A 113288-nucleotide genomic window follows, 5' to 3' on the forward strand; every position below is an offset into this window, starting at 1 on the left:
CGCTGCTGCTGGTCAAGCCGGGCCGCGACACCAGCACCTTGCCGATCGAGATTTCCGATCGCCAGGCGGTGGTGATTCCCAGTGCGCAACGTGATCCGATTCTCGACGAAGAGCGCATCCTGAGCGGCGAACCCATTGCCCGCAAAGTCGCCGAGAAGTACCTCGACGATCTGTCCCAACAGCCCCAGCCCAGCGGCGTGCTGGCCAGCATCAAGGGCGCGGTCAAGGCGGCCGTGGAAGGCATTGCCGACCTGCTGCGCGGCACCTTGCAACTGGTGGGACTGGTGGAAAAGCAGACCCCCGTCGAACGCTTGACCGAACGTATGCTGAAGAACTTCAGCGTCACCCATTCGCCCGGCTCCTCGGTGATGGAGGTCAGCTTTACCTGGAACGATCCCGAAGTGGCGCAGACAGTGGTCAAGAGCTGGATCGAGCAGTACCAGCAGGAGCGCGCGCAGACTCTGGGACGCAAGAGCCTGTATGCCTTCTATGAAACCGAAAGCGCTACCACCAATCAACGCATCCTCGGCTACAAGCAGCAGATCACCGACTACCTCAATCAGCTAGGTGCGGTGAGCATCGAAGAGCGCCTCAACGATATTTCACGCAATCTCAACAACCTCAAGGGCGAGCACCTCAATACCACCCGTGCCGTGGCGTCCACCAAGAGCGGCCTGGATACCATCCAGAAGCAGCTCAACAGCATGAAGAAAGAGATCAGCATCGGCCGCCAGATGAGCCTCAACCCTGATCGCCAGGACCTGCAGCAACGGATCAATGCCAAGCAGATCGAACGCCAGGAAATGCTCCGCACCTTCAAGGAAGGCGCCCCGCCGGTGCGGGCCATGGACTCGGCGATCGCCAACCTGCAAGCCTTGTTGAAATCGGAAAACGGCACCGTGCAGCGCAGCGAGAACCTGGCACCCAACCCGGTCTATACCCGCCTGCAAAACAGCTTCGCCGACCAGCAGGCCAGCCTCAGTCGCCTGCAGACCCAGGCTGCCCAGCAAGAAGCCCAACTGCTCAAGCTGGAACAGGATCGGCGCCAGGCCCTGGCCCTGGAACCCGAGCTGGCGCGCCTGCAGCGCGAGCTCAATGCCGCGGAAAAAAGCTTTGCCCTGTACAGCGACAGCACCGAAAAAGCCCGGATCGACCGCGAGCTGGACCAGAGCCAGATCAGCAACATCGCGGTGATCGAGGAAGCCACCTTCAAGCCCAGCCGGGTATTCCCCAAGAGCCTGACCATGCTCTTGGCGGCCATTCCCCTGAGCCTGGCGGTGGGCCTGCTGGCCCTGTATTTCTTCTATCTGCTGGACCAGCGCATCCATGACGGCGACCAGATCGAGGAACGCTTCGGGGTCAAGGTCTGGACCAGCCTGCAGGACCTGGACAGCCACCTGCCCCAGCGCAACAGCGCCTTCACTGCCAGTCTCTATCGGCTGTACGGGGTTTTGCCTCTCAAACAGGTGGCCGAACAGGGGCTGGTGATTGGCCTGACCTCCGCCCGGCACGGTGAAGGCGTGAGCTTCGTCACCGGGCACCTGCGCGACCTGCTGCAGCAGCGAGGCCATAACGTGCGAGTCGATGGCGCTCCCAAGGCGGCCCCCGGAGAGATCGTGCTGCTGGAGGCCTCGGGCTTCTTCTCCAACCAGGAAGCCTTCGTCAGCCTGCGCGAGGCCGACCTGATCGCCTTGATTGTCGAAGCCGAAACCACCACGGTGCCAGTGCTGCAAAACGCCCTGTCGATCCTCAACACCGCGTTCAAGCGGGTCGACGGCATCATCATCAACCGCCGGCGCTTTGGCATCCCGGAAAACGTGCTGAACTTCATGGCGCGGGTCAGGAGCCATCGCTGATGCACATTGCCCTGCTGGCCCCCATGCCCCCGGAACAGAACGGTATCGCCGACTATGCCGCGCACCTGCGCGCTGCACTGCAAGCCCAGGGATTGCGGATCAGTACACCGCTGGCGGGGGTCGGCAACGACCCGCAGCGCGCCGTCGAACGGGTGACGCAATACGACTGGCAAGGCATCGACCTGGTCCATGCCGAACTGGGGGGTGGACGCCTGGCGGAGTTTCACGCCCTCAAGGCCTTGCGCCAGCGTTTCCCCAGGCTCCCCCTGAGCGCTACGGTGCATGATCCCGAGCGCCTGGTCTGGCGTCGGGCGCAACTGCCCTGGCCATTGTCGCTGGCAACGCGCTTGCCCTCGCCTCTGCCGCAGATCGCCACGGTGCTGAGCGATCCCGTTTGCCTGCATGAGGAAAAGCAACTGGCCCGCAGCCTCACCCGGCTGATCACCCTGACCCACGCCGGTGGTGACTGCCTGCGCCAGCGCATGGGCCTGCGCGCCGAACAGATGGTGGTGATCCCCCATGGCAACCTGGCCATCCCGGCCCAGCCCCTGCCACCGCTGACGCCCTTGCGGCTGCTGTATTTCGGCTTCATCTACCGTGGCAAGGGCATCGAGGACCTGCTGGACGCGCTGGCCATGGCCTTCGCCCAGCAGCCCGGCATGCGCCAGCGCATGCGCCTGACCCTGGCCGGAGGCAGTGAACCGGAAATGGCCTTCGGTAGCGCCGGCAGCTACCTGGATCAACTGCGCCAGCATATCCAGCGCCTGAACCTGCAGGACAGTATCGACTGGCAACTGGACCTGCCGGCCATGGACATTCCCAAGGTGATCCAGGCCCATCACGTGATGGTCCTGCCCTACCGCGAGTCCAGCAAACTGAAGCTCCTGGGCAAGCTGCGGGGCACCAGCGGCGCCCTGTCCTGGGCGGTGGCCTGCGGTCGCGGCGCCATTACTTCCGATGCCCGCTCATTCGCCGAAGAGGTGGCCCAGGACAACGGGGTGATCTTTCCCCAGGGCAATGTCGCCGCCCTGGCCGCCGAGCTCAGCCACTTGTGTGCCAGCCCGGAGTTGGCGGAACGCTGGGCCGAACACGCGGCGGTGATCGGCACCCGCCGGGTCTGGAGCCAAACCGCCGAGCGTTTCGCCCGCGTGTTTGCAGATGCCTGTGGAGGAAACGCACATGCCTATGCAACGTAGCTCCAGGCTTCTTCTGCTGGTGCTGGCCTGCCTGTCCTGGCCCGCAGTGGCGGACAACACCCTGCGCGGCACACACCCGGTGGTGTGGAAGGATTTTCTGGGGGTCAACGCACAGTTCCAGTATTTCAGTCCCAGCGTCTCTCAAAAACAGATGGACCGCCTCGACGCCCTGGGCCTGACCTGGGTCCGCCTGGCCATTCACTGGGCAATGATCGAGCCCACTGAAAACGACCTGCAACTCGATACCCTGGACAGCGCCATGAGTGCCATGCAGGGGCGCCAGTACTCTATCCTCGCCTACCTGGTCGGTTCAGCGCCCTTCGCCGCCGCGGTACCGGCCGGGGCCGCGCCATCCGACCAGTACCCGCCCAAGGACTACAACGTCTTCGCCCAGCGCATGCAGATGCTCGCCCAGCGCTATCCCCAGGTGAACACCTGGCAGGTGTGGAACGAACCGAACATCGTCTGGCTGCCCAAGGAAGACCCCGACGCCTACGACCGACTGCTCACCACCACCGCCACGGCCATTCGCGCAGCCATTCCCGACAAGCCCGTGGCCACTGCCGGCATGGCCTACTACAGCCAGATGCGCAGCACCCCGGGGCTGATGCTCGAGGACCTGCTGCAAGACGGCCTGGGCAGCGAGAATCTGATCGCTGCCTACCATCCCTACTCCGAACTTCCGGAAGGCGACGATGCCACGGCCAAGGACTTCCTGGTGCGCGGCAACTTTCTCAACAGCGCCCTCCATAGCCGGGGCGTGCAGCAGGTCTGGGCCACCGAGTGGGGCTGGTCGAGCTACACCAGCGGTGCCCGCGAGATGCAGGCGATGATCGGTCGCGACGGCCAGGCCGACTACACCCTGCGACGCCTGGCCCTGATGGCGACCATGGACTATCAGCGGATCTTCCTGTTCAACCTCAGTGACCTCGACGCCCGCGCCAGCAACCGTGACCAGTCCTACGGCCTGGTGGACCTCAGCGGCGAACCCAAGCCGGTGTACAACGCCCTCAAGTACTTCCTCGACACCACCGGCCCCAGCCTGGCCCCCGCGGACCCACCGCCCCTGGCCAATGCCCCCGACGACCTGTACAGCATTGCCTGGACTCGCCCCGACGGCTCCCATGTGTGGATGTTCTGGAGTGCCAGCGGCGCCAGCCTGCAGGTTCCCGGCCTCAACGCCGCCGCCATGCACGACCCGTTGAGCGGCAGCCGAACCGACTTGAGCGCACAGCAGGGCATCAGTGTCCCGCTGAAACCCAGCCTGCAACTCCTGGTGTGGTGAGCATGAAAATCCTCTGGACCCTGCCCTACCTGCCCTGGCCAGCCACCAGCGGCGGCAAGACCCGGCAATACCACTTGCTGCGAGCCCTCGCAGCCCGGGGCCATCGCATCACCTTGCTGGTGCAGTCCAAGACGCCGCTGGATGAAGCTGCCCGCGCCGCCCTGGAGCCCTGGCTGGACCGCTTGATCGTGCTGCCACGGCGGCCCTTGCGCAGCTTCAAGACCCTGATGTCAGTGCTGTTCGCCCCCTACCCCATGCTGGCCGATGTGAACGGCCTGGCCAAACCGTTGCAGGAGCGCTTCAACGCATTGCTCCACGAGCCCTGGGACGTGATCCAGATCGAGCACAGCTACAGCTTCCAGCCTTTCGAACGGCCCCTGCAGCAGCACCGGCAAGACTTCATCCTCACCGAGCACAACGTCGAGTCGGCCCTCGGTGCGGCCAGCTACGACCGCCTGCCGGCCTGGTCGAAACCCTTCACTCTGTATGACCAGTGGCGCTACCGGCGCTGGGAACGTCGAGTCTTCCAACAGGCGGCCAGGGTGGTCGCGGTGACCGAACAGGACGCCCAGACCCTGGCCCGCCTGAGCGGCAAGCCCGCGGCTGTGGTGGTCAACGGCGTCGACTGCGGCTACTACGCTGCGGTGCAGCCGGACCTGGCCAGCCAGCGCCTGCTGTTCATCGGCAACTACGAATACAGCCCCAACCTGGACGCCGTGGAGTGGGCCCTGGAAGAGATCCTGCCACGGCTCTGGGCCCTCAATCCCGAGGTGCGCTTCGCCATCTGCGGCTACGCCCTGCCGGACAGCTTCCGCCAGCGCTGGCCGGACCCGCGCATTGAGTGGCAGGGGTTCGTCCCTGACCTGCGGGACCTGCAGCGACGCTCGGCACTGTTCTTCGCCCCGCTGCGCCAGGGGGGTGGTTCCAAGCTCAAGGTGCTCGAAGCCATGGCCGCCGGCCTGCCGGTGGTGACCACCGCCCAGGGCAGCTCGGGGCTGCAAGTGGAAAACGGTCGGCATTACCTGGGCAGCGAAGACCCCGGCGCCCTGGCCCAGATCCTCGCCGAGGCCCTGGCCGATCCCGGGTACCTGCAGCGCATCGGCAGTGCCGGGCGCGACTACGTGATGGCCGAACACGACTGGACCGTCGCTGCTGCTCAGCTGGAAGCGGTCTATCAGCAACTCCCCTCTGTCAAAGAAGAAGTGTCCGTATGCGCATAGGTCTGGATTACCGCCCCGCCGCGGGCTACAGCAACAGTGGTATCGGCCGGCAGAACCTGGCACTGGAAGACGCCCTGCGAGCCAATCCCCAGGTCAGCCTGCAATTGTTCGGCGTGGCCCCGGAAGATCATCCGCTGCGTCGCCGGGTGCATTGCCCACGCTGGGGCGCGCCCCTGCAAGGCGTGCACAGGTTGCCCACGCGCCTGCGTTTCGAGGGCGGCTTCCTGCCCGGCGCCCTGCGTGAAGCAGAGGTCGAACTGTACATCTGCAACTTCAACATGGGCCTGCCACTGGGCAAGAAACCCCAGGGCCTGCGCTATGTGCTGCAACTGCATGACCTGTTCCAGCTGACCCTGACCAACAGCCACGGCTCCAGGCTCAAGGAACGGGTCTATGGCCTCAGCGACAAGCTGTCCATCGGCCACTCGGTCAAGCAGGCAGACCGCATCTGGACCCCTTCGCAGTACACCGCCGATGAGCTGGTGAAACTGTTTCCCGAGGCGCGGGACAAGGTCCGGGTGTTGCCCAACCTGGTCAGCGGCTTCAGCGGTGAAGCCGCCGACATCAGCGATCTGCAACTGCCCGAGCGCTACTGGCTGGCGGTGGGCACCCGCGAACCGCGCAAGAACATTCCCTGGTTCGTGCGCAGTTGGCAGGCCGCACGCCAGCAGTCTCCCGAGGTGCCGGAACTGGTGCTGGTCGGCGCCCCGGAACACCTGCCCGTCGAGCTGCGAGCCCTGCCCGGGCTGCATTTCCTCAGTGACATCAGCGACAGCCAACTGCATGCCGTTTACCACCAGGCCCAGCGCCTGTGGCAACCCTCCTACGCCGAGGGCTTCGGCCTGCCGGTGATCGAGGCCCTGAGTGTCGGCACCCCGGTGGCAGTGGCCAGCGGCTCGGCCCTGGATGAAATCACCCCGGCCGCCAGCCCGCGCTTCTCGCCCACCGACAGCGCCGCCCTGAGCCAACTGATGGTGCAACTGGCCAGCGCTCCGGCAGAAGATCCCGAGGCTCTCAAGGCCTGGGCCGCCGGCTACGCGCAGAGCGCCTATCGCCAGCGTTTCGATGAGCTGCTCGAGGAACTCAAGTAATGCCCATCGCGCTACCCTTGGCGGTACTTTTCAGCCTGCTCTTCGGTGTGCTGGTCTGGCTGTTGCCACCGCTGAAGGTGCTGATACTGATGGTCGGCATCGCGGCGGCGGTGACGGTGCTCCGCCGGCCACTGCGCGGGTTGCTGCTGTTCGCCGTGCTGGCAACCTTCCTGCCTTATTCCACGGTACAGATCGGCCTGCGCACCACGGTCTCGGAAGCACTGTTGCTGCTGGTCTGGGCCGGCGTCCTGTTGCAGAACCTGTTCTCCAACATGCCGCAGGCGCCCAAGTTGCTGCGCACCGAGAAACTGCTACTGGCACTGATGGCCTTCAGCACGCTGCCGTTCATCATCGGCCAGTTGACGGTGAATGCCGACGGCAATGGGCCGGTAAACTGGGTGCGTTGGCTGCTCAACCTCTCGGCATTGTTCCTGGTGCCACGCCTGCTCCAGGAATACAAAGCCCGGGAGCAACTGGTCTGCGGCCTGCTGCTGGGGACCCTGCTGCTCCTGCTGCTGTCGATCCCGGTGTTCCTGAAAAACGGCACCGCCACCGCCATGACACCGATCCTGGAAAAGCTTGGCTACGGTGGCATCACGGTGCTGGGGGACAGCCTCACAGCCCTGGCCAACCGCATGGGTTCGCCGTGGATGCACCCCAACGTCACCGGCGGGGCCATGGCCCTGCTGCTGCCCCTGGCCTTCTGCTTCGGCCTGACCCGCAATGGCTGGGAGCGCCGGCTGGGGCTCGCGGTGGCCCTGCTGGGCGTCATCGGGCTGCTGCTTTCCGGCTCCCGCGGTGCCCTGCTGAGCCTGTTAGTGGTGCTGATCTGGATGGCCCGCCAGCGGGTGCCCTACACCGGGCGCATGCTGATGGGCGGCTTCGTCCTGGGCGCCTTGCTGCTGATGTCCTATCCGCCCCTGCAGGACCGCCTGCTGACGCTGTTCTCTTCCAACGATGCCAGTACCAGCGTGCGGGTCGACGAGTACTCGCACTTCCCCGCAGCCATGGCCATGTTCCCCTTCGGCATCGGCTTCAAGGTCGATCCGCCGGTGCCCGGCTCGGGCCTGTGGGGCATCTCCAACCTCTGGCTGAACTACATCTACAAGATCGGTGTGCCCGGCATGCTGTTGTTCGTCGCAGTGATCTGGAGCTGGTGGCGGGAAACCCGGGCTCCCCAGAAACGGGTCAGGCTGAACCGCGACAACGCGCTCTGGCTCGGCAGCGGTGCCGGTCTCAGTGCTGCGCTGATCAGCGGCCTGTTCGACCATTACTTCAGTTTTACCCAGGTGTTGATCGCTCTGTTCTGGCTGTTGCTGGGCCTCAATCTGCATGAGGCCAGGCGCCTGCGGCTCAAGGCCCGCGCCCAAGCCCCCGAGCTCCCCCATGACTCCCCTCTCCCAGGAATCCGCCCATGAAACATCGCCTTTTCCATTCGCAGAACCTGAAGCAGGCCTTGCCTGAATATGCGCAGAAAATGGGCGTGAGCCTGGAGGAACTGGAGACGGCCTACCAGTGGATGCTGGAAAACGACGTGCTGTTCGAACAGCCGCTCAAGGGCAATGTGCTGACCTATGTCAGCTACCTGAACATCGAGTCGAAGATCGAGCCGCCCCTGCCACGGCGCTTCTACAAACTCTTGAGTCGCGAGCTGAAGGGCGCGCTGATCCCCATGTACGGGATCAACTGGCCGACCCTGCGCGACCGCATGCTGCGGGTCTGGGAACAGATCTACAACATCCTCATCTGCAAGATCCCCAGCCACACCCTGCGCCTGCTCTGGCTGCGCCTTGGCGGGGCGAAGATCGGCAAGGGCTCCACGGTCTGGCGCAACACCGAGGTGCTCGGCGTCGACAGCCTGCGCATCGGCCAGGACAGCACCGTGGCCTGGCACTGCCAGCTGGATGCCCGGGGCGGGCTGATCATCGGCGACCACGTGACCATCGCCTCCCACGTGCTGATCATCGCCGGCGGCCACGACCTCAAGGAGCCGGAATTCTGGGCCGTGGGCGGGCCGATCTACATTGGCGACTACGCCTGGATCGCCAGCCGAGCGCTACTGTCCTTTGGCGCCGACATTGGTGAAGGCGCGGTGGTTGGCGGGCAGACCGTGGTGTCCAAGCCGGTGCCGCCTTACGCCATCGTCAGCGGGCCGGACGCGGCCATCAAGGGCGAACGCTGCCGCAACCTCAACTACAAAGTGGGCGGCAAAGGCCTGTTCACTTTGTTCCACTAAGCCGTCCCATGTTCGGCGCAACGCTGTGGTTGACCCTCGCCACCCTGACCGGGCTGGCCGCCGGCTTTGCCCGGGAATGGCTGCTGGTGGCGGCCTGGGGCGCCGGGGGCCAGAGCGACGGTTTCCTGGTGGCGATGTTCCTGCCCGAAGCCCTGCGCATGGCCCTGGCCGCCGGCTTGCTGAGTGCCGCGGCGCTGCCGCTGTACCAGCAGCGTTCGGCTGCAGAACAGCAGGCCTGGCTCAGTGCCCTGGCACCACGCCTGCTGCTCTGCGGGCTGTTGCTGGCGAGCGTGCTCAGCCTCGGCGCGCCTTTGTGGGTGCGCCTGATCGGCCCCGGCCTGGGCAACGACGGCTACGCCCTGGCCGGTGGCGGCCTGCACCTGCTGGCCTGGTGCGCGCCGGGGTTCATTCTCCACAGCCTGTTCTGTGTGCCCTTGCAGGCCCGCTCGCGCTTTGTCCTGGCCGGCCTGGGCTCGCTGCTGTTCAACCTGCCGCCGGTGCTCTACCTGGCCAGCCTGCACCACGCGGCCACTCCCACTGGGCTGGCGGCGGCCTGCGTCCTGGGCAGCCTGCTGATGCCGACCGCGCTGCTACCGAGCCTGCTGCGGGACGGCTGGCGGCCGTGGCGCATCCAGGGTGCGCCGGGAGCCGGGCGCGAGCTGTTGCAACGCATCGGCCCACTGCTGAGCAGCAACCTCGCCAGCCAGGGCCTGGCCCTGCTCGAGCGCATGGCCGCGTCGCTGCTGGGTGAAGGGGCCGTTACCTGGATCAACCTGGCGCGCAAGCTGATCAACCTGCCGCTGATTGCCTTGATGAGCCTCAACCAGGTACTGCTTGGGCTGATGAGCGGCAGCTCCGGCGAACAGCGCCTGGATCTTCTGCGCAAGGGCCTGAGCAGCGCCACCTTGTTGACCATTCCGGCGGTGGTCGGGCTGATCGGCGCGGCCGCGGCCCTGGTGCACCTGTTGCTGCCCAACCAGGCCACCGGCAGCCCTCTGCCGGAGTTGCTGGCCTGGTTCTCGGTGCCGCTGCTGTTCGGTGCCTGGAACGCCCTGCTGGCACGTTATGCCTACGCCGCAGGGGACACCCGCATGCCCCTCAACTGCGAGCTGGCCGGCAGCCTGTTGAATGCGCTGCTGCTGGCCCTGTTGCCGTATTTCTTTGGCTTGATCGGCATCGCCCTGGCAGCGATCTGCGGGGTGCTGCTCACAGGGCTGTTGCTGATGCGCCGCCAGCAACTGCTGGGGCAGGTGCCGTGGCGCAGCCATTGGCTGATCGGCATCGGCGGCATGACGCTGGCGGCGCTGTTCCTGCACCCCCTGACCTCGATCGCCTGGCAGTTGGGCTTGAGCAGTGCCTGCGGCCTGCTGCTGTTGCTGGTGCTCGCCGCGTGGCTGCGCCCCTGGCGTCAGAACCTGACCTGAACCTGATCCGAACCGGAGGCATCGACTATGTCGACACTGCGCGTGGCCTGTGTGATCCCGACCTACAACGGCCGCCAGGACCTGGCGCGGCTACTGGATTCCCTGGCCATCCAGCGTGCACACTTCGATACGCTGATCGTCGACTCCAGCTCCAGCGACGGCACCTATGAACTGGCCGTGTCACGCTGCCCCCATGTGCTGCGCATCGACAGCCGCGACTTCAACCACGGCGGCACCCGGCAGCTGATGGTGCAACGCAATGCCGATTACGACGTGTACGTGTTCATGACCCAGGACGCCTACCTGGAAGATGCAGAGGGCATCGCCAATATCGTTGCGCCCTTCGCCGACCCGCAAGTGGGCGCCGTGTGCGGGCGCCAGCTGCCGCACCTGAATGCCAGCCCCCTGGCCACCCATGCGCGCCTGTTCAACTACCCACCGACCTCCCAGGTGAAAAGCCTCGCCGACGTGCCTGTGCTGGGTATCAAGACGGCCTTCATGTCCAATTCCTTCAGTGCCTATCGACGCGAAGCCTTGATGCAGGTCGGCGGATTTCCCAACCACGTGATCCTGTCCGAAGACATGTACGTGGGCGCCAAGATGCTCCTGGCGGGTTGGAAGGTGGCCTACGAGGGCAGCGCCTGTTGCCGCCATTCCCACAACTACAGCCTCAAGGAAGAGTTTCGCCGCTACTTTGACATCGGCGTGTTCCATGCCCGCGAACCCTGGATCCGCGAGGCATTCGGTGGTGCCGGGGGCGAGGGCTTGCGCTACGTCAAATCCGAATTGCGCTTCCTCGGCCCCCGGCGGTTGCTTGAATGGCCGGGGTCGTTGCTACGCAACGCGTTGAAACTGTTCGCCTACAAGCTCAGCCAGCAGGAGCGCCACCTGCCCCTGGGCTTGAAGAAAAACCTGGGCATGTACAGGCGTTATTGGGACAGCCCGCACGCTTGAACAAGGGCCCGGAGATAAAGTGATTTTTCTGACCGAAGAATGAGAATCACCTGAATTGACCCTAACAGGCCAATCAGTGACTGTGCTTATCAGGCGCTGACGCCTGACACAGGGAAGTGCACCGTCATGAACGACAAGGGATTCTATCCACAAGGGCATTCACCGCTCGACCACATGCAAGATCGTGCCTGGCGGACTGACCAGGCGCCCCGGGAGTTCGACCTGCCACTGTCACGCCACGCCAGGTTGCTGCCGACACTCAGGCGTCTTGCCTGGATGGCACTCGCGGCGATGTTGCTGGCCGGCCTGGTGACCTGGGGCTTCCACAGCCGCTTCGGACTGCTGTTGTTGTTACTGCTGCGCTGACCTAAAGCACGGACCCGCTCCGACGACCGGGCCCGCTATGCTCAGTCCAGCACTTCGCTCAAGGGAATGAAACTCACCCAGTCGCCTTCCGCCAGGGTTCGTCCTTCCATCACCTCCACCAGCCCTTCGGCCCAGGCTGCACTGCGCAGGACGCCTGAACTCTGGTTGCGGTAGATGATCGCCCGACCGCCCTCCAGGCGGCCACGCAGGTATTCGCGACGGTTGCCGGGCTGGGCCCAGACAAACCCCGCCGGCACCTGGAAGCGCAACGGCTGCACCTGCTGCACGCCCTGGCGGCGCAACAGGTAGGGGCGAGCCAATAGGGCGAAGGTCACCAACGTCGAGGCCGGGTTGCCCGGCAGGCCGATCACCGGTACCCCGCGAAAATGGCCGAAGGTCAGAGGCTTGCCGGGCTTGATCGCCAGTTTCCACAAGGCCAGCTCGCCGGCCTCCCGCAGAGCGATGCCGAGAAAATCTGCCTCCCCCACCGACACACCGCCGGTGGATAGAATCAGGTCGACATCCCCCAGCTCCGCCAGGCGCTGGCGGGTCGCGGGAAGATCGTCGGGCAAGATCCCCGCATCCAGCACTTCGCACCCCAGGCGCTGCAACCAACTGCACAGCAGCACCCGGTTGCTGTTGTAGATCTGCCCCGGACCCAGGGGTTGGCCCGGCTCCACCAACTCATCACCGGTGGACAGCACCGCCACCCGCACTCGGCGCACCACTTCCAGCTCGGCGCACCCCAGGGAAGCCGCCAAGCCCTGCTCGATCGGTCCCAAACGGGTACCCGCCTCCAGCACCGCCTCGCCCACGGTGGTTTCCTGGCCTTGAGGCCGGATATTCTGGCCCACCTTCAACGGCTCGCTGAAGCGCACTCGCTGATCATCCTGGACCTGGGCGTTTTCCTGCATTTCAACGCAGTCCGCACCCTCAGGTACCGGGGCACCGGTGAAGATCCGGGCGCAGGTTCCCGGCTGCAGCGGCTCGGGGGCCTGCCCGGCAAAGATTCGCTGGCTGACCGGCAGCGCCTCGCCTTTCCAGTCCTCCAGGCGCAAGGCGTAGCCATCCATGGCACTGTTGGGCCAGGGCGGCAGGTCCAGGCTGGAAATCAGCGCTTCTGCCAGCACCCGCCCCTGAGTGGCTGCCAAGGGCAACCGCTCACGTTCGACAATGGGCGCCGCCTCGGCCATCGCCAGCAGTCGCTCCAGCGCCTCTTCCACCGGCATCAAGGCGCCGAGCTTGCCCGGCTTACCCACGGGATTCACAGGGCGCGGCCTGTTTCAAATGGGGGACGAAGTTGCACGGCCGATGACGCGAGTCCAGCTGTTCGGCCAGAATCCCATCCCAGCCGGTGCGGACCGCATTGGTCGAGCCCGGCAGGCAGCACACCAGGGTGCCGTTGGCCAGACCGGCCAGGGCTCGGGATTGCACGGTGGACGTACCAATGTCTGCCACCGAGATCTGCCGGAACAGTTCACCGAAACCATCGACCTGCTTGTCCAGCAGGCAGGACACCGCTTCCGGGGTGCTGTCGCGCCCGGTGAAACCGGTGCCGCCGGTGATCAACACCACCTGTACCACGTCATCGGCGATCCAGGTGGCGACCTGGGCGCGAATCTTGTACAGGTCGTCCTTGAGCAGGACCCGCGCCGCCAGGCGATGGCCGGCAGCGCCCAGGCGCTCGACGAAGACCTGTCCGGAGGTATCGGTTTCCAGGGTACGGGTGTCACTGACGGTCAACACCGCAATGTTCAATGGGGCAAAGGGTACGTCCGCCTTGGCTTTCATAGGCTCGATCCAGTGGTAGAAGAAACAGCCCGTTGTTATATCACAGCCCTCTGCCCTGCCGCCGCCCGGGGGCTGGCAATCACCCCCGCTCCGGCCCTTGAACGCCAGGTCGCCGAGAGATGCGCTGCACCAGCGATGCCCCGCAGCCAGTGGATCCGCTGCAGCGAACGCCTGCGATCGATCCGACAACGTGGCAGAATGTCCCTGGCCAAGGAACTTGCAGACGTTGTATACGTCTGAAGACCAGCACTCAAAAGTACCCATTTTGGAGACACACAATGACTCATCGGACCCTCGCCACTTTCATGCTCGCTCTGGGCCTGGCCACGCTTGCCGGTTGCGCTTCGCCGTCAGTGATCACCCTGAATGACGGTCGCGAAATCCAGGCCGTTGACACCCCTAAATACGACAAGGATTCCGGCTTCTACGAGTTCGAGCAGTTGGACGGCAAGCAGACTCGTATCAACAAGGATCAAGTACGCACCGTCAAAGAGCTGTAAGCCCGACGGCTGGCGCTGCGCAAACAATAAAACCCGCCTAGTGCGGGTTTTATTGTTTGTGGGACGCGAAGAGTCAGCCGTGGTTGTGGCCGTTCACCAGGCCAGGCTGAGGCGGCTTTCGAACTCCCGTTCCTGCCCCGTCAGCGGATCGATGAAACGCAGCCCCTGGGCCAGGAGCTTCAGCGGGTTGGCATGATCGTCCTCGGCGTCCTTGAGCACCTCGGGATAGAACGGGTCGTTACAGATCGCCGCCCCCAGGGCACTCATGTGCACCCGCAGCTGGTGCTTCTTGCCGGTGACCGGGTACAGAGCATAGCGCCACAACTCACCGTGCGTTTCCCTGACCTCGATGACGGTTTCGGTATTGCTCGGCCCCTCGCCTTCCTGCATGCGGAAAAACGGCTCGCCGTCCACCAATCGGCTCTTGTGCACCCGGGGAAAGCTCAAGTGGGGCAAGGCTCCGGCGATCGCCTCGTAGCGCTTTTCGATCTGCCGGGTAGGGAACAATGCCTGATAGGCGGAGCGGCTCTCGGGATCGGCGGAAAACAGCACCAACCCTGCCGTATGCCGATCGATGCGGTGCAAGGGCACCAGGTGCGGGTTGTCCAGACGCCGGATCAGGCGTCGCAGCAAGGTCTGTTCAACGTACTCGCCTGCCGGGGTCACTGGAAGAAAGTGTGGCTTGTCCGCCACCACCAGGTGTTCGTCGGCGTACAGGATCGTCTCCTGCACCGGGATCACCTTCTCGTCCGGCACCTCGCGAAAATAATGGATCCGCAGGCCTTCGCGGTACGCCAGATCCAGGCTGATGGGCTGGCCCTGTCCGTCCAGCACTCGCCCCCGGGCAATGCGATCCAGCCACTGTTCACGGCTGATGGCCTTGAAGTGATCGCACAGGCAATCCAGCACTGTGGTCCAGGAACCGGGTGGCAGGTACAGGGTACTGGCCTGATGCTGTGCAGCAGAAAAACTCGCGGAAGGCATACAAAAACTCGAGGGTTCAATGCAAGGCGGCATTATCCAACAGCCGCCACAAGGAACCTAGGAGCAGTTTCTCCTGCTTCAGGCGCAGGACTGCTTGGCCTGGGCCGCCGCCTCGGTGAATTCCTTCAGCCAGCGCAACACATCCACGGCCTCCCAGCGGCCCGGATCATAGAGTGCATAGAGCAACCCCTGGTAGCCCACCACATCCAGCTGCCGGTGGTAGCCGGCACGCTGGAACAAGGCCTCGATCTCGGCAAAGCAGGTGTTGAAGTGCAGCTTGTTGAACGGTGTCTTGCCCTCGGTGACCAGGCCATCCAGGCGCAGCTCAAGCACCGCCTCGCGGACCACATCGGTGGACATGCTGTTCACGCTGTTTTTCAGTTGTTCGACATTGACCATCATTTATTCCTTTAACGGTTTGAATCGTCCGCCACATCCCATCAAGGCTGCTTGCGCCCTACATAACTGACCACCCACAGCACCGCTCCCCAGATCTCGATCGAGCCCAGGTCATCCAGAACAATGGAAGGGATTGAAGGCCGCGCCGCCTTGAGCAGCAGGCCGCCACGTGGATCGGGGGCCAGCAGGCGCAGGGAATATTCGTCGCAGCCTCGGGGACGCACGACCAAGTACTGGTCCACCACCGGCGTGGCCGAGCGATCGACGATCAGCCGATCACCCGGATAGATGCCGAACCCCAGCAGGTTGTCGTCATCCACCAGCAGACCATGGATGCCCGGAGCGCCCAGCCCCAGGGTCCGGTCGAGGGAAAAACCGCTGCCGGTGGGGCCTGAGGTCAAAGAGACGCCGTCGCTGTCGACCGGATTCAGGAAACGGGCTGGCAACGGTTGCGAGCGTTCGGTACCGGTCAGAAAAGTGAGAGACATGGCGAGATTCCTCGATTGCTGTATATACATACAGTAACCGAATCGACGGTTCTCGCCAACGAATTCCCGTCGCGAGCGACAGGCGGAGGCCGCTTCGGGCCGGGCCCCGTCTCAGCGCAGGAACGCCACCACCTGCTCTGCATCGAAGGGCCAGTTCAGCTCGAGGCCGGTGTCCACCCGGCGCAAGACCGGGATGCGCAGGCCGTAGGCGTCGAACAGCTCCTGGCTCTCGGCGATGTCCACCAGCTCGACCATCAGGCCGTGCTCCACCAGTGGCATCAACTCGGCTTCGGCCAGCTCGCACAGGTGGCAACCAAGGGTGCCGAACAATTGACATTCAGGGGGCATGACAGGGCAACCATAAAAGAACCGGTGATTATTCTAGGCCGGTGAGAAAAAGCCGTCGACCAGGCAGCCTTCACAGAATGAAGCGGACTCGACGGCTGGCCAGGATCAGCAACGGCGCCACACCAAAGGCCAGCACCAGTACCAGCCCCGCCATCAGGTTGCCGTAGGCCAGTCCCAGGGACAGGGCTGCGAAGATGAACCAGGGGTGCACGTAATACACCGCGGACGACAGTTTCGCGGCGAAATTGCTCTCGCTGCCCCGGACATACACCATCGGCAACAGAAACAGCGCCGGGGTCAGCACCAGCAATGACGCGAGAAAATCGAAGTTCTGCTCGACGTCGGCCCGCAGGGCGAAGTTCAGCCCGGCCTCGGCCAGGATCGCCCCCAGCCCGAGAATCAGCCAGCACCACAGGCTGCGCCGGCTGATGCGTTGTTCCAGGCGATGGCGTGCGCAGAGAAAGCCGATGGCCATGAACGGAAACCCCATGAACAGGAAGTTGCGTGCGGTGTAGTCGTTCTGGTTGAAGTGCTGGAGAAACACGTTGGGCAGTTCGTAGTAAACCCGTGCGTACTGCAGGCACAGACCGCTCAGGAACGTCACCAGGACCAGGCCGATCAGGGCGCTCGAACGCCAGTTGCGCAGCACCAGCAGCATCACCCCGCCACCGAGCATGCCCAGCAGGTACCACAGGTGGAAATAGCCGATCAGCAGTTTCTTCAACAGCCCCAGCACCCCGCCGAAGCTGAGGAGGGTCGCCGGATCCACGTACTGCGGGCTGTAGACCAGCATCCAGAACAGGTAGATCAACAGGCAGCGCTTGAACCACTGGGCAAAGGAATGACCGCCGCTCAGGGACTGGTACAGGTAGTAGCCATTGATGATGAAAAACGTCGGTACCGCGACCCGGAACAGGCCGTTGCACAGCAGGTAGCCGGCCCAGGTGTAATTGCCCCCCAGCAGCTTGCAGTGCAGCAGCACCACCATTACCGCCAGCAGGACCTTCAGGGCGTCGAGGTTCGCATTGAGGACTTTCGGCATCGATGACCACCCGAATGAACAGGAAGAATCCGGGTATTACACCGGGTCGTAATGTTTGCGTTTTGTGCCAGAACTGAAGCGCCGCTTGCAGTAGGCCGTGGCACGATCGAGGATCGGCTTCTCGTAGAAGTGATAGCCGACCCAGCCATAGCAGACCACCGCGGTCATCATCAGCAGGCAGAACACCAGGTTGTCCACATAGCTGCCGGGCCAGGAACCGATCACCTGCCAGGCTCGCCCCACCACCCCCAGCACCAGCAGGTGGGACAGGTAGATGGTGTAGGACATGTCTCCGGTGGCGGTAAGAAACGCTGGTATCCGGATCAGCTGCCGTCGCTCCAGCAAGGCCAGGGACAGCACCAGGGTGCCGAAGGTGAGCCCCACCGCCAGCATTCTCGGCAACCCCTCGGTGAAGAACAGCTGATAGGCGTAGATCAGCGGAATCCCCAGCAGAAAGACCGCCGCCAATGCCGCCCAGACCAGCACCGTGGGCACCTTGGCGCTGTGGGGACCGTAGAAGAACAGCGCCAGTGCGCTACCGGCGATGAACTCCAGGGCATAGGGATGCAGCATGATCTTCAACGCCGGGGAATAGTCCTGCCAGTTCTGCACCAGGTTGAACAGCACGATACCCAGCGCCCATAACAGCAGAATCAGCGGCAGGCGCTTTTCCTTGAAGAACAGGAACAGTGTGAACATCAGGTAGAACCACAGCTCGAAAAGCAACGACCAGGCCACCATCACCAGCAACACCCGGTCATTGGGCAACAGCAGGAAGGACAGCCACAGGTTCGAGCCGCCATGACTGCTGTTCACCAGCCCGGGTTGCCACAGGTAGACCCCCAGGGTGATGAAGAAATACAGCCAGTACGTCGGGTAGATCCGCGACAGGCGATTGAACAGGAAGCGCTGGGTCTCGAGGCTTTTCTGAAAGCGCCCGCGACTGACGATCACCATCACGAAGCCACTGATGACGAAGAACAGGTCGACCCCGAGCTGGAAAAAGTTCAGGAATACCGGCAGCAGGATGTCGCCGCCGGAATACTTGATCTCCACCGACATCATGTGAAACAGCACCACTCCCAGCACCGCGGCACCACGCAGCCCTTGCAGAGAATACAGACGCTCCATAAACCTCTCCGGCTCCTCACTGGCAGGGTCCTGTGGATAAAACCGCAGCCCGGCAGGTTGTGTGAAAACTGCTCGAGCACAGCCTTTTCAACAGACCCTGAGCATAGCGAAGGCTCGTGAAGATGAGACATTCTCGATAAAGAATGACGTGAGTCAGGGCCGTTTTCCGTCGCCCGGGTAATCCTCCCCGCCTTTTTGCCTCTAGTCTTTGCCCTGCCTGCCCCTTGTCCGGAGATGCCCGTTGTTTGCCAATCTACTGATCATTCTCGCCTCGTCCCTGGTGGTCATCGCGCTGTTCCGGCGCCTGAGCCTGCCCCCGGTGCTGGGCTACCTGTCCGTCGGGCTGATGGTCGGGCCCACCGCCCTGGACTGGGTCAACGACAGTGAAGACCTGCCGGACCTGGCGGAGCTGGGGGTGGTGTTCCTGCTGTTCTCCCTGGGCCTGGAATTCTCCCTGTCGAAGATGCTCGCCCTGCGCCGCGTGGTGTTTGGCCTGGGCAGCCTGCAGGTGCTGTGCAGCGGCCTGATCCTCGGTCTGTTGCTGGCCCTGTTCGGCATGTCCCTGACCTCGGCACTGATGCTCGGCACGGGCCTGGCCCTGTCCTCCACCGCCATCGTCAGCAAGGAGCTGACCAGCCTCGGCGAGATTTTCAGCAGCCACGGCCAGAACGCCATCGGCGTGCTGCTGTTCCAGGACGTGGTGGCCGTGCTGTTGCTGACCCTGGTCCCGGTCTTTGCCGGCCACAGCGACCAGGCCTGGTACTGGGCCCTGCCCGCGACCCTGGGCAAGACCCTGGTGCTGTTCGTTGGCCTGCTGCTGGCCAGCCGCTGGCTACTGCCGCGGCTGTTCCACGAAGTGGCCGCTTCCCACTCCGCCGAGCTGTTCGTGTTGCTGGCCCTGGTGATCGTCCTGCTGACCGCCTGGCTCACTCACCTCCTGGGCCTGTCCCCGGCCCTGGGGGCCTTCCTCGCCGGCATGCTGCTGGGGGAAAGCCACTACCGGCACCAGATCGAAGCCGACATCCGCCCGTTCCGCGACATTCTCCTGGGCTTGTTCTTCGTCAGCATCGGCATGCTCATCGACCTGCAACTGTTCCTCGACCATAGCCTGCTGATTCTCGGCCTGACCCTGGCCCTGCTGCTGATCAAGGGCAGCGTGGTGGCCGCCCTGCTCAAGCTGCGCGGCAGCGACGGCGAGACTGCCTGGCGCAGCGGCCTGGCCCTGGCCCAGGGCGGTGAATTCTGCTTCGCGCTGATGGCGCAAATGCAACTCAGCCAGATGATTCCACCACAGATCAGCAGCCTGCTGCTGGCCGCCACCTTCTGCTCCATGCTGCTGACGCCACTGCTGCTGCGGGCCGCACCGCTGATCACCGCGCGCCTGCACCGCAAGCCCAACCAGGCCGCGCAACTGGAGGAAATCAGCGCGCAGAACGCGCAATTGCAAGGCCATGTGCTGATCTGCGGGTATGGCCGGGTCGGCCAGTCCATCGGGCGCTTCCTGCGTCACGAGCAACTGCGCTACATCGCCCTGGACGATGATCCGGTCCGGGTCCAGGAAGCCTCGGCGGCGGAAAGCTGCGTGCACTATGGCGACTGCCGGCGCAGCGACCTGCTGGCGGCCGTCGGCCTGGAACGGGCCCGGCTGCTGGTGATCGCGGTGGACAAGACCGACATCGCCCTGAATGTACTCAAGGCTGCTCGCCGCCTGGACCGCACCGTGCCGATCCTGGTGCGCACCCGCGATGACAGCCAGCTGGCCGAGCTCAAGGCCGCCGGCGCCAATGAAGTGGTGCCCGAACTGCTGGAGTCGAGCCTGATGCTCGCCTCCCACGCCCTGATCATGCTGGGCCTGCCGGAGCAGCGGGTGCAGCGCACGGTGGATGAAGTGCGCCACAGCCGCTATCGCCTGCTGCATGGTTTCTACCTCGGAGCCCAGAGCACCCCACTGGACAACAGTGAGCCCGCTGCGGTGCAGATGCATGCGGTGAAACTCGATGCCGGGGCCCGCGCCTGCAACCAGTTGCTGGAAGAACTGGCCCTGGAACAACTGGGCGTGGACGTACGCGCCGTGCAGCGCAATGGCAGCGACCTGCCCCTGAACCCGACCCCGCGCCTGCAGGCCGGCGACCGGGTGCTGGTGTCCGGCTCACAGGAGGCCGTCGAAGCCTGCGAAACGCGCCTGCAGGCCGGTTGAACGCCCTCGGCATCGACCCTGGCCATCAAGCGGCCAGGGCCCTGAGCCCCTACCGTGGAGCGTCAGTCCTGGCTCACCGCACCGATCTTGTGCAGCGACAGGTCGGCGCCGTAATACTCCTGCTCCTGGGTCAGGCGCAGCCCGCAGCAGGCCTTGATCACCCCATACACGGCAAAGCCTCCCAGCAGTGCCACCGCCACCCCCAGGCCGGTGCCGATCAACTGGCTGATCAGGCTGACACCGCCCAACCCGCCCAGGGCACTCTGGCCAAAGATCCCGCAAGCGATACCGCCCCACACGCCACACAAACCGTGCAGCGGCCAGACCCCGAGCACGTCGTCGATCTTCCATTGGCTCTGGGCGGCAATGAAGCACCAGACGAACAGGGCCCCGGCAATCGCCCCGGTGACCAGCGCGCCCACCGGATGCATCAAGTCCGAGCCGGCGCAGATCGCCACCAGCCCGGCCAGCGGACCGTTGTGCAAGAACCCCGGGTCATTGCGCCCGACAATCAACGCCGCCACCGTGCCGCCCACCATGGCCATCAGCGAGTTCACCGCCACCAGCCCACTGACACCCTGCAAGGTCTGGGCGCTCATCACGTTGAAGCCGAACCAGCCGACAATCAGGATCCACGATCCCAGGGCCAGGAAGGGAATGCTCGATGGCGCGAACGCCACCAGCTTGCCGTCGCGATACCGGCCGTTGCGCGGCCCCAGCAACAGCACCGCCGCCAGCGCCAGCCAGCCGCCCATGGCATGCACCACCACCGACCCGGCGAAATCATGGAAGCCTGCGCCAAAACGCTGGGCCAGCCAGGCTTGCAGCCCGAAGTTGCCGTTCCACGCCAGCCCTTCGAAGAACGGATAGATGAAGGCCACGATCAGCACCGTGGCGCACAATTGCGGCACAAAACGCGCGCGCTCGGCGATGCCACCGGAGATAATCGCCGGGATCGCCGCGGCGAAGGTCAGCAGGAAAAAGAACTTCACCAGGCCATAGCCATGATCGGCACTGATCACCGCCGCTGGCTGCAGGAAGCTGACGCCGTAGGAGATCCAATAGCCTATAAAGAAATAGGCCAGGGTCGAGACCGCGAAGTCACTGAGGATCTTCGACAGCGCATTGACCTGGTTCTTCTGCCGGACGGTGCCCACTTCGAGGAAGGCAAAACCGGCGTGCATGGCCAGGACCATGACCGCACCGATCAGGATGAACAGGGTGTTGGAACCGTGGACCAGGGTGTCTACAGCGCTTTGCAGATTTTCCATGGAGTAGGCAGATCCGGAATCGGCCATCATCATTCCTGCGTCACGCACGCCGGCGGCCTTGCACCAAATTGGTCCGAGGCGTGGCAGCACGCGCGATCGGTGAACCGTTTTGGCGCGCCAGGACCCGGACGCGACAGCGCATGAACATGAATGACCTGAGGTTGAGTTTTTTTCGGCCAGGGTTTGCGCGGTCTACCGCGTGCCCCTCGCTCGTTTTCAGCGCAGGCTTGCCAGCCTGCGCACCAGCACAAAGCAAAAGCTGTACCAGGCAATTACAGTGAACCTTCACCCGAGGCTCACACTCATAGCTCTCACAAGCCACTACGGAGATAGACCCATGGCCAGCAAAACGGCAAAGACGGCTCAAGAAGTACTGATGGCGGATTTTCAGGCACTGGTCAGTGACACGGAGCGTCTGCTGGAACACACCGCGACCCTGGCTGGCGACCAGGCCGATGAACTGCGCGAGCAAATCCACGACAGCCTGCTCAAGGCCCGGGAAACCCTGCAACTGACCGAAGACTCCCTGCGCCAGCGCGGCCAGGCGGCCGTTACTGCGGCGGAGGACTACGTCCAGAGCAACCCCTGGCAATCGGTTGGGATCGCCGCCGGCGTGGGCTTCCTGATCGGCCTCCTGGCGACGCGGCGCTGATATGGCTATCGGTGAATCCACGGCGTCCGGCAGCGGTCCGAGCGCTTCTTCGCGGCGCCTCGGGGCGGCGGTCCTGGGCCTGTTGCACAGTCACGTCGAACTGTTCGGCATCGAGTTGCAGGAGCAGAAAGCACGCACCGTGAGCCTGCTGCTGTTCGCCGGGCTGGCCCTGGTGTTTGCCCTGCTGTTGCTGGTGGGGCTGTCGGCACTGGTGCTGATCCTGCTGTGGGACAGCTACCGCCTGGCGGGGATCATCGGCCTGTGCCTGTTCTACACCCTGGCGGCGATCTTCTGCGGCCTGCGCCTCAAGGCCGCGATCTTCGACGAGTCCTCGCCCTTCCATGCCACCCTTGAAGAACTGGCCAATGATCGGGAGCGCCTGCTGCCATGAAGCTGCCTGAAGTTCCGCAGAACACCTCGCGCCGAGAAATGCGCAAGGTCCTGATCCGCCTGCGCATGGAAATGCACCGCCAGGAAATCCGCCACGAGTCCCAGCAACTGTTGCAGCCCCTGCAACGGGTGCGTGGCCTGGGCCAAAGCTGGCAGGAAGGTTTTGGCCTCAAGCACGCACCGCTCTGGGGCGTGGCGGTGGTGACCCTGCTGGGGTTCATCACCGGCAAGGGCGCCAAGAGCGGTGGCGTCAGCGGCCTCACGCGCCTGGTGCGCCTGGGCACCAGTCTGCTGCCGCTGATCCGCCTGGCGATGCAAGGCGCTTCGCGCAAACCCTGAGCGGCCGACTCCGGTCGCTCCTTCTCCATCAGCCGCGCAGGTGGCTGCATTCTTGCTAAGCAACCGGACTCGGCCCCTCTCCCCAGGGGCCGACGCCTGCCTGGCCACCCGGCAACCCAGGCGCTCACTCCAACAAGACTCTGATAAGGAGGCCCTGTGATCGACGGGCAACCGCTCGCCTGCTTCCAGCCATTCATCGATACCGCCACCGGGCGCATTGCCGGCGTCGAGGCCCTTGGCCGGCTACGCCAGGGCAATGGCCAATTGAAATCCGTGGGGCCGCTGTTCAGCGATCCGCGAACCCCCTTCAGCGCCCTGCGCCGCCTTGATCGCCTGGTCCGCGCCGACGCCTTGCGGCGCTTGCACGAAGCGCCGGCGGACTGGTTCCTGAGCCTGAACATCTCGCCGCGCTGGATCAGCCGGCTGCGCCCAGGGCAGCCGTTGCCGAGCCTCAAGCAATTGCACCAGCACCAGGTCGATCCACGGCGTGTCGTCTTCGAAATCACCGAGCTGGGGGGCGACAATCAGCGCCTGGCGGAAGTGGTGGCGCGCTACCGCCAGGCGGGCGCGCGGATCGCCATCGACGACTTCGGCGCCGGCTATTCGCAACTCGACCGGGTACTGGCCCTGCAACCGGACATCCTCAAGCTCGACATGCGCCTGTTCCAGGCGGCCGCCCGGGGCGGTCCCAGCGGCGACGTGGTCAGGGCCCTGGCGCAGATGGCGGAAAAGACCGGCTGCTGGATCATCGCAGAAGGGGTGGAAACCGAGTCCGAGCTGAGCTTCGCCCTGGAGTGCGGTTCGCGCTATGTCCAGGGTTTCCTGTTTGCCCAGGCCCAGGAGCCACTGTTCGCCAGCGACGCCTTCGTCCAGCCCTTTGCTCGGTTGCGCCAGCGTTATGTGCAACACAAGCTCGACGAGCGCCTGCGCCTGATGCGCATGCGCCAGCAACTGGTCCAACTGATGAGCCTGCTCCAGGCCTGGGCCCAGGCCCAGGCCCCCATCAGCCAGTTGCCCGAGGTCGAGGCCTTTCCCTGGCTGTTGCGCTTCTATCAGTGCGACCGGCATGGCACCCAACTGACACCCAACCTGGAATGGCGCCCTAACGGCTGGCAGGCCGACAACAGCTACGTCGGCCACAACTGGTCGTGGCGCCCGTACTTCTATCATTTGCTGGCCGAAGGCTGGGAGGAACGACGCCTGATCCTCTCCAGCACCTACCGCGACGCCACCAGCAACCAATACTGCCTGACGGCCGGGCAGTTCTTTGCAAACGGCCAGCGCCTGTTGCTGATCGATATCGATGCCGCCGGCCTGTAACCCTTGATCCTGTATCGCCTTCGCGGGAGGGCTGGCGCAGGCGCTGACAACACCGGCACCTGGCCCCGGCCACCCGGCTCGCCCGTTGCGGACGCAATTACTTGCAGTCCGGCGCAGCGCCCCTCTTGCAGCCCTGCCCGGGAACCCGGAAGCTGGGCGCCTCAGTTTTTTTTCGGAGAGACCCGCCTTGGATTGGCAGACCCTGCTCAACCGCGAACGCCTCGGAAAGCCAGTGCACAGCCCGGAAGAACTCGGCCGTAGCCCTTTCCACAAAGACCATGACCGCATCATCTTCTCCGGCGCCTTCCGCCGCCTGGGGCGCAAGACCCAGGTGCACCCGGTGTCCAGCAACGACCACATCCACACCCGCCTGACCCACTCCCTGGAAGTCAGTTGCGTCGGGCGTTCCTTGGGCATGCGCGTCGGCGAAACCCTGCGCAGCGCCCTGCCCGACTGGTGCGAACCCAGCGACCTGGGAATGGTGGTGCAGTCCGCCTGCCTGGCCCACGACATCGGCAACCCGCCCTTCGGCCACTCCGGCGAAGACGCCATCCGCCACTGGTTCCAGCAGGCTGCCGGGCGTGGCTGGCTGGACGCGATGAGCGAGGCCGAGCGCCAGGACTTCCTCAATTTCGAAGGCAATGCCCAGGGATTCCGGGTCCTCACCCAACTGGAATACCACCAGTTCGACGGCGGCACCCGGCTGACCTACGCCACCCTCGGCACCTACCTCAAGTACCCCTGGACCGCTCGCCACGCCGACTCCCTGGGCTACAAGAAACACAAGTTCGGCTGCTACCAGAGCGAGCTGCCGCTGCTGGAGCAGATCGCCCACAAACTGGGCCTGCCGCAGCTCGAAGAACAGCGCTGGGCCCGCCACCCGCTGGTGTACCTGATGGAGGCCGCGGACGACATCTGCTACGCCCTGATCGACCTCGAGGACGGCCTGGAGATGGACCTGCTGGAGTACGCCGAAGTCGAAGCCCTGCTCCTGGGCCTGGTGGGCGACGACCTGCCGGAAACCTATCGCCAGCTGGGTCCGGGGGACTCTCGCCGACGGCGCCTGGCGATCCTTCGGGGCAAGGCCATCGAACACCTGACCAACGCCGCCGCCCGGGCTTTCGTCGAACAGCAGGACGCACTGCTGGCCGGCACCCTGCATGGCGACCTGGTGGAACACATGCACGGCCCGGCCAAGCGTTGCGTGCTCAATGCCAAGGACGTGGCGCGCCGCAAGATCTTCCAGGACAAGCGCAAGACCCTGCACGAGATCGGCGCCTACACCACCCTGGAGATCCTGCTCAATTCCTTCTGCGGCGCGGCGCTGGAGCAACACGGTGGCAAGACCCCGTCGTTCAAGAACCGGCGGATTCTCGACCTGCTGGGCAACAATGCACCGGACCCGCACTGGCCGCTGCACACCTCGTTCCTGCGGATGATCGACTTCATTGCCGGCATGACCGACAGCTACGCCAGTGAAATGGCCCGGGAAATGACCGGGCGCTCAAGCCCGCAATAACCCGCACCGATCAAGCGCCTGCCAGCAGTAACAGGCGCTTGATATGACTTGCACCATCCAATCGGCAACTAAGGGATTCCCCTACGCGCATTCCGGACCGAGTGCCCGGGAAAGGTCGGGGCAATAGGCGCCGAGCAGCTGCAGTGCCTTGTGAATGATCAGCACTAGTTCCGGCAGGCCGATATAAGGAAAACCCTTAGCCAATCTTGCTCACTCAAAATAGAGCAACTACTCGATTAACAACTGAAACTAACAAAGAACATTCTTCATGGCTGGCCGGTATCGCCGGACTGGCTCATAGAAACCGAACATTTCAGCAGCCCCTCAAATAAGCCTCCTACCTGGAAATCTTCACGCTCATCGCCACACCCCTTGCCAATCAAGGCCGTAAGTAAAAAACTGTTAGCCTTCTATGCATTTACAATTTACGTACAAATCGGTTTTCAGGTTTCGGATAGTCTCGATTTCAACAGGAATTTTCCCCGCTGGCCCTCCCCGGAAAAATTAATTGCACCCTGCGCTGTAACGTTTTCATTGCATCTTACTCAAGACTTTTGTCATACCTGACGCTGCACTGCTCGACTCGGAACTTACTCAGGAACTGTCACTTTCGAGAACTTGAACACTCGCTATCGACATACAAGTCGACGGTATTTCAGGTTCACAAAACTGAACTAGAAGCGACGCTATTAGTTGAGCCTGCGCGGTCGGCTTTTCGTCACTTCCTCTTCTTAAAGTAAGGATGCCAAGTGCCCTATACATCACGCACTGATCGTTCCCTTCTCAGCCGTACCGGCTGGGGCTGCCTGGGACTGGTACTGGGCCTGGCGTACCTGACGCCGACGTTGGCCGATGACCTGCAACCCGGGCAGGAAGCCCTGCGCCTGCAGCAGCAACAGCAGCGGGACCTGCAACAGTTGCAACTGGAACAGCGCCAGCGGCAGATGCAGCGGGGCAGCTTCGGCGGCGCCCCGGCCACGCCCCAGTTGCCGGAGCAAGGCGTCACCGACAATCAATGCTGGCCCCTCAGCGGTACCCGCATCGGCGGTGTCAGCCTGTTCAACAAGGCCCGGCTCAACGATTACCTCAAGCCGTACCTGGCGCCCTGCATGGGGGTCAATCAGATCAACCAACTGCTGGCGGCGATCACCCGCTTCTATGTCGACGCCGGCTATATCGCCAGTCGCCCGTACCTGGCCAGTGCCCCGGCGGCCGGCCACAGCCTGGATATCCTGGTAGAGGAAGGTTATGTCGAAGCCATCGAGCTGGCCGATCAGAGCCTGCCGGTGTCGTTGCGCGGCGCGTTCCCGGGAATGCTCGGCAACCCCTTGAACCTGCGCGACCTGGAGCAGGGCCTGGACCAGCTGAACCGCCTGCGTTCCGTGGACCTGACCGCCGACATCGCCCCGGGCAGCCAGCCCGGCGCCTCGCGGATCATCCTGCGCTCGCGCAGCAAGGCAGCCCGCTGGGGGCTCGGGCTGGGGGTGGACAATCTCGGCAGCGCCGGCACCGGCCGTGATCGCCAGTCGATCAACCTCAACCTCGACAGCCCGTTGCAAATCAACGACGCGCTGAACCTCAACTACAGCGACACCCTCAATCACGGCCCGCGCTACAGCCGCAGCAGCAGCCTGTTCTACTCGGTGCCCTACGGCTACTGGACCTACAGCCTGTTCGCCAGCCACGCCGAGTACCGTGCCCCTCTCAAGCTGGCACGCACCACCCTGTACAACAGCGGGCGTACCGACATGGTCAGCGGCCGCGCCGACCGGGTGCTGTGGCGCGATCAGAGCCACCAGCTCAGTGCCAACCTGCAACTGGCCTACAAGGACGTCGACAGCTACCTGCAGAAGGCCCATCTGCAGATCCAGAGCCCAACCCTGACCGTGGCCGAGGCCGGGCTCAATCTGTTCTGGCTCAACAGCGCGGTATGGAACCTGGATGTCAATTACGCCCAGGGGCTGACCTGGTTCGGTGCCGACCGCGACTCGCAGCAAGTGCAACGCAACCTGCCCCAGGCCCAGTTTCGCAAGTATCGCGCCGGGCTCAGCCAGTGGCGCAACGGCCAGTGGGGCCAGCAACGCTGGCAGTGGCAGAGCCAGTTGAACCTGCAGTACAGCCCCGACCCGCTGCCGGCCATCGAACAACTGCTGGGGACCGATGATTCGGCGGTTCGCGGCTACCGCGTCAACAGTGCCTCGGGGGCCATCGGCGGGATCTGGCGCAACACCCTGCGCCTGCCCCTGAGCACCGACCTGCCGCTGAAGATCACCCCGCGCCTGGGCCTGGACGACGGCTGGATCAAGGCCAGGCACGGTGCCCAGAGCCAGCACCTGAGCGGCGCCAGCGCAGGGCTCAACCTGGCCTGGAAAAACCTTCAGTTGGACCTGGATTACCAACGCAGCCTGAACACTCCGGAGCGCTTTCGAACGGAACCGGAAGTCTGGCTGGCCAGGATCAGCCTGCAGATCTGATCCACCGCCATTTAGCCTGAAGTACCCGATGAACCTGAGCACCACGCGCCGTTGCACCCGATAAAGCAACGCCCGGCTCACCCACTTAGAACGAGGTTCTCATGCCGGACAACACTCATAGGTTCCACCTTTCACCCCAGGGCACATTGCGCTGGACCATCGCCGGCCTGCTGCTGGCGGCCCACCTGCCCCTGGCCCTCGCCAATGGCATCACCGTGGTCGAAGGCCCCGGTGGCACTCCGCAACTGCTGAACCAGGGCGGCGTGCCCATCGTCAACATCGTCGCGCCCAATGCCGGCGGCCTGTCCCACAACCAGTTCCTGGACTACAACGTCGGGCAGCAGGGCGTGGTGCTGAACAACGCCCTGCGGGACGGGCCATCGCAACTGGCCGGACAACTGGCGGCCAACGCACAGTTCCAGGGCCAGGCGGCCAGCGTGATCCTCAACGAAGTGATCAGCCAGAATGCCTCGCAACTCAATGGCGCCCAGGAAATCTTCGGCACCCCGGCCGACTTCGTGCTGGCCAACCCCAATGGCATCTCGGTCAACGGTGGCAGCTTCATCAACACCCCGAACGCCAGCCTGGTGGTGGGTCGCCCGGAACTCCAGGGCGACAAGCTGCAACGGCTCAATACCCAGAACGCCGGAGGCCGGCTGGATATCCACGGCGGCGGACTGCTCAATGAAAAGGGCTCGATCAACCTGATCGCGCCCAGCATCGACAGCCAGGGCCAGCTCAAGGCCCACGACCAGTTGAATCTGACCGTCGGCCGCAACCAGCTCGACTACCCCAGCGGCAAGGTCCTGAAGGTCGACCCCGCCAGCCGTACCCAGGAACAACGCATCGACGCCAACCTGTTCGGCGCCATGCTGGCCGGGCGGATCAATATCGTCAGCACCGCCGAAGGTGCCGGGGTACGAGTCGGCGCAGTCCAGGTGAATGGCCGCGACGGGGTCAAGCTGCACTCCGCCGGTGACCTGGACATCCGTGGCAAGGCCCTGGACAACAGCCTCGACGCTGTGCGCGCCGGGGTTCACAGCGAGGGCGACATCGACCTGCACGGGGCCCGGGACCTGACCCTGGCAGCCACGGACGTCAGTGGCGTCAACGTCAAGCTCGATGCCGGGCGCAACCTGACCCTGAGCAGCATCGAAAGCCGCAAACTCCAGGAAAAGCGCCAGCAGTGGGAAAACAGCACCATTGGCATCACCTGGGAAACCTACGACCGCACCGAGACCGACAGCGACACACGCCAGCACGGCAACAAGGTGGTGGCCCAGCACGATGCCGAACTCAACTCCGGCGCCGACACCGAAATCCAGGGCAGCAGTATCAAGGCCGGCAATCGCCTGAGAGCCACCAGCGGCGGCGACCTGCGCCTGACCGCTGCCACCGAGACCCACACCCAGCGTGACCAGGGCCAGCACCGCAAGCACCTGTGGAAAGAGCACTGGGAGACCGCCAGCAGCGAGCAGCGCAGCGTCACCAGCCAGCTCAAGAGCGGACAGCAGCTGGCGCTCGACAGCCAGCGCAAACTGCAACTGCAGGGCGCCGAACTGCACAGCAAGGGCGATATTCAACTGGCTGCCAAGGATGTGGACATCAACAGCGCCAGTCGCCAGCAAAGCCAGAGCAACCAGCGCTACTCCGGCGACCTGGTGGGCGGTGGCTTCTTCGGCAAGAATGCCGACGGCGACCAGGGCAAGACTGAGAACCAGGGCAGCAAGGTCAATGCCGACGGCAAGCTGATCGTGCATGCCGACAGGGTGCGCATCAGTGGCAGCCAGGCCCGTGGCGGGACCCAGGCCAGCGTCATTAGCCAAGAGGGTTCGCTGACCATCGACGGCGTGCAGGACACGTCCCACAGCAACAACCACAGCAAGGACAGCAAGTTCTTCGGCATTGCCAAGGACGAGAGCCGCCAGCAGCGCAAGAACAGCACCACCGTCGGCAGCCAGGTACGCTCGGACAGCAACCTCAAGTTGCAGAGCGCCGAGGACCTGAACATCAGCGGCTCGCAAGTGGCTGCCCAGGGGCATCTGGACGTCAATGCCAAGGGCTCGGTGAAGGTCGCCGCAGCGCAGGATACCCAGCACAGCAGCACCAGCACCCAGGAGCGCGGCTTCGACGCCTACGCCAAGGAAAATGCGCCAGGCACCACTCAGTACCGGGCCGGTGTGCGCTACCAGGACCAGCAGCGCAACGACAGCAGCGACAGCACTCGGCAGCAGGCGTCCAGCCTCAGTGGCGGCAGCCTGGCGGTCAGCGCCGGCAACGACCTGCGCATCGAGGGCAGCGACCTTGCGGCCACCGCCGGCGACGCCAGCCTGAGCGGGAAAAATATCCAGCTGCTGGCGGCCGACAACACCCAGGAAAAACACAGCGACAGCACCACCACCGGTGGCGGCTTCTACTACACCGGCGGCCTGGACCGGGCCGGCAACGGCGTGGAAGTGGCCCACAACAGCAGCCAGGACAGCAGCAGCAAGACGACTGCGCAAACCAGCAGCATCGCCGCCAGCGGCAACCTGACCCTCAATGCCGGCAAGCGCCTGAGCACCGAAGGAGCCCAGGTCAAGGCCGGCGGCACGCTTGCGGTGAACGCTGGAGAGATCGACAACAAAGCCGCGCGCAACAGCGAAAGCAGCCAGCACAGTGAGAACAACTGGGCAGTGGATGTCGGTGCCAACGTGGAATACAAGGGCGTCACCCGGCCGATCGAAAAGGCCATCCAAGGCGTGGCCCAGCGCAAGTTCCATCAACCCGGGGTGCTCGATGCCCTGGAACAGCCCAATGTCGGCCTGGATGTGGATGTCAGCCAACAGAATCGCCAGGTTGCCGAAAGCAGCAGCAAGGCCGTGGTCAGCCAGTTGAGCGGGGGCAAGGTCGAGGTCAGGACCGCCGGGCAACTGCACGACCAGGGCACCCAGTACCGCGCCACCGACGGTGCCGTGAAGATCAGCGCCGACAGCCTGCTGGCCAGTGCTGCCAGCAATACCCACAGCAGCAGCGAGCAGGCCCTGGACGCCAAGGCCGGCGTGCGGGTCTACACCAATACCGGTGAAGACCTGAACATCCGCGGCAGTGGTGCAGGCGGTAGCAGCAGCGTCACCAGCACCCAGGAAAAGGCCCAGGTCGGCAGTTACGCCGGCAGCCAGGGGGTGGATATCCAGCTCGGAGGCGACGGCCGTTTCGAAGGCAGCCAGTTCAATGGCGGCCAGGGCGGTATCAGCATCAAGACCGGCGGTGAACTGGCGCTGAACCAGGCCAATGACCGTCAAGCCAGCAGCAACACCAGCCTGCGCGGCGATGCGTCCCTGAGCCTGGCCAGCACACCGGGGGCCAGCGGCACCCATCTCAATGTCGGCGCCGGGGTGCAACTGGACCACAAGACCCTCAACCAGCAGGACAGCCAGGCGCAAGTCGCCAGCCTCCAGGGCCAGGGACCGATCCAGCTGAACAGCGGCGGCGACCTGACGCTGCAAGGCACGCAAATCGGCAACGCCGCGCGCCCCGCTGGCGACATCAGCCTCAAGGCCGGCGGCAAGCTCGACCTGCAAGCCGCAAGCGACACCCACAGCAGCCAGGGCAGCAACCTCGGCGGCGGCCTCACGGTCGGTGGCGGCAAGACCACCAGTGAACAAAGCAGTGCCCAGAAAGCCAACCTCAGTGCCAACTTCAACATTGGCCGGGTCGCCGAAACGGACCAGAGCCAACGCGGTGCCCAGCTCTACAGCCAGGGCCAGGTGCTGCTGGGCAGCGAGGCCAGCGGCGACAGCGCGATTCACCTGCAGGGCACACGGATCGATGCCGGCAAAGTGGCTCTCGACGCGGCCCAGGGCGGTGTCCTCCAGGAATCGGCACAGTCCACCCAGGCTCACAACAACTGGGGCCTGACCCTGGGTGCCGGGGCCAACCTGGGCAAGACCACCCTGGCCGATGCCGGTGAGCACGACTCGCCGAAGATCGACCGCGGGATCAATGCCCGGGCCAAGGTCGACGTCGACCGGCGCCAAGACACGACCCAGCACAACAGCCTGATCAAGGCCGACCAGGTGGTGCTCAACAGTGCCGCCGATGTGCACCTGGCCGGTGCTCGCATCGACGCGCAACGGGTCGACGGGACCATCGGTGGCGACCTGCTCATCGAAAGCCGCCAGGACCAGTTGCGCAATACCCAGGTCAACATCGACGCCAAGCTGGATGTGGAGAAGAACCAACCAGGCCTGGTGAGCAAACTGGCCAAGCCGGCCGGCCCCCTCAAGGACAACCTGCAGGCCAAGGCCGAGAAAGGCTTCGAAAAACATCGGGAGAAGCTGGAAAACGCGGTCGACAAGGGCGTCGACAAGCTCGGCTCGGCCAAGGACAGCGTGCTCAGCCAGGCCAGCAACGCCAAGGAACGCCTGGGGGAAAAGCTCAGCCGCAGTGGCAGCTACGACGTCAACCCGGAGCCTCGCGGCGCCCTGGGCAGCGGCGTGGACAAGGCCAAGAACTACCTGGCCGACCAGGCCGATGCGCTGGGCAATCGGCTCTCGGGCCTCAAACAGCGTTTCTGGCCAAAGACCAGCGACAGCTATTCGGTCAGCGAGAAGAACACCACTGGCAGCAAAGTGGCCGACACCGCTGAAAGCGTGCTGTTCGGCGACAAGAGCGGCAACACCACCTACACCCCGACCCTGAACCTGGACCTGAGCCACACCCGCAAGGACAGCGTGGAGCAGGCCTCGGGCATCAGTGGCCAGCAGGGCGTCAACCTGCAAGTGGGTGGGCAAACCCGGCTCACCGGCGCACGCATCAGCGCCAGCCAGGGCGCGGTCGACCTGGGCGGTTCCAAGGTCAGCAGCACGGCCCTGGCCGGTTCTGACCTGCGCCTCGACGCCGGGCTCAACCTGTCCAAGTCACCGGTCAACCTGGCCCTGGGCAGCGGCGCCGAGCTGACCCGCAAACAGGACGACGCCACGCAAAAGGACCAGTTGTTCAATCTGGGCCCGCTGCGTGTCGGCGGCCACAGTGACAGCCCGTTGCTGCAAGCCGGCATCGACCAGAAAACTCCATGAGACCCCGGCCGCCCTCCCCCGAGGGCGGCCTTTGTTGCTCCCCTTCCGGGACGGTTCTCGTCCACGGAAAACAGCCCTCTGGCCTTAATTGACTTCCATTAATTACGACCAACTGTAATACCTCCCCTTATTCGATGTAGGACCTGTCTTAGATTGTCCTCATCAGCACTTTCGCAACTATTTCCTCTCCAACAGCTGGGCTACTGTTCGAACTTTCTATCGGTTGGCAAGAGGCCCGCATGCACTCGGTATTTATCATTGATGATCATCCCGTCATACGTCTGGCCATTCGTATTCTGCTGGAACACGAGCGATACAAGATCATCGGAGAAACCGATAACGGAGTCGACGCGCTGCAAATGGTCCGCGAGTGCGAACCGGACCTGATCATTCTCGACATCTGCATTCCCAAGCTCGATGGCATGGAGCTTCTGGAGCGTTTCAGCAATATGCCCAAACCCTTGCGAACCCTGGTCCTGACGGCTCAGTCGGCGGCGCTGTTCGCCAACCGCTGCATGCGCGCCGGGGCCAGCGGCTATGTCTGCAAACAGGAAGACCTGAGTGAATTACTGAGCGCCATCAAGGCCATCTGCAGTGGCTACAACTATTTCCCCAGCCAGGCATTGCACGCTACTCGGGCAGCGCCCGGGGCAACTTTTGAGTTGGCCCAGTTCAACGCGCTGAATGATCGCGAGTTGATGATCATGCAACTTTTCGCCATGGGGCAAACCAATAAGGAAATAGCCAGCGGCATGTTTCTCAGCCATAAGACGGTCAGTACTTACAAGAAGCGCATCATGCAGAAACTGGCGACCACATCCATGAGTGTCCTGGTGGATATGGCCAAGCGCAATGAGCTGATATGAAGGGTCCCCCCCTGTTCACCAGGCCGCTCCGGGGCTGCCGGTCATGACGGACATCTTCCTGCAACCCGCCATGATCGCTCTGTGTGCCTCGCTATTGGCCGTCTTGCTCGGCCTGGCCTGGCTGTACCGACAGCTGCGCCAACAGGAACGGGCATTGCGTAGCGCACGCCGGGTGCTGCAGACACTGGAGGCCGGCAAGCAGCAGGTCGAGCAGGCCAACCAGGTGAAAAACCAGTTCCTGGGCACTGTCAGCCATGAAATCCGCACCCCGCTGAATGCCTTCATCGGCCTGCTGGAACGGGTAGTGCAACGCACCCCGGCGAACGCTGACGATCGCTCGGCCCTGGAGTTGGCCCTGGGCACCGCCCGGGATCTGCGGGAGCTGCTGGGCGACCTGCTGGACCTCACCAGGATCGAGTCGGGGCAACTGTCGCTGAAGCAGGAATGGACCAGCCTGGGAGAAAGCGTCCGCTCGGTGATGGAAAGGTTCCAGGTGCTGGCGCAACAGAAAGCCCTCCGGCTCGATCTCGAACTCGAGATGCCTGATCCCGAGCCCCTGGTTCTATTGGACGCCCTGCGCTTCAAACAGGTGCTGTCCAACCTGTTGAGCAACGCGATCAAATTCACCCGCCAGGGAGAGGTGCGCATCAGGCTGCAATTGCTGCCCGAGGAACACCCGGGGTATTTCAGCCTGCTCCTGCAAGTGCTGGATACCGGGATCGGCATCCCCGAGCAGCAGCGACACCACCTTCTGTTGCACCCCTTCGCCCAGGTCGATGCGGCAAACCAGTCTCCACGGGACAGCACCGGGCTCGGCCTGCCCATCAGCCATCACCTGTGCCAGAAGATGGGCGGCAGCCTGAGCCTGCACGGGCGCGACGGCCCTGGCAGCGAAGCGCGGGTCCGGCTGGCGCTGGCCGGCAAGGTGATGCCCCCCATCCCCACCAAGGAAGCCTTGCCGACGCATCCGCACCTGCCCCTGAATATCCTGGTGGCGGACGACCATCCCGCAAACCGGATGCTGCTGCAGGGACAACTGGAACAGCTCGGGCATCGGGTCACCTGTGCCGAGGACGGGCTGCTCGCATACCGGCTGTGGAAGATCGGCGACTTCGACCTGCTGATCATCGATTGCAACATGCCCATCATGAATGGCTACCAACTGGCCAGGGCCATACGCCGCAGCGAAAACCTGCAACAGCGCCCCGCCGTCACCCTGCTAGGGTGCAGCGCCTGCTCCGCTGCGCACACGGTCCAGCGCTGCCGGGAGGCCGGGATGCTCGACTGCCTGCCCAAGCCTCTGGGCCTGCACTTGTTGAGCCAGCAATTGATGTCCCTGGCCCCCCTGCCCAGAACGGACAGTTTCAGCATCGACGCCCTGCGCACCCTGACTCGGGGTGTTCCACCCCTCGGGTTGCGCATGCTTGAGGAACTGCTGAGGTGCAGCCACGAAGATCGACAATTGCTGGGCCGCACACCCCGTGACAGCCCTCGAGAACTGGCGGCACTGGCCCACAAGATCAAGGGGGCGGCACTGATGGTGGGCGCCGGCCCGCTGCAGCGTGGCTGCCAATCCCTGGAACTGGCCTGCCTGGACCCGGCCGCGGCAGAACAGATCAATGACGCAACCCGCACGCTGGACCTGGCCCTGGTGCAGTTCATCCAGTCCCTGCACCGGCACATCGAGGCCCATCCACCGCCCGATCTGGTACCTGGCGCCTTGCCTGAAGCCGTCCCTGCAAGGCTCGACAACCCCACCAATCGAGGATGATGTGGCCCTCTTGCCAGATCAATATCAAAAGGCCAGTATCTGATCGCCACGCCCCACCCCCGCAGCTCCCGTCCATGGCTTGCCCGGCCTGCCTGCCCTCCAGTCAAGGTCAGGGCAGGGAGTGCCTGGCTTAACTATGCTTGGGTCGTGAGCCATGCCTCATGTGCCTTTGGAGAGAATTGGAATGCCGAGCACGCCAGCGCCCGTACAACGTCGCTTTCCTCTCCACATCCACATCAGTGCGATGTTCACCCTGCTGCTGCTCCTGACGGGTGTGGTGCTGGGCATCTACAACTACCAGCAGACCACCCGCATCATCCTCGGCAGCAGTGAAAAACTCTTCCAGCGCATCGAACAGGATGTGCGCAGTGACCTTAAATCCACCTATGAACCCATCCGCCATCTGCTCAGCCTGCTGGCACACGCCCAGCCGGCCCAGGCGCCGAACCTGGCTGAGCGCCTGGCACTGCTCAAGCCCTTCAGCCAGTCGCTGACAGACACCCCCGACCTGGCCTCGCTGTACCTGGGCTATGCCGACGGTGACTTCTTCATGGTGCGCCCCCTGCGCACCGCCCAGCTCAGGGACAAGCGCCAGGCCCCGGAAAAAAGCGCCTTCGAAGTCTGGAGCATCGAGCGCGACGCCAGCACCGGCCAGGTGCACTCACAGTCGCTGTTCTATGACATCGACCTGCAGCAGGTCGGGCACCTGGAACATCCCGACGAGCGCTACGACCCGCGAACCCGCGACTGGTTCGTCAACGCCCGGGGTGACACCGACCAGATCACGACCCGCCCCTATGTGTTCTATTCCACCCTCAATGTCGGCACGACCCTGGCCCGACGCAGCGGCAAGATGGCGGTCCTCGCCGCCGACCTGACCCTCGAACAACTGTCCGCCACCCTGGCCAAGCACCGGGTCACCCCCACCACCGAAGTGGCCTTGCTGGACGATCAGGGCAACGTCGTGGCCTACCCCGACAGCAGCAGGCTGCTGACCGAGCAGCGTACCGCGCGCCTGATCAAGGGCAATGACCTGAACCCGATGCTCGCGGCGCTGTTGCATGACCAGACCGTGGACGGCCACTTGCAGGTCCAGGACCGCAGCTGGATCGTTGCCAGCACTCATATCGCCGAGGGCGGTCCTGGCGGATTGCAATTGGCCTTGCTGGTGCCCGAGGACGAACTGCTGGCCGACGCCTACCGGCTGCGCTGGCGAGGCGCGCTGATTACCCTGGCCACCCTGCTGCTGTGCCTGCCCCTGGGCTGGTTGATCTCACGCATCCTGGTGCGGCCGCTGCACACCCTGGTGCAAGAAGCCGACGCCATCCGCAGCTTCGACTTCAACTACCCGGTATCGCGCCGCTCGCCAGTACTGGAAGTGGATCAATTGAGTGTGTCCATGGCCCGGATGAAGGACACCCTGGCCAGCTTCTTCGAGATCAACGCCAGCCTCTCCGCCGAGACCCGCTTCGATCCGCTGCTGCAACGGGTGCTGTTTGAAACCGTGAAGATCGCCCAGGCCCAGGCCGGCCTGATCTACCTCTGCGAAAGCAAGGGCACGCACCTGGAGCCCCACGGGCTGATCATCGACGGGCAACCCCAGGACCTCAGCGCCTTTGCCATCGAGACCCTGGGGCTGACAAGCAGCGACTCCCCCGAGTGGTTGCAGCAATTGACCCGTGGCGACAGCGTGGTCACCACCCTGGGATTCGACCAGGCTGGCGACCTGCAAGGCATCCTGCTGGCCCTGGACAGTCCCAGCACGCACCTGGTGGGCATTCGCCTGCGCAACCGGCACCACGAGACCGTGGGCATGCTCCTGCTGTTTTTGGTGGACAGTGGCGCCGAGGCCGACCTGGACAAGCTCAGCCCGGACCGCATCGCCTTCATCCAGGCGGTGTCCGCCACCGCGACCCTGTGCATCGAGAGCCAGCGCCTGCAGAACAAGCAGAAGCAGTTGCTCGACTCCTTCATTCAGTTGCTGGCCGGGGCCATCGACGCCAAGAGCCCCTACACCGGCGGGCACTGCCAACGGGTACCGGCCCTGACGCTGATGCTGGCGCAGGCCGCCGCCGACAGCCAGGCCCCAGGATTCGCCGACTACCAGCCCACCGAGGACGAATGGGAAGCCCTGCACATAGCCTCCTGGCTGCATGATTGCGGCAAGGTCACGACCCCGGAATACGTGGTGGACAAGGCCACCAAGCTGGAAACCCTGAACGACCGCATCCACGAAATCCGCACTCGCTTCGAGGTGCTCAAGCGCGACGTCTGGATCGACTACTGGCAGGCCCTGGCCCAAGGCGCCGAGGAAGAGCAGCAGGCGGCCGAGCGTACAGCGCGCCTGCAGGCCCTGGATGAGGATTTTGCCTTTGTCGCCCGTTGCAACCTGGGGACGGAGTTCATGGCCGAGGCCGACCTGCAGCGCTTGCAGAACATCGCCCGGCGTACCTGGAGCCGCACCCTGGATGATCGCCTGGGGGTTTCCTGGGAGGAACATCAGCGCCAGGAACGCACCCCGGCACCGAGCCTACCGGTACTCGAACCGTTACTGGCCGACAGGCCCGAGCACTTGCTGGAGCGCAGCGCCGTGGACGTCCTCGCCCCCGACAACCCCTGGGGCTTCAAGCTCCAGGTGCCGGAGCACAAGTACAACCGCGGTGAGCTCTACAACCTGAGCATCCCTCGCGGCACACTCACCGCCGAAGAGCGTTATGTGATCAACCACCACATCGTGCAGACCATCATCATGCTCGAACACCTGCCCTTCCCCAGCCACTTGCAGAGCGTGGCGGAGATCGCCGGCGGCCATCACGAGAAAATGGACGGCAGCGGCTACCCGAAACAGCTCAAGCGCGAGCAGATGAGCCTGCCGGCGCGAATGATGGCCATCGCCGACATCTTCGAGGCCCTGACCGCCGCGGACCGCCCCTACAAGAAGGGCAAGACCCTGAGCGAAGCGCTGAACATCATGGCCATGATGTGCCGCGACGCCCACATCGATCCGCAACTGTTCGCGTTGTTCATCGAGCAGCGAATCTACCAGCGCTACGCCGAGGGCTTCCTGACGCCACAACAGATCGATCCGGTGGATCAGCAAGCGCTGCTGAAAAAGGCCGGACTGACCACCTGAAGGGCCTCAGCAGTCGCTCAAGCGCAGGAAGATCGCCGCCAACTGTTCGATCCCGGCCTGGTCCACTTCGCTGAAGCGAGCCAGCTCCGGGCTGTCCAGGTCCAGCACGCCAATCAACCGACCGTCCTTGACCAGCGGCACCACCAGTTCGCTGTTGGACGCACTGTCACAGGCTATGTGCCCGGCAAAGGCATGCACGTCGTCCACCCGCTGTGTCTGCAGAGTGGCCGCGGCCGTGCCGCAAACCCCACGGCCGAAGGGGATCCGCACGCAGGCAATCTGCCCCTGGAAGGGGCCGAGCACCAGTTCCTGGTTGCGGTTGAGGTAGAACCCGGCCCAGTTCAGGTGATCCAGTTGGCTGAACAGGAAGGCCGAGAACTGCGCGGCATTGGCGATGAAGTCGCGCTCGTCGGCCAACAGCGACTCCAGCTGGGCGCACAGCAGCCCGTAGCCGTCCAGACCTTGGCCGGCGTGTTTCAGATCGATCATGCTTTTTGCTCCAACAACTGCAGGCCCACCCAGTAGCGGGCAAATTGATAGGCACACCGGCCATTGCGGTTGCCGCGCCCGGTGGCCCAGCGCACTGCCAGGATGTCCAGCGCCTCGTCACGCTGCCAGCTCAGGCCGGCCTTGCTCGCCAGCTCGCCAATCCAGTGCTCGACCACGTTGAGGAAGTGTTCCTGGGTGAAGGGATAGAACGACAGCCACAGGCCGAAACGGTCCGAAAGGGCAATCTTGTCTTCTACTGCCTCACTGGGGTGCAGTTCGCCGTCGACACGCTTCCAGTTCTCGTTGTCGCTCTCCTTCTCCGGTACCAGGTGCCGACGGTTCGAGGTGGCGTACAGCAGCACATTCTCCGGTGCCTGCTCCAGGGAACCGTCGAGCACGCTCTTGAGTACCCGGTAATCGCCCTCGCCGGACTCGAAGGACAGGTCGTCGCAGAACAGCACGAAACGCTGGGGCAGCTTGACCAGTTGCTCCACCACCCGCGGCAGGTCCGCCAGGTGGTCACGCTCGATCTCGATCAGGCGCAGGCCGCCCTTGGCATGCTCGGCCAGCAAGGCGCGCACCAGGGAGGATTTACCGGTGCCACGCGAGCCCCAGAGCAAGGCATGGTTGGCCGGCATGCCGTCGAGGAACTGTTGAGTGTTGCGTGCCAGTTGCTCGCGCTGCTTGTCGACCCCGATCAGGTCGCTCAGGCGCATGTCCAGGCTGACTTCCAGAGGCAACAGGAAGCCGTTGCGCCCCTCACGCTGCCAGCGGGCAGCCAGGCACTGGTCCCAGTCGATGGTCTGGCGCGGGGTAGGCAACAGGGGTTCGATCCGGGCCAGGACCGCATCGGCACGTTCAAGAAATGCAATCAATCGGGCATCCACGACTTTTCCTCAGGCACGTTCAGGGTAATGATGCGGCACACAGACGAAACGCAGTCCTGATCCCAGGGTCTATCGCCTTATCAGCTGCTGCCAGGCCAGGCCGGCAACCAAAGATGATCAGCTATGCTTGCGCAGCGAAGGGAAACGAAAGTGGTTCAGCCCCCCATGGATATCAAGTTCACCAACCGCCTGTCCTATAAACAGGCCCGGCTCACCGTGCTGGTGGGTTTCATTCTGGGGACCGCGCTCAGTCTGCTGCAAATCGGCATCGATTATGCCAGCGAAGACGCCTCCATCAATCGTGAAATCCACTCATTGCTGGAAATCAGCCACAACCCGGCCTCGCGCATTGCCTACAACATCGACTCCGAGCTGGCTCAGGAACTGACCCTGGGCCTGCTGCGCTCCCCGGCGATCATTCGCGCGCAACTGATCGACAACAACAATACCCTGCTGGCCAATGTCGAACGGCCCGCGCAGCAAAGCCGCTACCGCGCCATCAGCGACTTCCTGTTCGGCGCCGACCGGCAATTCGAAGACCGCCTGTATCTGAGCCACCTGCCTGAAGAGTCCCTCGGCACCCTGCACCTGGATGTCGACACCTACGCCTTTGGCAGCCGCTTTCTCAAACGTGCCGAAATCACCCTGATCAACGGCTTCGCCCGTAGCCTGATCCTCACCGGGATTCTTCTGGCGCTGTTCTACGTGATGCTGACCAAGCCCCTGGTGGGGGTGATCCGCGAACTCAGCAGTCGTGACCCGCGCAGCCCGCAACAGGCCAAGCTGGACTGTCCCCCCGGCCACGAAAACGACGAGGTCGGGGTGCTGGTCAAGGTCGCCAACCAACAGTTCGACATCATGGCCACGGAAATCCAGCAGCGGCGCAACGCCGAGAACCGCCTGACCGAGTACCTCGGGCAGCTGGAGAACATCGTCTCGGCCCGCACCATCGAACTCAAGGCCAGCAATGCCCGGCTCAGCCAGTCCAACGAAGAACTGGAAATCGCCCGACGCACCGCCCTCGACATGGCCCAGGCCCGTGCCGCCTTCCTGGCCAACATGAGCCACGAGATCCGCACCCCGCTCAACGGCCTGCTGGGAATGATCGCCCTGTCCCTGGACAGCCCGCTGAACCCCGAGCAACGCCAGCAGCTGTCCATCGCCCACGACTCCGGCAAGGTCCTGGTGGAGCTGCTCAACGATATTCTCGATATGTCCAAGTTCGATGCCGGGCAGCTGGAGCTGGAGCGCATCCCCTTCGACCTCGGGGTGCTGGTGGAGGACACCGCCAATTTGCTCTCGCAAAACGCCGCAGCCAGTGTCGAGCTGACCTGCCTGATCGCCCCGGACTTTCCCGCACTGGTGCTGGGCGACCCGATGCGGGTGCGGCAAATCGTCAGCAACCTGCTGTCCAACGCCCTCAAGTTCACCCGCTTCGGCCGCGTCGACGTGCGTCTGAGCACCCTGGGCGACGGCGTGCGCATCGAGATCTGCGACACCGGCATCGGCATTGCCCAGGAGGCCCAGGTCAGAATCTTCCAGCCCTATACCCAGGCGGGCGCCGGCATCACCCGCCAATACGGTGGCACCGGCCTGGGCCTGGCCTTGACCTACAACCTCTGCGAAGCCATGAACGGCCGCTTGAGCATCAGTTCGGAAGTCGGCTTTGGCAGCCAGTTCTGCGCCGACCTGCCCCTGCCGTGCCACACCCCCGCGGCCAGCCCGCCTGCCCTGTCCGGCAAGGTCATCGCCATCACTGACGTGGGCAGCGGCCTGGCTGAACTGCTGGCCAGCCTGCTGCCCAGCTGGGGCCTCGACTATCAGCGCTGCGACATTGAAGACTCCCTGGCCGGAATCAACCCCGACCTGCTGATCACCGATTGCCCGGAGTGCCTGTTCGGCCTGCGCCCGGCCATCGCCGCGCCGATCCTGCTGGTGACCGCCTATGGCAGTTTCCTGCCCAGCGAAGAAGCCAGCGCCCTGGCACCGTTGCAGCAGCAGGCCCGCCCTTTGGCGCGCAACGCCCTGTACCAGACTCTGCGGCGCTCGCTGCTGGGACAGACCGTGACCCTCAACGACGCGCAGCTGGAGATGCCGACGCCGCTGCGTCGGGCGAACATCCTGCTGGTGGAGGACAACCCGGTGAACCAACTGGTGGCCAAGGGCATGCTGAGCAAGCTCGGTTGCGCGGTGACCGTCGCCGCCCATGGTGCAGAGGCCCTCAATCAGCTGGAGCAGCATGGCTTCGACCTGGTGCTGATGGACTGCAACATGCCGGTCATGGACGGATACGAGGCCAGCCGGCAGATCCGCCGCAGTGGACGCTGGCCGGACCTGCCGATCATTGCCCTGACCGCCAACGCCATGCCCGAAGAGCGCGAGCGCTGCCGCGCCGCCGGCATGAGCGACTACCTGGCCAAGCCCTTTCGCCGTGAAGAGCTGATTGCCTTGCTGGACCTGTGGGTGCCGACTACGACAAGGCTCTGATCTGTTGCAACAGGTGATCGAGACCGTCACGCAACTGGTCCAGGCTGTTCAGGTCGACCCCGCTTTCGCACAGCAGCGCCGCCTTGAGCGGCGGCACCTGATCGCGCAGGGCCAGGCCGGCATCACTCAGGCTCAGGTGCACCTCGCGCTCATCGCGCCCGGAACGCCGGCGCTGCACCAACTGCAGCTGTTCCAGGCGCTTGAGCAAGGGCGTCAAGGTGCCGGAGTCCAGGGCCAGGCGCTCGCCCAGGGCCTTGACCGTAGGCAGCGTCGGCGGCGCTGCCTGCCACTCCCAGAGCACCAGCATCACCAGGTATTGCGGGTAGGTCAGGCCCAGGCGCTCGAGCATCGGCTTGTAGCCCCGGACCACCGCCCGCGAGGCAGCGTACAGCTTGAAGCACAGCTGGGAATCGAGCTTCAGGGCATCCACGGACACGCTGTTCATTTGAGCAGGGCTTCGATCTCGCGGCTCAGGTCCTGGGGCTTGGTGGCCGGAGCGAAGCGCTTGACCAGCTGGCCGTCCCGGCCGATCAGGAACTTGGTGAAATTCCACTTGATGCCCTGGGAGCCCAGGACCCCGGGGGCACGCTTCTTCAACTGGACGAACAATGGGTGGGCATCGCTGCCATTGACCTCGACCTTCTTGAACAGCGGGAAACTCACGCCGTAGTTCAGTTCGCAGAATTCGGAGATCGCCCCTTCATTGCCCGGTTCCTGCTTGCCGAACTGGTTGCAGGGGAAGCCCAGCACCACCAGCCCCTGGTCCTTGTAGGTCTGCCAGAGTTCTTCAAGCCCCTTGTATTGAGGAGTGAAGCCGCATTTGCTGGCGGTATTGACCACCAGCACCGCCTTGCCGGCGAAGTCCGCGAGGGTCTTGTGCTCACCCTTGATGGTGGTGCAGGGAATAGTCAGCAGGGCATCGGTCATGGCAGCGGCTCCATTCGTGGAAAGAGGCGATAAAAATAGCGCCCAATTAGATTGCGTGCAATTTAAATGGACGAAAGACGACTCCCAAGAGTCGCCTCCGCCTCAGCGAGGCACCAGGTCCAGGCACACCGAGTTGATGCAGTAGCGCAAGCCGGTGGGTGGCGGGCCATCGGGGAATACGTGGCCCAGGTGGGCATCACATTTGGCGCAGACCACTTCGGTACGGATCATCCCGTGGCTGATGTCGCGGATCTCGATCATCGCGCTGTCGGCAATGGGCTGGTAGAAGCTCGGCCAGCCGCAGCCCGAGTCAAACTTGGCCGAGGAGTCGAACAACGGCTCATTGCAGCAGATGCAGTGATAGACCCCATCGGTCTTGGTGCCGTTGTACTTGCCCGAGAAGGGCCGTTCGGTGCCCTTGAGCCGGCAGACGTTGTACTGCTCCGGATCGAGCATCGCCCGCCATTCTTCCAGGGTTTTTTCCAGCTTTTCCATGGTCCTTCCTCTGCAACGGAAAAAGCCCGATCTGTGTCTTTTCCACGGATCGGGCGGCACGTATGATTGCGCCTCGTCAGACGTCAGTCTGGCAGCCGCGTTACACCCATTCAAACGGATTTTGCCGCAGCCGGTGCGGGCTACACGCCGGTGTGACACGGCAGGATTCCCAGTACGGTAGTTCATCCTCCGCCTGGATCGTTCATTTTCGGGAACACATTGCCATGCAGGTCAGCAAATCGAACAAGCTCGCCAACGTCTGTTATGACATTCGCGGCCCAGTGCTCAAGCACGCCAAACGCCTGGAAGAGGAAGGCCATCGCATCCTCAAGCTGAACATCGGCAATCCGGCGCCTTTTGGTTTCGAAGCGCCGGACGAGATTCTCCAGGACGTGATCCGCAACCTGCCTACCGCCCAGGGCTACAGCGACTCCAAGGGCCTGTTCAGTGCGCGCAAGGCGGTGATGCAGTACTACCAGCAAAAGCAGGTGGAAGGCATCGGCATTGAAGACATCTACCTGGGCAACGGCGTCTCCGAGCTGATCGTGATGGCCATGCAGGCCCTGCTCAACAATGGCGACGAAGTGCTGGTCCCGGCCCCCGACTACCCGCTGTGGACCGCGGCAGTGAGCCTGGCCGGCGGCAACCCGGTGCACTACCTGTGCGACGAGCAGGCCAACTGGTGGCCGGACCTGGCCGACATCAAGGCCAAGATCACCCCGAACACCAAGGCCCTGGTGATCATCAACCCGAACAACCCCACCGGTGCGGTGTACCCCAAGGAAGTGCTGCTGGGCATGCTGGAACTGGCCCGCCAGCACAACCTGGTGGTGTTCTCGGACGAGATCTACGACAAGATCCTCTACGATGACGCCGTGCATATCTGCACCGCCTCCCTGGCCCCGGACCTGCTGTGCTTGACCTTCAACGGCCTGTCCAAGTCCTATCGAGTGGCCGGTTTCCGTTCCGGCTGGGTGGCGATCTCCGGTCCCAAGCACCACGCCCAGAGCTACATCGAAGGCATCGACATGCTGGCCAACATGCGCCTGTGCGCCAACGTGCCGAGCCAGCATGCAATCCAGACTGCACTGGGCGGCTACCAGAGCATCAACGACCTGGTGCTGCCGCCCGGCCGGCTGCTGGAGCAACGCAACCGCACCTGGGAGTTGCTCAACGACATTCCCGGCGTCAGCTGCGTGAAACCCATGGGCGCGCTGTATGCCTTCCCGCGGATCGATCCGAAGGTCTGTCCGATCCACAACGACGAGAAATTCGTCCTTGACCTGCTGCTGTCGGAAAAACTCCTGGTGGTACAGGGCACCGCCTTCAACTGGCCGTGGCCGGACCACTTCCGCGTGGTCACCCTGCCGCGGGTGGATGACCTGGAGCAGGCCATCGGCCGGATCGGCAGCTTCCTCAAGTCCTACCGCCAATAGCCCCGATATCGCAGTGCGATCCTTGAACGATCGCACTGCGATTAATTCAGCAACACATCTTCGCTGCCCTGCCCCAGCCCCCTTCTATAAGCTTGCACTTTCCGTCCACCCCACTGTCACAAGGTCTGCACGGCAGCCAGGGGATGACGGCGTCTCGCGATTGGTCATGACGCTGCAATGCAAGCGTCTAGACTCGGCCTATGCGACACAGTTTGAAATAGAAGCCGTATTGAATAGCCCGTTGCCGCACCTTATATACCCCGCAGTACGCGACATCTTTAGCTTGAGGAGATTTCTACAACCATGATGCGAATCCTGCTGTTTTTGGCCACTAACCTTGCGGTCGTGCTGATTGCCAGCATTACCCTGAGCCTCTTCGGCTTCAACGGGTTCATGGCGGCCAATGGGGTTGATCTGAACCTCAATCAGCTGCTGATTTTCTGTGCGGTCTTTGGTTTTGCCGGTTCGCTGTTCTCGCTGTTCATCTCCAAGTGGATGGCGAAGATGAGCACCAGCACGCAGATCATCACTCAACCGCGCACCCGCCATGAGCAGTGGTTGTTGCAAACCGTTGAGCAACTGTCCCGCGAAGCCGGGATCAAGATGCCCGAGGTGGGCATTTTCCCAGCCTACGAGGCCAACGCCTTTGCCACCGGCTGGAACAAGAACGACGCCCTGGTGGCGGTCAGCCAGGGCCTGCTGGAGCGCTTCTCACCCGATGAAGTGAAAGCGGTGCTGGCTCACGAGATCGGCCACGTCGCCAACGGCGACATGGTGACCCTGGCGCTGATCCAGGGCGTGGTGAACACCTTCGTGATGTTCTTCGCGCGGATCATCGGCAACTTCGTCGACAAGGTGATCTTCAAGAACGAAGAAGGCCAGGGCATGGCCTACTACGTAGCGACCATCTTCGCCGAACTGGTCCTGGGCATCCTCGCCAGCGCCATCGTCATGTGGTTCTCGCGCAAACGCGAGTTCCGTGCCGACGAAGCCGGTGCCCGCCTGGCCGGCACCAACGCGATGATCGGCGCCCTGCAGCGCCTGCGTTCGGAACAGGGCCTGCCGGTACACATGCCCGACACCCTGAATGCCTTCGGCATCAACGGTGGCATCAAGCAGGGCCTGGCTCGCATGTTCATGAGCCACCCGCCGCTGGAAGAGCGTATCGACGCCCTGCGTCGTCGCGGTTGATCAGCCATAAGGCAACACCCAAAAGGGCGACGCGAGTCGCCCTTTTGCATGGCCACGGATAAACGTACGCTTAGCGGACGCCTTTCCTACCCAGCCGATAGACCCGCTCCACCAGTCGCGTGAGCCCGGCCTGAAGAGACTTCCAGCTCTCGTCGAGAATGTCGCGCTCAACCTCGACAGTCAGTTGCCAATGAGTGCCAAATTGCCGCTCGACCTCATCGTCGAGCACTGCAAACGGCGGTCCGTCCAGCCTGGATTGATCGTAATCCAGAACGATCAACAGCCCCTGGCTGCCTTCCGGTAGCAGGTTATTCACATGGGCGGCGTAGCGCTGGCGCATGTCTGGCGGCAAGGCAATCATCGCCGCACGATCGTACAGCGCCGTGCAATCGGCAATGTCCTCGGCGGTCAAGGCAAAGAAATCGCCACACCAAAGCTGGATTCGACCATGGGCGTAGACCTTGAAGACCCCTTGCTGGCTGATCCGTGGCTGCAGACCGTGCTCGAGAAAGAAATCCTCTACGGCCTTTTCCGCCAACTCGATGCCCAGCACCCTGAACCCCTGGTCGGCGAGCCAGAGCAGATCCAGGCTCTTGCCGCACAAGGGCACCAGCACCCGGCTATTCGCCGTTAGGCCAAGAGCCGGCCAGTACTGTTGCAGGTAGGGATTCACCTCTGCCTGGTGAAAGCCGATCTGATCGCGTTCCCAGCGCTTGTGCCAAAAGTCCGCTTGCATGAGTTGTCCTTAAATTTCGATCAAAAAGCGCTAAAACTTATATTAGATTTAGATCAATGATCTGATTGAAGATGGCGCATCTTAACCTTCAGGACGCCCTTCATGCTCCCTAGCCTGTTCATTTCCCATGGTTCTCCCATGCTGGCCCTGGAACCCAGTGAAAGCGGCCCGGCACTGGCTCGCCTGGCAGCGCAACTGCCCCGCCCCAAGGCGATCCTAGTGGTTTCGGCCCACTGGGAAAGCCAGGATCTGCGGGTCAGCGCCCACCCACACCCGGAAACCTGGCACGACTTCGGCGGTTTTCCGCCAGCCCTGTTCGCCGTGCAATACCCAGCCCCGGGAAAACCCGACCTGGCGGCGCAGGTGGTGCAACTGCTCAAGGCCGACGGCCTGCCGGCACAACTCGACAGCCAACGGCCTTTCGATCATGGCACCTGGGTGCCGTTGTCACTGATGTACCCGCAGGCGGACATCCCGGTCGTTCAGCTGTCGCTGCCCAGCCACCAAGGCCCAGCCCTGCAGACCCGCATCGGCCACGCCCTGGCCAGCCTGCGGGAACAGGGTGTGTTGCTGATCGGCTCCGGTAGCATCACCCACAACCTGCGAGAACTGGACTGGCACGCCGGCCCGGAGAGCGTCGAGCCCTGGGCCAAGGCCTTTCGTGACTGGATGATCGAAAAACTGGCGGCCAACGATGAGCCAGCCCTGCACGACTATCGCCACCAGGCACCCCACGCCGTGCGCAGCCACCCCAGTGATGAACACCTGCTGCCGTTGTACTTCGCCCGGGGAGCGGGTGGGGACTTCAGCGTCGCCCACCAGGGCTTCACCCTGGGCGCGTTGGGCATGGACATCTATCGCTTCGACTGAAATATCGCAGGCAAAAAAAATCCCCGAACCAGTCGGGGATTTTTTATGCCTGATCAATCAACCCGAGGGCCGATCAATCTTCGCGATAGCGACGCAGCTTCAACTGCTTACCGGCAACACGAGTGTCCTTCAGCTTGGCCAGGAGTTTCTCCAGGCCATCTTCCGGCAGCTCTACCAGGGAGAAGCTGTCACGCACCTGGATGCGACCGATCGCTTCACGGGCCAGGCCGCCTTCGTTGAGGATCGCCCCCAGAAGGTTCTTGGCAGCGATACCGTCACGGGCACCCAGGGCAGTGCGGCAACGCGCACGGCCTTCGCCCAGCGGCATTGGCGCACGACGCTCACGGTCACCACGATCAGGACGATCACCGGAACGCTCCGGACGATCGCCACGCGGGGCGCTGTTCGGCACCAGTGGACGCTCTTTCTCGATCGCCGCCAGGTTCAGCGCCTGGCCGTTGGTGGCCTTGCGCAGCAGGGCCGCGGCCAGGGCACGCGGGCTGCAACCGATGTCGGCAGTCAGGCGATCCAGCAGGTCACCGTGGGTCGCTTCGGCGTCAGCCACCAGCGGCGACAGGCTGTTGGTCAGCTTCTTGATGCGCGCATCGAGAACAGCTTGGGCGTCCGGCAGGCGAACTTCGGCAACCTTCTGACCGGTTACACGCTCGATCACTTGCAGCATGCGGCGCTCACGTGGAGTCACCAGCAGCAGCGCACGGCCTTCGCGACCGGCGCGGCCGGTACGGCCGATACGGTGCACGTAGGATTCCGGGTCGTACGGCATGTCCACGTTGAACACGTGGGTGATGCGCGGTACGTCCAGGCCACGGGCGGCTACGTCGGTCGCCACAACGATGTCCAGACGGCCATCCTTGAGGGAGTCGATCACGCGCTCACGCTGGTTCTGGGCGATGTCGCCGTTCAGCGCAGCGGCTTTGTAGCCTTTGGCTTCCAGGGCGCTGGCCAGGTCCAGGGTCGCTTGCTTGGTGCGCACGAACATGATCAGGGCGTCGAAATCTTCAACTTCCAGCAGGCTCAGAACGGCAGAGGTCTTCTGGTCGGCGTGAACCAGCAGGTGAGCCTGCTCGATCGCGGTGACGGTCTGGGTCTTGCTCTGGATCTTGACGTGTTTCGGGTCTTTCAGGTGACGCTCGGCGATGGCGCGGATCGACTGCGGCAGGGTCGCCGAGAACAGTACGGTCTGACGCGACTCAGGCATGGCCTTGAAGATGACTTCCAGGTCATCCATGAAGCCCAGCTTGAGCATTTCGTCGGCTTCGTCGAGAACCAGGTGGTTCACGGTGGCCAGGACTTTTTCGTCGCGACGCAGGTGGTCGCACAGACGGCCCGGAGTGGCGACAACGATCTGTGCGCCATTACGGATTGCTTTCAGTTGCGGGCCCATCGGCGCGCCGCCGTAGACAGCCACAACAGTCACGCCCGGCATTTGCTTGGCGTAGGTTTCGAAAGCGGTTGCAACTTGTAGCGCCAACTCACGGGTTGGGGCCAGGATCAGAGCTTGCGGCTCGCGCTTGGACGGATCGATGCGGTGCAGGATAGGCAGGGCAAAGGCAGCGGTCTTACCGGTACCGGTTTGCGCCTGGCCAATCATATCGTGACCGGCAAGGATGATCGGAATCGACTGCTGCTGAATGGCCGAAGGCTCTTCATAGCCGGTAGCGACTACTGCAGCGACAATATTGGGATGAAGTTCAAGAGCGGCGAAGCCGCCGATTTCCTGGGTCATGGGTCTGCCTCTAAGTGCATCCGCAAAGACCCATGCTCCAAAGCTGCGCATGCCGTGTAAGACTCAAGAGTCACCCTGGCAGCTTTGTCGGCGGGGATTTGCGAAAACGATTGAAAGAAATGAACGTCAAGGATAGTCCGCGCAGCGGACAAGCAGCCGAAGCTGACTTCGGGGAATTGCATCACCTAAACGAGGCCTGGCTAAAGGCCGGCGCGCACTATACCGGAATTACTCAAAAAAGGGAGTTTTTTTTATCGGAAAAGTCCGCTGAACAGCCGATTGTCACGGGCTTTGCAGAGACTTGGGCGGCGCGCTATTTTGCTCAGGCCCGGCACTGCGGGTCAGAACGCTTAAACGGTTCACCTTTATTCTCGAAACCGCTCCTGCAAACGCCCCCTTTGCTAGCCGAGGACAGTCTCAATGAATCCGCCCAATGCCAACTGTGTCAGTCGCCAAGCACTCGGTCATCTGTTTCTCATTGGCCTGGACCGGGTCGCCAAGCGCAACGCCTTCGATCTTGAACTGCTGAATCAACTGAGCCTGGCCTACGGCGAATTCGAAGCCAGCCCCCAAGCGCGGGTGGCAGTGGTGTTCGCCCATGGCGAGCACTTTACCGCCGGACTGGACCTGGCCAATGTCGGCGCCGCCCTGGCCCAGGGCTGGCAGGCACCACCCGGCGGTTGCGATCCCTGGGGCGTGTTCGCCGGGCCACGGGTGAGCAAGCCGGTGATCGTCGCGGCGCAGGGCTACTGCCTGACCATCGGTATCGAATTGATGCTGGCCGCCGACATCAACCTCTGCGCCAGCAACACCCGCTTTGCCCAGATGGAAGTGCAGCGCGGGATTTTTCCCTTCGGCGGCGCAACCTTGCGCCTGCACCAACTGGCAGGCTGGGGCAACGCCATGCGCTGGCTGCTCACCGGCGATGAGTTCGATGCCCATGAGGCACTGCGCCTGGGGCTGGTGCAGGAAGTCATGGCCAGCGAAGACCTGCTGCCGCGAGCCATCGAACTGGCCGAGCGCATTGCCCGGCAGGCGCCACTCGGGGTCCAGGCCAGGCTGCAGTCGGCACGCCAGGCGCGACTGGAAGGGGAAACCGTGGCGGCTCAGGGCCTGCCAGCGCTGGTGCATAAGCTGATGAACAGCGACGACGCCAGGGAAGGTGTGCGGGCCATGCAGGAAAAACGCCCGGGGGAGTTCAAGGGTTGCTGAGCCAGCGGCTAGCCGGTTGCCCCCATCGCCTGCCGCCGACGCCGGAATCGGGCGGCAACAGGCTTGCAAAGGCTCAGGTCGCCGGGCGCAGCGCCTTGATCAGCGGCTGCAGCGAATACCCCAGGCGCGGTGCCAGCGTCTCGGCGCGATCAATCAGCGCCGGCAGGTCCAGCTCCTGGTCCAGGTCGGCCGGGATGATCAGGATCACGTTGCCCTCCTTTACCGGCAGCTCCCAGTAATGGCGGTGAAAGAGCCCGCGCAACAACGCCGCACCCAGGGGCTTGCCGTCATCGGTGGCCCATTGGTTGATCACCAGCCAACCGCCGGGGTTGAGGCGTTTCTGGCAGTTTTCCAGGAAGCCCCAGGCCAGATGCCCGACCCCCGGACCGACATCGGTGTACAGGTCGACGAAGATCAGGTCGGCGGATTCGGCACTGTCCAGCAACTCCAGGGCATCGCCGACTCTTATATAGAGCCGTGGATCGTCATCCAGCCCCAGGTATTGGATGGCCAGGCGCGGCACATCCGGACGCAACTCGATGGCCTCGACATCTTCCAGGGGCAGGAACTTCAGGCAGGCCTGGGTCAGGGTTCCGGCCCCCAGACCGAGAAACAGCGCGCTGTCCGGGGCCTCATGGCACAAGGCCCCGATCAGCATCGCCCGGGTGTAGTCGTACTCCAGCCAACTGGGGTCGGCGGTGAACACGCAGCTTTGCTCGATGGCATCGCCGAACTCGAGAAAGCGGTAATCCGCCACTTCCAATACCCGGATCATGCCGAACTCGTCGTGAACTTCGGCGAGCACACGCTCGACGCGCTCCTCAGTCATTTCATCTCCTAGTCGCGCAAGCCAAGAACCTTGCCGGCGCGAGAAACCAACCACTCGGCAGCGAGCGGGAAAGGCGCGATTGTCGGCCAAGCAAGAGGAGCAGGTCACGTACTAATTTACTGCTAACATGCCCCTCCCACCGTAAAGCACTCGAGTCCGTGATGAGCCAACCCTGGAGCCCTGACAGCTGGCGCGCCCTGCCGATCCAGCAACAACCCCACTACCCCGACGCAGCGCACCTTCTACAGGTCGAGCAGACCCTGGCCAGCTATCCGCCCCTGGTGTTTGCCGGGGAAGCCCGAGAGTTGCGCCGTCAGTTCGCCGAGGTGACCCAGGGCCGCGCCTTCCTGCTGCAAGGCGGCGATTGCGCCGAGAGCTTCGCCGAGTTTTCCGCGGCAAAGATCCGCGACACCTTCAAGGTGCTGCTGCAAATGGCCATTGTCATGACCTTTGCCGCCGGCTGCCCAGTGGTCAAGGTTGGCCGCATGGCCGGTCAGTTCGCCAAGCCGCGCTCGGCCAACGACGAAACCATCAACGGCGTGACTCTGCCGGCCTACCGCGGCGACATCGTCAACGGTATCGGTTTCGATGAGAAAAGCCGGGTGCCGGACCCGGACCGCCTGCTGCAGTCCTACCACCAGGCCACCGCCACCCTCAACCTGCTGCGGGCCTTCGCCCAGGGCGGTTTCGCCGACCTGCACCAGGTGCACAAGTGGAACCTGGACTTCATCGCCAACTCGGCCCTGGCGGAAAAGTACAGCCAACTGGCCGACCGTATCGACGAGACCCTGGCCTTCATGCGCGCCTGCGGCCTGGACACTGCGCCGCAACTGCGCGAGACCAGCTTCTTCACGGCTCACGAAGCGCTGCTGCTCAACTACGAGGAGGCCTTTGTCCGCCGCGACAGCCTGACCAACGACTATTACGACTGCTCCGCCCACATGCTCTGGATCGGCGACCGTACCCGGCAGTTGGACGGCGCCCATGTGGAGTTCCTGCGAGGGGTGCACAACCCGATCGGGGTCAAGGTCGGCCCAAGCATGAACACCGAGGAACTGATCCGCCTGATCGACATCCTCAACCCGAGCAACGACCCAGGCCGCCTCAACCTGATCGTGCGCATGGGCGCCAACAAGGTGGGCGATCATCTGCCGCGACTGATCCGTGCGGTGGAAAGCGAGGGCAAGCAAGTGCTCTGGAGTTCGGACCCGATGCACGGCAACACCATCAAGGCCAGCAGCGGCTACAAGACCCGGGACTTCGCGCAGATCCTCACCGAGGTGAAGCAGTTCTTCCAGGTGCACCAGGCCGAAGGCAGTTATGCCGGCGGTATCCATATCGAGATGACCGGGCAGAACGTCACCGAGTGCATCGGCGGGGCGCGACCTATTACCGAAGACGGCCTGTCGGACCGCTATCACACCCACTGCGACCCGCGGATGAATGCCGATCAGTCGCTGGAGCTGGCGTTCCTGATTGCCGAGACCCTGAAACAGGTCAAGCGCTAAGCACACTTTCGCCGGCAAGCCCGCTCCTACCAGACGGATGTAGGAGTGGGCCTGCCCGCAACGCTCTTCACCCCAGCACCTCACGCAGGCGTTGCGCGCCATCACGTTGGCAATTGAGCTGAATCTGTTCCAACCCCAGCCAGTCGGCCATCTTTCGCAATTGCAGGGCCAATGCCCGGACGCCCTCTTCGTCCAGACCGAATGGCTCTTCATGCACCGCATGCACCGCCAAACGCCCCTGGGCCCGCTCCGCCCGCAGGTCGACCCGGGCGGCAATCCGCTCGTTGTGCAAAAACGGCAGCACGTAATAGCCATAGACCCGCTTGTGCTGAGGCGTGTAGATCTCCAGGCGGTAGCGGAAATCGAACAGCCGCTCGGTGCGGCTGCGCTCCCAGATCAGGGAATCGAAAGGTGACAACAGCGCGCTGGCTTCGACCTTGCGCGGCACCCGCGCCTCGGGCAGGCAATAGGCACTTTGCTTCCAGCCCTGGACCTCACAACGCATCAGTTCGCCGGACTCGCACAACTCGGCAAGCCGCGCGCGACTATCGCCGGGATCGAGGCGAAAGTAGTCCCGCAGGTCCTTTTCCGTGGCCACCCCCAATGCCCCGGCCGCCTGCAGCAGCAACCGGCGCTGGGCCTGGGCTTCCTCCAACGGCATCTGCTGGAGGATCGCCGCCGGGATCACCCGTTCCGGCAAGTCATACAGGCGCTCGAAACCGCGACGGCCGGACACCGTCACCTCACCAGCGGCGAACAGCCATTCCAGGGCATGCTTTTCATCGCTCCAGTCCCACCAGGGGCCGGCCCGTTGTTCGCGGGTGGAAAGGCTGCCGGCCCCCAGCGCGCCCTGCTCCTCCACGGCCGCCAGCACCCGGCGCAGAGTGGCCTGGCGTTCCTGGCCGAAACGCGCCAGTTGCGAGTAGATACCCTGCCCCTGGCGTGCGCGCTGCATGCGCCAGCGCATCAAGGGGTACATGGACATCGGCAGCAGCGAGGCCTCATGCCCCCAGTACTCGAACAAGGTGCGCTGGCGCCCCTGGCTCCAGGCGGCCTGATCGAGCAACTGCTGTGGATAACTGCCAAGACGGGAAAACAGCGGCAAGTAATGGGCGCGCACCAGGGCGTTGACCGAATCGATCTGCAACAAGCCCAGGCGCTCGATCTGCTGATTGAGTCGGGAGGCCTTGATCGAGGCCGGCGGCTGGCGCCCGCCGAAGCCTTGGGCGGCCAGCGCCAGCCGGCGTGCCTGCTTGAGCGAAAAAGAAGGTAGTGCGGGCATGGGCGTCTCCTTGTCTGCCCGCACGCTAGCGCACCCTGGCCCGGCTTGTGTAGTGGCCACCGGGTTATTTGTGCATTGGGTCGTCCCAGAACGGGCGGACCGCTTCATGCTCCACATCCGCCCGGCTCAGCCCCAGGTCATGCAGGGCCGAATCGCTCAGGCCGGCAAGCATCCGGCGCTCCTGCGCCAACGCGTGCCAGCGGACCACCTGGCGCCATAGTGCACGTAACGACAACGCCTGAATTGGCAGTTTGTGAACCAGCAGATAACCCTTTTGCGCTTTCATGATCCTGTCCTCCAGTGGGGATGAGCACAGTCTCTTCCCCGAACAAGGATCAATCCAACGAATGTTTCTTATGCAATACATCTTAGGTTTTGATGCCTTGGTTCCCCGCCGACGTTTCCAGGGTGCGCTTTCAGATCCGGTAATCCCCCGGCCAGCCACCCAGTGGGTCGCGACCGAAACCATCGAGGCTGGCCGCCGCCGAATCTTCACAGGCCAGCAGGCTGTAGCCGCCAAGATCATCGGGTAGCGGCAGAGCCGAAGGGGGGGTCAGCACAATGGACGGGTGCAGTTGCCCGAGCAACTCTTGCACCGTGCTGCTGACTGCGGGCCGGGCGCCGTTGATGGCCAGCACCGCCGCCTGCGGGGTCAGGGCTTCGGCAAGGACGGTGTAGCCATGGTTGCTGCAACTGACCGGCAACCGGTGTTCCTGGCGCTGTTCCTCGATGACTCGGGCCGGCTGCTCCTCCACCGACAGGACCACCCCGCAACAACCGGTTGCAGCAATGATCCGCGCATTCGGGTAGTGGTTTCGCAGGCTGGTGTAGGTGGACTGCTTGCCGGTGAGCACAATCAGGCCATCGCGCCCATGAAACTGCCGCACCAGCTCTGCCGAGGATTCCTCGCTGACCCGCAGCCAGTCCTGTACGCCAAGCACGGCCGCCAACTCGGCAATCACTGCACTGGCCTCCTGATAACGGTCGTCACGCACCGACACCGTGGTCGGTATGCCCATCAAGGCAAAGGGCGCGGCACGGCGGATTGCATGCAGGCAAAAGCCGTAATAGGGCAGCAGGCACAGGACTTCCTGGCCATAGCCGTGGGCCGCCCCCTGGTCATCCAGGCTCTCCTTGGCGCGAATCAGCCCCCAGCGAAACAGCGACAGGAGCTCGCTGTGCAGTACATCGCGCCACTTCTCCAGGGCCATCCTAGGCTCCGGCAAGCGCCGGGCCAGGGCCTCGAAGTCATCACGTTCGAACAGCAATTGGTGCAACGGCGCCAGGGGCTCCAGGCTCTGGAAATAGGGCTGGTTCATGTTGCGCTCCAGCCCTGGCGTTGCAGCACCGCGTCCTTGCCGGTGCAATAGTGCTGGCGAATGCCATCCAGAAAGCTCCAGGCCAGCGATGGCAACATGGCCGCGCGGGCCACCGAGTCGTGGCCCACCTCGCCCCGCGCCAGCAGGTACTCGATATTGAGCGACGGCCGCTGATCGTGGCCCAGTTCGTCATCCAGTTCATCATGGGCTGCCATGGCCCCCAGCAACGCTGCGCAACGCGGGTTGTTGGCGGAAACCTGGGAGTAGAAACGCAAGTGACGATCATCGCCACGGCATTCGCTCAGGCTCTTTTGCAGGTAGGTCGAACCGATCAGGTAGCCCTTCCAGTCATGCCGTGCCAGGTCGCTGAGATAACCGACAAAGGCCGTGGTGGTCGGCAAGGGCCGCATCGCTTGCGGGCGCCGGACTCCCAGCTCGCGCAACCTGGGCTTGAGGATATCGCAGTGGGTCAGCTCATCCTGCAAGTGCTGCAACAGGTTCTGGCGGATTCGCGCATCCTGGCAGGCGGCGATGGCCGGGCTGACATGCCGGGTAGCCGAAGCCAGGTAGTGATAGTTCTCCAGCATGTAGCCAATGATCAGCTCATCCGTGCAGCCATCGGTCATCTGCTGCCAGAGGGCGTGGCCGTCCACCGACACCAGCCAGTCGGTGGTCATCTGCTCGATGGCCAGCACACTGTCGGCGCTGAAGCTCTGGCCGTTGAGCAACTGCTCATGGACCTGGCTGATCAGCGCGCCAAAAGGCGTCGGGCTCATGACCAGTTGCGACATCCGCTGCCCCAGGGCATAGCAGGACGCGACGACGGTATCCGCCGGGTTGTCGTCGCCGGACCGCTCGCCGTTGATCAGGCTCATCACGCTGGAGGGCCAGACTGGCAAGCCCTGGAAAATCTCCACCTCCTGGGGTGAATCGACAGCGTGCAACAGCGGGTCTAGCCCCTCCTCGGCCACCAGTTGCGCGGCGGTGACGATAGAGCTGGCACACCCCTGCTCCAGCGCGGACAGCCAACGGTAGATCATCTCGCTCAGGCTGCAGACGGCATTAAGCACAGTAGCCACCGCCGGCGCGGGGTGACAATCCTGGGTGCGCACTGCCTTCTTCCAGTTGTCCGAATGCCCGTACTCGAGGTCGGTGGCGAAATGGCCCAGGACCTTGTCCGTGGCCTTGCGGCTCAACAGGTTGTGGCCCACCAGCAGTTCATGCCAGCCCAGCACCGCCTCCTGTTCCACCGAGGAATGCTCCATGAAACCGGAGCAGGCCGCCGACACCAGCTCGCCCATGGCCGCGATCTGCCGGGACAGGTGAATCCATTCCAGGGTCGCGGGCAAGGGCCGAGCCAGCCTGACCATGTCGCCGGAACAGCCGATCAGGTCCAGGGCTTCATTGAAGAACTGCGCATGGTCCCACTCCTCCAGCGCATGCTTGGACAGCATCAGGGAAATCGGCGACAACCCTATGCCCGGACTGACCGAGGGGCACATCCTCGACGCCGCGGCAGCCAGGTAATGCCGGGTTTCCAGGATATAGGCATACAACGCGGCTTGATCGCCCTCTCTTATCTTTCTCCAGATCGGGTGACCATAAACAAACTCTTCTGCGGCGGTATATTGCTCGTTCAGCAGAAAGATAACTTCCTCCGCCGTAAATTGGCTTCCCAGTGTCGACAAGTTGAGACTCTGGGCTATGCGCTCGACAATGAAAGCGTTATCACTGAGTGTCGAAACGGGGGCTTCCAGACACCCCAGCAGCAGTATCGAGTGGTTACCGATAGTACTACGCGCTAAAAATGGAGGGCTGCGCAACGGTTCAGATATATCGATATGATTAGTTCGAGTAGTGAGGTCCATTTCTGATCCTGCCCTCCAAAGTATTAGCGTTATTTACTCGACGATGGCTGCCCTAAGTTGCTTCGCCGCCTTCTCCGTGCGCTCCACCAGGCCTACCAGCGCCTTGAGGTCTTCAGGCGCCAGCTTGCCGGCTTTGAGCTTGGTCTTGAGCTGTGTCAGCTCGGCGGTGGTTGGCTCACTGTGTTCCGCTTTCACGTTCATGAAAGGACCCTCCAAAGTTGGTCACAATCCCAGTACAGACCATCTGTACATGGCAAACGCAACACTAGTATCGGAAGTTTCTTTAGGCAAACTCAAACAACCATAAAGTTGACCATTAATCGGCATGCGAGATATTCAGGCATTCTTATCGCGCAGCGAAATTAGCAATCGGCAATCTATAGCCAACAACCGGCAAACTTTCCAACAACTTATAGCCATCGCCGATAACTCTTATTACCAATACGCCATCCGCAATAAAAGTTAGAGAGTGAACCAATAAACCTGAGATCATTCATTAGCAGGCAGAGCATCAATTACCCGTCCCACTACTTGAACTGGATGAGCGCTACCGACACTCTGTGTATCCAGCACTCCCTGCTGCAATTGCCCAATGCTACTGATCAGGAGGAAGCGTCATGAGAGACATGCTGAGCGTGGACTGGTCGCGAATCCCGGCTCCCCAGGACGATGGTGCAGCCCGCCACCTGCAAGGCCTGCACTTACCCAGGCTGTTGCTGCCCTCCACCTCGGGTGCAGCGGTCGACCTTTCGGCCTTGCCCGGCAGAACCCTGGTGTATGTCTATCCGCGCATGGGACGGCCGGATTTGCCACTGCTGGAGGGCTGGGACATGACGCCCGGTGCCCGCGGTTGCACTCCGCAATCCTGTGGCTTTCGCGACCTGGCACAAGAGCTCGCAGCAGCCGGGGTGGACAAGTTGTTCGGCCTGTCAAACCAGGACAGCGCCTATCAGCGCGAAGCCGTCGAGCGGCTGCACCTGCCGTTCGCCCTGCTCTCCGATGCCCAGGGGCAACTGAGTGAGGCTCTGGCGTTGCCGGTATTCGAGTTGAACGGAAGCCGCTTTCTGAAACGCCTGACCCTAATTCTCAAGAGGGGGCGGGTCGAACAGCTGTTCTATCCGGTGTTTCCACCGGACCAGAATGCCCGGCAGGTGCTGGCCTGGCTGCAGGCCCAAGGATAAGGGTGACGCGGCGATCCTTCGGGGAATAAGATCAAGCCCAGGAATACCTTCCACCTCATGCATCTCAGGATTTGATCAATGTCCCAGTTCCCCAGCATCGACACCGAAGTGCTGCGCACCTTCGTCGCCATTGCCGATGAAGGTGGATTCACCCGGGCCGGGGAGCGGGTCAACCGCACCCAGTCAGCGGTGAGCATGCAGATGAAGCGCCTGGAGGAGGATGTGCTGCAGCGCCAGCTGTTCCAGCGCGATGGCCGCCAGGTCAAGCTGACCGCCGAGGGGCAGGTGCTGCTGGGCTATGCCCGGCGCATCCTGAAATTGCACAGCGAGGTGTTCAACACCCTGCGCGAACCGCACATGGTGGGCCTGGTACGCATCGGCACGCCGGATGACTACGTGATGCGCTTTCTGCCGGGGATCCTCTCGCGTTTTGCCCAGAGCTATCCGCTGATCCAGATCGAGGTGCACTGCGAGTCGAGCAAGCAGTTGCTGCAGCGCCAGGACCTGGACCTGTCGATCGTCACCCGCGAGCCGGGCAGCGAAATCGGCCAGCTGCTGCGCAAGGAGCGCTTCGTCTGGGCCGTGGCCCAGTGCTTCACTCCCCATGAACAGACGCCCCTGCCCCTGGCGATGTTCAACAGCGACTGCTTCTGCCGGCTATGGGCCTGCAATGCCCTGGACGCCGCCGGCCTCGACTATCGGATTGCCTACAACAGCTCCAGCCTGGCGGCGATCATGGCGGTGGTCAGCGCTGGGCTGGCGGTTACTGCGCAACTGGAAAGCCTGATCACCCCGGACATGCGCATTCTCGGCGAGAACGAAGGGCTGCCCCAGTTGCCGGAAGCCAGCATCATGCTGCTGCGCAACCTCAACACCCCTTCGCCGATCACCGAGTGTCTGGCGGAACATATTGTCGAAGGCTTCAAACTTTGAAGGCCAGCATCACCGCACAGATCGCCAGAAAACCGCAGAACAAGGCACGCAGCAGTCGCTCGGGCAAGGCATGGGCGACCTTCACTCCCCAACTGATGCTCAACAGGCCACCTGCGGCCAGGGGCAGGCCGATCATCCAGTCCACCTGATGGTGAAAGCCATAGGTCACCAGGGTCACGCCGGTACTGGGCAGGGCCAATGCTAGGGACAAGCCTTGCGCCACCACCTGGGAAGTACCGAAAACACTGGTCAGCACCGGCGTTGCCACCACCGCACCACCGACCCCGAAAAGCCCGCCCATGGCCCCGGACGCAGCGCCAAGCACCCCGAGCCACGGCCAGGGATAACGCATCTGCGCACTGGCCGGGGCGCTGGCGATGAACATGCGCAACAGGTTGTAGGCGGACAGCACCAGCAGAAAGACGACAAAACCGATGCGCATTTTCTGCGCGTCAATACCCACGGCCCAGATCGACCCCAGCCAGGCAAAACAGAAACCCATCAGCGCCAAGGGCAAGGCATGGCGCAACTCGATACGGTTGCGCTGGTGATAGCGCCACAGCGCCAGCATCACATTCGGCACCACCATCACCAGCGCCGTGCCCTGGGCAATCTGCTGGTCCAGGCCGAACAGCACACCCAGCACCGGAATCGCGATCAGGCCGCCGCCAATACCGAACAACCCACCGACCGTGCCCAGGGCCGCGCCCAACAACAGATACATCATCAACTCGATCAAAGCCGCTCTCCTCACCTCAGGCCTTGCATGCTACGCAGTCCGCCCTGGCACGGAAACGCACAGCAACGCACAATGGCTTTGCCGATTTCGCATAAGCGAGCTGACCATGAACCCCAATACCCTCACCGAACAACTTGGGCTGTTTCTGGATGTACTGGAGTCGGGCAGCTTCTCTGCCGCGGCTCGCCGTCATCCGCTGACTCCTTCGGCCGTGGCCCGGCGCATCGACAGCCTGGAAAGCGCCGTGGGCACCACCCTGTTCATGCGCACCACCCACGCCGTGGTGGCCACCGCGGCCGGCCAGGCATTTGCCGAACGGGCCCGGCGCATCGTCGCCGAACTGCAACTGGCCCGGGCGGAGGCCGTCTCCTTGAGCCATGCGCCGGAAGGCCTGATCCGCATCGACGCCCCGGCCGCCTTCGGCCGCCGCCACCTGGCGCCGGCCATTGCCGATTTCCTGGCGCTCTACCCGGGCCTGGATGTGCAGTTGCACCTGATCGACAGTTTCGTCGACATGCAGGGCTCCCACCTGGGCAAGGTTGACCTGGTGCTGCGCGCCGGGCAGCGGGTAGATACCCGGATGGTCGCCACCTCCCTGGCCAGCATCGTGCGGATCGCCTGCGCCAGCCCGTCCTACCTGAAAAGCCGTGGCACCCCGACTCACCCTGCCGAACTCAGCCAGCACGATGGCCTCGACTGGGACGGCCTGGCCCCTCTGTTCGCCTGGCGCTTTGAACTCGACGGCCAAGTGCAAAGCCATCGCCCGCAACGCATCCGCCTTGGCGCCAACAATGCCGAAGCCCTGCTTTCCGGGGCTCTGGCCGGCCTGGGCATCGCCCACCTGCCCACCTGGCTGGTGAGCGAATACCTGCTGCGGGGGGAACTGGTACCGCTGTTCTGCGACGCCGGCCTGCCCAAACCGGAAACCGCCGGCATCTATGCGCTGCGCATGGAGCAGCACCCCAATGCTCGCAGCCGTCTGCTGCTGGAATACCTGAAGAGCCGTTTCAGCCCGATTCCGCCCTGGGACCTGGCACTGCAGAGTGCAATGGGCTAATCCGGGACGAAAATTGTCTAGCGCATTAAAGACTCGCCCGCTAGATTCATGACCATCAACGATCAAGGCATTTACCATGACCACCGAGCAGTCTTCCCAGCCCCCTTGCGATCACTTGTTGCTGGACAACCAGGTGTGTTTCGCCCTGCACTCCACCTCACTGCTGATGACCAAGGTGTACAAACCACTGCTGCAGAAGCTGGGGCTGACCTACCCGCAGTACCTGGCCATGCTGGTGCTCTGGGAACAGGACAGGCTGACGGTCGGCGAGATCAGCCAGCGCCTGTTGACCGATCCCGGCTCGCTGACCCCCTTGCTCAAGCGCCTGGAGGCCGAGGGCCTGCTCAGCCGCACCCGCAGCCGTGAGGACGAGCGTGTAGTGATCGTCGAACTGACTGAACAAGGCCGCGCTCTGCGCGAGCAGGCCCGGGATATTCCACAGTGCATCCTGGGCGCCAGCGGCCGGAGCGTGGAGCAACTGCAACAGTTGCAAGCGGACCTGCAGGTACTGCGCAGGCATTTGCAGGACAGCCTCTGAGGTAGCCCTGGCGCCCCCACCCGCCAGGGACAGCAGTCGTCTTCAACAAAAAAATATCTTTTTTAAATCAACGACCTGGCCTTGATTTTGAGCATAGGGCGAGTTTTGTCGAATTATTTATATTGTGCACTAAATATTTGCGCGATACATTTATTTCGCAATTACTTGGCGCGCAAACAATTAGCGCAAAAATCACCAGCACGAGGTTTTCCACCATGCAGACTCTCTACACCGCAGTTGCAACCGCCACCGGTGGCCGTGACGGCCGCGCGGTTTCCAGCGATCACATCCTCGACGTCAAGCTGGCCACTCCCAAGGAGCTGGGCGGTGCCGGCGGGCAGGCGACCAACCCGGAACAACTGTTCGCCGCCGGCTACTCGGCCTGCTTCATCGGCGCCCTGAAGTTCGTCGCCAGCCAGAGCAAACGCAAGATCCCGGACGACGCCTCGATCACCGCCCACGTTGGTATCGGCCAGATCCCTGGCGGTTTCGGCCTGGACATCGACCTGCATGTCAGCCTGCCCGGCCTGGCCCAGGACGAAGCACAAAGCCTGGTGGATGCGGCGCATCAGGTCTGCCCTTACTCCAATGCCACCCGTGGCAATGTCGAGGTGCGCCTGCACGTCAGTGTCTGAAAGGCCAAATCCCAGGCATAAAAAAGCCCGACTCAAGGTCGGGCTTTTTCATCTGCAAAGGCGAACCAGGTTTAAACCTTGGCGCGGCCTTTGTAGGAACCGCCTTCGCGGGTATCGATCTCGATCCAGTCGCCGATCTCGATGAAGTCAGCAACGCTGAGCTCAGTACCGTTTTTCAGTTTGGCAGGCTTCATGACCTTGCCCGAAGTGTCGCCGCGAGCGGAACCTTCGGTGTAGTCAACCTGGCGCACGATGGTGGTCGGCAGGTCAACGGAAACCAGACGGTCGTCGAAGAACACGGCTTCGCAAACGTCAGTCATGCCTTCTTCGATGAACGGCAGAACCGCTTCGATGTCTTCAGCGTTCAGCTCGTACATGGTGTAGTCAGTGGTGTCCATGAACGTGTAGGTGTCGCCGCTGATGAACGACAGGGTCGCTTCTTTGCGATCCAGGATCACGTCGTCCAGCTTGTCGTCCGCACCGTAAACGGTTTCGGTCTTGTAACCGGTCAGCAGGTTCTTCAGCTTGGTCTTCATGATCGCGCTGTTACGACCCGACTTGGTGAATTCAGCTTTCTGAACCAGCCAAGGATCGTTGTCGATACGGATCACGGTACCGGGTTTGAGTTCTTTACCAGTTTTCATTGCGAATATCCGAATTTGGATGGGATTTACAAAAATCTAGGCCGCGTATCATATCCAATTTAGGTAAAACTGCACCAGCGCTGCGGCAAGATCGGCCTGCAAGCCTTGTTCCAGACACCATTGTTCGGCGTGTGCGGAGACTTCCGGCCAGTGCTGCAGCAGGTTTTTCCAGGCTTCGGCCATCTGCGCTTCGGTATTCCAGGCCCGCCACAAGGCCAGAACCGCGGCCTTGGCAGCGGGCGAAAGAGCCTGGGTATACAGCGCGAGAAAGGCTTCGAGCTTGTCCAGGTGGGTGTCTTCGTCCTGGCGATAGATATGCCAGAGCATCGGCCGCCCGGCCCATTGTGCCCGCACGAAGGAATCCTCCCCCCGCACCGCATTGAAATCGCAGCACCACAGCAAGCGGTCGTAATCTTCCTGGCGCACAAAAGGCAGGACCTGGACAGTCAGGGACTGGCGCACCTGCAGGCTGCCAACGGCCAGCGACTCGACGCCCAGCCAACGCTGGACATCACCCAGGATGCGCCCTTCGGGCACCAGCAGGTGAGTCGGCTGGACGTCACTCGCCAGGGCCTGGAGCCAGCTGCCAAGGCCGGCGTTTTCATAGGCGAACAACGACATCAACCGTGCACCGGCGGCGGGCGCGACCCGCAGCCCCTGGAGAAAGTCCACCTGGGCCTGGCGATCAGCCTGGAAATTCCGCCGCTGCTCGAGCAGTCCAGCCTCGCGCAACAAACCTCCCGTGCCGGCCTTGAATCCGGGAAAGAAGAAGTACTTCTGCACCCCGCGAAACTTCACCGAAGGCAGTCCGTGGCACCCGCCAACCCAGTCTTCTGCGCTCAAATAATCCAGGTTCAACCACAACGGCGCACGCTCACGGTCGGCCATTGCCTCCATGTAGCCATGGGGCAACTGGCAGGCAAAAGCGGCGATCACCACATCGGCAGCCGCTTCAGCCGGCCACTCGACGGGCCAGTGCCGCACCTCGACGCCATCCTGGAACTGGCGTGCCTGCCGGGCATCGATCTGCGGGCAGATCCTTTCGAAAGCCCGCAGGTCATCGACCCACAAGCGCACCACGCACTGATGCTCGGCCACCAGTTGACGAGCCAGACGCCAGGTCACCCCGATATCGCCGAAGTTATCGACCACGCTGCAAAAAATGTCCCAGGAGGCTTTCATTCCAGTCCTCGATTGGCAAAGGCGCCGATTGTCCGCATAAATGCGCCTGCGCAGAAGGGCCAACCTCGATTAATCTTCGTGCGACAATCAGCCCTCGCCCACTACCGCCCGCCAGGAGGCAACCATGCCCCATCGCCCGCCCGCCCGTCGCCCCTTGCGCATCAGGTTCAATGCCCTGGCGCTCTGTGCCAGCATCGCCCTGGGCCTGTGGCTGGGCTTTCTGGCAATTGCCCTGACCTGCTGGCTGGCCATGCATTTTCTCTTCAGCGAGCAATTGGCGCCCGTGACCCAGGCCGTGCAGCAATTGGCCAAACCGTCAGTGGCCACGCCAGAACCGCCCAACCGACTGTTCGAGCAGTATCAGGAAAACCTGCGCAAGAACGAAGAGGCGCAATCCCTGGAGAACGCCCGCAGCAACCCGCGCAACCTGAACAATCCCAAGTGCCAGTTCTGGCTGCAGCAGGACCAGACGGCACCCAACGACAAGAGCCGGGCCAATGTCCTGCAATTCTGTAATTGATCATGAATAAACAGTCTGTCTGCAAACTGATTCTGCAACAGCTTCAGGATGACCTGGAGATTGCCGTGCGCGCCGCCAAGACCGCCTACGAAACCGCCACTCACGAAGAGAATATTGCCGAGAACAAATACGACACCTTAGGACTGGAAGCTTCCTACCTGGCGGCAGGCCAGGCTCGGCGGGTGGAGGAAATCCGCCTGGCCCTGAATCTTTGGCAAAATCTGCCCCTGCGTCCCTACGACGCTCGATCCGGAATTCAAGTCGGCACGCTGCTGGGGCTGGAAGATGAAGACGGCCACGAGCAATGGCTGTTCCTGGGGCCCGATGGGGCAGGACTGAAAGTCCATGTGGTGGGCCAACTGGTGACCGTCATCACCCCGCGCTCCCCGCTGGGCAACAGCCTGCTGGGCAAGTTCGAGGAGGATGAGGTGGAGATCGTGGTGGCCGGCACTCGGCAACAGTTCACTGTCACCGAGGTCCGGTAAGCGGGGCAGTATCAGTGGACCGGCAGTTCGACACCGTCGAACAGTTCTTCCAGCTCCTGCTTGTTATGGCACTGAATTGCCTTGGCCATGACTTCGCGGGTGAGGTGCGGGGCGAACTTCTCGATGAAGTCGCACATGAAGCCGCGCAGGAAAGTACCGCGACGGAAACCGATCTTGGTGATGCTCGACTCGAACAGCTCACTGGCATCCAGCACCACCAGGTCGCTGTCGAGCTTGGTATCGACCGCCATCTTGGCCACGATGCCTACACCCAGGCCCAGGCGTACATAAGTCTTGATCACGTCAGCGTCGGCGGCAGTGAACACCACTTTGGGCGTCAGGCCGCGATGACTGAAGGCTTCGTCGAGCTTGGAGCGACCGGTGAAACCGAATACGTAGGTGACGATCGGGTACTCAGCCAGGGTTTCCAGAGTCAGCTTCGGCAACTTGGTTAGCGGGTGGCCTTGAGGCACCACCACGCAACGATTCCAGCGGTAGCAGGGCATCATCACCAGATCACCGAACAGTTCCAGTGCTTCGGTGGCAATGGCGAAATCCACCGTGCCGTCGGCGGCCATTTCCGCGATCTGCATCGGCGAGCCCTGATGCATGTGCAGGGCCACGTCCGGGTACTGCTTGATGAAGCTGCTGATCACCGGCGGCAACGCATACCTTGCCTGGGTGTGGGTAGTGGCGATGGACAGGGTGCCTTTCTTCTCGTTGGAGAACTCCTGGGCAATCTGTTTGATGCTCTCGACTTTGCGCAGGATCTCGCCTGCCGTGGTGATGATCCGCTCACCTGCCGGGGTCACACGGGTCAGGTGCTTGCCGCTGCGGGCAAAGACTTCAACCCCCAGCTCGTCCTCCAGCAGACGGATCTGCTTGCTGATACCCGGTTGCGAGGTGTAAAGGCTTTGCGCGGTAGCGGAGACGTTGAGGTCGTGGTGCGCCACTTCCCAGATGTAGCGCAATTGTTGAAGCTTCATATGAATCCCTCAAAGCAGGTAGACGCCACGGGTATCAGCGACGGTATATAACTATATTAATGGTCAGGAGAATAAATCTAGAACTTTTATTCAGAATTTTCCATTCCGCCTTCAGACATCCTCCTGGCGTCGACGCTGTACCAGAGGCACCAGGTAAACCGGCACTTTGGCCAGCTGCAAAACCCGCGCTGCCGTACGCCCCAAAGGGGTTTGCGCTCCGACCCCGTGGCTGTGACTTCCTACGATCAGCAAATCCACCGAGAGTTTCGCCGCCTGGTCCAGAATCACCTGGGACGGATCCCCCTGAAGGACCCGCACCGACTGGATCAAGGTCAGGTCCTGCAAGCCCTCCCCCAACTCTTCGCGAAAGCTGTCCAGCACTCGCTGCTCGATATTGGCCATCACCGTGCTCAACCCCTGGCGATGAAACTCGTTCAGCGATTGCTCATCCAGGTAGCTCTGCAGCACCGATTCGGCGAACAGTCCCATGGGTTCCACGGCGTGCACTACATGTAAGTCGGCATTGAACGTTCGAGCCAGTTCCAGGGCATGCTGCATTACAAAAGGCGCATACAGACCGAGGTCGGTGGCATACAGCATCGAACGAATCATATGACCTCCTCAACTGCCAATACGGCGGAGATTGATTCAGCTTAGCAGTGCCTGGAACTGTGGGAGGTTCGACGCCAGCCCCTGAACTTGAAGGCTCAGGTTCTGGCTTCGTTGCTGATGCCGTGGGGAACATGACCGGTGGCGACTACCTCGCGCGCCAATTCGCAATGACCAGCCTGGTCGTCGAAAAACACATCGGCGGCGAAGGCTTCGAGGAAGGCGGCCTTTTCCAGTCCACCCAGGAACAGCGACTCGTCGAGGCGGATATCCCACTCGCGCAAGGTGCGGATCACCCGCTCGTGAGCCGGTGCCGAGCGCGCGGTGACCAGGGCGGTGCGGATCGGGCAGGCGTCGTTGGGAAACTCGCCCTGGAGCAGGTTGAGCGCCGCCAGGAATCCCTTGAACGGTCCGCCCGGCAATGGCTCCCGAGCCGCTTGCCGCTCACTGGCCTGGAAGGCTTCCAAGCCGCCCGACTGGTAGACCCGCTCCGAGTCATCGGAGAACAGTACGGCGTCACCGTCGAAGGCAATGCGCAACTCGCCATTCTCGGCACGCCGAGCGCCGCCGGAGAGGATGGTCGCGGCGGCGAACCCGGCCTCCAGCGCACTGCGCACATCTTCAGCATGCGTGGAGAGAAACAGGTCGCAGCCAAAAGCCGCCAGATAAGGGTAGGGACTGCGCCCGCCAACGAACGCGGCGCGGGAAATGGCCAGGCCGTAGTGCTCGATCGAGTTGAAAACCCGCAAGCCGGTGTCGGCGCTGTTGCGCGACACCAGCACCACCTCGACCCGTGCTCGCCCCAGGCTGGCATTCAGGCTGAGCAGCTTTTTCACCAGGGGAAATGCATCGCCCGGTTCGAGTGTCTCTTCCTCATGTTCGATCTGGTACTGCCGATAGGCCTCGACCCCCTGGGCCAGATAGACCTTGTGGCTGTCGCTCAGGTCGAACAGCGCCCGTGACGAAATCGCCACCACCAGTTTGCCATCCAGGCCCTTGGCCATATTCCGTCCCCTTCAGGTGATGAGCTCAGCTCAAGCGTGATGCCGGTCGATGAAACTCAAGGCCTGGTACAGCGCCCGGATTTTCGGCAACTCACACCCCGCTGCCCGCGCCGCCGCCAAAGGAGCGGCATAGATAGCCGCCAGCTCCAGGGGCCGCTGGTGCAGAAAATCATGGTACATGCTCGGCCAGTAGTCGGGCATCTGTTCGGTGGACTTGAACAGCTGCTGTGCATACACCGCCGGGATCTCGTAGCCGCAGGCCGCTGCGCCCTGCAGCACTTCCTCCATCAGGTCCTGAATCAACTCGCGACTGCCGGGATCAGCCATCAGCGGCGTAGTGCTGGCCTTGAGCAGCACCGACAAACCGTTGTACGGCACATTCCACACCAGCTTCTGCCAGCGAGCCTGATGCAGGTTGTTCATGGCCTGGGAAGCGATCCCGGCCTCGCGAAACAGTGCCGCGCCCTCCTCGACAATGGCCTGGCTCAGACCCGGCTCTGCGCTGGCTGGACCGCTGTGATAGCCCAGGTTCACAGCTCCGAGGGCCTGATGCTCGATCTGCCCCGGACCGGCGCGATGCACACAGATAAAGCACAGCCCTCCCAACAGGTGCAGCGACTCGGGAAGCACCGCACGCAGGCTGTCCTCCACGTCCAGGCCGTTTTGCAATACCAGGATCCTGGCATCGGGGGCCGCTGCCTGGATAAGCGCCGGAGCCAGTTCGACATTGCTGGTGGTCTTGGCCCCCACCAACAGCCAGTCACAGGGCGGCATGTCTTCGGCACGGGCATAGGCCTGCACCGGCTTCAGGCTCAACGCCCCATGCTGGGCACTGTTGAGATGCAGGCCCTGTTCGACCACGGTCGAATATTCGCTGCGCAATAGAAAGTGCACATCGAAGCCGGCTCGGGCCAGCATCACGCCGTAAAAACCTCCGATCGCTCCGGTCCCGATAATGCCCACACGCGGTTTACGGCCTGCATCCATCAAGGCAACTCCTCTGGTATTCGGTTAAGCGCCTGACGCAAGTTTGCAATGAGCTCCACTTGCGTCAACCGCGACTGCAGAGCGCCATGAAACTCGCCATTGCGCACCACAAACAGGGCGGGCAGGTGAAACACCTGATAACGCTCCACCGCACCGCCGTTCTCGCCCGCATCGATCCAGCACAAACGATCGACCGGCAGCTCAAGAGCGGGCAGTTGCGCCCGCGCCCAACGACAGCCGGAACAGCCAATACTGGTGAAAACCACCAGAGAAACGCCGTCCAGGCCCAGCAATTGCTGGTCGATATCGAAGTCGGTCAGTTCCAATTCGACCACTATACTGGGGGAGACAATGTCAATTGGACGACACTTGGAGCCTGCGCTCATGGGACGTTTTCTGCCTCATCCTGATGATGTTCCGGTTGAACTGACTCTGCGCCAGTACGCCTGTATCTCGCGCCAGCGGTTGCACACTATCAGCCTCGGCGGTATGGCATGCAATTACCATCGGGCCTGGCGTCGCGGCACGGCGCTGGAGGTCCATATGCCGACGCTGGGCGAGAATGCCCGCTACAACGGTTATGTCGCCTGGTGCCTGAAACGCAAGCGCGGCTACCTGGTGGGCATCGCCTTCGTCGATGAGCAGACCCTGTTCGGGGCACGCATGGGTGAGCAGGTGTGCCAGATCGCCCGCTACTGTCGCCTGCATGAACCGCAAAGCGAACAGCAATGCATCGAAGCACTGGCCCTGGACTGGGTCGAGCAGCATGCCCAGGACTATTCCGAAGACAGCGTGCACCAGGCTTTTATGCAGCCATAGCCCAATAAAACCGCCGCCTGCCCATTGTAGAGTCACCGGGTAACGCGCTAAGGTTCCGCTCCCCGACGCGCTCAAATCCGCTGTGCTCCGCCGCGCGGGGATCGCTGGCGGCCGGCACCCGTGACCTGACGAGTAACACGATGGCTGATTTACCGATCAACGACCTTAACGTCGCCTCCAACGAGACCCTGATCACCCCTGATCAACTCAAACGAGACATCCCGCTGAGCGACACCGCCTTGCGCACCGTGACCAAGGGTCGCGAGGTCATTCGCAATATCCTCGACGGCACCGACCATCGTCTGTTCATCGTCATTGGGCCCTGCTCGATCCACGACATCAAGGCGGCCCACGAATACGCCGAGCGGCTCAAGGCCCTGGCGGCGGAAGTGTCCGATACCCTGTACCTGGTCATGCGGGTCTACTTCGAAAAGCCCCGGACCACTGTCGGCTGGAAAGGCCTGATCAACGACCCCTACCTGGATGACTCGTTCAAGATCCAGGACGGCCTGCACATCGGCCGCCAACTGCTGCTGGACCTGGCTGACATGGGCCTGCCCACCGCCACCGAAGCGCTGGACCCGATCTCCCCGCAGTACCTGCAGGACCTGATCAGCTGGTCGGCCATTGGCGCGCGTACCACCGAATCCCAGACCCACCGGGAAATGGCCTCGGGCCTGTCCTCGGCAGTAGGTTTCAAGAATGGCACCGACGGTGGCCTGACCGTGGCGATCAACGCCTTGCAGTCGGTTTCCAGCCCGCACCGTTTCCTCGGGATCAACCCACAGGGCGGCGTGTCGATCGTCACCACCAAAGGCAACGCCTACGGTCACGTGGTGCTGCGGGGCGGCAACGGCAAGCCCAACTATGACTCGGTCAGTGTCGCGGTCTGTGAGCAGGCGCTGACCAAGGCCAAGATCAAGCCGAACATCATGATCGACTGCAGCCATGCCAACTCCAACAAGGATCCGGCCCTGCAGCCTCTGGTCATGGAGAACGTCGCCAACCAGATCCTCGAAGGCAACCAGTCGATCATCGGCCTGATGGTCGAGAGCCACTTGAACTGGGGCTGCCAGGCTATTCCGAAGGACCTCTCGGAACTGCAGTACGGCGTCTCGGTCACCGATGCCTGCATCGACTGGGAAAGCACCGAGAAGACCCTGCGTGGCATGCATGCCAAGCTCAAGGACGTTCTGCCGAAACGCAATCGCAGCTGATTGTTTTCGACGGACACAAAAACGCCGGGCCAAGCCCGGCGTTTTTTATGGTCGCCCCAGTCAGAGTTTCGCGGCGTGGCGCTGATGGCGCTCCATGTAGCGCTCAACGTAGGAACAGGACGGAATCACTGTGTAGCCCATGCGTTCGGCGTACTCCAGTGCCTGTTCGGTCAGTGCCGCGGCAATTCCACGCCCACGCAAAGCGTTGGGCACGAAGGTGCGGTAGATATCCAGGGTCTGCTTACCCAGGTCCATATAGGTCAGGTAGGCACGATGACCGTCCACATTGGTCTCGAACTGATGACCAGCCTGGTCATGGTGGATGGACAACGCCTCGCTCATCACTACTCCTTGCGGGTCTGGAATACCGACCCCTACCTTACCGATGTTTTTCCGGCGAAGGAACAACTTACGCCACCTCGTGCCTGTCTGACGCCAAGCAACTGCTTTCGCTCTTGCACCATGAGCACGTTACAAAATAGTAGGCGCCATTGGCATAAATGCTCAAGCTACGCTCGTCACAGATCGGCAGCTATGCCCCCCCGCATCGCTTGAGGAAGCGTCGCCACGATCAAGGCAAGAAGGCCCTGAGGCTATACATCGCCGGATGCTGAAACTTGAGACGAACGCCGCCTTTTAAAGTCACCGCCAAGATGGACAAAGATAGGCTTGGGCCTGCAGAGAATCTGAAGAAAAGTGTCACTGACACAATATAGATCGACTTTAGCCTAGACTCTGAAACAGTGCCTGGAAAAGTCCGAGAGCCATGCTGGCAAACAAACAGCATTCCCCTGGCAGGGCCTTGCCGCTGAATATTTTTTATACAACCTGCTAAAAAGTTGCTCGAAAAAGATTCAACGCCTAGAATTTTTTTTGCTTCTTGCGCTACGTCAGTTTACTTACTACAAGTAATGGGTAGTATGTACGCCGGCTATTTCCTCACTCTGAGGTGATAGCTACTAATAGAAAGTCCTTGAAGGGGAACACGATGAACAACGTTCTGAAATTCTCTGCTCTGGCTCTGGCCGCAGTTCTGGCTACCGGTTGCAGCAGCGTATCCAAAGAAACCGAAGCTCGTCTGACTGCTACTGAAGACGCAGCAGCTCGTGCTCAGGCTCGTGCAGACGAAGCCTATCGTAAAGCTGATGAAGCTCTGGCTGCTGCTCAAAAAGCACAACAGACTGCTGACGAAGCTAACGAGCGCGCTCTGCGTATGCTGGAAAAAGCTAGCCGCAAGTAATAGTCCCTCGGGATTGTTATCAAGCCGCCCCATTTTATGGGTCGGCTTTTTTATTGCCCGGTGTTTTCCACCGACAATAAAAAACCCGCGGATGCCAAGCGGTATCCGCGGGTTCAGTTGCAGCGCTTACTGCTGCAGATCGAAAGGTGTGCTGGACAGTGAGGTCGCAGGCGTTGCCGTCGGCACGGCAATCTCGACCGGCAGGCCGTCTTCGGCCGCCACTACATCACGCACCACATCCCAGTTCATGCGCAGGTTGTTGGCCAGATCTTCCCGTTTGAGCAAGGCATTGATCACCGCTGTGTGTTTGTCGACCACCGAAGGATTGCCCTTGTCATCCAACGGCGTATGAGCCTCCAGATAGACTTTGCCGCCACTGACGCCGAACTTGTACGGGTCATTGATGATGCGCACAGAAGTCCCTACCGGAACCATGCCCGCCATTTCCAGCACGTTGTTGTTCAACATGCGGAAACAACCATGACTGGTGCGCATGCCAATGCCGAACTTCTTGTTCGAGCCGTGAATCAGATAACCCGGTGTGCCCAGGGTGAACTTGAAGGGCCCCAACGGGTTATCCGGCCCTGCCGGGACGACGTTCGGCAGCGGATCGCCATCAGCCGCGTGCTCGGCCTTGATCGACGCCGGAGGTGTCCAGGTCGGGTTAGGCGTTTTTGCGGTGATGCTGGTATGGGCGATCGGTGATCCCCAGCCTTCACGGCCAATACCCAGCGGGAAGGTATAGACCACGTTCCGGCCCTTGGGGAAATAGTACAGGCGATATTCCGCAAGGTTGATCACGATGCCTTCGCGAGGCCCCGGAGGGAGGATGAAGCGCGTGGGCAGGACCACCTCGGTGCCCGCTCCGGGCAACCAGGGGTCGACACCCGGGTTGGCTGCCACCATCTCCAGGTAACCCAGGTCATAAGCGGTGCCCAGGTCGGCGAAGGTGTCCTCATACTTGGCCTTGATCACCTGCACCTGGCCAACGATGTCTTCACCAGGCGGCGGTAGAGGCAGTTCCAACGCAGCAACGGGACCGGCCACACACAATGCGGCAAGTGTCAGGCAGCGGGTGACGACGGGGAGACGCGGCAACATCCGGATAATCCTTCGCATGAACAACGAATGAAAGAAGCACGATTGTACACCCCGCCCCCTGGCTACGGGAGCCAGGCAAGGGAGACAAGCGCAGACATGTGAAATCCCTGTCGAAACGGTCCGCTATCGACCGTCTACAGCTCGAAACGCAACTCAGGCCAGATCGGCGGAGTACCACGTTTTTGCGACTCCAGAATCGCCCGGCACAACGGACAGAGTCGCTGATCCTGGAAAATCGTTCGATCCACACTCGACCAGCGCGGCTGTGCGGGCAGCAAGGTGCCGCACAAGGTCCGGTCGGCGGAGCCCCCCAACTCCAGCTGACGCGTCACCAGATGCACCTTAACTTCCTGGCAGGCGAACAGGTCAAGCTGTTCATCAGGCTCGATCAGTTGATAGGCAAACAGGGACCAGGCGGGACGCGGCATCGGGGGCTCCAAATCGGGGGCGCCACATTAGCCGAAACACTGCCACGAGAAAAGCGTCAAAGCAGCGGTTTTAGCGTCGGCCAGACATTTTCCAGCAACTTGCCCTGAGCCGCCGCTGCGGGGTGCAGACCGTCGGCCTGCATCAGCTCCGGATGGCCACCGATCCCATCAAGAAAAAACGGCACCAGGGCCACCTGCTTATCACTGGCCAACTGGCCATAGACCTGGGCAAAAGCCTTGGTATAGCGCACCCCATAGTTGGGTGGCAATTGCATGCCCAGCAACAGGACCTTGGCACCACCGGCCTGGGCACTGTCGATCATCGACGCAAGATTTTGTTGCAATTGCTGGGGCGGCTGACCACGCAAGCCATCATTGCCCCCCAACTCGAGGACCATGACTTCAGGCTGATGCTCTGCAAGCAGCGCCGGCAGCCGCGCCAGGCCTCCGGCACTGGTATCACCACTGACCGAGGCATTGACCACCTTGTCGGTGAAACCCTGGTCCTTGAGGCGCTTCTCCAGCAGGGCTACCCACCCCTGGCGGGTATCCAGGCCGAAAGCCGCACTGATACTATCGCCAACGATCAGGATCGTACCCGCCGCTGCGTTCTGGGCCATGCACATCAAGGCCAGGCCGGCACTCAAAAACCATACACGCATCGGATTCTCCATGGGCGCAAGCATTCTCACTGCGCGGAACCTTAGCAAAGTGGTTCCCAGCGCGGAAGGTGAACTGACCATCCTCCATGAACTCAGCCTGGAGCTTAACCAGGGCGACAGCCTGGCCATTGTCGGTGCTTCCGGCTCCGGCAAATCCACCTTGCTCGGGCTGCTAGCCGGACTCGACTTGCCCAGCAGCGGCGAAGTCACCCTCGCCGGCCAGGCCTTGAGCCAACTGGATGAAGATCAGCGGGCACGCGTCAGGGCCGAGCACGTGGGATTCGTCTTTCAATCCTTCCAATTGCTCGACAGCCTCAATGCCCTGGAAAACGTCATGCTGCCCCTCGAACTGGACGGCCGTCGCGATGCCCGCGAACGTGCCACCGAGTTGCTGCAACGGGTCGGCCTCGGACAGCGCCTGAGCCATTCACCCCGCCAGCTTTCCGGCGGCGAACAGCAACGAGTGGCCATTGCCCGGGCCTTTGCCGCCGAACCCGATGTACTGTTCGCCGACGAACCCACCGGCAACCTCGACAGCCATACCGGTGAACGCATCAGCGACCTGCTATTCGAACTCAACAAGGAACGCGGCGCCACTCTGGTGCTGGTGACCCATGATGAACGCCTGGCCCATCGCTGCCGGCGCCTGATCCGTCTTGAAGCGGGCCTGCTGGTCGCCCCTCTGGAGCCTTGATGGCACGCTTGCCGCTGCTGCGCCTGTTCAGCCTCGCCCTGCGTCAACTGCTGCGCGATGCTCGCGCCGGAGAGCTGCGGGTACTGTTCTTTGCCCTCCTGGTAGCCGTCGCGGCGAGCACCGCCATCGGCTACTTCGGCGCACGCCTGAACGGCGCCATGCTGCTGCGCGCCACCGAGTTCCTCGGTGCCGACCTGCTCCTGGAAGGCAGCTCGCCAGCACGCCCGGAGCAACTCGACAGCGGGCAGACGCTGGGGCTTGAGCATGCACGCATCGTCGAGTTCTCCAGCGTCATCGCCACCGACAATGGCATCCAGCTCTCGAGCATCAAGGCGGTCGACGCGGCGTACCCGCTGCGCGGGCAACTCAAGAGCGCCGCCGAACCCTATGGCGCTGAAGAACCCGGGGGCGGGCCCAAACCTGGAGAGGCCTGGGTCGAGCCACGCCTGCTGAGCGCCCTGGACCTGAAGATCGGCGACAGCATCGACGTTGGCATGAAGACCCTGCGCCTGGCCAGGGTGCTGACCTACGAGCCTGATCGGGCCGGCAACTTCTACAGCCTGACGCCCCGGGTACTGATCAACCTGGATGACCTGCAAGCCACGGGCGTGGTCCAGCCTGGCAGCCGGGTCAGCTACAAAGAGCTCTGGCGCGGCCCCGCCGCCTCGCTTGAGGCCTATCGTCAACAGATCAAGCCAGACCTGGCGGCCAACCAGCGCCTGCAGGATGCCCGGGATGGCAACCAACAGATCGGCGGCGCCCTGGGCAAGGCCGAACGCTACCTGAACATGGCCAGCCTGGTAGCCGTGCTGCTGTCGGGAGTCGCCGTAGCCCTCTCGGCCAACCGTTTTGCCGCCCGGCGTTTCGATGCCAGCGCCCTGCTGCGCTGCCTGGGCCTGTCGCGCCGAGAAGCCCTGCTGCTGTTCAGCGTGCAATTGGCGGCGCTTGGGCTGCTTGCCAGCCTGAGCGGAGCACTGCTGGGCTGGCTGGCCCAGCTTGGCCTGTTTTATCTGCTGCACGACCTGCTGCCCAGCGACGTGCCGCCCGGAGGCCTGTTGCCCGCTATTGCCGGCATCGGCACAGGCCTGGTTGCCCTGGCCGGGTTTGGCTTGCCGCCCCTTGCCGCCCTGGGACGGGTGCCGCCGTTGCGGGTGCTGCGTCGCGACCTGCTACCGATGCCTTCCAGCACCTGGATGATCTATGGTGCCGCACTGCTGGCCCTGGGCCTGATCATGTGGCGCCTGAGCCTGGACCTGGTACTGACCTTCGCCCTGCTCGGCGGCGGCCTGGTAGCGGCGTTGGCCTTGGGCGGTTTGTTACTGCTGGTGCTGCAAAGCCTGCGCCGCCTGCTGGCTCGCTCTTCGCTGCCCTGGCGCCTGGGCCTGGGCCAGTTGCTGCGCCATCCCCTGGCAGCAGCCGGACAATCCCTGGCATTCGGCCTGATACTACTGTCCATGGCGCTGATTGCCTTGCTGCGGGGCGAGCTACTGGACACCTGGCAGAATCAATTGCCGAAAAATGCCCCCAACTACTTCGCACTGAACATTCTGCCGGCCGATAAACAGGCCTTCACTGAACGCCTGGTGCAACTCTCTGCACCTTCTGCGCCCTTGTACCCTGTGGTTCCCGGACGCCTGGTCAGCATCAACGGCGAACCTGTGAGGGAAATTGTCAGCAAGGACTCCAGCGGTGATCGCGCGGTACAGCGTGATTTGAGCCTGACTTGGGCCGCCGACTTGCCCACCGGCAACCGCATCACCGAAGGCCATTGGTGGTCGCCCCCCACCGACGACCCTCTGCCTGGCGTCTCGGTGGAATCCAAAGTGGCGCAAAGCCTGAAGCTGAAGCTGGGGGACCACTTGACCTTCACGGTTGCCGGCGTCAATCGGGAAGCCCGAGTCACCAGCCTGCGCAGCATCAACTGGGACAACTTCCAGCCAAACTTCTTCATGATCTTCCAACCAGGCACTTTGAAGGACCTGCCTGCGACCTACCTGACCAGCTTCTACCTGAGCCCGGGGCACGACCAGCAGATCGTGGAACTGTCCAGGGCCTTTCCAGCGGTGACCATCCTGCAGGTCGAGGCCCTGCTGGAACAGCTGCGCAGCATCCTCGCCCAGGTCACCTTGGCGGTGGAATATGTATTGCTGTTTGTTCTGGCGGCGGGAATGGCGGTGCTGTTTTCCGGCTTGCAAGCCACTCTGGACGAGCGCATCCGCCAAGGTGCACTGCTGCGCGCCTTGGGTGCGGAACGGAAGTTGCTGGTCAAGGCACGCCGGATCGAGTTCGGTTTGCTGGGTGCGGTCAGCGGGTTGCTGGCGGCAGTAGGTTGCGAACTGATCAGCCTGGTGCTCTATCAATTCGCCTTCGACCTGCCCTGGCACCCGCACCCGGGGCTGTTGCTACTGCCGCTGATCGGCGCGCTGCTGGTGGGCGGGGCCGGAGTGTTCGGCACTCGTCGGGCGCTGAACGCCAGCCCGTTGAGCGTACTGCGCGAAGGCTGAAGACGGCAGGCGCGCGCCCTTCGCTGGCGAGCCTATTTCACATAGTCGATCTGGTTGACCCACCAGCACATCTCGCCGGCCGGAGTGTGGACCACCGCCTCGTCGCCCACTTCCTTCTTCAACAACGCCCTGGCCATGGGTGAGTCGATGGAGATGTAATCCTTGCGCTGGTAGATCTCGTCATAACCGACGATACGAAAGCGCTTGATTTCAGCGGCCTCGTTCTCGACCTCGACCCAGGCGCCAAAGAACACCCGGCCTTCCTGTTCCGGTGCGTAGGACACCACTTTCATGTCTTCAAGACGCTTGCGTATGTAACGCACTCGACGGTCGATCTCCCGCAGGAGCTTCTTGTTGTACTGATAGTCCGCATTCTCACTCCGATCGCCCAAGGACGCGGCCCAAGTGACCTTCTGCGTGATATCCGGGCGCTTTTCCCGCCACAGATAATCCAGCTCCTGTTTCAGAGCGTCGTAACCATCCTGTGTGATGAGTTTGGTACTCAATTGGCTCATCGCCTCCCAGCCTTCTACACGCTGTCCTGCCATACGAAAAAGCCCAAACATCAGGCCGGTCAATAAAGCGTGCCCCGCCCCCATTCAGGGGCCTTCCCTGCCATGCCGGTGAAACCGCGCCTCCTTAGTCTCCTGCGCACATCACTATCAGATTTGTCCGATTTAGATTTCAGAGAGGTCAGCCAATCATAGGGCCAAACAGCCGCGGCATACGGCCTCGGACACATTTTCAGCAACCCAGTTTGCACTCATTGCGATCTCACCGCTTGAAACCCACCTCCCCAAAGAGCTTGCCGACCACCACTTACACCGCAAACAAAACCAAAGGGAATGTACCAAATGGGCAACATCATCATCGTCGATGACCATCCTCTGATCCGACTGGCCATCAGGTCAGTGCTGGAACCTCATCATCACACCATCATCGCCGAGGCCGACAACGGAGCAGACGCCGTCCAATTGGTGCGCAAACACATGCCGGACCTGTTGATCCTCGATCTGGGTATTCCCAACCTCGACGGTTTTTCGGTCATTGCCCATATCAAGTCCGCCGAGCTACACGTCAAGACACTGGTACTCACCTCCAGCGACTCGAAGAACTTCGCCCTACGCTGCCTGCAAGCCGGAGCGGCGGGTTTTTTGTGCAAGACCGAAAACCTTCACGAACTGGCCAATGCGGTAAAGGCAATCCTCTCCGGATACAGTTACTTCCCGGAAGACACCATCAACATCCTGCAGCAGAACACCAATGCCGCCAGCCAGGAAAGCGTGTTGATTTCCCGCCTTACCGATCGCGAGATAACGGTGTTGAAACTACTGGCCACCGGCCTCAACAACCAACAGATTGCCGATGCGCTGTTGATCAGCCACAAGACCGTCAGCACCTACAAGGTTCGTTTGCTCAAGCGCTTCAATATTTCCAATCTGGTGGCCCTGGCTGAACTGGCAAAACGCAATGCTGTGGTTTGAGGAGCATGCCGCCAGCACTGCACAGGCAGCCGCTGCAGCCAGTCTTGCCGGTCGGAATCTGTTCATTGGGGAGATGATCTGAGAGGCGCGCAGCTCAGCGACCGCTTGTACAGCGCCATTGTCCCGGTTGCCCCACTAGCGGCGGATGATCAAACCTTGGCGGGCGACACGGGTCAATTGCTTGATGACTTCTGCGGCGTTTTCGGCACTGGGCGCGGGAATGACCGCCAGGTCAAAACTGTCGCTGGCAAAACGCGCCAGGGATTCGCCGTCTTCGACAAATTGAATCAGAAACGCCGCCGGGCCCGGGCTGCGCCGTGGCCAGCCGTCCAGGTAACGCAGCAAGGTAGGTTGGTGTTTACCACCGAGGAGGATTTTCGGGTTGCGCTGGGACAGGCTCGCCGTGATCGGCGCAAGACGTACAAGGGGGCGTGGTGCATTCATCTTAATGTGTCTCTGCCTCAAGTTTCTGCCGGGCAGGTGAGAGGCAACACCGAACCAGCGCTTTAGCGGTATTTCGAAGCCTGACTATAGCTTCTAGCAGTGATCTTTCGATTCACCTGGCGCCCCGCAAGTAGCTGTTTAAATCGGCGCATGAGCAGCATCCTAGAGAAGCCAGCCTCTGGGTGTCAAGATTCAGCTGCAACGAAAAAGGCCTGCATTCGCAGGCCTTGGAACTCTTTCCGGTAGCTGATCCAGAGCCTGCGGGACGTTCCCGACTGCCTGGAGCAAACAGCTGGAGTTACTTGGCGATAGTTGCATCCAGCGACAACTTGCCAGCGCCTTCAAACAGAACAGCGACAGTACCGCCCAACAGTGCCAGGGCAAACTCGTAACCATTATTGGCCATGAACAGGCCATTGCTGATGTGTACCGAGAAGATCGCCACCAGCAAGGTAAACGACAGGCCCAGCGCCGCTGGACGTGCCAGCAGGCCAATGACCAGTGCCAGGCCGGCAAAGAACTCAGTGCCCCCCGCCAACAGTGCCATCAGGTAGCCAGGGGCCAGACCGATGCTTTCCATCCACTGAGCCGTTCCCGCCAGGCCACCGCCGCCGAACCAGCCGAAGAGTTTCTGTGAGCCGTGGGCTGCGAAAATGATGCCGACAAAGATCCGCAAAACAGTCAAGCCATAGCCTGCGCGGGTGCCCAGTAGGTTTTTGATCAGTGTGCTCATGCTGTGTAGTCCTGTGTAAGGTGGGGAAGTTGGTCGCCATATTAATCAGTTTTTAGCTGACAAAAAGCGGAAATAATCCTAGATAACAATCAATATTTTCGATTATTTCCGTGACGCAACTTTCCGCTCCCGAGGCTCCAGGGAGTCTCGTTCACGGTCAAAGGCCAGGTAGTATTTGTTGACGCTATTAACATAGCTGACCGCCCCCATTCCCACCTGCTCCATGGCGATACGCTCCACCTGGAAGAACCACTGATTGGGATTCAACCCCCGCCGCCGAGCCTCGCTGCGCATCCCCTGGACCCGCTCCGGCCCCATGTTGTAAGCCGCCAGGACAAACGCCATGCGCTCGCGCTCGTTGAGCTTGGGACTGGAAAAGAACTTGCGCCGAATCAACGCCAGGTACTTGGCCCCGGCCTGCACATTGCTGTCCACGGACTGGATGTTGCTGACCCCGACTCGCTGCGCCGCCGACGGCGTGATCTGCATCAAGCCGGTGGGCCCGCTGCCACTCCTGGCATTGGGTTGCAAAGCCGATTCCTTGAATGCCAGGGCCGCCAGGTTCAGCCAGTCCATGCCCTGCTCCCCGGCGTGCTTCTGCAACACCGGGCGCAATTTCTCCAGGCGCTGGCGATCGGCTCGAGCCAGGGGGTAATGCACCTGGTACTGACGCCGATAGATGCGCAGGAAGGCCACGTCCTGATCGGACGGGGTCTTATAGGTCTTGAGGAATCGATCGATACTGGCCCGCAGCATCGACGCATCGCGCCGGACAAACCAGTGCTCTTCACCCGGCTCACTGATTTTCAACTGCTTATCGAAGCGCAATTTGGGCAGGATCTTGCTCCAGCGCTCGGCTATCGGCTGTTCGACGATGGTCAGGTGAAAAATCCCACCCTGGACCATCTCCAGCACATCCTCCACCGCCAGGCTGGGATCGACCCACTCGACCTTGATCGGGGCCAGCTTGTGCAGCGCCAGCTTCTGATTGATCTGGCTCACCGCCTCTCCCGCCGCGCTGCCGGTGGTCAGGGTCAGGGTCTTGCCTGACAACTGCTCGATCCGCGTGTAGCGGCGCTCGCCCTTGATCCCCACCAGCAGCAACGGCACGTTGCTGACAATCGGATCGCTGGCGCTGACGGCGTGCCCGGGCTGGGCTTCAAGCAATTCACCGGGAGCCACCAGGTCCCCTTCGCCACGCTGCAAGGCGCCCAGCAACTGATCCTTGGCTTTGGGAATGATCTTGAGGCTGATTTCCTGGCCGTCACGGGCATGGCCATTGAGGTACTGCTCGAATGCTCGCAGACGATGGTACTCGACACCTATGGGCTGGCCCTGGACTTCACCGGAACTGTTGCGGCTCTGATTGACCAGCACCCGCAGTACCTGGCTGCCACGAATTTCCGCCAGATCCCGCACCTTGCCGGAGGCATGGGTTTCCGGCGGCCCGGCCAAGCGTGCCATCGCCGGCAAGGGCAACAGCAACGACAGGCACAGTGCGAGCAATATCGAGGATCGGGTCATCCGTTCTCCGCAAAGGGTGCTGTTCAACCCTTCGTCGCTTTTTGAAGAATTGATCGACAGAAACAGAGCGCTTTGAGCGCTGGCAAGGTGCGAAAGATAAGCGCAACGACGGAGACAGCCCTGGTCGCAACGTTCTTCCGGCAGCAAAAGACAGCTTTAACTCGTTGTAGTTCTTGATTTTTCTTATAAATCTGGAGCTCTGATATGCTTTCCGGCCGCAGGCGGAGATAAAGCACCATGCAACTCATCGATATCGGCGTCAACCTGACCAATCCCTGTTTTGCCGAAAAACACCAGGCCGTTCTCGATCGGGCTTATGCCGCCGGCGTCTGCCAACTGGTCCTGACCGGAACCAGTGTCGAGGGCAGCGAGCAGGCCCTGGAATTGTGCCAGCAACTGGATCCCGACGGACAACGACTGGCTGCCACCGCGGGCCTGCACCCACACTGCGCCAGCGACTGGAACAGCGACAGCGCCCGCCGCTTGCGGGCCCTGCTCAACGACCCTCGAATCCGCGCAGTGGGCGAATGCGGGCTGGATTTCAATCGGGATTTCTCGCCTCGCCCACAACAGGAGAAGGTCCTGGAAGAACACTTGGCCCTGGCTGCCGAACTGCAGTTGCCGGTGTTCCTCCACGAACGCGACGCCAACCAGCGCCTGCTGGACATCCTGCGAGATTTTCGTGACCGTCTGCCAGCCGCTGTGGTGCACTGCTTCACCGGTGAACAAAAGGCATTGTTCAGCTACCTGGATCTGGATCTGCACATCGGCATTACCGGCTGGATCTGCGATGAACGCCGCGGTACCCACTTGCATCCCCTGGTCCGCAACATACCCCGCGGGCGCCTGATGCTTGAAAGCGACGCACCGTACCTGCTGCCACGCAGCCTGCGGCCAAAACCCAAAAACGGTCGCAATGAACCGGCCTACCTGCCGGAGGTGCTGCGCGAAGTGGCACGGCACCGCGAGGAAACTCCGGAAGACCTGGCCAGCCACAGTACCGCCTGCTCCAGAGCCTTCTTCAATTTGTCAGAAATTGCTTGACCCATATCAAGATTATTCCGAGATCATAGCGGCACAATAATGGCACCTTGCCAATACTGTTTCGCTCAATCAGAGAAGACCTTCTATGGGTGCCTGGCTTAGCAACATCTCGCTGAAATATAAATTCTGGGCAGTCAATGCGGTCGCCTTCGTCACCACCTTGTTGTTGGTGCTGTATGCGGTGCAATTGGAGCAACAGGCACGTGGCCAGGCAGCACAAGCTGGCGCCCAGGCCCAGGCTCGCCTGCTCGATGCCTGGCCGCCCGGCCAGCCATTGCCCAGCGTCGAACACCTGCTGACCTTTACCCAGGGACAGACCCCAAGCCTCGACCAGCAACCACTGCCGCAACTCAGCGGTGCCAATGGCTGGGTCGAGATCAATCACCTGCCACTGTTCGGTGACAATCCATTGCTGGGCGCACAGGTCATCCAGCGCGCCGATGGCCAGCAACTCGCGGTTCTGGCCTACGCCCCCAGCCTGGCGCAGGTTTTCAGCGATCGCTTCACCAACTACGCGGTCGCCGTATTCATCCTGATGTTCGCCATGCTGTGCGCCTCGCAACTGCTGATCCGCTTTCTTCTCAGTCAGCTCAACACCCTCAAGGACGTGATGCTGCACGTGGAGAAAACCGGCGACCTGTCTGCTCGCGTCCCCCTGTCCTGCAAGGATGAGGTCGGCCAGATGGCCAGCGCCTTCAACGCCATGCAGGCCGGTTACCAGCGAGTTGTGAATACCGTGGCCAATACCGCTCGGCAACTGGACCAGGGCGCTGCTCGCCTGGCGTCGAGCATGAACGATGTACGCCACGGCATGCTCGGCCAACAGAGTGAAACCGATCAGGCCGCCACCGCAATCAATGAGATGTCCGCCACGGTCTACCACATTGCCCAGCATGCCGGGGCAACCCGGGATCTGTCACAGACAGCCGACACGTTGGCCGGCACCGGGCACGAAGTGGTCGGACGGGTGCAGAAGTCCATCGCCGGATTGTCCAACGGCGTGCAGCAGACTGCCGAGATGATTCAGAAGCTCGCCGAGGACAGCCAGAAGATCAACGGCGTGGTCAACGTTATCCACAGCATCGCCGAGCAAACCAACCTGTTGGCGCTCAACGCCGCCATCGAAGCCGCTCGAGCGGGTGAAATGGGTCGAGGCTTTGCCGTGGTCGCAGATGAAGTACGCAACCTGGCCAAGCGTGTCCAGGCCTCCACCGACGAAATCACCAGCATGGTTTCCGCCCTGCAGGCTGGCACCCGTGATGCGGTGGACTTTATGCAGGAGAGCTCGTTCAAGGCCGACGACTGCGTGCAGCAGGCTCAGGAAGCCGGGGCGGCGCTGGCGGAGATCACCAGTGCCGTGGCCCAGATGCGTGAAAGCAACACCCAGATCGCGGTCGCTGCGGAACAGCAAAGCCAGGTGGCGGAAGAAATGAACCGCGCCGTGGTAAGTATTCGCGACGTGACGGAAAACACCGTGCAGCAGACCGTTTCCTCTGCCACCACCAGTGGCGAGCTGGCTACCCTGGCGGGCGAGTTGAGCAAGGCCATTGGCCAACTGAAGCTCTGAGCCGGCTCCTGTCTTTCGCACCGGAGCACCTCGCCCCCCTTTGACCCCCTTTGCGCTGGCTATCGGCCCCATAGCCAGCCTTGATTCGCCGACCCACCGCCCGCGTCCTATCCTTGGTTCACGAGTTTTCAAGCACTAAGGATGATCAACATGGGCAAACGTCACCCCAACCTTCCCGCCTGGCAGTGGCGCGTCTACCCGCAAAGCCACCAGCACCCGACCAACCTGGTGTTGCACCTGATTGCCGTGCCGCTGTTCATTGTCGGTTTCCTGCTGATCGCCTCGGGGGTGTTCTCCCTGAACCTGTTGAACCTGGCAATCGGAGTGATCGGCGTCCTCGCCGCCCTGGGCCTGCAGCGCCACGGCCATAGCCTGGAAACCCAAGCTTCCGAACCGTTCAGCGATCGCAAGGATGCAGTGCAACGCCTGCTGGTCGAGCAGTTCGTGACCTTTCCGCGTTTTGTCCTCAGTGGTGCCTGGTGGCGGGCCTGGCGACAACGCCACCGACGCTGAACACTCAGGCGAAGATGGTCACCGTCTGCCGGCTCAAGGCGATCAACTGCCCATCGGGGCTCCACAGCGCGGCCGCAGCGTGCCCGTAGCCGTCGCGGGCGTGCTCGATTTCCACCCGATACCGGCACCAGTCCAGGGTGCTCAGCTCCAGTAGCGGCTGGACGAACTCGATGGTCCAGGTCAAGGTACTGCCGGCGGCAGGCTTGGTCAGGTGTGGCAGTAAGGCAGGCGGCCAGGCATCCACCAGCGCCAGGATGTGCGCTTCGGTCAGTGGCTCTTCCTTCACGTCGCCGCGCAAACGTACCCAACCGCCCATGTCCCGGGAGCGATTGCCGGTGAATGGCAAGCCGCCGATACTCCAGCGCATCGCCAGGTGGCGCATGAACTCCGGTGTCACGCCCTTGATGTAGGGCAACTCCTGGCAATCATCCCAAGGCTTCATCTCGGGCGCAGGCTGGGCAATGACACTGACACAGGACTCCCGAGAGGCGCCGAAGCTGCCCTGTACCAGGGTCACCACCTGGCCCTCCTGCATGACCCGACCCAGCACCTGGCTGACGGCCTTGCCTTCGCGCAGTACATCCACTTCAAAACTGACAGGTACATCGGGCGCCACCGGACCGACAAAAGTGATCGCCAGGGACCGTACTGGGCGGTCCACCGGCACCTTGGCCCGCATTGCCTCATATTGCAGGGCCACCACCAGGCCACCGAAGCTGGCGCGCCCCTGAGCCCACTCTGCCGGGATGGTCAGTGCCTGGGGCTGGCTGCGAACGGCTTCGAGCAAATCGTAGAAACGCATGAGCACCTCGGGGAAGAAAAGTTGACTGAGGGATCTTAACCAGCGTCGCAGAGGCCTACAGCAACTATTCCGGCCAAAGCAGCGGACAGAAAGGCCGCTGCGCAGCCGTCATCCCTTGAAGCAATCTCGGTGCAGCTTGTCCAGCACCTCATCAGCGCGAGCCTGGGCCTTGAGCATGGTGCGTTCCCAGACCGCCACGCAGGGCCGCAGATCCGACTGCTGTTCGGCCTGCGCCAGCCACTGCCAGCAATCATGCCAATCACCCAGCGCACCCTGAGCCGCCTTGAGACGCTTCATCGCCTGGGACGGCAAGCGATCCAACTGGGGATAAGCATCGGCGGCATAGCGCACGCGCTTGATCAACAGGCGCAGACGATGGCGGTCGTGGGCGGGATCCTGCAGGGCCTCGCCCAGGGCGCTCCACTGCTTGGCCAAACGCTTCTCGATCCGTCCGCGCAACCCCTGGAGCAAGCCTTGACGCGCCGATGCACGGAGGAACCGCGTGAATGCATCCAGCACCAGGAACAATTGCGCCAGCTGCGATCCCGACGCTACCTGCGAATACTCGTCGGCCAACTGGGCGGTGCGTCGATCGGCAGCAGCATGCAGCCCATGCTGGTGCAAATAGGCGGCCAGGACCTCGCGATCACGGATCGGCGTGGTCATACGCCCCACCTCGCTGGCTGCGGCCTCCAACTGTTCGACCCCGGGCAAGCCACGCAATGGCCGTAACAGGCTGCGCAAGCGCCGTACGCCAATACGCAGATCGTGCAGCAGGGCCTCGGCATCCGTTGCTGCCGCCAGGCGCGCCTGACAAGCCAGCAAACGCACTTCCAGGCCCAGGATCTGAGCCACCAAACGATCAACCAGGACAGACATCACGGATTCCCCAACACGACTTACAAGCCAGCTTCGGCTCATCCAGTTCAAGAATGGTACCGAGGGCCCGTAACCGGCATTGCGTCAGGTCATTGGCCCAAGGTGATGATTGTTGCCTCAGCAGCGTAGCGGCTGGCGCGGATCAACGCCCGGCACGGGACTCGCGAATGTAGAAGCGTGCCTTTTCGGCCTTGTTGGTGCAGCCTTCAAAGGCTTCGAATTGCTGTTGCGTCTTGGCTCCAGTCAACAGCGACAGTGCCTTGGAGTAGCTCACGGTTCCGGCGAACCCCTCGGCCTTGGCCAGGTCCAGTTCATGCCAGGCGGCGTCCAGCTGAGTACCGCAGCTGTCACGATAGGCAGTCTTGCCAGCGCAACCGGTGAGGACCAGAGCAATCAGGGGCAAGCAGATCCAGGCTTTCATCAATCACACCTCAAAAAGAGAAACAGTCGTACAGGTTAAGACGGTAGCGGCGGAAAAAAGTGCCGGCCCCCCACCTTGGAAAAATATAGCCGCAGGAGCATAGCCGCGCAGCCTGCAAGGCCCTAGAAAAAACCGCGCGCAAACACCCGACAGCATCAGCAATTGAACCCTGGGGCGCTATGGGTGCATTGTTGCAGCCTGTTTGTCGAAGGGACGAATCATGAACAAACGTGTTGCACTGGTCCTGGGCTCCGGGGGCGCCCGCGGGTATGCCCATATCGGCGTCATCGAGGAAATCGAAAAACGCGGTTACGACATTGCCTGCGTGGCCGGTTGTTCCATGGGCGCGGTGGTGGGCGGTATCTACGCGGCGGGCAAGCTCGACCTGTACCGTGAATGGATCGAAAGCCTGGACTACCTCGATGTGCTGCGCCTGGTGGATGTGAGCTTCCGCCTGGGGGCGATTCGTGGCGAGAAGGTCTTTGGCCAGATTCGCAAGATAGTCGGCGAGATCAACATCGAAGACCTGCGCATTCCCTATACAGCGGTGGCCACCGACCTGACCAATCAACAGGAAATCTGGTTCCAGGAAGGCTGCCTGCATCAAGCTATGCGGGCATCCGCCGCCATCCCCAGCCTGTTCACCCCGGTGATGCAAGGCAACCGGATGCTGGTGGACGGCGGCCTGCTGAACCCGCTGCCGATCGTGCCGGTGGTTTCCAGCCACTGCGACCTGATCATTGCGGTCAACCTCAATTCGACCAACCAGCGCCACTATCAGTTGCCCGTGATCCAGCGCCCGCCGGCGTTCAAGAGCCGCTTCGACAGCCTGATCAACTCCCTCGGCTCGCACCTGCCGTTCCGCCGCAAACAGGCCGAACAACTGCTGCTGCTCGAGCAAGAGGCCTTCAAGAGCGAGGCCGCGGAGATCAACCCCTGGGTCGAAGGGGCGGAGCCCGAGTCCCAGCAACCGGCTGCGGCACCGCAAGCCGATGGCGCGCCCAAATCCGCCAGCGGCTCGTTCATCATCGACAACGTCGGCCCGGCCTCGCTGCTGGATCTGGTCAACCAGAGCTTCGAGGTCATGCAGACCTCTCTGGCTCAGTACAAGATCGCCGGCTATCCGCCGGATATCCTGATCAACGTGCCAAAACGCGTGTGCCGGTTCTTCGAGTTCTACAAGGCGCCGGAGTTGATTGCCCTGGGCCGCGAAATCGCCAGCGATACCTTGGATCGTTATGAACAGGAACAGCTGTAGTACCTGAAACCATGACCCGGCGGGCTCAAGGTTCGGCGCCCACCAGGCGATAACCGACACCCGCCTCGGTGACGATGAAGCGTGGCCGGGTCGGATCGTCGGCCAGTTTCTGACGCAGATGCCCGACCACGATCCGCAGGTAGTGACTGTCCTCGGTATGGGTCGGGCCCCAGATATCCTTGAGCAGTTGCTGCTGAGTAATCACCCGCCCGGGATGCCGCGCCAACTGCGCCAGCACTGCGTATTCCTTGCGGGTCAATGCCACTTCGGCACCGTCCAGCAGCACCCGGCGGTACGCCAGGTCGACTGTCAGCGGCCCGACTTGCAGCGCCGCCTCCTGCACCTCTCCGCCTGGCGCCTGACGCAACAAGGCGCGGATGCGCGCGAGAAACTCCTGGATCCCGAAAGGCTTGGTCACGTAGTCATTGGCCCCACCGTCCAGGGCCTCGACTTTCTGCACTTCGCTGGCACGCACCGAAAGCACCAGCACCGGCACCGCCGACCACTCGCGGAACTCGCGCAGGACCTGCTGGCCGTCCATGTCCGGCAACCCCAGGTCGAGCACCAGCAGGTCGGGCTGGTTCAGCGCCGCCTGGGCCAGGCCCTCGCTGCCGGTACCGGCTTCAATCACTTTGTATCCCTGGGACGCCAGGCTGATGCGCAAGAACTTGCGGATCTGCGGTTCGTCGTCGATGACCAGGATGGTCGCGGTCTGGCTCATGGTTTCAGTTCAAGATCAGTAAGAGGCAAAAGAGTAGCTCAAGGCATGCCGAGCCCCGAGGGCTCCATGCGCGGCAAGACAGCGCCGCACTCTACAGCTATTCATCCTCAAGCTCCGGCTGGGTCGGCAATGGCAGATGCAGGGTGATGCACGTACCGTGACCGTCGATGCCTTCGGTCACACTGATACGCCCACCGTGGGCTCCGACCATGCCTTGGCAGATGGCCAGCCCCAGGCCCGTGCCCTGCCCGCCTCGATCGCCGCGGGCCGCGGTGTAGAACATATCGAAGATCTTTGCTCGCTCCTCCTCGGGAATACCAGGCCCCTCATCGCTGACAGCGAAGCTCAACTCCCGCTCGTCGACACTGACCTTTAGCTGCAGCAGGCCCTCGGCCGGCGAGAAACGCGCCGCATTCTCCAGCACATTGACCAGGGCCTGCTCGATCAAGGCCGCATGCACATGCAGCAACGGCAGGTCTGACGGCAGATCGGTACTCACCCGCAAGGGTGCCAACACAGCACGCAAGCGGTTCAGGGCGCTGCCGACAATGTCCCCCGGCGCCACCCAGTCACGGGCCAGCTTCAATGCGCCATGGCCGAGCCGGGTCATGTCCAGCAGATTCTGGATATAGCGATCCAGGCGCTCGGCCTCATCGCGGGTCCCCTCCAGCAGCTCACGACGATCCTCAAGGGGAATCGCCTCACCCAACGCCAACAGACTATCGATACTGCCTCGCATCGAAGTCAGTGGTGTGCGCAGGTCATGAGACACCGAGGCCAGCAAGGCGCTGCGCAACTGCTCGGTTTCACCATGCAATCTCGCCGCTTCCAGGTCCTCGGCCAGGCGTGCCCGCGCCAGGGCCTGGGCCAGCGGCTGGCTCAGGGCGGTGAGCAAGCGTCGGCGCTGGCCGCTGAAGACCGCACCTTCCCGAGGACAGACACCGAGCAGCCCCAGAGGACCGTCTTCCACCGACAACGGCCACCACCACCAACGACCGAAGGGCAAGGTTCCAGTCCCCAGCCCTGCCGGCTGATCATGCTGCCAGGCCCAGTCGGCCGCCGCGCGCTCAGCCTCGGAGAACTGTGGCGTACCACCGGTCTCGACTTTCCAGTCGCCCTGCCCATCGCGGTTGAGCAGGCAGATACGCAACTCGTCCCCTCCATGCAGGTGCTGCGCTGCGGCACTGATCACTGCCTGCCGGTCGGTGGCCGCCGTGAGCTTGCGCGACAGGTCCAGCAGTTCGCCGGTTTCCTCCTGGGTATCGCGCAACGCCTGCAACTGCCGCCGCTGGCGCGCCGCCAGGTTGCCGGTCAGCGCCGCCATGAGCAGGAAGAACAGCAGCGTCAGCACATCTTCTTCACGCTGGATGGACAGGGAGAAATTCGGTGGAATGAACAAGAAGTCGTAGCTCAGGAACGACAACGCGGCGCAGGCCAGCGCCGGCCCCAGGCTGCTGCGCACCGCCACCAGCAATACCGCAGCGAGAAACACCAGGGAAATGTTCGGCAACGGCAAGACACTGGCCACGCCCCAGGCCAGGGCACTGGCCAAGAGTGTTGCCAGCACCGCCAGGCCATAGTCAAACCACGCCAACGAGTGCTTGACCCGCAAGCCCGGCTGATGGAGTTGTGGCTCGCAGTCCAGGACGTTGATCTCCAAGCCATCGGCATTGCGCAACAGGCGCGCGGCCAATCCGCCCCCCAACCAGCGACGGCGCCAGCCACGGCTGGACTGCCCCACCAGCAACAAGCTGGCACGACGCTCTGAGGCGTGCTGAATCAGGGTCTTGGCAACTTCGCCAGCCCGCAGTTGAACCACCTCTCCGCCCAGGCGCTCGGCCAGTTGCTGGGCTGCCTGCAGTCGCAATCGCGACTGCTCGTCGCGCAGCCGCCCGTTGTCCACATGCACCAGGCTCCAGGGCAGATGTCGACGCTGGGCCACTCGACTGGCGTGGCGTACCAGGCGCTCGGCCTGGGCATCGCCGTCGATGCCCACCAGCAAACGCCCACGCACCGCTGGTGCCGCCTGCCCCAACTGGCGATAGCCCTGAGCCAGATCGTTGTCCACCTGGGCCGCTGCGGTCTGCATCGCCAACTCACGCAAGGCGGTGAGATTGGTCTGGGTGAAGAACGCGTCGATCGCCGCCCGCGCCTGCTCCGGCACATAGACCTTGCCGTCCCGCAAGCGCTCCAGCAACTCGCGGGGTGGCAAATCCACCAGCAGCAGTTCGTAGGCTTCCTGCAGCACCCAGTCAGGCAAGGTCTCGCGAACCTGGACGCCGGTAATGCCGCGTACCTGATCGTTAAGGCTTTCCAGGTGCTGGACATTGACCGTAGTGAAGACGTCGATGCCTGCCGCCAACAACTCCTGAATGTCCTGCCAGCGCTTGGCGTGCCGACTGCCCGGGGCATTGCTGTGGGCCAGTTCGTCCACCAGCACCAGCTTGGGCCCGGCCTTGAGCAAGCCGTCCAGGTCCATCTCTTCCAGCATCACCCCACGGTATTCCGAACGCACCAGAGGCTGCTGCGGCAGGCCACCGAGCAGCGCCTCGGTCTCGGCACGACCATGGGTCTCCACCACCCCAGCCAGGACCTTGACCCCCTGGCGCAATTGCGTGTGGGCGGCCTGGAGCATGGCGTAGGTCTTGCCGACGCCAGGTGCGGCGCCGAGAAAGACCTTGAGCCGGCCGCGGCCATCGCGGGGCAGGTCAGCGAGCAGCGCATCGGCGCGGCCGGAATCACTCATGGGCGGATCTCTCTTGGGCTGAACAGTCTGACGAGCACACTGTAGCCGCTACCACAGCGGCAGTCGGCCAAGCGTCAATCATGGCGGCAACTACGGCAGCAGCCACTCGCAACGGCGACCCGATGTGCCGGGCACAATGGGCAAAACCTCTCATCGAGCCCATCAAAGCCTTTCAAGCGCCAGGTTCAGGGCCAGCACATTGACCACCGGCGGCCCCACCAGGGGGCGTTCGATATGGGCGTCCACCAGTGCCTGCACCTTGGCCAGCGGCAGATTGCGCGTCGCGGCAACGCGCGCCAGTTGATAGTTAATTGCCTCCGGTGGCAAGTGCGGATCGAGACCGCTGCCCGAAGTGGTCAGCAACGCCAGCGGCACCGGCCCCTGGCCGGGTACCAGGAGTTTGCTGGCATCGTCGATCACCCGCGTGGCCAGCGCCGGATTGCTCGGAGCCAAGTTGCTGGCGCTGCTGGAGACCGTGGCAAAGGCACCCGCCGAAGGCCGTGGATGGAACCAGGCATCGCCGGTGAAATCCTGGGCGATCAGCACCGAACCCCGGACCTTGCCCTCGGCGTCACGCACCAGGCTGCCGTTGGCCTGTTCCGGGAACGCCACCTGGGCCACCCCGGTCACCACCAGCGGATAGGCCACTCCGGTGATCAACGTCATCAACACGATCAGGCTCAGGGCCGGACGCAATACAGTGCTCATCATCAGTTCCTCGGTTCGTTCAGTCCTGCGGGAGCCGGTTCCCCGGCCCCGCGTCCAGGGGCGTTACACCAGGTGCAGGGCAGTCAGCAGCATGTCGATCAGCTTGATCCCGACAAAGGGCACCACGATTCCGCCCACGCCGTAGATCAGCAGGTTGCGCCGCAGCAGGTGCGCAGCGCTCGCCGCCTGCACCCGCACCCCTCGCAGCGCCAGGGGAATCAGCACCACGATGATCAAGGCGTTGAACACGATCGCCGAGAGGATCGCGCTCTGCGGGCTGGCCAGGTGCATGATGTTGAGCACCCCCAGCTGTGGATAAATCACCGCGAACAGCGCCGGCAGGATGGCAAAGTACTTGGCCACGTCGTTGGCGATGGAAAAGGTCGTCAGGGCGCCACGGGTCACCAGCAGTTCCTTGCCGATCTGCACCACGTCCAGCAGCTTGGTCGGATCGCTGTCCAGATCGACCATGTTGGCCGCCTCGCGTGCCGCCTGGGTACCATCGTTCATTGCCATGCCGACATCGGCCTGGGCCAGCGCCGGGGCGTCATTGGCGCCGTCACCGCACATGGCCACCAGGCGCCCGTCGTCCTGTTCATGGCGGATGCGCGCCAGTTTCTTTTCCGGCGTGGCTTCGGCCAGCACATCGTCGACCCCGGCCTCCGCGGCAATCGCGGCGGCAGTCAACGGGTTGTCGCCGGTCACCATGACAGTGCGGATCCCCAGCTTGCGCAACTCGGCAAAACGTTCGCGGATACCCGGCTTGACCACGTCCTTGAGGTGAATGGCTCCGAGCAACCGGCCCTCTGCGCATACCAGTAGCGGAGTGCCACCGCTCTGGGCGATCCGGTCGATCTCCCGGGACAGGGCCGGCGCCAGGTCGCCGCGCTGGAGGCCGACAAAACCCAGCACCGAATCCACTGCGCCCTTGCGATAGATCCGCCCCTGGTAGTCGACGCCAGAAAGACGGGTTTGTGCGCTGAAGGGCACGGCAGTCAGCAGTTCGCTACCGGGCTCGGGCTGTGGATAACGTTCACGCAGGTACTCGACGATGGATTTGCCTTCGGCGGTGTCATCCGCCAGGGACGCCAGCAGCGCAGCCTCGGCCATCTCCTGCGGAGTCACCCCGGGGGCCGGGTGAATGGCACTGCAGCGACGATTGCCGAAGGTGATGGTGCCGGTCTTGTCCAGCAGCAATACGTGCACATCCCCTGCGGCCTCCACCGCACGCCCGGACTTGGCAATCACGTTCAGGCGCACCAGGCGATCCATCCCGGCAATCCCGATGGCCGACAGCAATCCGCCGATGGTGGTGGGAATCAGGGTCACCAGCAACGCGACCAGGAACACCAGCGGCAAGCTGCCATTGGCGAAATGAGCGAACGGCTGCAGGGTCACCACCACCAACAGGAAGATCAGGGTCAGGCCGATCAGCAGGATATCCAGGGCGACTTCGTTCGGGGTCTTCTGGCGCTTGGCGCCTTCCACCAGCGCAATCATGCGATCCAGGGTCGACTCTCCAGGGTTGCTGGTGATGCGTACCAGCAACCAGTCGGAGACCAACCGGGTATTGCCGGTCACCGCCGAACGATCACCGCCGGACTCACGAATCACCGGTGCCGACTCACCGGTGATCGCCGCCTCGTTGACCGCAGCGATGCCCTCGATTACCTCGCCGTCGCCGGGGATCATTTCTCCGGCGGCAACGCGTACCACATCACCCTTGCGCAGGCTGGTGGCCGGCACTACCTGGTAGGCGCCCTCTGCCGTTCTGCGCCGGGCACTGAGGCCTTCGCTGCCGGCCTTGAGGCTGTCAGCCCGGGCTTTGCCTCGGCCCTCGGCCAGGGCTTCGGCGAAGTTGGCGAAGAGCACGGTGAACCATAGCCACAGGGCAATCTGCCCGGCAACGAAGGTTGGTACGGCGTTGTCCGGGACAAAACACAGCACGGTGGTCAGGATCGCCGTCAACTCGACCACCAGCATCACCGGCGAGCGTTGCAACTGGCGTGGGTCGAGCTTGACGAAGGCCTGGATCAGCGCCGGACGCCACAGCGCCGAGATCGCGGTACCCGAGGACTGCACAGGGGAATGCGTGGCCTTGGCGGCCGCATCAGCGGTCTTGTTCGAGGCAGGAACATGCATATTCATCATCAGGTCCTCAGAAGCCCATGCTCAAGTGTTCGGCAATCGGGCCCAGCGCCAGGGTCGGCAGAAAAGTCAGGCCGCCCACCAGCAAGATGGTCACGCTCAACAAGGCCACGAACAAAGGGCCGTGGGTGGGAAAGCTGTCCTGGCCGATGGGCACGGCCTTCTTCAGCGCCAGGCTGCCGGCCAGGGCCAGCACCGGCAGGATGTAACCGAAGCGCCCGATCAACATGCCCAGGCCCAGCATCAGGTTGTGAAACGGTGTGTTGGCCCCCATGCCGCCAAATGCCGAGCCGTTGTTGGCACTGGCCGAGGTATAGGCGTACAGCAACTGGCTGAAACCGTGGGGCCCCGGGTTGCTGATGGCACCGGCAGGCCCGGGCAGGCTGGCGGCCAGGGCCCCCAGGACCAGGACGCCAATGGGCATCACCATCAAGGTCAGCACCAGCAGTTGCACTTCCCTGGCCTGGAGCTTCTTGCCCAGGTACTCCGGAGTGCGGCCGATCATCAGGCCAGCCAGGAATACCGCGATCAACACGTTCAGCAGCATGCCGTAGAGACCGGCACCGACGCCGCCGAAGATCACTTCGCCCACCATCATGTTGATCAGCGCCACCATCCCGCTCAGAGGGTTCAGGCTGTCATGCATACCGTTCACCGAGCCGTTGGAAGCGGCCGTGGTGGTGACCGCCCAGAGCACCGTGGCCGTGGTGCCAAAACGCGCTTCCTTGCCTTCCAGCGGCGCGGTCTGCTCAACAGCAGCGTTTTGCAGCGCCGGATTGGGCTGGTACTCCGCCCACAGCGAGGTGGCACCACCGATCAGGAACAGGACGAACATGCAGGCAACGATGGCCCGGCTCTGTCGCAGATCCTTGACGTAGTGACCGAAGGTGAACACCAGGGCCACCGGTATCAGGATGATCGACACCAGTTCGAAGAGGTTGCTCCAGGCGGTAGGGTTTTCGAAGGGATGCGCCGAGTTGACGCCAAAGAAGCCGCCGCCGTTGGTCCCCAGCTGCTTGATCGCGATCTGACTGGCCGCCGGCCCGAGGGGGATCACCTGGTCATTGCCTTGCAGGGTCAGCGCATCAACGTAGTGGGCAAAGGTCTGGGGCACGCCCTGCCAGACCAGGAACAGAGCCAGCAACAGGCACAGCGGCAGCAGGCCATAGAGGGTGGCACGGGTCATGTCGACCCAGAAGTTGCCCAGGGTACGTACCGAACGCCGGCCAATGCCCCGGCACAGGGCAACCAATACGGCCAGGCCGGTGGCGGCGCTGACAAAGTTCTGCACCGTCAAGCCGACCATCTGGCTGAGGTAGCTCAGGGAGGCTTCACCGCTATAGGCCTGCCAGTTGGTGTTGGTGATGAAACTCACTGCGGTGTTGAACGCCAGTGTCCACTCCTGTCCGGGCAGGTGCTGCGGGTTGAGCGGCAGAGCGCCCTGAAACAGCAGGATTGCGAACAACAGGACGAACCCGGCCAAGTTGAAGGCGAGCAGCGCAAGGGCGTACTTCTTCCAACTCTGCTCTACCTGGGGATCGACACCGGCCACCCGGTAGCAGGCGCGCTCCACCGGTCCGAGGATCGGGGTCAGCCAGGTTCGCTGTCCTTCCATGACCTTGTAGTAGAAACGTCCCAGCCAGGGTGCAGGCACCAATACCAATGCCAAGAAGGCGAGGATCAGCCAATAGTCATAACTGTGCATAACCGCAGCTCCTAGTTCCGATCCGCGCGCAACAGCGCAACCAGTAGATAAACGAACAGGCCCACCGCCAACAGCAGCGACACTGCATCCAGAATGCTCATGGAATGTCTCCGAGGTACGGCGCTTGCCGCGAATGCCGCCATTGTCCGCAGGGAGCCTGTAAAGGAGCGAGATCGACGGGGTGGGGGGCCCATAAAGAAAGCGTAAAGACTGGCTTTACCTGGAGTGACCTGGTGCGAAAAGAGCAGTGGCGTGAGTGCTCGGCCTGCCCCAATGGGAGGCGCGCTGATGCACGGCCCTGAGCACCGCCAATAGCCAAAAGCCGCGAAACATCCTCGATACGACAGCTTTCAATGCTTTACGACGGACATCGAGACGCTGGCATGGGCGCTGCACAAGCCAATCCCGAGCATTTCCAATCGTTCGGGGAGCAACCGATGAACACACAACTCAAACCCACCTTGGGCACGCTGCACTTGTGGGGTATCGCCGTCGGCCTGGTGATTTCCGGGGAGTATTTCGGCTGGAGCTATGGCTGGGGCGTGGCTGGAACCCTAGGTTTTCTCGTGACCTCACTACTGGTCGCGACCATGTACACCTGCTTTATATTCAGCTTTACCGAACTGACCACCGCGATTCCCCATGCAGGAGGACCTTTTGCCTACAGCCGCCGTGCCTTCGGTGAAAAAGGCGGCTTGGTTGCGGGGCTGGCCACGTTGATCGAGTTTGTCTTCGCCCCTCCGGCCATCGCCCTGGCCATCGGCGCCTACCTGAATGTGCAATTCCCGGCCCTGGACCCGAAACATGCCGCGGTCGGTGCCTACATTGTGTTCATGGGCCTGAACATTCTCGGAGTGAAACTGGCAGCCACCTTCGAACTGGTGGTCTGCGTGCTGGCGGTGGCCGAGCTCCTGGTGTTCATGGGCGTGGTGGCCCCGGCCTTCAGCTTCAGCAACTTCGCCCTCAATGGCTGGGCCGGCGCCGACGCCTTCGGTGCCCCGGCGATTGCCGGGATGTTTGCCGCTATCCCCTTTGCCATCTGGTTTTTCCTGGCCATCGAAGGCGCAGCCATGGCCGCCGAGGAAGCCAAGGACCCAAAACGCACTATTCCCAAGGCCTATATCAGCGGCATTCTGACCCTGGTGCTGCTGGCCATGGGGGTGATGTTCTTTGCCGGTGGCGTGGGTGACTGGCGCACCCTGTCGAACATCAACGACCCCCTGCCCCAGGCGATGAAGACCGTCGTCGGCGACAGCTCGGGCTGGCTGCACATGCTGGTGTGGATCGGCCTGTTCGGGCTGGTGGCCAGCTTCCACGGGATCATCCTCGGCTACTCGCGGCAGTTCTTCGCTCTGGCCCGGGCCGGTTACCTGCCCACCTCCCTGGCCAAACTGTCGCGCTTCCAGACACCGCATCGGGCGATCATCGCCGGCGGCCTGATCGGCATCGCCGCGATCTACAGCGATGGGCTGATCAACCTCGGCGGCATGACCCTTACCGCAGCGATGATCACCATGGCGGTGTTCGGCGCCATCGTGATGTACATCATGAGCATGCTCAGCCTGTTCAAGTTGCGACAGGCCGAACCGAATCTGCTACGCAGCTTCCGCGCCCCCGGCTACCCAGTGATCCCGGCGATCGCCCTGGTACTGGCAACGATCTGCCTGGTGGCAATGGCCTGGTTCAACGCCCTGATCGGGCTGATCTTCCTCAGTTTCATGGTGCTCGGCTTCATCTACTTCCAACTCACCGGACAACTTCGAGCCAATGCCCCCGCGGACGCCATGCTCACCGGACGTTAGGTTGCACACCGCTACCCAGGTCACCAATCAGGCATACAATGGAACCCATGCGAAACGCTTTAACTCAAAGCGTTACAGGCAGAGCCGAAGGCGAACCTTCGCCTCCGGCAAGTTGCCCCTTAAGGAGAATCCTATGCCCTGGTATGCCTGGTTGATCCTGGTGGTTGCTATCGGCTCAATCGTCGGCGGCTTGATGATGCTGCGTGACACCGCCAACAAGGTGGAATTGACCGATGAGCAGCGTAAACGCGTAGCCGAGCGCAACGCGGAAATGGATGCCAAGGAAGCGCGAGATCGCTGACCCCGCCAGCCCCTTCGTCCCTGGACCAAGGGGCTGTCAGTCAGCCCTAGCGCTCCCACTCGGCCTTGGCGATGTGCAAGCCATGCTGGCCTTTATAGGCTGCCCGCTCCGGCTGGCTCCAGCCCTCGAGCAATGACGCTTCGAGCCGATAGATTTCAACCCCCAGCGGGCGGCACACGCTCAGCGGATCCTGGGCCTCGGGGCCCCACATCGGCAAGGACAGGTCTCCTCCCGGACAGGTCGACAGTGCACAGAGCAGATCGATCTCGGCAAAGAACTCCAGGTAATCGCCCTTCTGCGCCGGACAGGCCTTCATGAAATACATGTCATCGTGGTTCAGGCCAGTGCACTGGAAGATGTTCAACACATCATGCACGTCAAACTCGGTCAGCCCATGGGGCAGTACGGCACGCGTCAGGTTGGAGTGGCAGTGATGATGAAAATCCTCTCCGGTAAGCATGCGATTCACATAGGGATCACAACGGGTTCCCAGCAAGTCATGCAAGCGGCCGCCATGCTCATCGATCCCGTAGTGCGCCAGGCTGTCATCGGTGATGGTGACCAGCGGTCGTAGAAAAGGCAGGTTCGACCAGAGCCGATCATGGGTACTGACATGAGCCCCCTGTAATTGCCGGGTACGCGCCGCCCAAAGACGCTCCCGGGGGTCATGGGCATTCCAGACGTTGAAATCACCCACCTGCGGCCCCACTGGCGTGGTCACTCGAAACACATGCCCGGCTGGTACCTTCCAGGCCCGACCGGTACGAATCGGCACTTCGAACTGCTCGATCAACTCGCGCTGCGCCGGGGTGTCGCGAATACGCTGGTAGAAAGCCGTGTCCACTTGCAGCGCCGAACCTTTGCTGACCTGATAGGCCGCTGGATAATCTTTGTACATTGGTAACGCCCTCGCTCAGTGACGGAAGGATTGGCTGAGTATGTTCAACAGCAGACGCTCGGAGTCATCCAGATACAGCTCCATGGCCGCGCCGGCAGACTCCTTATCACCCTCCAGCAACCACTCATGAATCTGTCGGTCGCGGACCAGCCAGGGCGCCTGAAACGCTGCCTCATCCACAGCGGCGCAGAACACCAGGCGCAACTGCGCCACTATATTGGTGAAGAACTCATCGAACAGGCGCGAGCCCAACAAGCCCACTACGTGTTGGTGAAAGCTCAGACTGTGAGTGCCCACCGCACGCCAATCCTCACGCGAACGCGCCAACTCAGTGGCTTCGATGGCATCGAGCATGCGATCGGACTGGTACTCACGCAGCGGCCTGGCGCTGGCAATCGCTTGCAGCTCCAGGGTCCGGCGTACCCGAAACAGATCCCGCACGTCGTCACGGTCCAGACGCCGAACCACTACGCCCTTATTGCGCACATAGAGGGTCAGGCCTTCCTGCCCGAGGCGGTGCAGCGCTTCACGAATGGTATTGCGTGAAGCGTTGTAGGCATTGACCAACGCACTCTCCACCAACGGCATCCCAGGTAGCAGGCGACCGCCAATGATGTCCGCGCGCAGCTCCAACGTAATGTGATCTGCCAGGGATAAACCGTTGTCCATGGAGAGCCTCAAGATTGTTCAACAACTCATGATCAATCTTTAATCACTTATCGTGCCAACCCCAACGAGCTCAATCAGCTCATGGACAGCTGTCGGGATGCTGTAACTGCGGATAAAACCCGCCGAGAAGTAGGGGCATGTTCTACCGATCCTTGGTTAAAATGGCGATCTAGATGTGGAGGTTTCTCAAGTGCGTTATTCAGCAGACCATAAAGCCCAGACACACAAACGCATTATCAAAGAAGCTTCGGAACGATTTCGTCGTGATGGGATAGGTGCAACAGGCTTGCAACCCTTGATGAAGGCCCTGGGCTTGACCCATGGGGGCTTTTACTCCCATTTCAAATCCAAGGATGAACTGGTGGAGGAGGCACTCTCAGTAGCCGCAGAAGACCTGGACGCTCATTGCGCCACGCTGTTTGCGCAAGAACACCCTCTTGAAGCGTTTATCGATAACTACCTCAGCGAATGGCACCAGAACTCACCTCATCAAGGCTGCCCGCTGCCGACCATGAGTTCAGAGCTCGGCCAGCGTGGCCAACCCAGCCCCACTACCGATGCCGTACTCAATGCCAGGCTGGCACAAGTGGCAGCAGCCCTGGAGGGCGACAATAAGGCTCGCCGCAGCCTGATGATCATGTCGACTCTGGTGGGCGCGCTGCTACTTTCACGCAGTGTGGAAGATCCCCAACTGGGCACGCAGATACTCCAGACTGTGCGTGAAGGCCTGAAGGAACAGGAGCAGAGATGAGACCATCCGCTCCTGTCTGCCGCTTACTTGTAACGTACAGCGGCACTGCTTCTTGAAAGATTGGGGCCCAACGCCATGCGCGCCGTCACCAGGGCCTGCCAGTCTGCTGCGTCAGGCAATGAAGGAAGCGTGACCAGTTCCCCCTGATCGAAACCACTCAACGACGCGTCGACCATCTCTCCTGCCTCCATTACCATTTCCGCCGGAATATGCGTTAGATCCAGGCCTGAGCGCTCCCAGATCTCAGTTCGTGTCATTCCAGGCAAGACCGCTTGGACCTGAACCCCACTGCCCTTCAATTCGACGTGCAGTGACTGTGTCAGGCTCAGCACGTAAGCCTTGGTAGCACTGTAGGTCGCATTGAAACGCTCCGGGACCAAGGCTACCACCGAGGCGATATTGATGATCGCTCCTCGCCCCGCGGCGGAAAAAACCGCTGCCGCCAGGCCTGCCAGGCGAGTCAATGCCAGCACATTGAGTTGGATCATGCGCTCCATCTGGTCCAGATCGGCGCCCGCCAAAGGCCCATTGGCTCCCACCCCTGCATTATTCAGCAGCAGGCTGATAGTCGAGTCCTGGCGCAAGCGCTGCTCGATCTTGAGCAAGTCCTCCTTGAGCGTGAGATCAGCCTTCAACACCTCGACCTGCACTTGATACTCACTGCTCAACGTCTCGGCCGCTGCCTGCAGACGCCCTTCATCTCGGGCAACCAGCAACAAATCAAAACCTCGTGCCGCTAACCGATCGGCATAAACCGCACCAATACCCGATGATGCACCGGTAACCACTGCCGTACCTTGGGACCGAACCGAACTCATAGCTGTACTCCTGACAATGCATGAAAGTAATGAGCGCCCGCGACGTGGGAGATCTGGCGAACAGAGAAATATTACATGCATAATATTTTGCTAGCCTCATGAAAATCATCTATTTCGTCGATACAGCTAATCTTTCGAGCTACACCCCCCAGCGTGCAGCAGGCCGGTCATGGACCGGCCTTCAACCGTCAAGCAGGAAACTTAGTTGATATCGAGCTTGTCCCGATTGCGATCCAGAATGCTCTTGCCGATCCCCTTGACCTCTAGCAATTCATCTACTGAAGCGAAAGGACCATTTTCTTCACGGTAAGCAACGATCGCCTTGGCCTTGGCCTCACCAATTCCAAAGAGTTCGCGCTGCAGAACAGATGCATCTACTGTATTGAGGTTGATCCTGCTTGCCTGGGTCGTTGGCTGCTCGACCACTACCGGGACAGAAGCCTGTACGGGGGTAGCGGGCGCCGCCTGGGGGGCAAGGGAAAGGCTGGCCAGAAAGGCAAAGACCAGGGAGGAGAGATAAGGATTACGCATAATGACGCTCCATGACATCGATGAGGAAAGCAGCTTTCCGAAGCTGCCTTCCAAACCTAGGTGATGCCGGGAGCAAGTCAAAAGCAGGAGGGTTACCGCTTGTGTAGGCTCAGGGTTTGAGACGACGCTGCTGGTAAACCCAGTCAACAATTTCACCGTCTGGAGCGTAACCACTCACCGTCTCGCGCAGCAGTTGGCGCACTCTCGAATAGTCATCCAACTCAAGCGCAGCAAGGAGTTCACCGAGTTTTAGCTTGAGCGCATCCCAAGGCAGATGGTCCTCGTTGGCACTCATGATCATCGGGTGCTGGGTGGCCACTACGTTGTCACCAATCAGCAACTCCTCGTAAAGCTTTTCGCCAGGACGCAGGCCGGTAAACTCGATCGAGATATCACCATGCGGGTTCTTTTCCGAGCGCACGCTCAAGCCGGAAAGATGAATCATTTTCTCTGCCAACTCGACGATTTTTACCGGTTCGCCCATGTCCAGCACGAATACATCGCCCCCCTGCCCCATTGAGCCAGCCTGAATCACCAACTGGGCGGCTTCGGGAATGGTCATGAAATAGCGCGTGATCTTGGGGTGAGTGACCGTCAATGGGCCGCCCGACTTGATCTGTTTATGAAACAGCGGAATGACCGAGCCGGAGGAGCCCAATACATTGCCGAATCGAACCATGGTGAAACGGGTTTTATTGACCCGAGAGATATTCGAAGAATCATTGAACAGCACGGGGGCCAACTCGTTGCTCAACGCCTGCAGGGTGAGCTCCGCCAAACGCTTGGTACTACCCATGACATTCGTTGGTCGAACAGCTTTGTCAGTGGAAATCAGCACAAAGTTGGCAACACCGGCTTCCAATGCAGCCTGCGCAGTGTTGAGTGTTCCGATGACATTGTTCAGCACACCCTCGGCAATATTATGTTCCACCATGGGTACATGTTTATAAGCAGCCGCGTGATAGACCGTGTCGACACTCCAGGTTTTCATAACCGACAACAATTTCTCATGATGGCGCACCGAGCCTAAAATCGGTAACAACTTTAGACTACGCGACTCTCTCGAAATACGTTGCTCAAGCTCAGATAAAATACTGTAAAGATTGAACTCGCTGTGATCGATCAATATCAAGGTAGTTGGATTCGAGCTGATGATCTGCCGGCAAAGCTCCGAACCAATGGACCCTCCAGCTCCCGTTACCAGAACAACTTTCCCTTTGATACAACGTGCCAACAGATCCTCTTGAGCTGGGACAGAGTCACGTCCCAGCAAATCGGCGATGTCCACCTCCTGAATATCATCGACCTTCACTCGTCCACTGGCCAGGTCCATGAAACCTGGAACACTTCGCACATGAAGAGGGAAGCCTTCGAGAAACCCCAGGACTTCCCTACGGCGACTGCGACTGGACGAAGGAATCGCCAGAAGAATCTCTTGGGCATCAGTCTCATCGATCATCTGCTGTAAATGCTTGGGCTTGTATACCTGCAGCCCTGCAATCATTCGGTCAGCAATACTGCTGTCATCATCGATAAAGGCCACCGGACGCATCACTCGCCCCAAACGCAAAGCTGCAACTAACTGGTTGCCTGCTGCCCCTGCACCATAGATAGCAACTTTGGGCAAACCATCATCTCTACTGGTGAACGGCATATGTTGCGCGGTAGTGAACCAATCCCCGAGGAAATATTGACGCATCGCCAGCCTAAGGCCGCCTATCATCACCATGCTCAACCACCAGTAGTTGAACACGATTGAACGAGGCACCACGGTCTGGTGATTGCTGTAGATATAGACAACCAATGCCAGAACCAATGCAGATAGGGTCACGGCCTTCGCTATCGCAATCAGGGCATCGTTACCGAAATAACGCATGACCGCACGATACATTCCGAATTTAATAAACAAAGGAATTGCAACGATCGGTGCGCTGGCGAACAGCCATAAATGCACGATAAAGGGGTTGTTCAGGTCGTCGAAACCCAGCCTGACGACAAACGCCATCCACAATGCGGCCCACACAAGAACAATGTCAGTGATGACCTGCAGGATACGCTTCTGCCGACGCGGAAGCCTCAACAGAGCAGTTCGTATTTTATCCATAATTCCTTTCTCGAGCTTCGACCCTTAGCCTCGACCTGAAATTGAGTACCGTTGGCAGCATTCATCTGACTGCCAGGCATTGATTCGTTTCAGCCGGTTTTCTCCAACTCGCCTGCATGAAATCTGAAGGCGAGGAAAACCAGCGGGGTGTAGGCCAAGACCAGCCCAATACTACCATCCCAGCCGAGCAGCCCCACGCACATGGCTATCGGTAGCAACCAAATCACGTTGATTAGCATGACGGCAAGGGTCACTGGCAAATGCCGGCCATACTGGCGAGAGGCAAACTGGTAGGCATGGCTGCGATGAGCCTCATAGACCTTGTCTCCCCGCAGCAGTCTGCGAATCAGCGTGAAGGTTGCATCGACAATGAACACCCCAAGAAGAATCAGCCAAACCCACAGAAAACGCGAGGAAGCCCAAGCTGCTTGTATTGAGAACACCCCCAAAACAAGCCCGAGAAAACCACTACCTGCATCTCCCATAAAAATCCGCGCGGGAGGAAAGTTCCAGAAGAGGAAGCCCAGTACCGCCATCGCCAATAACAATGGCGCCCAGATCAGCGATATATCACCAGCCAACCAGTAGATCAGGCATGCTCCCAGGCAAGCGCTCACCGCCTGCACACTCGCTATTCCATCAATACCATCCATGAAGTTGTATAGATTGAGCATCCAAACCAAGTAGAACGCCGCGAGAAAATGGCCAAACCATGAAAGGTTTAAATCGATACCCATCAAATGGATAGGCGGTAAGCCCTTCAACCAGAACAACGCCCATATCGCAGCAAAAAAATGCGCAAGCAATCTCCAGCGTGCTGCTATATGCCCGTGATCATCAAGAAAGCCAACTACTGCTATCAGCCCTCCTGCTCCCCATAGCGCCCATACATACAACCAGGTTATATCAGCGATAAAAAAAAGAAGGGGAACGGCAGCAAGAAAGCTCAAGACGATTGCTACCCCTCCGCCTCTCGGAGTAGGTACCGAATGAGAACTACGACTGTTGGGAACATCCATCAAACTACGTGCGAGAGCATATCGACGCAATACCCAGGTCAACAGAAATGACATGCCAAGCACCGCCAACATCAACCACCATATCGCCATGCTTACTTTATTCCTTAACACTAAATGAGAGTTCACCTGATACGGACACTGACTCTTTTAAATAAAAAATCACAGCACCCCAAATACAAACTAAAATCAGGATTACTTATCAACAAAGGACTTTGCAGTAATACTCAGCGCCTCATCCACACTTATCGGCGGAGCCCATCCCAATAGCTCACGATTTTTCCCGATATCCACCTGGAGCGAACCACACAACCGTTGAGACAGTGACTTTTTACCCAATAAGGCTGCCCCACACTTCAGAATCACACTTGGTACAGGCAACAGACGAGCAGGCCGCCCTAGGGCCCTTCCCATTTTCTTCAACAGTTCGGTGGTTGATAGGTCATTACCGTCACTCACCAGAAATATCTGATTGGCCGCTTTGGGATGGTCAATACAGGTGACGATCAAGTCCACCAAGTTACCCAGCGCTACCAGACTCCGTTGATTGCATATTGCTCCAAATGGCAAAGGTATTCCCTTCTGCAACCAGCGCATCATGCTCAAGAAATTTGCCTTGACTCCCGGGCCGTAAACCAGGGTTGGGCGAATGATCACAATTTCCATCGCGGTTTGGGCCGCAATGAGCATCAGCCCTTTTTCTGCTTCCAGCTTGGATATCCCATAGGGATCAACAGGTGCCGGCTCAGTGTCAGCTGTAAAAGGAATATTGAGCGGCGTTTCCTCACCATTGACCTTGATCGAGCTGATAAAAATGAAACGGCGCACACCGCTCGCCGCGGCTTGTCGAGCTAGGTTCAGCGTGCCTTCCACATTCACCTTTCGAAACGACGCAAGAGGATCAAGAGAAGACTCATTCATTACATGAACACGAGCAGCTGTATGAATGACGACCTCAGAATCCAGCAGGATCGGGGCCCAGTCAGTAGTCGCATCTATCTGATCAATCAGAGCGGCAATTGTGCTAGCCGCCATCTCCGGCATCGGCTTGCGCGTGGCGATGGTTAGTTTACGAGTGGAACTCCTGGATAAGCACTCATGGACAGCGCCTCCCACAAAGCCGGATGCACCTGTCAAAAGGATCCTGCCCATTTCCTAGCGTACCTTCTCAAACTGGCGCCAGAATATTATCTGGAACACACAAAAGGCCACATTATGCGCTTAGAGCAGCCTGGCGAGCCAGCAAACGCAGCAAAAAATGCTCCGCAGCCCCACTATCGCATCGCGATATCATCGGCGCTATTCACGAAAATTAATCCATGCAGATATGGTCTTGATCAACAAATGATCGATCCAGAAAGAAGCGTACTCATTTCAAAAATGTGCCAGTACAAAAACCACTAGACATCCACACGGACGGCAGTTCAAGACTCTAAATTAAAAGGAGACTTAAGAAGAGAAAAAACAAGAGCACACTAGACAGAATATCCAGCATGGAGAGTATGTTTCATGAAAAAAACTGCCAGCACACTAAAGCAAGCCTAAGATCGCGCCCCATTCCAGCCGATGTTAAAAATTTTCTCTCTTACCAAGAGAAAAAACTCCAACTACATCAAAATTCGCACCCCCTTATGTACCAGAGAGCTAAAGATCCTCCCCCTCTTCTTCGTTAACCCGATCTCGAAGCTCTTTACCTGGTTTGAAATGGGGAACGAACTTACCATCCAAGCTCACTGATTGACCGGTCTTGGGATTCCGACCTACCCGAGGCGCACGATAATGTAATGAGAAACTACCAAACCCCCGAATCTCAATCCGATCACCAGTCGCTAGACACTGAGACATTTGCTCAAGCATCGTCTTGATGGCCAGCTCCACATCCTTGGATGACAGCAGCCCTTGATGGGTGACAATTCGTTCGATCAACTCCGACTTCGTCATATTTTTCCCTTCTTTTTCAAGCAGCTAGGTCAGTGCTCCAAAGGTTTTAGCATGCTCTGAAGGTTTTGAACAGCCCAAGCGGCGACTTGCTGAAACAAACTCTATCCCCTCATCTCGGGCACACCACAAGAAAAAACTTCAGCTGCCCTGTCGACACATCACCAGCATCGTTCGTGTCAGATAACCTGCCGGATTCCAACCAAAAGGGTAATCCCCTTCCTCCTCCTTAGCATCACTGGACCTAGTAATGACTTTATAGCCATTAACGCCGCACTCGCGCGCGGCACGCTTGTAGCACTTATCCCAATCTGAACCCAAGCCTGAACAATCGACCTCTATACCGCTAACCCCACGGACCACGTGGGTCTTTACGCTAGTGGTACACCCAGCCAGAAAAAGAACAATCAAAATACTCACACTCAACCTGCTCATTCCCTTCCTTATGGCAGTTACTGCCTTTCAAATGGTGCACCACTCAGGGGAAGCCTAGACCTTAATGTGCAATCAGCTCACTTATGAAAGAGACAGCCCGTAGCATGTGTTGGTTTCTTCCTTGGTCAAAATCCTCCCTGGCTTTCTTCAGACAATAAAAAAGGGCGACCGAAGTCGCCCTTTTTATGGTCTGACAGAACTTAGTTCTGCTTTTCCATCTGTGCACGCAACAGGTCGCCCAGAGTGGTAGGACCAGCAGCGATATCCGAAGCAGCTGGCTTGTCGCGCAGGCTCTGGATAGCTTCTTTCTCGTCTTCAACGTCTTTCGACTTGATCGAGAGCTGGATTACACGGCTCTTACGGTCAACGCTGATGATCTTGGCTTCAACTTCTTCGCCTTCTTTCAGAACGTTACGCGCATCTTCGATGCGGTCACGGCTGATTTCAGAGGCTTTCAGAGTAGCTTCGATATCGTTGGCCAGGGTGATGATGGCGCCTTTGGCGTCAACTTCTTTTACAACACCCTTAACGATTGCGCCTTTGTCGTTCTCTTGTACGTACTCAGAGAACGGGTCGCTTTCCAGCTGCTTGATACCCAGGGAGATACGCTCACGCTCTGGATCAACAGACAGGATAACGGTGTCCAGCTCGTCGCCCTTCTTGAAACGACGTACGGCTTCTTCGCCCACTTCGTTCCAGGAGATGTCGGACAGGTGAACCAGGCCGTCGATGCCACCGTCCAGACCAATGAAGATACCGAAATCGGTGATCGACTTGATGGTGCCGGAGATTTTATCGCCCTTGTTGAACTGGCCAGAGAAGTCTTCCCATGGGTTGGACTTGCACTGCTTGATGCCGAGGGAGATACGACGACGCTCTTCGTCGATGTCCAGAACCATAACTTCCACTTCGTCGCCGACTTGTACGACTTTCGAAGGGTGGATGTTCTTGTTGGTCCAGTCCATTTCCGAAACGTGTACCAGACCTTCAACGCCTTCTTCCAGCTCAGCGAAGCAGCCGTAGTCGGTCAGGTTGGTTACACGAGCGGTAACGCGGGTGCTTTCTGGGTAACGGGCTTTGATAGCAACCCATGGATCTTCGCCCAGTTGCTTCAGGCCCAGGGAAACACGATTGCGCTCGCGATCGTACTTCAGAACCTTGACATCGATCTCGTCGCCAACGTTGACGATTTCGGAAGGATGCTTGATGCGTTTCCAAGCCATGTCGGTGATGTGCAGCAGGCCATCGACGCCACCCAGATCGACGAATGCGCCGTAATCGGTGAGGTTCTTGACGATACCTTTGACTTGCTGGCCTTCCTGCAGGGATTCCAGCAGAGCTTCACGCTCAGCGGAGTTCTCGGCTTCGAGGACGCTACGACGGGAAACGACAACGTTGTTGCGCTTCTGATCGAGTTTGATGACTTTAAACTCGAGCTCTTTGCCTTCCAGGTGCGTGGTGTCGCGCACTGGACGGACGTCAACCAGAGAACCTGGCAGGAACGCACGGATGCCGTTAACGTCGACAGTGAAGCCGCCTTTAACCTTACCGTTGATAACGCCCTTGACCACTTCTTCAGCTGCGAAGGCTGCTTCCAGAACGATCCAGCATTCAGCGCGCTTGGCTTTTTCACGGGAGAGCTTGGTTTCACCGAAACCGTCTTCAACCGAATCCAGAGCAACGTGAACTTCATCACCAACATTGATGGACAGTTCGCCAGCATCGTTGTAGAACTGCTCAAGCGGGATAAGTGCTTCAGACTTCAGACCAGCGTGAACGGTAACCCAACGCGCTTGGTAGTCGATGTCGACGATAACACCGGTGATGATGGAGCCTGCCTGAAGGTTCAGGGTTTTTAGGCTTTCTTCAAAGAGTTCCGCAAAGCTTTCGCTCATTTTAATTCCTGTTGATAAGGGCGAAGAATCCGCCCATCTGCCACATCCCAGACGACGTGGGTTACGTTCATATAAAAGAAAGACCGCAGGACTATGACTGGTCCCCTGCAATCTTTCTTGTTCACCCGGCGATATCGCGAATGGCGATCTCGCTCAGAATGCGTTGCAACACCTGATCGATGGACAACTCCGTGGAATCCAGCTGTATGGCGTCGGCCGCCGGCTTGAGCGGGGCTACCGCTCGCTGGGTGTCGCGCTCATCACGCGCACGGATCTCATCTAGCAGACTCGACAGACTAACACCATCGACCTTTCCCTTCAACTGCAAGTAGCGCCGGCGAGCACGCTCCTCGGCGCTGGCCGTCAGGAAAATCTTCAGTGGCGCATCAGGAAACACTACCGTCCCCATGTCACGACCATCCGCCACCAGCCCGGGTGGCTCCTGGAATGCGCGCTGGCGCTGCAACAGGGCATCACGCACCGCAGGCAGCGCTGCTACCTGGGAGGCCCAGGCGCCGACCTGCTCATTGCGCAGGTCGTCGGTCACATCATCGCCTTCGAGAATGATCCGCTGCGGATGATTTTCAGTGGCACCAAGGAACTGTACATCCAAGTGAGCCGCCAACAGCTTCAGCGATTCTTCATTGGTCAGATCGACACCATGATTACGCGCGGAAAACGCCAACAACCGGTACAGGGCACCGGAGTCCAGCAGGCACCACCCCAGGTGCCTGGCCAGCTTGCCAGCAATGGTGCCTTTACCCGAACCGCTTGGCCCATCAATGGTGATCACAGGCGCCTGGATGTTCACGACTGAGCCTCTTGTGCAACACGCATCCCCACTTGCGCGCACAGCCCAAGGAAGTTCGGGAACGACGTGGCAACGTTGGCGCAGTCATGGATGCGAATCGGCGCATTGGCGCGCAACGAGGCAACGCTGAACGCCATGGCAATGCGGTGATCGCCGTGGCCATGAACCTCGCCACCACCGATTTGACCGCCATCGATGATAATGCCATCCGCTGTCGGCTCGCACTTGACGCCGAGCGCCAGCAAACCATCAGCCATTACCTGGATGCGGTCGGATTCCTTGACCCGCAACTCTTCCGCACCGCGCAGCACGGTACGTCCTTCTGCGCAGGCAGCGGCCACGAACAGAACCGGGAACTCATCGATCGCCAATGGCACCAGTTCCTCGGGGATCTCGATCCCCTTGAGCTTGGCTGCACGCACATGCAGATCGGCAACCGGCTCACCACCGACTTCACGCTGGTTTTCCAGGCGGATGTCAGCACCCATCAGACGCAGGATATCGATCACACCGGTACGGGTCGGGTTGATTCCCACGTGCTCCAGCACCAACTCGGAACCTTCAGCAATGGATGCCGCCACCAGGAAAAATGCCGCGGAAGAAATATCCGCAGGCACTTCAATATGGGTCGCCTTGAGCTTGCCACCCGATTCAACGGCTGCCGTTGCGCCGTCAACACTCACCGGATAGCCGAAACCACGCAACATGCGCTCAGTGTGATCGCGGGTCGGTGCCGGCTCGGTCACCGAGGTCTTGCCCTCGGCATACAACCCCGCCAGCAGCAGGCAGGACTTCACCTGGGCGCTGGCCATCGGCAAGGTGTAGTTCAGCCCCTTGAGCGGGTGACCACCACGAATCACCATGGGAGGCCGGCCCTGGTCTGCAGTCTCGATGACCGCGCCCATTTCGCGCAGCGGATTGGCCACGCGATTCATTGGCCTTTTCGACAACGACGCATCGCCAGTCAGGGTACTGTCGAAGTTCTGCGCGGCCAGCAAGCCGGAAAGCAGGCGCATCGAGGTACCGGAGTTACCCAGGTAGATCGGGCCGGGCGCCGGCTTCAGACCATGCAAACCCACCCCGTGAATGGTCACGCGACCATGATGCGGACCTTCGATCACTACCCCCATGTCACGGAAAGCCTGCAACGTCGCCAGGGCATCTTCACCCTCGAGGAAACCCTCGACTTCAGTGGTGCCCTCAGCCAGGGAGCCGAGCATGATCGAACGGTGGGAAATCGACTTGTCGCCTGGTACACGAATCCGCCCAGTCAGGCGGCCACCAGGATTTGCCAGGAAAATCAGATCGTTGGAGTTCATAGCGTCCACATAGGCCCGGCGGGCCAGGATTTTACCGAAATGCTCGCGGGCAACCCGGGCGCGAGTGAATACGCCCAACAACTGATGCCCGTCCCCTGCATCGACCGCGTCGCGCAGGGCGTCGAGGTCGTTGCGAAATGTATCGAGTGTGCGCAGAACCGCCTCGCGATTGGCGAGGAAGATGTCGTGCCACATGACCGGGTCGCTACCGGCGATTCTCGTGAAATCGCGGAAACCGCCCGCAGCGTAACGGAAGATGTCGAGGTTTTCACTGCGCTTGGCCAGGGAATCGACCAGGCCAAAGGCCAGCAGATGCGGCAAGTGACTGGTCGCCGCCAGAACTTCGTCGTGGCGCTCGACCTGCATATGCTCGACATCGGCCCCCAGCTCGCGCCAGAGCCCATCGACCAACGCCAACGCAGCCGGGTCGGTCTGCTCCAGGGGCGTAAGGATCACCTTGTGCCGGCGAAACAGCTGAGCGTTGGAAGCTTCGACACCACTCTGTTCCGAGCCAGCAATCGGATGTCCCGGTACAAAGCGCGCAGGCATGCC

106 protein-coding genes and 1 pseudogene (2 of these 107 cut by a window edge) are annotated in these 113288 nt (G+C 61.7%); 48 read left to right on the forward strand and 59 right to left on the reverse strand.

Features of this window, described 5'->3' with window-relative positions; translation table 11 throughout:
• The 10 genes from ACZ5BO_RS25005 to ACZ5BO_RS25050 form a co-directional block, all read left to right on the forward strand.
• Positions 1–1856, forward strand: partial view of a lipopolysaccharide biosynthesis protein gene (locus tag ACZ5BO_RS25005; RefSeq protein WP_464696847.1) — the 3' portion only. 139 nt of this gene lie to the left of the window's left edge; 1856 of the gene's 1995 nt are visible here — the last part of the coding sequence; the start codon falls outside the window, past its left edge; its stop codon occupies positions 1854–1856.
• The gene (locus tag ACZ5BO_RS25010) at positions 1856–3052 is read left to right on the forward strand and encodes a glycosyltransferase (RefSeq protein ID WP_025127236.1); all 1197 of its coding nucleotides are present in this window, start codon (positions 1856–1858) and stop codon (positions 3050–3052) included. Before ACZ5BO_RS25005 ends, ACZ5BO_RS25010 begins: the two co-directional genes overlap by 1 nt.
• A complete protein-coding gene (locus tag ACZ5BO_RS25015; protein ID WP_464701370.1) occupies positions 3042–4337 on the forward strand; it encodes a cellulase family glycosylhydrolase in 1296 nt (431 codons plus the stop codon). The genes ACZ5BO_RS25010 and ACZ5BO_RS25015 overlap by 11 nt, the downstream gene beginning before the upstream one ends.
• Positions 4338–4339: 2 nt before the next feature.
• On the forward strand, positions 4340–5557 hold the full coding sequence (locus tag ACZ5BO_RS25020; RefSeq protein ID WP_025127234.1) for a glycosyltransferase family 4 protein: 1218 nt from the start codon (positions 4340–4342) through the stop codon (positions 5555–5557).
• The gene (locus ACZ5BO_RS25025) at positions 5548–6648 is read left to right on the forward strand and encodes a glycosyltransferase family 4 protein (RefSeq protein ID WP_464696848.1); all 1101 of its coding nucleotides are present in this window, start codon (positions 5548–5550) and stop codon (positions 6646–6648) included. The genes ACZ5BO_RS25020 and ACZ5BO_RS25025 overlap by 10 nt, the downstream gene beginning before the upstream one ends.
• Entirely contained in the window at positions 6648–8066 is a 1419-nt protein-coding gene (locus ACZ5BO_RS25030; protein WP_464696849.1) for an O-antigen ligase family protein, read from the forward strand. The genes ACZ5BO_RS25025 and ACZ5BO_RS25030 overlap by 1 nt, the downstream gene beginning before the upstream one ends.
• Complete coding sequence (locus ACZ5BO_RS25035) at positions 8063–8884, forward strand: acyltransferase (RefSeq protein WP_464696850.1); 822 nt, start codon at positions 8063–8065, stop codon at positions 8882–8884. Before ACZ5BO_RS25030 ends, ACZ5BO_RS25035 begins: the two co-directional genes overlap by 4 nt.
• 8 nt (positions 8885–8892) lie before the next feature.
• Entirely contained in the window at positions 8893–10308 is a 1416-nt protein-coding gene (locus ACZ5BO_RS25040; protein ID WP_464696851.1) for a lipid II flippase MurJ, read from the forward strand.
• A 27-nt stretch (positions 10309–10335) separates the two neighbouring features.
• Positions 10336–11262 (forward strand): glycosyltransferase family 2 protein, encoded by a 927-nt coding sequence (locus tag ACZ5BO_RS25045; RefSeq protein ID WP_025127229.1) that lies wholly within the window; start codon positions 10336–10338, stop codon positions 11260–11262.
• Between the two features lie 126 nt (positions 11263–11388).
• On the forward strand, positions 11389–11628 hold the full coding sequence (locus ACZ5BO_RS25050) for a hypothetical protein (RefSeq protein WP_025127228.1): 240 nt from the start codon (positions 11389–11391) through the stop codon (positions 11626–11628).
• A gap of 41 nt (positions 11629–11669) precedes the next feature.
• Here ACZ5BO_RS25050 and ACZ5BO_RS25055 read toward each other — a convergent pair whose 3' ends face one another.
• Both ACZ5BO_RS25055 and moaB read right to left on the reverse strand, forming a co-directional pair.
• A complete protein-coding gene (locus ACZ5BO_RS25055; RefSeq protein ID WP_177330241.1) occupies positions 11670–12857 on the reverse strand; it encodes a molybdopterin molybdotransferase MoeA in 1188 nt (395 codons plus the stop codon).
• A gap of 22 nt (positions 12858–12879) precedes the next feature.
• A complete protein-coding gene (moaB, locus tag ACZ5BO_RS25060; protein ID WP_025127226.1) occupies positions 12880–13419 on the reverse strand; it encodes a molybdenum cofactor biosynthesis protein B in 540 nt (179 codons plus the stop codon).
• 278 nt (positions 13420–13697) lie between these two features.
• On the opposite strand from moaB, the gene ACZ5BO_RS25065 reads away from it, so the two are divergent.
• Complete coding sequence (locus tag ACZ5BO_RS25065) at positions 13698–13919, forward strand: YgdI/YgdR family lipoprotein (protein WP_025127225.1); 222 nt, start codon at positions 13698–13700, stop codon at positions 13917–13919.
• Positions 13920–14012: 93 nt separating this feature from the next.
• On the opposite strand, the gene ACZ5BO_RS25070 is transcribed toward ACZ5BO_RS25065, so the two are convergent.
• The 6 genes from ACZ5BO_RS25070 to ACZ5BO_RS25095 all read right to left on the reverse strand — a co-directional run bounded on the left by ACZ5BO_RS25070 (position 14013) and on the right by ACZ5BO_RS25095 (position 18311).
• On the reverse strand, positions 14013–14903 hold the full coding sequence (locus tag ACZ5BO_RS25070; RefSeq protein ID WP_025127224.1) for a pseudouridine synthase: 891 nt from the start codon (positions 14901–14903) through the stop codon (positions 14013–14015).
• 78 nt (positions 14904–14981) lie between these two features.
• The gene (locus tag ACZ5BO_RS25075; RefSeq protein ID WP_025127223.1) at positions 14982–15302 is read right to left on the reverse strand and encodes a hypothetical protein; all 321 of its coding nucleotides are present in this window, start codon (positions 15300–15302) and stop codon (positions 14982–14984) included.
• Positions 15303–15343: 41 nt separating this feature from the next.
• Positions 15344–15790: a S24 family peptidase gene (locus ACZ5BO_RS25080; RefSeq protein ID WP_025127222.1), complete on the reverse strand. Its 447-nt coding sequence runs from the start codon at positions 15788–15790 to the stop codon at positions 15344–15346.
• Between the two features lie 111 nt (positions 15791–15901).
• A complete protein-coding gene (locus tag ACZ5BO_RS25085; RefSeq protein WP_464696853.1) occupies positions 15902–16138 on the reverse strand; it encodes a glutaredoxin family protein in 237 nt (78 codons plus the stop codon).
• Positions 16139–16208: 70 nt separating this feature from the next.
• Entirely contained in the window at positions 16209–17180 is a 972-nt protein-coding gene (locus tag ACZ5BO_RS25090) for an acyltransferase family protein (protein WP_464696855.1), read from the reverse strand.
• Positions 17181–17216: 36 nt separating this feature from the next.
• On the reverse strand, positions 17217–18311 hold the full coding sequence (locus ACZ5BO_RS25095; RefSeq protein WP_025127219.1) for an acyltransferase family protein: 1095 nt from the start codon (positions 18309–18311) through the stop codon (positions 17217–17219).
• A gap of 241 nt (positions 18312–18552) precedes the next feature.
• Here ACZ5BO_RS25095 and ACZ5BO_RS25100 point away from each other — a divergent pair, with 241 nt between their 5' ends.
• Positions 18553–20508, forward strand: coding sequence for a cation:proton antiporter (locus ACZ5BO_RS25100; protein WP_025127218.1), 1956 nt, complete (start codon positions 18553–18555; stop codon positions 20506–20508).
• A 62-nt stretch (positions 20509–20570) separates the two neighbouring features.
• On the opposite strand, the gene ACZ5BO_RS25105 is transcribed toward ACZ5BO_RS25100, so the two are convergent.
• The gene (locus ACZ5BO_RS25105) at positions 20571–21779 is read right to left on the reverse strand and encodes an ammonium transporter (protein ID WP_025127217.1); all 1209 of its coding nucleotides are present in this window, start codon (positions 21777–21779) and stop codon (positions 20571–20573) included.
• 337 nt (positions 21780–22116) lie between these two features.
• On the opposite strand from ACZ5BO_RS25105, the gene ACZ5BO_RS25110 reads away from it, so the two are divergent.
• The 10 genes from ACZ5BO_RS25110 to ACZ5BO_RS25155 all read left to right on the forward strand — a co-directional run bounded on the left by ACZ5BO_RS25110 (position 22117) and on the right by ACZ5BO_RS25155 (position 39303).
• Positions 22117–22431, forward strand: a complete 315-nt coding sequence (locus ACZ5BO_RS25110) for an ElaB/YgaM/YqjD family protein (RefSeq protein ID WP_011062506.1) — start codon at positions 22117–22119, stop codon at positions 22429–22431.
• 1 nt (position 22432) lies between these two features.
• The gene (locus tag ACZ5BO_RS25115; RefSeq protein ID WP_025127216.1) at positions 22433–22822 is read left to right on the forward strand and encodes a phage holin family protein; all 390 of its coding nucleotides are present in this window, start codon (positions 22433–22435) and stop codon (positions 22820–22822) included.
• Entirely contained in the window at positions 22819–23160 is a 342-nt protein-coding gene (locus ACZ5BO_RS25120) for a hypothetical protein (protein ID WP_464696856.1), read from the forward strand. The genes ACZ5BO_RS25115 and ACZ5BO_RS25120 overlap by 4 nt, the downstream gene beginning before the upstream one ends.
• Before the next feature lie 156 nt (positions 23161–23316).
• Positions 23317–24480 (forward strand): EAL domain-containing protein, encoded by a 1164-nt coding sequence (locus ACZ5BO_RS25125; RefSeq protein WP_025127214.1) that lies wholly within the window; start codon positions 23317–23319, stop codon positions 24478–24480.
• Positions 24481–24667: 187 nt separating this feature from the next.
• Positions 24668–25999 (forward strand): deoxyguanosinetriphosphate triphosphohydrolase, encoded by a 1332-nt coding sequence (locus tag ACZ5BO_RS25130; protein WP_025127213.1) that lies wholly within the window; start codon positions 24668–24670, stop codon positions 25997–25999.
• A gap of 806 nt (positions 26000–26805) precedes the next feature.
• Positions 26806–28473: a ShlB/FhaC/HecB family hemolysin secretion/activation protein gene (locus tag ACZ5BO_RS25135; RefSeq protein WP_256244282.1), complete on the forward strand. Its 1668-nt coding sequence runs from the start codon at positions 26806–26808 to the stop codon at positions 28471–28473.
• A 101-nt stretch (positions 28474–28574) separates the two neighbouring features.
• Positions 28575–33533, forward strand: a complete 4959-nt coding sequence (locus tag ACZ5BO_RS25140) for a hemagglutinin repeat-containing protein (RefSeq protein WP_464696857.1) — start codon at positions 28575–28577, stop codon at positions 33531–33533.
• A gap of 239 nt (positions 33534–33772) precedes the next feature.
• Positions 33773–34399 carry a response regulator gene (locus ACZ5BO_RS25145; protein ID WP_464696858.1) on the forward strand — a complete coding sequence of 209 codons (627 nt, stop codon included), beginning with the start codon at positions 33773–33775 and terminating at the stop codon, positions 34397–34399.
• Positions 34400–34442: 43 nt separating this feature from the next.
• Positions 34443–36170 carry a response regulator gene (locus tag ACZ5BO_RS25150; RefSeq protein WP_464696859.1) on the forward strand — a complete coding sequence of 576 codons (1728 nt, stop codon included), beginning with the start codon at positions 34443–34445 and terminating at the stop codon, positions 36168–36170.
• Positions 36171–36354: 184 nt separating this feature from the next.
• Positions 36355–39303: an HD domain-containing phosphohydrolase gene (locus tag ACZ5BO_RS25155; RefSeq protein WP_464696860.1), complete on the forward strand. Its 2949-nt coding sequence runs from the start codon at positions 36355–36357 to the stop codon at positions 39301–39303.
• Between the two features lie 6 nt (positions 39304–39309).
• Here the strand turns inward: ACZ5BO_RS25155 and ACZ5BO_RS25160 are convergent, their stop codons facing one another.
• Both ACZ5BO_RS25160 and ACZ5BO_RS25165 read right to left on the reverse strand, forming a co-directional pair.
• Positions 39310–39792: a GAF domain-containing protein gene (locus tag ACZ5BO_RS25160; RefSeq protein WP_025127207.1), complete on the reverse strand. Its 483-nt coding sequence runs from the start codon at positions 39790–39792 to the stop codon at positions 39310–39312.
• The gene (locus ACZ5BO_RS25165) at positions 39789–40679 is read right to left on the reverse strand and encodes an ATP-binding protein (protein ID WP_464696862.1); all 891 of its coding nucleotides are present in this window, start codon (positions 40677–40679) and stop codon (positions 39789–39791) included. The genes ACZ5BO_RS25160 and ACZ5BO_RS25165 overlap by 4 nt, the downstream gene beginning before the upstream one ends.
• 165 nt (positions 40680–40844) lie before the next feature.
• Here ACZ5BO_RS25165 and ACZ5BO_RS25170 point away from each other — a divergent pair, with 165 nt between their 5' ends.
• On the forward strand, positions 40845–43166 hold the full coding sequence (locus ACZ5BO_RS25170) for a hybrid sensor histidine kinase/response regulator (protein WP_464696863.1): 2322 nt from the start codon (positions 40845–40847) through the stop codon (positions 43164–43166).
• On the opposite strand, the gene ACZ5BO_RS25175 is transcribed toward ACZ5BO_RS25170, so the two are convergent.
• The 3 genes from ACZ5BO_RS25175 to msrB form a co-directional block, all read right to left on the reverse strand.
• The gene (locus ACZ5BO_RS25175; protein WP_464696864.1) at positions 43150–43611 is read right to left on the reverse strand and encodes a MarR family winged helix-turn-helix transcriptional regulator; all 462 of its coding nucleotides are present in this window, start codon (positions 43609–43611) and stop codon (positions 43150–43152) included. The two genes, ACZ5BO_RS25170 and ACZ5BO_RS25175, sit on opposite strands and share 17 nt — an antisense overlap.
• Positions 43608–44093, reverse strand: coding sequence for a glutathione peroxidase (locus tag ACZ5BO_RS25180; RefSeq protein WP_025127203.1), 486 nt, complete (start codon positions 44091–44093; stop codon positions 43608–43610). Before ACZ5BO_RS25180 ends, ACZ5BO_RS25175 begins: the two co-directional genes overlap by 4 nt.
• Positions 44094–44195: 102 nt before the next feature.
• Entirely contained in the window at positions 44196–44588 is a 393-nt protein-coding gene (msrB, locus tag ACZ5BO_RS25185; RefSeq protein WP_025127202.1) for a peptide-methionine (R)-S-oxide reductase MsrB, read from the reverse strand.
• Between the two features lie 224 nt (positions 44589–44812).
• Here msrB and ACZ5BO_RS25190 point away from each other — a divergent pair, with 224 nt between their 5' ends.
• Both ACZ5BO_RS25190 and htpX read left to right on the forward strand, forming a co-directional pair.
• Positions 44813–46024 carry a pyridoxal phosphate-dependent aminotransferase gene (locus ACZ5BO_RS25190; protein ID WP_025127201.1) on the forward strand — a complete coding sequence of 404 codons (1212 nt, stop codon included), beginning with the start codon at positions 44813–44815 and terminating at the stop codon, positions 46022–46024.
• A gap of 303 nt (positions 46025–46327) precedes the next feature.
• Positions 46328–47215 carry a protease HtpX gene (htpX, locus tag ACZ5BO_RS25195; RefSeq protein ID WP_025127200.1) on the forward strand — a complete coding sequence of 296 codons (888 nt, stop codon included), beginning with the start codon at positions 46328–46330 and terminating at the stop codon, positions 47213–47215.
• Between the two features lie 70 nt (positions 47216–47285).
• Here htpX and ACZ5BO_RS25200 read toward each other — a convergent pair whose 3' ends face one another.
• Positions 47286–47951 carry a thiopurine S-methyltransferase gene (locus ACZ5BO_RS25200; protein WP_464696865.1) on the reverse strand — a complete coding sequence of 222 codons (666 nt, stop codon included), beginning with the start codon at positions 47949–47951 and terminating at the stop codon, positions 47286–47288.
• A 102-nt stretch (positions 47952–48053) separates the two neighbouring features.
• On the opposite strand from ACZ5BO_RS25200, the gene ACZ5BO_RS25205 reads away from it, so the two are divergent.
• Positions 48054–48821 carry a DODA-type extradiol aromatic ring-opening family dioxygenase gene (locus ACZ5BO_RS25205; RefSeq protein ID WP_464696866.1) on the forward strand — a complete coding sequence of 256 codons (768 nt, stop codon included), beginning with the start codon at positions 48054–48056 and terminating at the stop codon, positions 48819–48821.
• 73 nt (positions 48822–48894) lie between these two features.
• On the opposite strand, the pseudogene ACZ5BO_RS25210 reads toward ACZ5BO_RS25205, so the two are convergent.
• A pseudogene (locus tag ACZ5BO_RS25210) lies at positions 48895–50602 on the reverse strand (DEAD/DEAH box helicase).
• A gap of 386 nt (positions 50603–50988) precedes the next feature.
• Between ACZ5BO_RS25210 and ACZ5BO_RS25215 the strand changes: the two are divergent.
• Positions 50989–51780: a crotonase/enoyl-CoA hydratase family protein gene (locus tag ACZ5BO_RS25215; protein ID WP_464696867.1), complete on the forward strand. Its 792-nt coding sequence runs from the start codon at positions 50989–50991 to the stop codon at positions 51778–51780.
• A gap of 73 nt (positions 51781–51853) precedes the next feature.
• Here the strand turns inward: ACZ5BO_RS25215 and ACZ5BO_RS25220 are convergent, their stop codons facing one another.
• Complete coding sequence (locus ACZ5BO_RS25220; RefSeq protein WP_025127195.1) at positions 51854–52609, reverse strand: spermidine synthase; 756 nt, start codon at positions 52607–52609, stop codon at positions 51854–51856.
• Between the two features lie 161 nt (positions 52610–52770).
• On the opposite strand from ACZ5BO_RS25220, the gene ACZ5BO_RS25225 reads away from it, so the two are divergent.
• Positions 52771–54117 (forward strand): class II 3-deoxy-7-phosphoheptulonate synthase, encoded by a 1347-nt coding sequence (locus tag ACZ5BO_RS25225; RefSeq protein WP_464696868.1) that lies wholly within the window; start codon positions 52771–52773, stop codon positions 54115–54117.
• 67 nt (positions 54118–54184) lie between these two features.
• Here ACZ5BO_RS25225 and ACZ5BO_RS25230 read toward each other — a convergent pair whose 3' ends face one another.
• The 5 genes from ACZ5BO_RS25230 to ACZ5BO_RS25250 all read right to left on the reverse strand — a co-directional run bounded on the left by ACZ5BO_RS25230 (position 54185) and on the right by ACZ5BO_RS25250 (position 58787).
• Positions 54185–55399 (reverse strand): winged helix-turn-helix domain-containing protein, encoded by a 1215-nt coding sequence (locus ACZ5BO_RS25230; protein ID WP_464696869.1) that lies wholly within the window; start codon positions 55397–55399, stop codon positions 54185–54187.
• Between the two features lie 64 nt (positions 55400–55463).
• Positions 55464–55685 (reverse strand): DUF1127 domain-containing protein, encoded by a 222-nt coding sequence (locus ACZ5BO_RS25235; RefSeq protein WP_025127192.1) that lies wholly within the window; start codon positions 55683–55685, stop codon positions 55464–55466.
• 130 nt (positions 55686–55815) lie between these two features.
• A complete protein-coding gene (locus tag ACZ5BO_RS25240; RefSeq protein WP_464696870.1) occupies positions 55816–56718 on the reverse strand; it encodes a hypothetical protein in 903 nt (300 codons plus the stop codon).
• Complete coding sequence (locus ACZ5BO_RS25245) at positions 56715–58274, reverse strand: thiaminase II/PqqC family protein (protein WP_464696871.1); 1560 nt, start codon at positions 58272–58274, stop codon at positions 56715–56717. Before ACZ5BO_RS25245 ends, ACZ5BO_RS25240 begins: the two co-directional genes overlap by 4 nt.
• A 345-nt stretch (positions 58275–58619) precedes the next feature.
• Positions 58620–58787, reverse strand: coding sequence for a hypothetical protein (locus ACZ5BO_RS25250; RefSeq protein ID WP_177330230.1), 168 nt, complete (start codon positions 58785–58787; stop codon positions 58620–58622).
• 416 nt (positions 58788–59203) lie between these two features.
• Between ACZ5BO_RS25250 and ACZ5BO_RS25255 the strand changes: the two genes are divergently transcribed.
• The gene (locus tag ACZ5BO_RS25255; protein ID WP_464696872.1) at positions 59204–59767 is read left to right on the forward strand and encodes a peroxiredoxin; all 564 of its coding nucleotides are present in this window, start codon (positions 59204–59206) and stop codon (positions 59765–59767) included.
• A 78-nt stretch (positions 59768–59845) separates the two neighbouring features.
• Positions 59846–60700 carry a LysR substrate-binding domain-containing protein gene (locus ACZ5BO_RS25260; RefSeq protein WP_025127188.1) on the forward strand — a complete coding sequence of 285 codons (855 nt, stop codon included), beginning with the start codon at positions 59846–59848 and terminating at the stop codon, positions 60698–60700.
• On the opposite strand, the gene ACZ5BO_RS25265 is transcribed toward ACZ5BO_RS25260, so the two are convergent.
• A complete protein-coding gene (locus tag ACZ5BO_RS25265; RefSeq protein ID WP_025127187.1) occupies positions 60690–61439 on the reverse strand; it encodes a sulfite exporter TauE/SafE family protein in 750 nt (249 codons plus the stop codon). The two genes, ACZ5BO_RS25260 and ACZ5BO_RS25265, sit on opposite strands and share 11 nt — an antisense overlap.
• A gap of 106 nt (positions 61440–61545) precedes the next feature.
• Here ACZ5BO_RS25265 and ACZ5BO_RS25270 point away from each other — a divergent pair, with 106 nt between their 5' ends.
• The 3 genes from ACZ5BO_RS25270 to ACZ5BO_RS25280 all read left to right on the forward strand — a co-directional run bounded on the left by ACZ5BO_RS25270 (position 61546) and on the right by ACZ5BO_RS25280 (position 63669).
• Entirely contained in the window at positions 61546–62496 is a 951-nt protein-coding gene (locus ACZ5BO_RS25270) for a LysR family transcriptional regulator (protein ID WP_025127186.1), read from the forward strand.
• A gap of 76 nt (positions 62497–62572) precedes the next feature.
• Positions 62573–63034: a MarR family winged helix-turn-helix transcriptional regulator gene (locus ACZ5BO_RS25275; protein ID WP_025127185.1), complete on the forward strand. Its 462-nt coding sequence runs from the start codon at positions 62573–62575 to the stop codon at positions 63032–63034.
• Between the two features lie 215 nt (positions 63035–63249).
• Entirely contained in the window at positions 63250–63669 is a 420-nt protein-coding gene (locus ACZ5BO_RS25280) for an organic hydroperoxide resistance protein (protein ID WP_025127184.1), read from the forward strand.
• Positions 63670–63740: 71 nt separating this feature from the next.
• Here ACZ5BO_RS25280 and ACZ5BO_RS25285 read toward each other — a convergent pair whose 3' ends face one another.
• Both ACZ5BO_RS25285 and earP read right to left on the reverse strand, forming a co-directional pair.
• Positions 63741–64313: an elongation factor P gene (locus ACZ5BO_RS25285; RefSeq protein WP_025127183.1), complete on the reverse strand. Its 573-nt coding sequence runs from the start codon at positions 64311–64313 to the stop codon at positions 63741–63743.
• Between the two features lie 48 nt (positions 64314–64361).
• Complete coding sequence (gene earP / locus ACZ5BO_RS25290; protein WP_464696873.1) at positions 64362–65495, reverse strand: elongation factor P maturation arginine rhamnosyltransferase EarP; 1134 nt, start codon at positions 65493–65495, stop codon at positions 64362–64364.
• A 124-nt stretch (positions 65496–65619) separates the two neighbouring features.
• Here earP and ACZ5BO_RS25295 point away from each other — a divergent pair, with 124 nt between their 5' ends.
• Positions 65620–66015: a hypothetical protein gene (locus ACZ5BO_RS25295; protein ID WP_464696874.1), complete on the forward strand. Its 396-nt coding sequence runs from the start codon at positions 65620–65622 to the stop codon at positions 66013–66015.
• 2 nt (positions 66016–66017) lie between these two features.
• Positions 66018–66500 carry a GreA/GreB family elongation factor gene (locus ACZ5BO_RS25300; RefSeq protein WP_464696875.1) on the forward strand — a complete coding sequence of 161 codons (483 nt, stop codon included), beginning with the start codon at positions 66018–66020 and terminating at the stop codon, positions 66498–66500.
• A gap of 11 nt (positions 66501–66511) precedes the next feature.
• Here the strand turns inward: ACZ5BO_RS25300 and cysB are convergent, their stop codons facing one another.
• The 5 genes from cysB to ACZ5BO_RS25325 all read right to left on the reverse strand — a co-directional run bounded on the left by cysB (position 66512) and on the right by ACZ5BO_RS25325 (position 70472).
• A complete protein-coding gene (gene cysB, locus ACZ5BO_RS25305) occupies positions 66512–67486 on the reverse strand; it encodes an HTH-type transcriptional regulator CysB (protein ID WP_007931387.1) in 975 nt (324 codons plus the stop codon).
• A 111-nt stretch (positions 67487–67597) separates the two neighbouring features.
• Positions 67598–68098, reverse strand: coding sequence for a universal stress protein (locus tag ACZ5BO_RS25310; RefSeq protein WP_025127179.1), 501 nt, complete (start codon positions 68096–68098; stop codon positions 67598–67600).
• Between the two features lie 95 nt (positions 68099–68193).
• Positions 68194–69099, reverse strand: coding sequence for a 5'-nucleotidase (locus tag ACZ5BO_RS25315; protein WP_025127178.1), 906 nt, complete (start codon positions 69097–69099; stop codon positions 68194–68196).
• A 30-nt stretch (positions 69100–69129) separates the two neighbouring features.
• On the reverse strand, positions 69130–70086 hold the full coding sequence (locus tag ACZ5BO_RS25320) for a putative 2-dehydropantoate 2-reductase (protein WP_464696876.1): 957 nt from the start codon (positions 70084–70086) through the stop codon (positions 69130–69132).
• Positions 70086–70472 (reverse strand): thioredoxin family protein, encoded by a 387-nt coding sequence (locus ACZ5BO_RS25325; protein ID WP_464696877.1) that lies wholly within the window; start codon positions 70470–70472, stop codon positions 70086–70088. Before ACZ5BO_RS25325 ends, ACZ5BO_RS25320 begins: the two co-directional genes overlap by 1 nt.
• On the opposite strand from ACZ5BO_RS25325, the gene ACZ5BO_RS25330 reads away from it, so the two are divergent.
• Both ACZ5BO_RS25330 and ACZ5BO_RS25335 read left to right on the forward strand, forming a co-directional pair.
• Complete coding sequence (locus ACZ5BO_RS25330) at positions 70471–70905, forward strand: PilZ domain-containing protein (RefSeq protein WP_464696878.1); 435 nt, start codon at positions 70471–70473, stop codon at positions 70903–70905. The genes ACZ5BO_RS25325 and ACZ5BO_RS25330 overlap by 2 nt on opposite strands.
• 140 nt (positions 70906–71045) lie before the next feature.
• Positions 71046–72122, forward strand: a complete 1077-nt coding sequence (locus ACZ5BO_RS25335; protein WP_025127174.1) for a 3-deoxy-7-phosphoheptulonate synthase — start codon at positions 71046–71048, stop codon at positions 72120–72122.
• Between the two features lie 60 nt (positions 72123–72182).
• Here ACZ5BO_RS25335 and ACZ5BO_RS25340 read toward each other — a convergent pair whose 3' ends face one another.
• The gene (locus tag ACZ5BO_RS25340; RefSeq protein ID WP_011062548.1) at positions 72183–72464 is read right to left on the reverse strand and encodes a GNAT family N-acetyltransferase; all 282 of its coding nucleotides are present in this window, start codon (positions 72462–72464) and stop codon (positions 72183–72185) included.
• A 646-nt stretch (positions 72465–73110) separates the two neighbouring features.
• Here ACZ5BO_RS25340 and oprI point away from each other — a divergent pair.
• Positions 73111–73362, forward strand: coding sequence for an outer membrane lipoprotei OprI (gene oprI / locus ACZ5BO_RS25345; RefSeq protein WP_003448337.1), 252 nt, complete (start codon positions 73111–73113; stop codon positions 73360–73362).
• Positions 73363–73488: 126 nt separating this feature from the next.
• Here oprI and ACZ5BO_RS25350 read toward each other — a convergent pair whose 3' ends face one another.
• The 3 genes from ACZ5BO_RS25350 to ACZ5BO_RS25360 all read right to left on the reverse strand — a co-directional run bounded on the left by ACZ5BO_RS25350 (position 73489) and on the right by ACZ5BO_RS25360 (position 75553).
• A complete protein-coding gene (locus tag ACZ5BO_RS25350; RefSeq protein WP_025127172.1) occupies positions 73489–74463 on the reverse strand; it encodes a L,D-transpeptidase family protein in 975 nt (324 codons plus the stop codon).
• A gap of 134 nt (positions 74464–74597) precedes the next feature.
• Positions 74598–74891, reverse strand: a complete 294-nt coding sequence (locus ACZ5BO_RS25355; RefSeq protein WP_025127171.1) for a hypothetical protein — start codon at positions 74889–74891, stop codon at positions 74598–74600.
• Positions 74892–74947: 56 nt separating this feature from the next.
• Positions 74948–75553 (reverse strand): arylesterase, encoded by a 606-nt coding sequence (locus tag ACZ5BO_RS25360; RefSeq protein WP_025127170.1) that lies wholly within the window; start codon positions 75551–75553, stop codon positions 74948–74950.
• Between the two features lie 10 nt (positions 75554–75563).
• On the opposite strand from ACZ5BO_RS25360, the gene ACZ5BO_RS25365 reads away from it, so the two are divergent.
• Positions 75564–76247, forward strand: coding sequence for an ABC transporter ATP-binding protein (locus ACZ5BO_RS25365; RefSeq protein WP_025127169.1), 684 nt, complete (start codon positions 75564–75566; stop codon positions 76245–76247).
• Positions 76247–78751: an ABC transporter permease gene (locus ACZ5BO_RS25370; protein WP_464696879.1), complete on the forward strand. Its 2505-nt coding sequence runs from the start codon at positions 76247–76249 to the stop codon at positions 78749–78751. The genes ACZ5BO_RS25365 and ACZ5BO_RS25370 overlap by 1 nt, the downstream gene beginning before the upstream one ends.
• A 32-nt stretch (positions 78752–78783) precedes the next feature.
• Here the strand turns inward: ACZ5BO_RS25370 and greB are convergent, their stop codons facing one another.
• Positions 78784–79257, reverse strand: a complete 474-nt coding sequence (greB, locus tag ACZ5BO_RS25375; RefSeq protein ID WP_464701373.1) for a transcription elongation factor GreB — start codon at positions 79255–79257, stop codon at positions 78784–78786.
• A gap of 348 nt (positions 79258–79605) precedes the next feature.
• On the opposite strand from greB, the gene ACZ5BO_RS25380 reads away from it, so the two are divergent.
• Positions 79606–80235: a response regulator transcription factor gene (locus ACZ5BO_RS25380; protein ID WP_025127154.1), complete on the forward strand. Its 630-nt coding sequence runs from the start codon at positions 79606–79608 to the stop codon at positions 80233–80235.
• A 135-nt stretch (positions 80236–80370) separates the two neighbouring features.
• Here the strand turns inward: ACZ5BO_RS25380 and ACZ5BO_RS25385 are convergent, their stop codons facing one another.
• From ACZ5BO_RS25385 to ACZ5BO_RS25395, 3 genes are all read right to left on the reverse strand, one after another.
• Positions 80371–80679, reverse strand: coding sequence for a hypothetical protein (locus ACZ5BO_RS25385; RefSeq protein ID WP_025127153.1), 309 nt, complete (start codon positions 80677–80679; stop codon positions 80371–80373).
• 298 nt (positions 80680–80977) lie between these two features.
• Entirely contained in the window at positions 80978–81412 is a 435-nt protein-coding gene (locus ACZ5BO_RS25390) for a DoxX family protein (RefSeq protein WP_025127152.1), read from the reverse strand.
• Positions 81413–81514: 102 nt separating this feature from the next.
• A complete protein-coding gene (locus tag ACZ5BO_RS25395; RefSeq protein ID WP_464696880.1) occupies positions 81515–82936 on the reverse strand; it encodes an MltF family protein in 1422 nt (473 codons plus the stop codon).
• A 237-nt stretch (positions 82937–83173) separates the two neighbouring features.
• Here ACZ5BO_RS25395 and ACZ5BO_RS25400 point away from each other — a divergent pair, with 237 nt between their 5' ends.
• From ACZ5BO_RS25400 to ACZ5BO_RS25410, 3 genes are all read left to right on the forward strand, one after another.
• Positions 83174–83980, forward strand: coding sequence for a TatD family hydrolase (locus tag ACZ5BO_RS25400; RefSeq protein ID WP_464696881.1), 807 nt, complete (start codon positions 83174–83176; stop codon positions 83978–83980).
• Positions 83981–84065: 85 nt separating this feature from the next.
• On the forward strand, positions 84066–85547 hold the full coding sequence (locus ACZ5BO_RS25405; protein WP_025127149.1) for a methyl-accepting chemotaxis protein: 1482 nt from the start codon (positions 84066–84068) through the stop codon (positions 85545–85547).
• A gap of 150 nt (positions 85548–85697) precedes the next feature.
• Complete coding sequence (locus tag ACZ5BO_RS25410; protein WP_025127148.1) at positions 85698–86060, forward strand: DUF962 domain-containing protein; 363 nt, start codon at positions 85698–85700, stop codon at positions 86058–86060.
• A gap of 4 nt (positions 86061–86064) precedes the next feature.
• On the opposite strand, the gene ACZ5BO_RS25415 is transcribed toward ACZ5BO_RS25410, so the two are convergent.
• The 3 genes from ACZ5BO_RS25415 to ACZ5BO_RS25425 form a co-directional block, all read right to left on the reverse strand.
• Positions 86065–86862 carry an acyl-CoA thioesterase gene (locus tag ACZ5BO_RS25415; RefSeq protein ID WP_464696882.1) on the reverse strand — a complete coding sequence of 266 codons (798 nt, stop codon included), beginning with the start codon at positions 86860–86862 and terminating at the stop codon, positions 86065–86067.
• Positions 86863–86970: 108 nt separating this feature from the next.
• Positions 86971–87741, reverse strand: a complete 771-nt coding sequence (locus ACZ5BO_RS25420; protein ID WP_464696883.1) for a CHAD domain-containing protein — start codon at positions 87739–87741, stop codon at positions 86971–86973.
• A 142-nt stretch (positions 87742–87883) separates the two neighbouring features.
• Positions 87884–88162, reverse strand: a complete 279-nt coding sequence (locus ACZ5BO_RS25425) for a hypothetical protein (RefSeq protein WP_011062563.1) — start codon at positions 88160–88162, stop codon at positions 87884–87886.
• 220 nt (positions 88163–88382) lie between these two features.
• Here ACZ5BO_RS25425 and ACZ5BO_RS25430 point away from each other — a divergent pair, with 220 nt between their 5' ends.
• Complete coding sequence (locus ACZ5BO_RS25430) at positions 88383–89420, forward strand: patatin-like phospholipase family protein (RefSeq protein WP_025127145.1); 1038 nt, start codon at positions 88383–88385, stop codon at positions 89418–89420.
• 25 nt (positions 89421–89445) lie between these two features.
• On the opposite strand, the gene ACZ5BO_RS25435 is transcribed toward ACZ5BO_RS25430, so the two are convergent.
• From ACZ5BO_RS25435 to kdpF, 6 genes are all read right to left on the reverse strand, one after another.
• Positions 89446–90141 (reverse strand): response regulator, encoded by a 696-nt coding sequence (locus tag ACZ5BO_RS25435; protein ID WP_025127144.1) that lies wholly within the window; start codon positions 90139–90141, stop codon positions 89446–89448.
• Between the two features lie 97 nt (positions 90142–90238).
• Positions 90239–92887 carry a DUF4118 domain-containing protein gene (locus tag ACZ5BO_RS25440; protein WP_464696884.1) on the reverse strand — a complete coding sequence of 883 codons (2649 nt, stop codon included), beginning with the start codon at positions 92885–92887 and terminating at the stop codon, positions 90239–90241.
• Positions 92888–93049: 162 nt separating this feature from the next.
• Positions 93050–93595, reverse strand: coding sequence for a potassium-transporting ATPase subunit KdpC (kdpC, locus tag ACZ5BO_RS25445; RefSeq protein WP_464696885.1), 546 nt, complete (start codon positions 93593–93595; stop codon positions 93050–93052).
• Between the two features lie 63 nt (positions 93596–93658).
• Positions 93659–95743, reverse strand: coding sequence for a potassium-transporting ATPase subunit KdpB (gene kdpB, locus ACZ5BO_RS25450; protein ID WP_025127141.1), 2085 nt, complete (start codon positions 95741–95743; stop codon positions 93659–93661).
• A 10-nt stretch (positions 95744–95753) separates the two neighbouring features.
• Positions 95754–97448 carry a potassium-transporting ATPase subunit KdpA gene (kdpA, locus tag ACZ5BO_RS25455; RefSeq protein ID WP_464696887.1) on the reverse strand — a complete coding sequence of 565 codons (1695 nt, stop codon included), beginning with the start codon at positions 97446–97448 and terminating at the stop codon, positions 95754–95756.
• 11 nt (positions 97449–97459) lie between these two features.
• Complete coding sequence (gene kdpF / locus ACZ5BO_RS25460) at positions 97460–97549, reverse strand: K(+)-transporting ATPase subunit F (RefSeq protein ID WP_043274482.1); 90 nt, start codon at positions 97547–97549, stop codon at positions 97460–97462.
• Between the two features lie 336 nt (positions 97550–97885).
• On the opposite strand from kdpF, the gene eat reads away from it, so the two are divergent.
• Together eat and ACZ5BO_RS25470 are read left to right on the forward strand one after the other, a co-directional pair.
• Positions 97886–99250 carry an ethanolamine permease gene (gene eat / locus ACZ5BO_RS25465; RefSeq protein ID WP_464696888.1) on the forward strand — a complete coding sequence of 455 codons (1365 nt, stop codon included), beginning with the start codon at positions 97886–97888 and terminating at the stop codon, positions 99248–99250.
• 133 nt (positions 99251–99383) lie between these two features.
• Positions 99384–99551 (forward strand): DUF2897 family protein, encoded by a 168-nt coding sequence (locus ACZ5BO_RS25470; RefSeq protein WP_016964082.1) that lies wholly within the window; start codon positions 99384–99386, stop codon positions 99549–99551.
• A 46-nt stretch (positions 99552–99597) separates the two neighbouring features.
• On the opposite strand, the gene ACZ5BO_RS25475 is transcribed toward ACZ5BO_RS25470, so the two are convergent.
• Together ACZ5BO_RS25475 and ACZ5BO_RS25480 are read right to left on the reverse strand one after the other, a co-directional pair.
• Positions 99598–100449, reverse strand: coding sequence for an urea carboxylase-associated family protein (locus ACZ5BO_RS25475; RefSeq protein WP_464696889.1), 852 nt, complete (start codon positions 100447–100449; stop codon positions 99598–99600).
• 15 nt (positions 100450–100464) lie between these two features.
• Positions 100465–101118 (reverse strand): GntR family transcriptional regulator, encoded by a 654-nt coding sequence (locus ACZ5BO_RS25480; protein WP_464696890.1) that lies wholly within the window; start codon positions 101116–101118, stop codon positions 100465–100467.
• A 190-nt stretch (positions 101119–101308) separates the two neighbouring features.
• Between ACZ5BO_RS25480 and ACZ5BO_RS25485 the strand changes: the two genes are divergently transcribed.
• Positions 101309–101869 (forward strand): TetR/AcrR family transcriptional regulator, encoded by a 561-nt coding sequence (locus ACZ5BO_RS25485; protein WP_025127136.1) that lies wholly within the window; start codon positions 101309–101311, stop codon positions 101867–101869.
• A gap of 23 nt (positions 101870–101892) precedes the next feature.
• Here ACZ5BO_RS25485 and ACZ5BO_RS25490 read toward each other — a convergent pair whose 3' ends face one another.
• From ACZ5BO_RS25490 to ACZ5BO_RS25535, 10 genes are all read right to left on the reverse strand, one after another.
• On the reverse strand, positions 101893–102687 hold the full coding sequence (locus tag ACZ5BO_RS25490) for an SDR family NAD(P)-dependent oxidoreductase (protein WP_464696891.1): 795 nt from the start codon (positions 102685–102687) through the stop codon (positions 101893–101895).
• A 201-nt stretch (positions 102688–102888) separates the two neighbouring features.
• Complete coding sequence (locus tag ACZ5BO_RS25495) at positions 102889–103218, reverse strand: ComEA family DNA-binding protein (RefSeq protein ID WP_464696892.1); 330 nt, start codon at positions 103216–103218, stop codon at positions 102889–102891.
• Between the two features lie 109 nt (positions 103219–103327).
• The gene (locus ACZ5BO_RS25500; protein WP_464696893.1) at positions 103328–105322 is read right to left on the reverse strand and encodes a polysaccharide biosynthesis protein; all 1995 of its coding nucleotides are present in this window, start codon (positions 105320–105322) and stop codon (positions 103328–103330) included.
• An 89-nt stretch (positions 105323–105411) separates the two neighbouring features.
• Positions 105412–106431, reverse strand: a complete 1020-nt coding sequence (locus tag ACZ5BO_RS25505; protein ID WP_464696894.1) for an MraY family glycosyltransferase — start codon at positions 106429–106431, stop codon at positions 105412–105414.
• Positions 106432–106533: 102 nt separating this feature from the next.
• The gene (locus tag ACZ5BO_RS25510) at positions 106534–107490 is read right to left on the reverse strand and encodes a UDP-glucose 4-epimerase family protein (protein WP_464696895.1); all 957 of its coding nucleotides are present in this window, start codon (positions 107488–107490) and stop codon (positions 106534–106536) included.
• A 492-nt stretch (positions 107491–107982) separates the two neighbouring features.
• Complete coding sequence (gene ihfB, locus ACZ5BO_RS25515; protein WP_464696896.1) at positions 107983–108279, reverse strand: integration host factor subunit beta; 297 nt, start codon at positions 108277–108279, stop codon at positions 107983–107985.
• A 138-nt stretch (positions 108280–108417) separates the two neighbouring features.
• Positions 108418–108711, reverse strand: coding sequence for a hypothetical protein (locus tag ACZ5BO_RS25520; protein WP_464696897.1), 294 nt, complete (start codon positions 108709–108711; stop codon positions 108418–108420).
• 200 nt (positions 108712–108911) lie between these two features.
• Complete coding sequence (gene rpsA / locus ACZ5BO_RS25525; protein WP_007931318.1) at positions 108912–110606, reverse strand: 30S ribosomal protein S1; 1695 nt, start codon at positions 110604–110606, stop codon at positions 108912–108914.
• A gap of 121 nt (positions 110607–110727) precedes the next feature.
• Positions 110728–111417 carry a (d)CMP kinase gene (gene cmk, locus ACZ5BO_RS25530; RefSeq protein ID WP_025127128.1) on the reverse strand — a complete coding sequence of 230 codons (690 nt, stop codon included), beginning with the start codon at positions 111415–111417 and terminating at the stop codon, positions 110728–110730.
• Positions 111414–113288: the 3' portion of a bifunctional prephenate dehydrogenase/3-phosphoshikimate 1-carboxyvinyltransferase gene (locus tag ACZ5BO_RS25535; RefSeq protein ID WP_464701375.1), read on the reverse strand. 333 nt of this gene lie beyond the right edge of the window; only the last 1875 of its 2208 coding nucleotides appear in the window; its start codon lies off the right edge, out of view — the gene reads right to left on this strand; the stop codon is at positions 111414–111416. Before ACZ5BO_RS25535 ends, cmk begins: the two co-directional genes overlap by 4 nt.

The sequence above is a fragment of the Pseudomonas sp. FFPRI_1 genome (assembly GCF_055384485.1).

Bases quoted from the DNA above. Each gene is read 5' to 3' on its own strand.
- ACZ5BO_RS25270 (WP_025127186.1), top strand. From the start codon at position 61,546: ATGAACCCCAATACCCTCACCGAACAACTTGGGCTGTTTCTGGATGTA.
- ACZ5BO_RS25435 (WP_025127144.1), bottom strand. From the start codon at position 90,141: ATGAGCCAGACCGCGACCATCCTGGTCATCGACGACGAACCGCAGATC.
- ACZ5BO_RS25410 (WP_025127148.1), top strand. From the start codon at position 85,698: ATGGGCAAACGTCACCCCAACCTTCCCGCCTGGCAGTGGCGCGTCTAC.
- ACZ5BO_RS25495 (WP_464696892.1), bottom strand. From the start codon at position 103,218: ATGCGTAATCCTTATCTCTCCTCCCTGGTCTTTGCCTTTCTGGCCAGC.
- oprI (WP_003448337.1), top strand. From the start codon at position 73,111: ATGAACAACGTTCTGAAATTCTCTGCTCTGGCTCTGGCCGCAGTTCTG.
- ACZ5BO_RS25045 (WP_025127229.1), top strand. From the start codon at position 10,336: ATGTCGACACTGCGCGTGGCCTGTGTGATCCCGACCTACAACGGCCGC.
- ACZ5BO_RS25085 (WP_464696853.1), bottom strand. From the start codon at position 16,138: ATGCCCCCTGAATGTCAATTGTTCGGCACCCTTGGTTGCCACCTGTGC.
- ACZ5BO_RS25170 (WP_464696863.1), top strand. From the start codon at position 40,845: ATGGATATCAAGTTCACCAACCGCCTGTCCTATAAACAGGCCCGGCTC.
- ACZ5BO_RS25200 (WP_464696865.1), bottom strand. From the start codon at position 47,951: ATGCAAGCGGACTTTTGGCACAAGCGCTGGGAACGCGATCAGATCGGC.
- ACZ5BO_RS25285 (WP_025127183.1), bottom strand. From the start codon at position 64,313: ATGAAAACTGGTAAAGAACTCAAACCCGGTACCGTGATCCGTATCGAC.
- ACZ5BO_RS25430 (WP_025127145.1), top strand. From the start codon at position 88,383: ATGAACAAACGTGTTGCACTGGTCCTGGGCTCCGGGGGCGCCCGCGGG.
- ACZ5BO_RS25320 (WP_464696876.1), bottom strand. From the start codon at position 70,086: ATGGATGCAGGCCGTAAACCGCGTGTGGGCATTATCGGGACCGGAGCG.
- ACZ5BO_RS25325 (WP_464696877.1), bottom strand. From the start codon at position 70,472: ATGAGCGCAGGCTCCAAGTGTCGTCCAATTGACATTGTCTCCCCCAGT.
- kdpA (WP_464696887.1), bottom strand. From the start codon at position 97,448: ATGCACAGTTATGACTATTGGCTGATCCTCGCCTTCTTGGCATTGGTA.
- ACZ5BO_RS25355 (WP_025127171.1), bottom strand. From the start codon at position 74,891: ATGCCGCGTCCCGCCTGGTCCCTGTTTGCCTATCAACTGATCGAGCCT.
- ACZ5BO_RS25040 (WP_464696851.1), top strand. From the start codon at position 8,893: ATGTTCGGCGCAACGCTGTGGTTGACCCTCGCCACCCTGACCGGGCTG.
- ACZ5BO_RS25110 (WP_011062506.1), top strand. From the start codon at position 22,117: ATGGCCAGCAAAACGGCAAAGACGGCTCAAGAAGTACTGATGGCGGAT.
- ACZ5BO_RS25065 (WP_025127225.1), top strand. From the start codon at position 13,698: ATGACTCATCGGACCCTCGCCACTTTCATGCTCGCTCTGGGCCTGGCC.
- ACZ5BO_RS25120 (WP_464696856.1), top strand. From the start codon at position 22,819: ATGAAGCTGCCTGAAGTTCCGCAGAACACCTCGCGCCGAGAAATGCGC.
- earP (WP_464696873.1), bottom strand. From the start codon at position 65,495: ATGAAAGCCTCCTGGGACATTTTTTGCAGCGTGGTCGATAACTTCGGC.
- ACZ5BO_RS25150 (WP_464696859.1), top strand. From the start codon at position 34,443: ATGACGGACATCTTCCTGCAACCCGCCATGATCGCTCTGTGTGCCTCG.
- kdpC (WP_464696885.1), bottom strand. From the start codon at position 93,595: ATGAGCACTGTATTGCGTCCGGCCCTGAGCCTGATCGTGTTGATGACG.
- ACZ5BO_RS25390 (WP_025127152.1), bottom strand. From the start codon at position 81,412: ATGAGCACACTGATCAAAAACCTACTGGGCACCCGCGCAGGCTATGGC.
- moaB (WP_025127226.1), bottom strand. From the start codon at position 13,419: ATGAAAGCCAAGGCGGACGTACCCTTTGCCCCATTGAACATTGCGGTG.
- kdpB (WP_025127141.1), bottom strand. From the start codon at position 95,743: ATGAATATGCATGTTCCTGCCTCGAACAAGACCGCTGATGCGGCCGCC.
- ACZ5BO_RS25115 (WP_025127216.1), top strand. From the start codon at position 22,433: ATGGCTATCGGTGAATCCACGGCGTCCGGCAGCGGTCCGAGCGCTTCT.
- rpsA (WP_007931318.1), bottom strand. From the start codon at position 110,606: ATGAGCGAAAGCTTTGCGGAACTCTTTGAAGAAAGCCTAAAAACCCTG.
- htpX (WP_025127200.1), top strand. From the start codon at position 46,328: ATGATGCGAATCCTGCTGTTTTTGGCCACTAACCTTGCGGTCGTGCTG.
- ACZ5BO_RS25335 (WP_025127174.1), top strand. From the start codon at position 71,046: ATGGCTGATTTACCGATCAACGACCTTAACGTCGCCTCCAACGAGACC.
- ACZ5BO_RS25070 (WP_025127224.1), bottom strand. From the start codon at position 14,903: ATGCCTTCCGCGAGTTTTTCTGCTGCACAGCATCAGGCCAGTACCCTG.
- ACZ5BO_RS25280 (WP_025127184.1), top strand. From the start codon at position 63,250: ATGCAGACTCTCTACACCGCAGTTGCAACCGCCACCGGTGGCCGTGAC.
- ACZ5BO_RS25420 (WP_464696883.1), bottom strand. From the start codon at position 87,741: ATGTCTGTCCTGGTTGATCGTTTGGTGGCTCAGATCCTGGGCCTGGAA.
- ACZ5BO_RS25340 (WP_011062548.1), bottom strand. From the start codon at position 72,464: ATGAGCGAGGCGTTGTCCATCCACCATGACCAGGCTGGTCATCAGTTC.
- ACZ5BO_RS25385 (WP_025127153.1), bottom strand. From the start codon at position 80,679: ATGAATGCACCACGCCCCCTTGTACGTCTTGCGCCGATCACGGCGAGC.
- ACZ5BO_RS25145 (WP_464696858.1), top strand. From the start codon at position 33,773: ATGCACTCGGTATTTATCATTGATGATCATCCCGTCATACGTCTGGCC.
- ACZ5BO_RS25075 (WP_025127223.1), bottom strand. From the start codon at position 15,302: ATGGTCAATGTCGAACAACTGAAAAACAGCGTGAACAGCATGTCCACC.
- ACZ5BO_RS25475 (WP_464696889.1), bottom strand. From the start codon at position 100,449: ATGTACAAAGATTATCCAGCGGCCTATCAGGTCAGCAAAGGTTCGGCG.
- ACZ5BO_RS25500 (WP_464696893.1), bottom strand. From the start codon at position 105,322: ATGGATAAAATACGAACTGCTCTGTTGAGGCTTCCGCGTCGGCAGAAG.
- cysB (WP_007931387.1), bottom strand. From the start codon at position 67,486: ATGAAGCTTCAACAATTGCGCTACATCTGGGAAGTGGCGCACCACGAC.
- ACZ5BO_RS25030 (WP_464696849.1), top strand. From the start codon at position 6,648: ATGCCCATCGCGCTACCCTTGGCGGTACTTTTCAGCCTGCTCTTCGGT.
- ACZ5BO_RS25520 (WP_464696897.1), bottom strand. From the start codon at position 108,711: ATGAGCAGGTTGAGTGTGAGTATTTTGATTGTTCTTTTTCTGGCTGGG.
- ACZ5BO_RS25055 (WP_177330241.1), bottom strand. From the start codon at position 12,857: ATGCCGGTGGAAGAGGCGCTGGAGCGACTGCTGGCGATGGCCGAGGCG.
- ACZ5BO_RS25180 (WP_025127203.1), bottom strand. From the start codon at position 44,093: ATGACCGATGCCCTGCTGACTATTCCCTGCACCACCATCAAGGGTGAG.
- ihfB (WP_464696896.1), bottom strand. From the start codon at position 108,279: ATGACGAAGTCGGAGTTGATCGAACGAATTGTCACCCATCAAGGGCTG.
- ACZ5BO_RS25225 (WP_464696868.1), top strand. From the start codon at position 52,771: ATGAGCCAACCCTGGAGCCCTGACAGCTGGCGCGCCCTGCCGATCCAG.
- kdpF (WP_043274482.1), bottom strand. From the start codon at position 97,549: ATGAGCATTCTGGATGCAGTGTCGCTGCTGTTGGCGGTGGGCCTGTTC.
- ACZ5BO_RS25405 (WP_025127149.1), top strand. From the start codon at position 84,066: ATGGGTGCCTGGCTTAGCAACATCTCGCTGAAATATAAATTCTGGGCA.
- ACZ5BO_RS25440 (WP_464696884.1), bottom strand. From the start codon at position 92,887: ATGAGTGATTCCGGCCGCGCCGATGCGCTGCTCGCTGACCTGCCCCGC.
- ACZ5BO_RS25160 (WP_025127207.1), bottom strand. From the start codon at position 39,792: ATGATCGATCTGAAACACGCCGGCCAAGGTCTGGACGGCTACGGGCTG.
- ACZ5BO_RS25235 (WP_025127192.1), bottom strand. From the start codon at position 55,685: ATGAAAGCGCAAAAGGGTTATCTGCTGGTTCACAAACTGCCAATTCAG.
- ACZ5BO_RS25155 (WP_464696860.1), top strand. From the start codon at position 36,355: ATGCCGAGCACGCCAGCGCCCGTACAACGTCGCTTTCCTCTCCACATC.
- ACZ5BO_RS25015 (WP_464701370.1), top strand. From the start codon at position 3,042: ATGCAACGTAGCTCCAGGCTTCTTCTGCTGGTGCTGGCCTGCCTGTCC.
- ACZ5BO_RS25035 (WP_464696850.1), top strand. From the start codon at position 8,063: ATGAAACATCGCCTTTTCCATTCGCAGAACCTGAAGCAGGCCTTGCCT.
- ACZ5BO_RS25415 (WP_464696882.1), bottom strand. From the start codon at position 86,862: ATGCGTTTCTACGATTTGCTCGAAGCCGTTCGCAGCCAGCCCCAGGCA.
- ACZ5BO_RS25425 (WP_011062563.1), bottom strand. From the start codon at position 88,162: ATGAAAGCCTGGATCTGCTTGCCCCTGATTGCTCTGGTCCTCACCGGT.
- ACZ5BO_RS25310 (WP_025127179.1), bottom strand. From the start codon at position 68,098: ATGATTCGTTCGATGCTGTATGCCACCGACCTCGGTCTGTATGCGCCT.
- ACZ5BO_RS25360 (WP_025127170.1), bottom strand. From the start codon at position 75,553: ATGCGTGTATGGTTTTTGAGTGCCGGCCTGGCCTTGATGTGCATGGCC.
- ACZ5BO_RS25490 (WP_464696891.1), bottom strand. From the start codon at position 102,687: ATGAGTTCGGTTCGGTCCCAAGGTACGGCAGTGGTTACCGGTGCATCA.
- ACZ5BO_RS25505 (WP_464696894.1), bottom strand. From the start codon at position 106,431: ATGGCGATATGGTGGTTGATGTTGGCGGTGCTTGGCATGTCATTTCTG.
- ACZ5BO_RS25050 (WP_025127228.1), top strand. From the start codon at position 11,389: ATGAACGACAAGGGATTCTATCCACAAGGGCATTCACCGCTCGACCAC.
- ACZ5BO_RS25230 (WP_464696869.1), bottom strand. From the start codon at position 55,399: ATGCCCGCACTACCTTCTTTTTCGCTCAAGCAGGCACGCCGGCTGGCG.
- ACZ5BO_RS25240 (WP_464696870.1), bottom strand. From the start codon at position 56,718: ATGAACCAGCCCTATTTCCAGAGCCTGGAGCCCCTGGCGCCGTTGCAC.
- ACZ5BO_RS25140 (WP_464696857.1), top strand. From the start codon at position 28,575: ATGCCGGACAACACTCATAGGTTCCACCTTTCACCCCAGGGCACATTG.
- ACZ5BO_RS25220 (WP_025127195.1), bottom strand. From the start codon at position 52,609: ATGACTGAGGAGCGCGTCGAGCGTGTGCTCGCCGAAGTTCACGACGAG.
- ACZ5BO_RS25215 (WP_464696867.1), top strand. From the start codon at position 50,989: ATGAATCCGCCCAATGCCAACTGTGTCAGTCGCCAAGCACTCGGTCAT.
- ACZ5BO_RS25400 (WP_464696881.1), top strand. From the start codon at position 83,174: ATGCAACTCATCGATATCGGCGTCAACCTGACCAATCCCTGTTTTGCC.
- ACZ5BO_RS25370 (WP_464696879.1), top strand. From the start codon at position 76,247: ATGGCACGCTTGCCGCTGCTGCGCCTGTTCAGCCTCGCCCTGCGTCAA.
- ACZ5BO_RS25295 (WP_464696874.1), top strand. From the start codon at position 65,620: ATGCCCCATCGCCCGCCCGCCCGTCGCCCCTTGCGCATCAGGTTCAAT.
- ACZ5BO_RS25175 (WP_464696864.1), bottom strand. From the start codon at position 43,611: ATGAACAGCGTGTCCGTGGATGCCCTGAAGCTCGATTCCCAGCTGTGC.
- eat (WP_464696888.1), top strand. From the start codon at position 97,886: ATGAACACACAACTCAAACCCACCTTGGGCACGCTGCACTTGTGGGGT.
- ACZ5BO_RS25315 (WP_025127178.1), bottom strand. From the start codon at position 69,099: ATGGCCAAGGGCCTGGATGGCAAACTGGTGGTGGCGATTTCGTCACGG.
- ACZ5BO_RS25330 (WP_464696878.1), top strand. From the start codon at position 70,471: ATGGGACGTTTTCTGCCTCATCCTGATGATGTTCCGGTTGAACTGACT.
- ACZ5BO_RS25190 (WP_025127201.1), top strand. From the start codon at position 44,813: ATGCAGGTCAGCAAATCGAACAAGCTCGCCAACGTCTGTTATGACATT.
- ACZ5BO_RS25250 (WP_177330230.1), bottom strand. From the start codon at position 58,787: ATGAACGTGAAAGCGGAACACAGTGAGCCAACCACCGCCGAGCTGACA.
- ACZ5BO_RS25205 (WP_464696866.1), top strand. From the start codon at position 48,054: ATGCTCCCTAGCCTGTTCATTTCCCATGGTTCTCCCATGCTGGCCCTG.
- ACZ5BO_RS25480 (WP_464696890.1), bottom strand. From the start codon at position 101,118: ATGGACAACGGTTTATCCCTGGCAGATCACATTACGTTGGAGCTGCGC.
- ACZ5BO_RS25510 (WP_464696895.1), bottom strand. From the start codon at position 107,490: ATGGGCAGGATCCTTTTGACAGGTGCATCCGGCTTTGTGGGAGGCGCT.
- ACZ5BO_RS25010 (WP_025127236.1), top strand. From the start codon at position 1,856: ATGCACATTGCCCTGCTGGCCCCCATGCCCCCGGAACAGAACGGTATC.
- ACZ5BO_RS25260 (WP_025127188.1), top strand. From the start codon at position 59,846: ATGTCCCAGTTCCCCAGCATCGACACCGAAGTGCTGCGCACCTTCGTC.
- ACZ5BO_RS25025 (WP_464696848.1), top strand. From the start codon at position 5,548: ATGCGCATAGGTCTGGATTACCGCCCCGCCGCGGGCTACAGCAACAGT.
- ACZ5BO_RS25080 (WP_025127222.1), bottom strand. From the start codon at position 15,790: ATGTCTCTCACTTTTCTGACCGGTACCGAACGCTCGCAACCGTTGCCA.
- ACZ5BO_RS25365 (WP_025127169.1), top strand. From the start codon at position 75,564: ATGGGCGCAAGCATTCTCACTGCGCGGAACCTTAGCAAAGTGGTTCCC.
- ACZ5BO_RS25395 (WP_464696880.1), bottom strand. From the start codon at position 82,936: ATGACCCGATCCTCGATATTGCTCGCACTGTGCCTGTCGTTGCTGTTG.
- ACZ5BO_RS25275 (WP_025127185.1), top strand. From the start codon at position 62,573: ATGACCACCGAGCAGTCTTCCCAGCCCCCTTGCGATCACTTGTTGCTG.
- ACZ5BO_RS25300 (WP_464696875.1), top strand. From the start codon at position 66,018: ATGAATAAACAGTCTGTCTGCAAACTGATTCTGCAACAGCTTCAGGAT.
- ACZ5BO_RS25350 (WP_025127172.1), bottom strand. From the start codon at position 74,463: ATGTTGCCGCGTCTCCCCGTCGTCACCCGCTGCCTGACACTTGCCGCA.
- ACZ5BO_RS25380 (WP_025127154.1), top strand. From the start codon at position 79,606: ATGGGCAACATCATCATCGTCGATGACCATCCTCTGATCCGACTGGCC.
- msrB (WP_025127202.1), bottom strand. From the start codon at position 44,588: ATGGAAAAGCTGGAAAAAACCCTGGAAGAATGGCGGGCGATGCTCGAT.
- ACZ5BO_RS25255 (WP_464696872.1), top strand. From the start codon at position 59,204: ATGAGAGACATGCTGAGCGTGGACTGGTCGCGAATCCCGGCTCCCCAG.
- ACZ5BO_RS25090 (WP_464696855.1), bottom strand. From the start codon at position 17,180: ATGCCGAAAGTCCTCAATGCGAACCTCGACGCCCTGAAGGTCCTGCTG.
- ACZ5BO_RS25105 (WP_025127217.1), bottom strand. From the start codon at position 21,779: ATGGAAAATCTGCAAAGCGCTGTAGACACCCTGGTCCACGGTTCCAAC.
- ACZ5BO_RS25095 (WP_025127219.1), bottom strand. From the start codon at position 18,311: ATGGAGCGTCTGTATTCTCTGCAAGGGCTGCGTGGTGCCGCGGTGCTG.
- ACZ5BO_RS25470 (WP_016964082.1), top strand. From the start codon at position 99,384: ATGCCCTGGTATGCCTGGTTGATCCTGGTGGTTGCTATCGGCTCAATC.
- ACZ5BO_RS25020 (WP_025127234.1), top strand. From the start codon at position 4,340: ATGAAAATCCTCTGGACCCTGCCCTACCTGCCCTGGCCAGCCACCAGC.